Genomic DNA, 112206 nt, shown 5'->3' with positions numbered 1-112206 from the left:
GCCTCCATTCCTTTTACCGTGAGCATCGTCCGCCCCATTCACCGCAGCAGTTCCCACATCATCGAGTCGTTCATCGACTGTATTCGCACAACGGGTCAGGAACTATCGCTACCGATGCAGGCTCCACCGGCAACCAGCGGCCAGTCATTGATAATCTGAGTCGGCGAGCCATATGAAAAGGGGCCGGAATCAATGCGCCGGCCCTGTTTGCCGCAGTGTTCGAGGCACTTCGGATCGTTACCTTCAAGTCGAGTTGATATTTTCATCGGCCAACTGGTCGCAAAGCATCAATTGTCCCGACATCATCGCCCCTAGATTAGATCCCACAACAACACGCCGCCCCAAGCGGCCGCCTACCGTGGAGATCGCCTCATGCACAGTTTCCAGACCCGCAAGCAGCACAGCCCGGTCGACGCCTGGGATCAGCAGGATCCGGAGCAGGCCTTCACCCTGCCTTCGCGCTATTTCTACGACGACAGCCTGTTCCGTGCCGAGCGCGACAACATTTTCATGAAGGCCTGGCATGTCGCCGGGCATGTCAGTGAGTTCGCCGAACCGGGGCAGTTCGTGGTCACCGATCTGCTCGATCAGAGCGTGGTGGTGGCGAAGAATCGGCAGGGGCAGATCCACGGCTTTCACAACGTCTGCCAGCATCGCGGCAATCGCTTGCTCGAAGAACGCCGTGGCACCACCGGCGGCGTGGTGCGCTGCGCCTATCACTCGTGGTGCTACGAGATGGACGGCAGCCTGCGCGGTGCGCCCCGTTGCGAGCGGATGAAGAATTTCGAACTGGCGCAATTCAACATTCCCCAGGTGCGCACCGAAGAACTCGGCGGTTTCATCTACTTCAACCTCGACCCGAATGCGCCGTCGCTGCGGGATCTGTTCCCCGGCGCAGACGAAGAAATGCGTCGGGTGTTTCCGGATCTGGCCGACATGCGCCTGATCGAGGAACAGGACGTGATCGTGCCGGCCAACTGGAAAGTGATCATGGACAACTCCATCGAGGGTTATCACTTCAAACTGTCCGGCCCGTGCCACATCGACCTCGCCCGACTGATCGACTTCAAGGGTTACCAGTTGATCAAACGCGACAACTGGTGGACCTACGCTGCACCGGCCAATCTGTCGGCGACCGAGGCCTATGGCGTGCCGCTGAAAAGCGAGCTGAACCCGCAGGAGTGCTTTTTCAACATCGGCATGTGGCCGAACAACACCTTCTACACCTTCCCGTTCTCCGAATTTCTCGGCTCGTTCATCATGATTCCGCTGGACGCCGAGCGCTCGCTGCTGCGCTTCGGTTACTACTCCAGCAACCCCGAGACCGCCGCCGTCAGCACCGCGTGCATGAAGTGGATGAACGAAGACCTCGGCCCCGAGGACATCGCCCTGAATATCTCGGTGCAAAAAGGCCTGCGCTCGCTCGGCTACGACCAGGGCCGCTACATGATCGACGCCCAGCGCAGCAACGAAAGCGAGCATCTGGTGCATCACTTTCATCGCTTGGTGTTCAACGGCATTCACGGCCATTCCGTGGACTGATCCGCCCTTCCCTCGTCATTTGTCAGAACGGAGCAAACCATGGACGAAACCGGGTTTGATTACCTGATCGTGGGCGCCGGCTCGGCCGGTTGCGTGTTGGCCAATCGCCTGAGCGAAGACCCGAGTGTGCGCATCCTGCTGCTGGAGGCCGGCCCCGAGGACAAGAGCTGGACAATCGACATGCCGTCCGCCGTGGGCCTTGTGGTGGGCGGATCGCGCTACAACTGGCGCTATCAGTCGGAGCCAGAGCCATACCTCGACGGCCGGCGAATCGGTACACCGCGAGGCCGCACCCTCGGAGGTTCGTCGTCGATCAACGGCATGGTCTATATCCGTGGCCATGCCCGGGATTACGACGGCTGGGCCGGACAGGGCTGTACCGGCTGGAGCTATCGCGAGGTGCTGCCGTACTTCAAGCGTGCGCAGACTCACGCCGATGGCGGCGATGACTATCACGGTGCCGGCGGCCATTTGCACGTCACTCCCGGCGATGTCGAAACACCGTTGTGCGCGGCGTTCATCGCGGCGGGGGCTGAGGCCGGTTATGGCGTCAGCGAGGACTTGAACGGTTACCGTCAGGAAGCCTTCGGCCCAGTGGATCGCACCACCCGCAACGGTCGGCGCTGGAGCACTTCGCGCGGATATCTGAGCGAAGCGTTGGCCCGGGGCAATGTGCGAGTGGTGACCGATGCATTGGTGCTGCGCATTCTGTTCGAGGGTCGGCGGGCTGTCGGGATTGACTATGAACAGAACGGTGAAACGAACACCGTGCGCGCCCGCCGGGAAGTATTGCTGACCGCCGGGGCGATCAACTCGCCGCAGTTGCTGTTGCTCTCGGGCGTGGGCCCGGCGGCGGAATTGCGCGATCTCGGCATCAGCGTCGTGCACGATCTGCCGGGCGTCGGCAAACGCCTCAACGATCACCCGGATGCGGTGGTGCAATTTCGCTGCAAGCAACCGGTGTCGTTGTATCGCTGGACCACCGCGCCGGGCAAATGGTGGATCGGCGCGCGCTGGTTCGTGCGTCACGACGGTCTGGCGGCAAGCAACCATTTCGAGGCCGGTGCGTTCCTGCGTTCCCGGGCCGGCGTCGAGCACCCGGACCTGCAACTGACCTTCATGCCGCTGGCGGTGCAACCGGGCAGCGTCGAACTGGTGCCGACCCACGCGTTCCAGATCCACATCGACCTGATGCGCCCCACCAGCCTCGGCAGCGTGACGTTGCACAGCGCCGAACCCCGGCGGCCGCCGAGGATTCTGTTCAACTACCTGAAGACCGCGCAGGACCGGGCCGACATGCGCGCTGGCGCACGGCTGGTGCGGGAAATCATCGAGCAACCGGCGATGGCTCCGTTCAAGGGTGAAGAACTGGTGCCGGGCCGCTCGGTGCAGACCGACGCCGAACTCGACGCCTGGGCGCGGCAGGTCACGGAAACCGGCTACCATGCCAGCGGCACCTGCAAGATGGGGCCGGCGGGCGACCCTGAAGCGGTGGTCGACCCGCAACTGCGGGTGCACGGCCTCGACGGCTTGCGGGTAGTGGACGCATCGATCATGCCGGTGATCGTCAGCGGCAACACCAACGCACCGACGGTGATGATCGCGGAAAAGGCCAGTGACCTGATCCGCAACCTCGCCCCGCTGCCAGCCGCCGATGTACCGGTGTGGACCCATCCGCACTGGCAGACCGAACAACGATAAAGCAGAGATGGCGATGACCCGACTTGCTGAAGCTGTACCGCGCAATGAAGCACCGCTGCGAGTGGCGGTGCTGTTGCTGCCGGCGTTTTCCAACTTCGGTCTGGCGGCGGTGCTGGAACCGCTGGCCATCGCCAACTGGCTGAGCCAGCGCACGCTGTTCGAGTGGACGCTGTTGTCCTTGCAGCCCGGCCCGGTGACGGCCAGCAACGGTCTGGCGAGCATCGCCGAAGACGGTTTGAACTCTGAGCAGGCCTTCGACGCCTGTGTGGTGCTGGCCAGTTTCGAGGTGCATCAACACAGTCGCAATCCGGCGCTGAAGAGTTGGTTGCGCAAGCAGGCGTTGTTCGGCGCGGTGTTGATCGGCGTGGAAACCGGCACTGAATTGCTGGCGGCTGCCGGTGTGCTCGACGGCTACGAAGCGGCGGTGCATTGGGACAACCTGCAAGGTTTTCAGGAAAGTTACCCCAAGGTCCGCGCCCGACCACAGCTCTACACCCTCGAACGCCAGCGCCTGACCTGCGCCGGCGCCACCACTATTCTCGACATGCTGCTGGGCTGGATCGGCCAGCGCATCGACCCTGATCTGGCCCGGGAAATCGGCCTGCACCTGCTGATGGGCCAGATGCGCGCCCCGGCGGACAATCAGCTCGACGGTGGCCTGGGCAACAGCGGGATGTACGGCAACAAGATCCGCCGCGCCGTGCAGTTGATGGAAAAGGCGCTGGAAGAACCGCTGGACTGCGAGGCGATTGCCAGTGAAGTCGGCCTGTCGCGGCGGCAACTGGAGCGTCAGTTCAAACATCAGACCGGGCTCTCGCCGCTCAAGTACTACATCACCCTGCGCCTGGCCCGGGCGCACAACCTGCTGCAACAGACGCAGATGAGCGTGGCCCAGGTGGCGGCGTGTTCGGGGTTTGGCTCGCTGGAGCATTTCTCCCGCACCTACCGCGCGCGGTTTGGCTGCCCGCCGAGCGAGGACCGGCGTCAGGCGTGGAGCGCGCCGGTGATGCGCCAGCCGTTGAGCAAGGCGCACTTGTCGCAAGAATGAATCACTGCCGGTACGCCGGCTCTTCCTCATCAAGAATGCCCATCAATGCGTTGAAATGCTTGTCGGCAAACCCCGGATATTCCAGCCACTGACGACAGGTCTTGCGCGCTACTTCATCACTGGCCACACGCAATTCGCGCCCGGTCGCCAGCGCCGTGATGTACACCTCGCAAGCCCGCTCGAAGTAATACAGATCATCAAACGCCTGGGCCACGCTCGGTGCCGCGACCAGCACGCCGTGATTGCCCATCAGCAGGATCGGCCTGTCACCGAGCAGCCTGCTGACCCGCTCCGCCTCTTCACCCAACCCCATGCCGTCGAAGCCATCATCGATCGCCACCCGCTCGAAAAACCGCATGCTGTTCTGCTCGATCGGCGGCAGTCGCGAGTCCTTCAGGCAGGCCAGGGTCGTCGCGTATTTGCTGTGGGTGTGCAGGATGCAGCGGGCCTGGGGCTGGTTGCGGTGCAAGGCGCTGTGCAAGGCCCAGGCGGTGATGTCCGGGGCGTCCGGACGGTCGAGACTGGCCGGATCGCCGGCGTCGAGAAGCAGCAGATCACTGGCGCGGATCCGCGAGAAATGCTTGCCGTAAGGATTGATCAGAAACTCGCGACCATCCTGCGAAGTGGCCACGCTGAAATGATTGGCGATGGATTCGTGCAGGTTCAAGCGCGCGGCCCAGCGCAGGGCGCAGGCCAACTGGATTCTCAGGTGTTGGACGTTGTCGTGCATGGTGCGGCCTCCCGGTTTCATCCGAGTGTAGAGCGCATGCATTCATCGACTTGACGGGAAACGACAGTGGCTGCCGTTTTGAGAGAGGCGCACATCAGAAGCGGGAGCGAGCTGGCTCGCCCCCGCCGGTTTCACTGACGGTGAATCAACCTTTTTCGTCGATCCCCGCTTGCAGGGACTGACTGTCCAGATGCCCGCTCAGGGTCACCGGGCCGACTTTCAGGTTGCCGTTTTCAAGGGAAACCTTCGGTGCGTTTTCTTCGGTTTTGTGCGGCAGGTCCAGGCCGGCTTTCACGCCGTAGTCGCGGTTGCTCAGGTCGCTGCTGCTGACCTTCGAACCACCCAGATCGACCTTGCCTTCAGTGGCGGAAATCCGCGCGCCGGTCAGTTGCGTAGCGCCGCCGACAGTGAGATTCACACCCTGGCTACCACTGATGCCGGAAGCCTGTTTGACGCTGTCCTTGTGCGCGTATTCGCCTTCGGCTTTCAGCGTCGGCTTGTAGTCGGTGCCGGCCAGTTTGCCTTTGTCGTCGGCCGGGGTTTTCTTGGCGGTCAGGCCCAGATCGACATCGACCTTGGCGTGAGTGCTGGAGTCCTGACGGCTTTCGACCGACAGATCACCGGCCACGTTGCCGCTGACGTTGCGCGCATCAATTCGCGCACCGCTCAGGCTCGCATCACCTGCGCTGTTCAGCACCACCGTGTCCGCCTTGATCTGGCTGTTCTGCTGGGTGGTGCCTTGCAGGTAATCCACGCCCACCTTGGCCCCGGCATTGAAGCCGTGATCGCTGCTGACTTTTTCATCGGCGGCGGTCGGCGTGCTTTTGCTCAGATTGCCACCGGCGTTCAGCGCAACGTTCCAGTTGTTGCGGTTGTCGGTGGACTGCGCGGACTCCTGAACGAAACCGCCCTTCTGCGCGTCGATGCCGACGTTTGGCGCAGTGACCTGAGTGCCTTGCAGGCGCACCGAATCACCACTCAACGCGATGCCGTTCTGGCTGTTGAGCTGGCCACCGGTGAGGGTCTGGGTGTTCTCGTTGACCCGACCGATGTTGAAGTTGCCGCTGAGGTTGCCGCCCTGATCGCGGCTCTTCTCGCTGCTGGTTTTGCTGCCGCCGGCCTTCAGACCACCGCCGAGATTACTGCCGGTGGCGACGTGGGTGTCGGTGGCCGCTTGCAGGTCGAGCTTGCCTTCGGCCTTCAGGTCGATAGCACCAGCGCTGTCGATCTTCGTGCCCTGCTGCACCTGATTGCCGCCGCTGCTCAGTTGCACCGGGCCGTTGCCGCTGAGGCTGGCGACGTGGGCCTGGGTGTCGGTGGTCTGGTTGCCTTTGTGATCGAGCTGGAACCCGGCGCCGAGATCGACATTGGTGCCGTCGGTGCCCGGCAAGGTGCCGACGGTCAGCGAGCCGTTGCCGCGCAGGCTGGAGCTGTCGCTGCTCTGACGGTCGTTGGCCTGATTCAGGGCCAGGTCACCGCCAGTCTTGACGCTGACACCGCCCTGCCCGCCGTCGATACGGCTGCCTTCGAACTGCGCGTCACCGCCGACATTGATGTTCACGCCCTGATTGCCGGCGTAACCGCCGACCACCGCCGTGGAACTGTTCTTGCTCGACTGGCTGCTGCCACCCGCGCCGCTGCCAGCCACGTTCACGTCTTCACCGGTCTTGGTGTAGACGCGCACATCGACCTTGGCATCCACCGCGTTGTCAGTGCTGCTGTGGGTGTTGCTGGCCGCCTCGGCCACCAGTTTGTCGGCACTGATGTTCACTTTGCCGGCGCTGGCGTTGTACTGGGTGCCCTGATCGTGCAGCGTGCCGCCGACTTTCACGTCCACGGTCTGGCCATCGAACCGGCTGACCACGGCGTTGCTGCTCTGCTCGGTTTTATCAGCGCTGGCATGACCGACCGCCACGTCGATACCGACGTTCGGCTGACCGAGATTGGCCAGTGCGTCCTTGTCCGGTACCTTGCCGTCGAGCACGTCTTTCACCGCGCCGGCAATCGGCCGGGCGATGTCTTTGTACTCGACGTTGGCGCCGATGTCCGCCGACCAGTTGCTCTCGGTATGAGTGCTGCTTTCGGTGTTGCTGGCGGCGCGGTTGTCGACTTCGTTGGCGGCGACATTCAGACCGTTGCCGGACTTGAGTTGCGCGCCTTCGGTGGCGAGTTTGTCCGCGTTGATGTTGAGACTGCCGCTGCTCTGCACACCGGTGGTTTGCGCGGTGGTTTTAGCGGTGGTGTCTTGCGAGGTGCGGTGCGAGAAATCCACGCCGCTGCCCGCGCGGTCGAGGCCGCCGGTGTAGTAGAAACCGCCGCCGGTGCTGCGGGTTTCGGTCGAGGTGCTGTGGCTGTCCTGCTCGGCCAGCAACGAGACGTTTTTGCCGCTCAGGGTGGTGTCGCCAGCGGTGGATTTCACCTCGGCGCCCTTGAGCGTCACGTCGCCGCCCGCCTTCACCTGCACGGTGCCACCGCTGAGGCTGGAGCCCTGCTGGGTGACGTCGTTGGCGGTGACGGTCTGGGATTTGTCTTCGTAATGCACGCCGGCGCGATACTGCTCCGCCGTCTGCTCCTTGGCGTAGGCATCGAAGCCACGGGTCTGCGTGCTGTTGCTGCTGTCGTGGGTGTTCTGCGTCGAATGCACATTCACATCACCGGCCGCATCCGCCGTCAGCGAACCACCGGCCTTGACCGTGGAGCCGGCGACTTCGATGTCCTTGGCGCTTTTCAACTTGAGGTTGCTGTCGGACGCCAGCTCGCTGCGCACGGTGGTGCTGTCCTTGCTGTTCTGGCGCGACTCGTCCTTCGTGATACCGAAGAACTTGCTGTCCTTGTCGTGATTGTTGCTGTGCGAAGTGTCCTGCACGCCGTCGATGGTCAGCGAACCGTTGTCGCTGATCACGCTGGCGTCCTTGGCGCCACGCACCTGACTGCCGCTGATGCGCACGTCATCGGCCTTGACCAGCAGCTTGCCGGCGGCGTTGATCTTGCTGCCCTGATGCTGGGTCTGGCCCTTGTCGGCGTCGCCGGTCTTGCCGAAGAAACCACCGCCGACCAGATCGCCGGAATAACGGTTGTCGCTGCTGCGGTTGGTGCGGGTCGCGGTGGTGATTTCCACCTGTTTGCCGGCCAGTTGCAGGTCACCGGCGCTATCGATTTCGGCGCCTTCGGAGCGCAGCAGCGCAGCGGTTTGCAGGGCGATATTGCCGCCCTTCAACTGGCTGGTGATGCTGCGCTGCTCTTCGCTGCTGCTTTCCCAGTCGGCTTTCCACAGGTGTTTGCGGTGCTTGCCCTGATCGGTCTGGGTGTGGCGTTCAGTGGCGGCGGTCAGGCGCAGGTCGCCGCCGCTTTGCACGCTGAGGTTGTTCTTCGCGTCGACCTTGGCGGCTTTCAGTTCGGTGTCTTTGCCGGACGACAGTTGCGCGTCGCGGCTGGCGATGATCTGGCTGCCGTGCTGGCGCGAATCGCTGTCGGTCTTGGTCCGCTCGTAGGTTTCCCAGGTGATGCCGATGGTGCTGTTGTTCCAGTTCTCGCGTTGTTCCTGGAGCCTGCGGCTTTCGACGGTGGTCAGGGTCAGGTTGCGCTTGGCATCGACCTTCACGTCGCGACCGCTGACATCGGTGGCGGCCAGCGTCAGGTCCTTGCCGCTGTGCAGGCCGACGTCGCCCTGGCTGCTGCGAATGCCGGCGCGGGTCACGTCGAGGCTGTCCGGGATCGCCTGGCCGCTGACGCTCAGGTCGCCAGCCGAACGGATCTGTACGCCGTCACGCCCGGCGACTTGCACCGCGCCGACCTTCACGCCCGCGCCTTCGGCGGTGCTGACGATGTTGATGCGCCCGGCCTGCATCGCGCCGAACAGGCTGGCGTCGATCCGTTGATCGGTGGTGTTGCCTGCCGGGTCCACGGCTTTCACCTGGCCGCTGGCATAGTCGATCTGATTGCGCCCGACGGTGAGGTTCAGTTGATCACGGGCAGTGATTGCGCCCTGGCTGTCGATGCGCGGCGCTATCAGGTTGATCGAGCCTTCGCCGTTGCGCAGGCCGCCGCTCTGGATCTGCAACTGACCGGTGGCGTCGCGGGTGCTCAAAGCTTGCAGTTTGCCGTCGTTCAGCTCGGGACGACCGACCACCAGATTGGCGTTCGGCGTGTTGATGAAACTGCCGCCGTTCACCGAAATGCCGTTCGGGTTGGCGAGTACATAGTCGGCAGCGCGACCGAAGATTTCCTGGGCGCCGTTGATGGCCGACGGGTTACGGCTGATCACTTCGTTGAGGATCAAGCTCGCGGCCTGCCCCTGCAATTGCGGGTTGGCCGCCAGTTGCCCGGCGAGCTGCGATTGCCCGGCCTGCAAGGCGTTGTTCAGCACCAGGCCCTGGCGGTCGACGTTGTAGTCGAGGAACTGGTTGTGCGACAGGCCCGAGCCGTTGGGCGCGACGATGTTGACGATCGGGACGCCGCCCTGGGTCTGCAGTTGCGCGGTGCCGCCGGGGCCGGGCGCGACCACCACACCGCCGGCCATGGCGCCCGGCAGGTGAGCGACCAGGAACAGGCTGGCGATGGCCCAGCGCAGTTTGCCCCGTGGGGAAAGATGAAACGCAAAGGTATTCATTGGCATAAAAAACTCTCCATGTAGTGCGGCATCACGTTGCGCGTTGAGTTGAAGGCCACGGCTGTCGCGCTCAGGTCCGATGGCTGTTGTTCACTGACGTTCATATCTGTAATCCGACCCGCATCAGCCAGGTTTCAGGCTCGCGGTGCAGGCCGGTCGGGGTGTTCAGGCTGCGTTGGTAATCGACATCCACCTGCAGGTTTTTCCAGCCCAGATTGAGACCGATGCTGGCGCCGCTCAGGCGTTGAACCGGGGCGCCGTGATCGGCCTTGATCCAGCCGTGGTCGAGGCCGACACGCGGGGTGAGTTGTACCGGCAGATCGCTGCGCAGCGGCAGGCGCAAGGTGTTGCGCCAGATCGCACCGCTGGCGCCGGACGCGCTGCTGACCCGGTAACCGCGCACGGCGGAATCATCGGTGCCGAGCAGTTGTTCGATGGCCGGCAACGGATCCGGGCTGTACTGCACGTTCAGTTGGCTCTGCCATTGCCAGGCTTGCGCGCCGAGCTGGCCGTTGCGCCACTGGCTGAGGCCGGCGCGGTACTTGCGAAACTGCGCCTTGGGCAGGTTCTTGACCTGGTGATCGGCATCGTCGTCGGCACCCAGCCAGCGCAGGCCCTGGGCGTAGTTGAAGTCGAGGTTCCACACCGCACGGTCGAGCCAGAACAGATTGAGCCCGGCCTCGGCCACGGTCAGGGTCGGGCTCTGGATGCCCAGGCGAACGTTTTCCAGATAGCTGTCGACATCCTTGTGCGCCAGTTGCAGGTTGGCGCTGAGCTGATGGCTCTGGTCGCGCCACAACACGCGGTCGGCGCGCAGGCTGAGTTGATCGGTGATGCCGGTGCTGTACAGGGTCGTGCCTGGCAGTTTGAACGGCGCACGGTATTCGGCGTGGCTGGCGAACGTGCTGAACGTCCAGTAACCATAAGGAATTGCGTAGTAGAGGCTGGCGTTACGGTTGTAGCGGTCGCCCTGGTTGAGGGTGTCGCTGGCACTCACGCTCAACAGGTCGTTGAGTTCGAGCGGGCTATCGAGGCTCAGGGTCAGCGTGTTGCGATCGCGCCCGGTGCTGGCGCTGCCGAGGTTGTCGAAACCGGCACCAAGTGCCCAGCGTGACTGCCCGGAGGTCCGTGAACGCAGGATGATTTTTGACGCGCCGGGCTGGCTGCCGGGGGCGATGTCAGCGGTCAGATCGAGGGAGCGCAGACGGTTCAACTGATCCAGGCCCTGCTCCAGATCCCGCAGATTCAGCGGCTTGCCGAGCATGCCCGGGAACGCACCACCGAGAGACACCGGCAGGCTCTGGTCGGCCAGTTCGATGGACTCGACGTAGCCTTCGTTGATCAGGATATCCAGCGACTGCCCCGCCGCCGGCGCGCTGCTCAGGTACGGCCGACTGGCGATGTAGCCCTTCTCCACGTAGAGCGCGGTGATGGTCGCCAGCAGATGGTTGATCTGGCCGACACCCATGCACGGCGCCAGCAGCGGTTTCATCCGGGCGTTGAGCTTGTCCTTATCGATCAGCGTGACCCCGCCGATGCGCGTGCCGCTCAGGGGCCAGCAGCGTTCGTCGGGTTTGATCGAATCGGGAATGGCCGGGGTGGCAGGCGTCGGGCCGAACGCGCCGCGCTCCAGTTGCCGCTTGCGCTGTTCAAGTTGCAGTTGTTGCAGATCGCGCTGTTGCTGTTGCTGCTGGCGCAGCACTTCCTGGCCTGGATTCGATAGTTCGGCGGCGAAAACGCTGGGCGCACACACACTCAACAACAAGGCCGACAACAGCGGACGAGGCAGATAACTACGACGAGAAACAGCGCGAATCGAATACGGCACTCAACATCCTTGCAATCAAATGGCTTAATGCCATCCCATCAATTGCAGTGATAGTCAGAGCCTTCCTACACAAATGCAAGACGCTTCCTACATCGCTTACATTTCTTAAACAAATGCGTTTTTAGCGCGGATCGCCAGCGATAACGCCAGCAAGTTGCAGACCATCAGGGTTTCCCCGAGGGCCTGAGACCATGCGGCCAACATCAATCCCGCCCCGATCAGCAGGTAATAAAACAGCCCCAGCAATGCACCGGCGGTGCCCAAACGATCCGTGTAATTGCGCAAGGCTGCGCCGAGGATATTCGGGATTGCCATGCCGAACGCCAGTACCACAAGGAGCATCGGCAGCACGAACCAGACGTGCGCTTCTGACAGCCACACGCCGATGCCACCGAGCAAACCGGTCAGCGCTGCCAGGCGAATCAACTGCAGCGGGCGGCAACCGGTTTGCAGCAATTTTTTGTTAAGCCATGCTCCAAACCCTGAGGCCAACGCGAGCATCACGCCGCTGTAGCCGAACCACTCGCCGCTCAGGCCGAGACGTTCGAACTGGAAAGGCCCGAGGCTGTAATAGCTGAACAACGCGACGTTGAACGATGCGATCCACAGTGCTGATCGCCAGATGCCGGGATCGCGCAACATGTCGTCCATGGTTGCGAACAGGCCGACGGAGGTGAGTTGTGGCGGACGGGTTTCCGGCAGGTTGCACCAACTCCAGATCCACAAGATCGACGCCAGCAGCAACAACGCAGCGAGCACGCCGCGATAGCCGAAGCCTTGAACCAGACTCGCCCCGCTGAACAGACCGATGGCCGGGCTGGCCGCCAGCGCCATGCCCACCAGAGAAAACACCTGGGCCAGTTCGGTCCCGCGAAAACGATCGCGCAATAAAGTCTGGGTCACCACCGAGCCAACCGCAGCGCCGAAAGCCGCCAGCGCCTGGGCCATCAACAAGCCGTTGAAACTGCGAACGCTCAAGCCCAATGCGCAGGCAAGCGCATAAATCGCAAGACCGGCGAGCATCGAAGGCCGCCGGCCAATCCGGTCACATACCCGGCCCCACGTCACCACGCCAAAGGCAAACGCCAGGAAGTACACCGACAATGTCTGCGCCGCCACTTGCGGACCAACATCGAACGCACGGCCGATATCCCCCAGCGCCGGGCTGAACAACGTCTGGGCGATCTGCGGAAACATCAGCAGCGCAATCGCCAACACCAAAAACTTTCTATGTTCATCACCATGACTCCTCACAAAAACGCCGAGGAGTTTAAAAAGCCGTGACTGGCGTATTATCCGAACCCTGACAATTTATCGTTGAAATCGGACAACCCATGGCCTGGCTCGAAGCCCACGACCGTTTTGACCCGGATCGCTTCCCGGCGCCGGTAATCGGCATCGCCTCTACTCTCGGCGATCACGACTCCGGCCTGCATCGGCATCAGCGCGGGCAACTGCTCTACACCCGAAAGGGTTGCACGCGCATCACCCTGGCGCAGCAGTTGTGTCTGCTGCCGCCATCGCGGGCGGCGTGGATTCCCGGTGGCGTCACGCATCGGGCGGTGATGCAGCAAAGCGTCGACTATCGCTCCATCTACCTGACACCCGAGTTATGCCGCGAGCTGCCGCGACAGATCTGCGTGATCGAGGTCAGCCCGCTGCTGCGAGCGGTGCTGGAACCGATGGCGACTGCTGATTTCGATACCGATTGGCAGCAGGGCAAATTCGTCCATCTGCTGGGGCTGTGCCTGAGCGAAATCCGTGACGCGGCGCAGCAACCGATGCTCCTGCCTCTGCCCCGGGACAAACGTCTGGCGCCGCTTCTTGTCACACCCGAAAAGCTCCCCCCGGAACTGCACGTGCTGGAGCAACAGATCGGCGCCAGCAGCCGCACCATCGGCCGGATCTTCCAGAAAGAAACCGGCATGAGCTATCAACAATGGCGCCAGCAGTGGCGACTGATGCGCGCCATGGAATTGCTCGCCACCGGGCGCAACCTCGGCTATTGCGCGTTTGAACTGGGCTTCGCCAGCGACAGCGCATTCATTGCGTTCTTCAAATCCATGACCGGCAGCACACCCGGCGCCTGGCTCAGGTAAGCAACTGACGACCGGCGATAAAAATCAATTGCCACAAAATATTACTCACGTCATATTACAGCCGTAATAACACCCTCGTTTCGCAGGTATTACGCCATGACCAGCATGCCCACCGTTGAACCCGACCTCGCCGTTCCGGTCAGCGCCCCGAAACCTCCCCTGCTCAAACGCCTGCTGTTGCCCACTGCGGGTCTGGCCGCGCTGGTGCTCGCCGGGTTGTACGCCGCGCATTGGTGGAGCGCCGGACGCTTTCTCGAAGAAACCGACGATGCCTACATCGGCGGTGACGTCACGGTGATCGGGCCGAAAGTCGCCGGTTACATCGAAGAGGTGCTGGTCAGTGACAACCAGTCCGTGAAGGCTGGCGACGTGCTGATCCGTCTCGACGCCCGGGACTATCGCGCCAATCTGGCCAAGGCCGAAGGTGCCGTTGCCGCTGAAGAAGCGCTGCTGGCCAACCTCGACGCCACTGAACAACTGCAACAGGCTGTGATCGGCCAGGCCCGCGCCGGCATCGATGCCGCCGGCGCCGAAACCGCCCGTTCCCGGGACGACAACGCGCGCTACAAACGTCTGGTGACCACCAATGCAGTCTCGGTGGAAAGTGCGCAACGGGCCGACGCCACCTTCAAGACTGCCCAGGCCTTGAGCGCCAAGGCCCAAGCCGAATTGCTCGCTGCGCAACGCCAGCTCTCGGTGATCGAAACCCAGAAACAACAGGCCCGCGCCGCCCTTCAGCAAGCCCGGGCCGAGCGTGATCTGGCGCAACTCAACCTCGGCTACACCGAACTGCGCGCCCCGGTCGATGGCGTGATCGGCAACCGCCGCGCACGGGTCGGCGCCTACGCTCAGGCCGGTTCGCAACAATTGTCGGTGGTGCCGGCCAGCGGTCTGTGGGTCGATGCCAATTTCAAGGAGGACCAACTGGCGCGGATGAGGCCGGGCCAGCGCGTGAGCATCCGCGCCGACGTGTTGTCCGGCCAGGAATTCCATGGCCGCCTCGACAGCCTCGCCCCGGCCACCGGTTCGCAGTTCAGCGTGCTGCCGCCGGAAAACGCCACGGGCAACTTCACCAAAATCGTCCAGCGGGTGCCGGTGCGGATTCTGCTCGACCCGGCTGACAGCGTGCTCGGTCATCTGCGTCCGGGCCTGTCGGTGACTGCGGAAGTCGACACTCGCGCCCAACCTGAAACCAACGCCGTGGCCAGCGCGCCATGAGCCGCGCCCTCGCCGTTCCCGCGCAGCCGTTCAATGCCGCCGAGATGGCGACGGCGACCAAAGTGTTCGCCTTCGCCACGATGTGCATCGGCATGTTCATCGCGCTGCTGGACATCCAGATCGTTTCGGCTTCGCTACGGGATATCGGCGGCGGGTTGTCCGCCGGCACCGATGAAACGGCGTGGGTGCAGACCAGTTACCTGATCGCCGAGATCATCGTGATCCCGCTGTCGGGCTGGCTGTCGCGGGTGTTCTCCACGCGTTGGTTGTTTTGCGCTTCGGCAGTCGGCTTTACCCTCGCCAGCCTGTTGTGCGGCGCGGCCTGGAACATCCAAAGCATGATTGCCTTTCGGGCGCTGCAAGGGTTTCTCGGCGGCTCGATGATTCCGCTGGTGTTCACCACCGCGTTCTTTTTCTTCACCGGTGAGCAGCGGGTGATTGCTGCCGCGACCATCGGCGCCGTGGCTTCGCTGGCGCCGACACTGGGCCCGGTGATCGGTGGCTGGATCACCGATGTTTCGTCCTGGCACTGGCTGTTCTACATCAATCTGGTACCGGGAATTTTCGTCGCCGTGGCGGTACCGATGCTGGTCAAGATCGACCAGCCGGAATTGGCGCTGCTCAAGGGCGCGGATTATCTGAGCATGGTGTTTCTGGCGCTGTTTCTTGGTTGCCTGGAATACACCCTCGAAGAAGGCCCGCGCTGGAACTGGTTCAGCGACCAGACGATCCTCACCACCGCGTGGATCAGCGCCCTGGCCGGCGTGGCGTTCGTCGGCCGCACGCTGCACGTGGCCAATCCGATCGTCGACCTGCGCGCCCTCAAGGATCGAAATTTCGCCCTCGGCTGCTTCTTTTCCTTTGTCACCGGGATCGGTCTGTTCGCGACGATTTACCTGACGCCGCTGTTTCTCGGCCGGGTGCGCGGTTACGGGGCGCTGGACATTGGCCTGGCGGTTTTTTCCACCGGGGTGTTCCAGATCATGGCGATTCCGCTGTACGCCTTTCTGGCCAATCGCATCGACCTGCGCTGGATCATGATGGCGGGCCTGGCGTTGTTCGCCTTGTCGATGTGGGAGTTCAGTCCGATCACCCACGATTGGGGTGCCGGGCAATTGATGTTGCCGCAAGCCCTGCGCGGGATTGCTCAGCAACTGGCGGTGCCGCCGGCGGTGACGTTGACCCTTGGCGGTTTGGCCCCGGCGCGGTTGAAACACGCCTCGGGCCTGTTCAACCTGATGCGCAACCTGGGTGGTGCAATCGGGATCGCCGCGTGCGCGACCATTCTCAACGACCGCACCAATCTGCACTTCACCCGGTTGGCCGAGCATCTGAACAGCAGCAACGAAGCCTTGAACCAGTGGCTGGCCCAGGTCGGCGGCAACTTCGCCGCACTGGGTCAGAGCGGTGACGTCGGCATCACCGCCGGCCTGCATCAGCTATGGCTGCTGACCTACCGCGAGGCGCAGACCCAGACCTACGGCGATACGTTCCTGATGATCATGGTGTGCTTCGTGATCGCCACGGCGATGGTGCCCTTGATGCGCAAGGTGCAACCACCAGCCGCGCCGAGTGCCGATGCACATTGACCGATCAGGCTTGTGGGGTTTTGCGAAAGCCCACGGCCAGACGGTTCCAGCTGTTGATGGTGCTGATCGCCACGGTCAGGTCGACCATTTCTTTTGGCGAGAACTGGGCAGCGACGGCTTCGTAATCTTCGTCCGGGGCGTGGGTCAGGCTCAGTTGGGTCAGGGACTCGGTCCACAGCAGCGCGGCGCGTTCGCGGTCGGTGAAGAACGGCGCTTCACGCCAGGCCGTCACGGCGAACAACCGGCGTGGGGTTTCGCCGCCCTTGATAGCGTCAGCGGTGTGCATGTCGATGCAGAACGCACAGCCGTTGATTTGCGAAGCGCGCAGTTTCACCAGTTCGATCAGGGTCTTTTCCAGCGGCAGTTTCGAAACGGCGGTTTCCAGGGCGATCATCGCTTTCAGGGCATCTGGGGAAGCGGTGTAGAAATCGGCACGAGGTTTCATGGTGGTTCTCCGGGGCGAGTGAATGTGTGGCTACGTTAGTCCCGGGGCCGGGCCAAACAAATAGCCAATCTCCCGGAAGACGGGTAGGCCACTCCTTTCTGACGTCAGAAAAGAAAGTGCAACAGGGCAATTGCCAGCGCTCGTTCCGCGCCACTAGAATGCGATCAATTCTTAATTGCACTCTAATTGCAGCCAGGCATCGGATGCCCGCAACGAGTATCTGCCGCCTATGTCGTCTTTCGATCAGCCTTTGAATCAGCAAGTCCAGACGCTCTACAGCGAACACCACGGGTGGCTGCAGGGCTGGCTGCAGCGCAAGCTGGGCAATCGCTGCGATGCGGCTGACCTTGCGCACGATACGTTTCTGCGCCTGCTCAGCCGTCAGGTGGTCAAACCGCTGGGCAGCGAACCCCGGGCACTGCTGACGCACATCGCCAAAGGTCTGGTGATCGACCGCTGGCGGCGTCAGGACATCGAGCGCGCCTACCTGGAAACCATCGCCAGCCTGCCCGCCGCCGAGGTGCCGTCGCCGGAAACCCGCTACCTGATTCTCGAAACCCTGTGGCGCATCGAAGCCTTGCTGCGCGAGCTGCCGGCGCAGACCCGCGACACCTTCCTGCTGTCGCAGATCGAAGGCCTGACCTACGCGCAGATCGCCACACACCTGAATGTTTCGCTGATCACCGTCAAACGCCATATGCGCGCCGCGTTCATTGCCTGCCTGAGTGTCGCCTGATGAGTTCGTCGATGATCAATCCGCAGATTCTCGGTGAAGCCGCCGACTGGCTGGTGCAGCTGCATTCGGGCACGGCCTCGCCATCAGATCATCAGGCCATCGCTCAATGGCGCAGCCGCAGCGCCGAACACGCCATTGCCTGGCAACGGGCCGAAGCCCTGCTCGGTGATTTGCGCAGCGTGCCGGCCAACGTCGCGATCCAGACCCTGCAACGGGCTTCGCGCAAGGAAGGCCTCAGTCGTCGCCAGACCCTCACCCGCCTCGGCCTGCTGCTGATGGCCGGACCGTTGGGCATTGCCTCGCAACATGTGCCGTGGCAGCAATGGACCGCCGACCAGCGCACCGCCGTCGGCGAGCAGAAGAACCTGCAATTGCCGGACGGCACCCAATTGCTGCTCAACACCGACAGTGCCGTAAACATCGCTTATAGCCCGGTCGAGCGCCGGGTGCTGCTGCTCAACGGCGAAGTGCTGATCAACACCGCCAGCGATGCTGCCGCCCGCCCGTTCATTGTCGAAACCCCGCAAGGCCTCGCCCGCGCGCTCGGCACGCGGTTCTGCGTGCGCACCGAGGGTTCGCGCAGCCTGGTGTCGGTGCTGGAGGGCCAGGTGCAAATCACCCCTGAATTGCTCAAGCAAAACGCGATCATCAAGGCCGGCGAACGCCAGCGCTTCAAGCTCAACAGCTTCGACAGCGCCGAAACCTTCGATACCGCCAGCCTGGCCTGGGACAAAGGCATGCTGCTGGCCAGCAACATGCGCCTGGACGAATTGCTTGGCGAACTGAGCCGTTACCGTCGCGGCGTCTTGCGCTGTCATCCGGACGTCGCGGCGATGCGTGTGTCCGGCGCGTTTTCCCTGCGCGACACCGACGCCAGCCTGCGTCTGCTCAGCGACACCCTGCCGCTGAACATCAACAGCCTGACCCGCTATTGGCTGTCGGTGGAGCCTCGCGTCTGAGACTTCGGAAAATAATTTCAATGTTCACTGATACCTTTTCGCGCCTCGTCCGGTGAGTGGATAAACCTTTCAATTCCACGCGCCCGACAGGATCGCCGAATGACCGCATTGCCCACTCCCCGCCCCGCCACTTTTCCGTTCAAGGCCCTGAGCCTGGCCCTGGCTTTCAGCGCACTGTTGCCGACTGTCGGCCACGCCGCCAACAGCGTCAGCGAAAGCACCAGCCAAAGCGTCAACATCGGCCCGGGCATGCTCAGCCATGTGCTGGCGCAGTTTGCGGTCAGCGTCGGCGTGCCGCTGTCGTTCGACCCGGCGCAACTCGGTAATCGTCAGAGCCCTGGCCTGCAAGGCAATTACACCGCGCAAAGCGGTTTTGCCCGGTTGCTGGAAGGCAGCGGTTTCGAACTGATCAGCACCGGCAACAATGGTTACACCGTGGCGCCGAAAGTCGCGGCGGACGGCGCGCTGGAACTGGGCGCCACCACCGTCAGCGCCCTCCACGACAGCAGCGATGACACCTACGGCGGCGAACAGATCGCCCGCCGCGCGCAGGTCGGCATGCTCGGTAATCAGGCGGTCAACGACCTGCCCTTCAGCGTCACCAGTTACACCGCCAAGACCATGGCCGACCAACAGGCGCAAACCATCGGCGATGTGTTGCTCAACGATGCCTCGGTGCGCCAGTCCAACGGCTTCGGCAACTTCTCGCAGATGTTCATGATCCGGGGTCTGCCGCTGGCCTCCGATGACATTTCCTATAACGGCCTGTACGGCGTGCTGCCCCGGCAGATCATCGCCACCGAAGCGCTGGATCGGGTGGAACTGTTCAAGGGCCCGAACGCATTCGTCAACGGTGTCACCCCGAGCGGCAGCGGCATCGGCGGCGGGATCAACCTGCAACCCAAACGCGCCATGGACACCCCGACCCGCAGCATCACCCTCGACTACAGCGCCGACGGCCGGGTCGGCACGCATCTGGACCTCGGCCAGCGTTTTGGCGAGGACAACCGCTTCGGCGCCCGGGTCAACCTGATGCAGCGCGAAGGCGACACCGCGGTCGATCAAGAAGACCAGCGTTCGTCGCTGTTCAGTGTTGGTCTGGACTATCGCGGCGAGCGCCTGCGAGTCTCGACCGATTTCGGCTATCAGAAGCAGGTGATCAATCAGGGCCGCTCGGTGATCTACGTCGACTCAAGCCTGAGCAAAGCCCCCAAGGTGCCGCACGCCAACGCCAGCTACGCCCAGAGCTGGAGCTACTCGCAGCTCGAAGACACCTTCGGCATGGCCCGCGCCGAATACGACCTCAACGACAACTGGACCGCCTACGTGTCCGGTGGCGCCAAGCACACCCGGGAAAACGGCGTGTACTCGTCGCTGACCGTCACCGACCTCAACGGCAACGCCCGTGGCGGCATGCTCTATCCGCCTCACGACGAGGACAACCAAAGTGCAATGGCCGGCCTCAACGGTCACTTCGACACCGGCCCCGTCAGCCATCAGTTGAACCTCGGCTGGGCGGGCATCTGGGGCGAGCAACGCTCGGCGTTCGAAACCATCGGCAACGCCTCGCGCTACTTCACCAATCTGTACAACGTCACCGACAAGCCGCGCCCGCCGGCCACCTCGTTCGCCGGTGACATCAACGACCCGCGCGTCGTCGGCAAGAACACCCTGCGCAGCGAAGCGATTTCCGACACCCTCGGTTTCCTCGACGACCGCGTGCTGCTGACCCTCGGTCTGCGCCGCCAGCAAATGAAGGTCGATGGCTGGGCCACGGCCACCGGGGCCCGCACTTCGAGTTACGACGAATCGATCACCACCCCGGTCTACGGTCTGGTGATCAAGCCCTGGGAACACGTGTCGTTCTACGCCAACCGCATCGAAGGCCTGGCCAAGGGCCCGACGCCGCCGACCAGCGCGATCAACCGCGACGAAACCTTCGCCCCGGTGCGCAGCAAACAGGTCGAGGCCGGTGTGCGGCTGGACATGGGCAGCTATGGCGCCAGCCTCGGCGTCTACCGCATCGAGCAACCGTCGAGCTACACCCAGGACGGAATCTTCCGGGTCGACGGCCAGCAGACCAACAAGGGCGTCGAACTCAATGTCTACGGCGAACCTGTCGACGGCCTGCGCCTGCTCAGCGGCGCGACCGTGATGAAGACCGAACTCGACGGCAGCAGCAACGGCGTCAACGACGGCAACCGCGCCATCGGCGTGCCGCGCTTCCAGTTCAACATCGGCGCCGACTGGGATGTTCCGGGACTCGAAGGCGCAGCCCTCAGCGCCCGCATGTTGCGCACCGGCGGCCAGTACCTGAACGCGGCCAACACCCAGAGCATCCCGTCGTGGAACCGCTTCGACGTAGGCTCGCGCTATGCCTTCAAGCTCGATGAAAAACAGATCACCCTGCGCGCCAACCTGGAAAACGTCGCCAACGAAGCTTATTGGGCCTCGGCCAATGGCGGCTACCTGACCCAGGGCGCGCCGCGCACGTTGAAGGTTTCGGCGACCGTGGATTTCTGAGGCGCCTCGCTTCACCCGCCGCCCCAACGAAAAAGAGCAGGCCATGGCCTGCTCTTTTTATGTTTGCGATCAGCGATCCGAACGCATCAACTCACCAACGCCACCGTCCATGGACAACACCGCCGCGCGATTGCGGCCCGCGTTCTTGGCCTGATACAGCGCCGCATCGGCACGCTGGATGAACAGCTCCGGGCTGTCGTTGCCCAGCGGAATGAACGAATAACAACCCAGGCTCACGGTCAGGTAACCGGTGGGCGAGCCGCTGTGGGTGATGTGTTTGTCCATGACGCTGCGGCGGATCTGCCCGGCAATCGCCAGCGCACCGTTGATGTCGGTGTCCGGCAACAGCACTGCGAACTCCTCGCCACCGTAGCGCACCGCCAGATCGGACTTGCGCTGGCAGCAGTTCTTCACCACTTGGGCAACCTGGGTCAGGCAATGGTCGCCGGCCACATGGCCGTAGGCATCGTTGTAGCGCTTGAAGAAATCGATATCGAGCATGATCAGGCTGACCGGGCTCGACTGCCGGGCGCCCCGGGCGAACTCAATTTCCAGCGACTGCTCGAACAGGCGCCGGTTGGCCAGCCCGGTCAGGCTGTCGTGCGTGGCAATCAGCTCCAGCGCCCGCTGGGCCTTGATCAGGTTTTTCTCGATCCGTTCACCGTCGCGCACCTGATGGATGAACACCCAGCCAAACAGCCCCACGCCGAGCATCACCAGCGCCACGATCACGCTGGACTGAAAGGCACGGTCATGCCAGCCCTTGAGAATCGTGTCCCGGGATGAAGAGGCAGACACCACCAGCGGATAACTGTCGAGTTGCCGATAGCCGTAAAGACGCGTGACCCCGTCGACCACCGAATCGATCATTGCCGTGCCGGCAGAAGCGTTGGGGAGCAACGTCTGATAGATCTCGCCCTTTGCCAGCGAGGTGCCGATCAAGGACTCGTCGAACGGCCGACGGGCGAGCAGCGTGCCGTCGGTCAGGCCGAGGAACATGGTGCCGTTGTCGTCCAGGCTGAAGCTTTTGAAGAACTTGTCGAAGTACGACATCTTGATGCCGGCCATCAGCACGCCCTGAAAATTGCCGGCGTGGTCATTGACCCGCTTGGAAATCGGGATGATCCACTCGCCGTTTTCGCGACTGCGGATCGCCGGGCCGATGTGCGCCACGGACGACACGTTCTGCTGGTGATATTTGAAATACTCGCGATCCGCCACGCCGTTGCCGCGGGGCAGATCAGGGAATGAGGTGATCACCCACTGCCCTTCGCGATCGAACAGGAACATGCCGTGCAACTGCTCCAGCTGCTGCACCCGGCGTGCGAAGGTTCTCTGCAAACGCGGTCTTTGCGCCGCGCCATAACCGTCTTCCTGAATCCAGTCGACCAGGCTGGTCATCACCAGATCGGCAGCCAGAAAAGTGTCTTCGGCCTGCTGCGCCATCGCCCGGGTCAGGTTGGCCGAGGCCATCTGCGCATTCGCCAGATCCTGCCGCCGCGACTGTTCGATCTGCAGATACAACAGACCGGACAGGCACAGACACACGGCAACGATGAACAGCACCGCCGCCTTGCGCAGGGGCAAACGCTTGAGAGTGCCGCCGGGGGCCTGATGCGGATCGTGAATGGGGATAGGCAAAAGCGTGTCCTGGGCAGGTACGACAGGGGCAAAGGCCCGAAACCCTTGTTTTTTGTGAGCGTAGCCCACCGGATAGTGCGGGGCAACCAAGTGCCACCGAGACAATCCCGACCCCGTTGATATCGGCGCGCAGTGGAAATGGATGACCTGCGATGCGATTTATTTTTCAGAACTCGCCATGCTCTTAGTCCACCAACGACGGTTGGGTAGCGACCGAGACGACAAACAGCACTACGAGTGCCCAGAACATCACCACAAGTATCTGCATGACGACCTTCAGGCTTTTATAAAGCCAGCGCAACCAATGGCCTTCAGGTTTAGCTTCCGAGCGAGTTCTGAGTACGCCATTCAAATAAAAGCCAAGAAGGGCCAGCAGTGCGCCATCAATGAACAGCGCAGGAAGGCCGGCTGAGGGGAAAATGCTTCCCCACCGATAAAATGACGACCGGCTCAGGAACACCACATAACAAGTGAGACTGCCGTAGGGGATGGCTCTCCACCATTTACCGGTCAGCGCTCCGGCCATCAGGCACATCACCACTATGAACGGGTTGAAAAGAATATGGATCATCCAATCCAGTACGTTGGGGAAGTAGTCAGGGGAATTGATGCTGCGCCAGATATATTCAAACATTATTCAGCTTCTTGCCTTCTATAGAATCAGTGGTGCTTCCGTGCCGCTGTACGGTATCGGCGTATCCTCGGACGACATAAGCCCTGTGGTGTAAACATAAAAAAACAGGCGCCTGAAAAGGCGCCTGTTTTTGAGGTCGGTTACCGCTCAGGTCAACGCGACGGCGGCACCCGAATATCCCCCGCCCGGCATTGGGTTTTCACGCCCTTGCCGCACGCGCCGAACTGCAGGTCCTTGCCCATGCACACCCGTACTTCCGAGAGTTCCGGGCCGCTGCAGATGACGGCGATGCCGTCGGCCGGGATGCCCGGATTGCTCTTGCGGAACAGGTCGGCGATTTCCTGTGCTTCGAAGTAATAAGAGTTACTGAACGGTTGCAGCTCTTGCGGGATTGTCACCGCCGCCACGGCTTTGTCCGCTTCGTCGAAGTAACCCATTGCACCGAGACCGCTGCAGGTGCCGTGCTTGCTCCATTCGTGATCGAGGAGTTTTTTCGTCGGGAACAATGTCATGCCCTTGGCTGTTTCAGCAGCCGAGAGCGTGGTCAGTGGCGGGCAGGATTCCGGCCAGCCACCCTTGGCGTATTGCGGCCACAGGCCGTGCAGGACAAAACCGTAGCCCTTGCCGGTGCATTGCGGGTCGCCCTTGTGGGTGAGGCAGAACGTCGGCGACCAGGACAGCGTCAGCAGGTAGTAATCGAACACACCCGCCACCGACTCCGTCGGTGCCTTGTTGGCGTGTGACTGGCGCGCCGAGCTCAGGCCGATGCCACCGACCGTCAGCGCAATCAGCGCCATAATTGTAAAAAGCTTTTTCATGTTCCCGTTCCTTGGGACGCGTGCGTCCGTGGTTTTTGTGGTCTGACCGTCAAATGGTCAGGGGCTGATTGAGTCATGCCAGTGTTGCAAGCGCATGACGCAAGGCAAAGCTGTACTACGTTGAAAGGTCTACGATTAATAAGCAGACACCAAAAACAGGGATCCCGAAATGAGTAAAGCAGACGAACTCGCCGCGAAGCTCAAGCAAACCCGGCACACCCACGCGGACGACATCACCTGCGCCGAACTGGAAATCGATTGCTGGCCGGCGGTGGTCTACGACCTGTATCACCGCATCGAGGGCTGGTTGCAACCGGTCACCGAGGTGGGACTGAAGATTCGGCGAAATCCTACCCATGTTTGCGAAAGTTCACCGGATGGCGAGACCCACGACTACGCCATCGACCAGTTGATCATCGAAGCCAACCATCACAGCCTGACGTTCGATCCCATTGCGCGATTCACCGAAGATGGCGCCGGGCGCGTGCAGATTGTGCTGCCGGGAAAGGAAACATCACTGCTGCGCACCGTCGATGAACACGGCGAGAGTCACTGGTGGTTGCAGACCATCGAGACCGGTCAACAACTGGATGCGATTGCGTTGACGGAAAACAACCTGCTGCTGGTAGTCCAGGAGGGACTCGGCCTCTAAGTCGAACCTGACGCAACTGTAATCCGCGCCTCAGCCAACTGAAAGCTGCCGCTGGTTAGCCTCCCCGTCATTGGTCAAACGGGGACTTCCAGCGCATGCTTTCCAACACCTCAAGACGCACCTTCGTCAAAGGCCTGGCCGCCGGCGGTCTGCTCGGCGGCCTCGGCCTGTGGCGCACGCCGGTGTGGGCACTCAACAGCCCCGGTGAACTCAACGAACTGACCGGCACCGATTTCGAGCTGTTCATCGACGAAACCCCGGTCAACTTCACCGGCCAGTCGCGTACCGCGATAACCATCAACGGCGGCGTGCCCGGTCCCCTTCTGCGCTGGCGCGAAGGCGACACTGTGACGCTGCGGGTGCGCAACCGGCTCAAGGCCGACACCTCGATCCACTGGCACGGCATTCTGCTGCCGGCCAACATGGACGGCGTGCCGGGCCTGAGCTTCAAGGGCATCGAGCCCGGTGGCGTGTACGTCTATCAATTCAAGGTTCGCCAGCACGGCACCTACTGGTATCACAGCCATTCCGGGTTGCAGGAACAGGCCGGCGTCTACGGGCCGCTGGTGATCGACGCCCGGGAGCCGGAGCCGTTCCAGTACGACCGCGAGCACGTGGTGATGCTCAGCGACTGGACCGAAGAAGACCCGGCCAGCCTGATGAAGACCCTGAAAAAGCAGTCCGACTACTACAACTACCACAAGCGCACCGTCGGCGATTTCATCCAGGACATCGGCGAAAAAGGCTGGGGCGCCACCGTCGCCGACCGCACGATGTGGGCGCAGATGAAGATGAATCCCACCGACATCGCCGATCTCAGCGGCGCCACGTACACCTTCCTGATGAATGGCCACGCCCCCGATTCCAACTGGACGGGGCTGTTCCGGCCCGGTGAAAAACTGCGCCTGCGGCTGATCAACGGCTCGGCCATGACTTACTTCGACGTGCGCATTCCCGGATTGAAAATGACCGTGGTCGCCGCCGATGGCCTGCACGTCAAACCGGTGACCGTCGATGAACTGCGCATCGCCGTGGCCGAAACCTATGACGTGATCGTCGAGCCCGCCGCCGACGCCTACACCCTGTTCGCCCAGGCCATGGATCGCAGCGGTTACGCCCGTGGCACCCTCGCTGCCCGCGCCGGTTTGTCGGCCCCGGTGCCGGCGCTGGACCCGCGACCGCTGGTGACCATGGACGACATGGGCATGGGCGGCATGGATCATGGTTCGATGGACATGAGCGGCATGGACCACGCCAGCATGAACATGGGCCCGATGCAGTCGCACCCCGACAGCGAAAAGGACAATCCATTGGTGGACATGCAAGCCATGACCACCGCCGCGAAACTCGACGACCCCGGCCTCGGCCTGCGCAACAACGGGCGCCGCGTGCTGACCTACGCCGACCTGCGCAGCACCTTCGAAGACCCCGACGGCCGCGACCCGGGCCGCACGATCGAACTACACCTGACCGGCCACATGGAGAAATTCGCCTGGTCGTTCAACGGCATCAAGTTCTCCGACACCGAGCCCCTGCGTTTGAAGTACGGCGAGCGCATCCGCCTGGTGTTGGTCAACGACACGATGATGACTCACCCCATCCACCTGCACGGGATGTGGAGCGATCTGGAAGACGAAAACGGCGACTTCCAGGTGCGCAAACACACCATCGACATGCCCCCAGGCACCCGCCGCACCTATCGCGTGACTGCCGATGCGCTGGGCCGTTGGGCCTTTCACTGTCATCTGCTTTATCACATGGAAATGGGCATGTTCCGTGAAGTGCGGGTGGAAGGATGAGGACGCCGACCATGACTCGATTTGCCGTGTTTTCGTTGTCACTCCTGTCGATGGCCTCGGCGTTTGCCGCCAGCGACATGCAGGGCATGGACCACAGCCAGATGGGCGATCTGCAAAGCATGGACGACGGCATGATGCAGCCCGCCGCGCCGACCGAAAGCCGCACGCCAATCCCGGCGCTGACCGACGCCGACCGCGCCGCCGTGTTCACCAGTCACGGCGGGCACCAGGTGCACGACAGCGTCATCAACACTTACTTCCTCGCCGACAAACTCGAATGGCAGAACGGCGACGACGCCAGCACCCTGGCCTGGGATGTGTCCGGCTGGATCGGCGGCGATATCGATCGCCTGTGGCTGCGCTCCGAAGGCGAGCGCAGCAACGGCAAGACTGAAGATGCGGAAATCCAGGCGCTCTGGGGCCACGCGATCTCGCCGTGGTGGGACGTGGTCAGCGGCGTGCGCCAGGATTTCAAACCCGGCGCCCCGCAAACCTGGGCCGCGTTCGGTCTGCAAGGCATGGCGTTGTACAACTTCGAAGCCGAAGCCACGGCGTTCCTCGGCGAAAACGGCCAGAGCGCGGTGCGGCTGGAGGGCGACTACGACATCCTGCTGACCAACCGGCTGATCCTGCAGCCCACCGCCGAACTCAACGTCTACGGCAAAAACGATCCGCAGCGAGGCGTCGGCTCCGGCCTGTCGAATACCGAAGCCGGCTTGCGCCTGCGCTATGAAATCCGCCGCGAATTCGCGCCGTACATCGGCGTGACCTGGAACCGCACCTACGGCCACACCGCCGATTACGCACGGGAAGAAGGCGAAGATCGCAGCGAAGCGCGACTCGTCCTTGGCGTGCGGCTGTGGTTCTGAATCCCTTCAAAAAACAACACTGAGGTCTTGCATGCACACACTGAAAATCTCCTTCGTCCTCGCCACCGGCCTGCTCCTGAGCACCCTGGCCCAGGCCCACCCGAAACTGCTGTCGTCGACCCCGGCCGAAGGCGCGGACGGCGCGTCTCCCGAGAAGATCGAACTGCACTTTTCCGAGAACCTGATGACCCAGTTCTCCGGCGCCAAACTGGTGATGACCGAAATGCCCGGCATGGCTCACTCGCCGATGCCGATGAAGGCCAAGGTCAGCGCCGGCAGCGACCCGAAAACCATGTTCATCACCCCGCTCTCGTCCTTGCCGGCCGGCACCTACAAGGTCGAATGGCGCGCGGTGTCGTCGGACACTCACCCGATCACCGGCAACGTCACGTTCAAAGTGAAGTGACCGATGGCCGACCTGATCAACATCCTGCTGCGGATGGCGTTGTACGTGGATTTGCTGCTGTTGTTCGGAGTGGCGTTGTTCGGGGTGTGCAACGTTGGCGCGACGCTGCGGTTTCGGCCGATGTTGCGCGGGATGGCGTTGATCGGAGCAATGTTGGCAATGGTAGGACTGGTGCTGATGACCCGCGCCATGAGCGGCGAAACGGAATTCGCGGCGCTGTGGCCACACCTGCAAATGATGCTGTTCGAAACCGATGTCGGGCTGGCGTGGGCGGTGCGGATGGTTGCACTGATCGTCGTGATGATCTGGCCGGGGTTGTGGCTGGCGTCGATTGCCGGCGCACTCGCCCTCGCCTCTCTGGCCTGGAGCGGGCACGGCGCGATGGATGGCGCCTGGCACCTGCTGAGCGACATCCTGCACCTGCTCGCGGCGGGTGCGTGGATGGGCGCCATGTTGGCGTTGATCTTGATGTCGCAGCTCGACGCTCTGTTCAGCGAAGCGCGCATTCGGTCGCTGGCCGATGCCGTCAAACGTTTCGAAGGCGTGGGCGCGACGATTGTGCTCATCCTCTCGGTGACCGGTGTGGCGAACTACCTGTTCATCGTCGGCCCGACACTGGACGACATGTTGCTCCGCACCTACGGAATGCTGCTGGTGATCAAGGTCGTGCTGTTCGCCGGCATGCTGGTTTTAGCGGCGCTGAACCGCTTTCACCTCGGCCCGTTGCTGGAGCAATCGTTGCGCGACAGCCAGCATCAAGTGGCAGCGAATGCGCTACGACGCAGCGTTGCCGTGGAGCTCGGAATGGCGCTGTTGATCGTGGCATTGGTGGCGTGGCTGGGAACGCTCGGGCCGGACGCGAGATGACACCCGGCAAACCCTTTCACTACACTGGCCCGCACTCCCACTGCACAAGCCCGATCACAATGACCATTCGAAAAAACACGATGATCTTCTGCGGTTTGCTGGCGCTGGCCGGCACCGCTCAGGCACAGGAACCAGCCTCACACCTGGATACCATCCAGCAACAGGGCCAGTTGCGCGTCTGCACCACCGGCGACTACAAGCCCTACACCTTCAAACGCGAAGACGGCGGTTTCGAAGGCATCGACATCGCCATGGCGCAATCGCTGGCCGACAGCCTCGGGGTCAAGATCGAGTGGGTGCAGACCACCTGGAAAACCCTGATGCCCGACATGCAGGCCGGCAAATGCGACATCGGCATGGGCGGAATTTCGGTGACGCTGGAGCGGCAGAAAAAGGCCTACTTCAGCAACACCCTCGACGTCGACGGCAAGATCCCGCTGGTGCGTTGCGCCGACCAATCGAAGTACCAGACCATCGAGCAGATCAACCAGCCGAACGTGCGTCTGGTCGAACCCGCCGGCGGCACCAACGAAGCCTTCGTCCACGCCTTCCTGCCCAAGGCGCAACTGGCGTTGCACGACAACGTGACGATCTTCCAGCAACTGCTCGACAACAAGGCCGATGTGATGATTACCGACGCTTCCGAGGCGCGGTATCAACAGAAACAGAAACCCGGTTTGTGCGCGGTCAACCCGGAGCAGTTCATGCAGTATGGGGAAAAGGCTTACCTGCTGCCCCGTGATGACATGAGCTGGAAGCTGTATGTCGATCAGTGGCTGCACCTGAGCAAGGTGACCGGGAAGTATCAGAAGGTCATTGGCGAGTGGCTGGCAGGGCCGCAATAAAACGCTTCAAGACGAAAAAAGGGCGCCCGCGATGGGCGCCCTTTTCTATTCAATCGTCATGCAACATGCCGGAGCTGTACTGGTTGAGGCTGGCACCAATACCGGTGCCGCCGAACTTCAGCGTATTGGCGCTGGCGCGGCCTTCCGGCGACTGGCAATCCGAAGAAAAACAACTGGTGGTGGTCAACCCACCGGAGCCCGAACAGGCACTCAATACCGAGACAGCTGCAGCGATCAACAGCACTTTGACGACATTGGCACTCATGGCACGGCTCCCCTTGGATGAAACGATCTTATCGCTGCATCCTAGGCGCCCCCGCGCGCCGACAACATGAAACTTTCGCTATCGACAGCGCGGGTTCAGGCAGAGCGGTGATTACTCGTTCAGATCCTTGACCAGGTAAGTGCCAACAATCTGCGAAACACCGGTCAACGCCTCACGGACCAGCTCCGGCTCGGTGCGATAACGCAGCGGCTCGTAACCGTAGGTGTTGGCGCCGTTGAACGGAGTGATGGGCTCCTTGCGCTGCCAGATCAACTCATCGCCACGCTTCAGGGCACCGTTCACGGCAATCGTCGGATACACCACACTGCTGAAACCTTGAGTCAGCGCAAAGCCCCAGGTGACCACCGTCAACTCGATCTGCGCATCGGCGGGCTCGTTATCGGCGACGATCTTGAAACGACCGCTGGCCGCCAACTGATCCTCGAACCCTTTCTTGACCAGTTTGCCCAGGTCGATATCAGCACTCGTCATGTTGTACTGAATCGCCTCGACCGTAGACATCGACGCCAAGTCCCCAGCCTTCAACCCCGCCGCAAACCCGGCCCCGCTGAGCGCCGCCGTGCCCAGTTTCCCGGCATGGGACGCCATCCCGACACCCGCGCCGACACCGGCCCCGATTGCAGCGCCCCAGGCCTGCTCGCGGCCCATATAGGTCATTTCCTTGAAGCTCCATGTCACCGGAAGGACTTTCACCGTGTGGATCTGGGTACGGTATTCGGGTTTGAACTTCTGATTGGCACAGCCTGCGAGAAACAGGACGGCGAACATCACGACAACTAGTTTTTTCATAAACGACTCAAAGACGCGGAATGGAATGCGTAAGTTGTCGTCCACGTTGGGGAAATCTGAAGAAACACCGCCCTCCCGTGGCGGCATTCGCCACGGAAGGTGTTTGCACTTACGACTTCGGCTCGACGTGATCCAGCGCCTGATTCACCGCCAGCCCCGCGACCATCACCACCTGCGCGATACCCAGCGCGGTTTTGCGGTGGGAGGGTTCCAGTACAGCGGCGAAGTTGCTGAGCATTTCACTGGCGGAATCGAGGGACTCGCTGGCGTTGGCCAACAGGGATTCGCTGGTGTAGGCGGGGTTGGCCAGGAACATGGGGTCGTGTTCGGTGTGACTGCCCATGATGCGTTGTTGCGGGGTGAGGTAGTGGTCGAGGGCGCGTTCGGCGGCTTCGTTGAGTTTTTTGGAATCTGGGAATTGATAAGGTGAAACCGGATCGGTTTCGGGTGGGTTGGGTGTAGGTTTGATCATGGATGAATCCTCTAGCGCGATTACCAAAAGGAACCATCACCCTTCGCTACCAAACGTTGGGTGGCGGCCATACGCGGGTTGGTAGACCGGTCGCACTAGAACCCGGCGCCCACGAATGGGCCCCACGCATGACCACCATGAAATACGAGCCCTGAAAAGGACTGCACATGGAGACGCCATGAGTCTAGAACGAAGCGGGCTACCAAACCCGATCACTGGATTTCAGTGACCCGAGAACGATAAAAGCCACGGCCTAGACGCACAAGCCGGCGGATTCTGTCTTAGGTGTAGGGGGTGGCGCAAGGTGGCGTAGGGCTTGGATGACGAAAGAATGAGTCATTTAAACGAGTGGATTTTTTCGTTTAAAACAGGCGCAAGAATTTGTGGCTAGCAAATAGGCGCACCTATTGCCGCTGCACAGTCAGACTTATGATGGATCGAACTGACCCTTCTTTTACCTCCCGCAAATAAAGGCCCAAGCGCCTCGCTCCCAACCCGCGTACCAGTTGCGTACCAGCTCTGTTCTTCTCCCTCCTTGTCCATCCCCTCTGCCGACTGCGTTAGCAAATTTTAAGCAGCGGTTCTCGGCTCCAATCCTGGCACTGTCTATCGTCGGCTCAGGCGTGTTTCGTGAGTGTTAAAACCGCGTGGACGAAAGGCCAGCGAATCGCCCCGTCTGTGCCTCACTCCGTTTCAGGTTGACCCCTGGGAAAAAGGTAATTTTGGTAATTTTCTTTTTTAAAGCCATAAAAACCCAATAGAATCAGCATGTTAGATGGATAAAGCAAAGGTAATAATAGGGTAATGAGAAGGTTAGAAAATTACCCTTAGTCGCAGTAATTTTGCCCCCCTACGAAACCCTTTAAAATCAGGTACTTGGTGAAATATTACCCCCAGCCTTACCAAATATTACCTTCCAAGGTAATACCTAAAAGCCACGATCTATAAGGGCTGCAGCCAGTTTTTCGCACCGTCTTACCAAAATTACCTTTTTCCCAGCCTCGAACTGAAATTGGCTAGCACAGGTGCCCTGCTATGCTTTCTGCTTTCCGAATGGAGTCGAAAGCATGGCCAATGAATATTCCCTCCCAGTGGTCCTCGATAAAATTTACGAAAATCAGCTTGCCTTAGAAGCTGCATTGATGGAGTTGGTGCTTTTGGCGGAGCAGCAAGGAAACGATGCTGTAGGGGAGAACGCTCGTTGCGCGCTGGAGCGGATTGGTGAAAACGCTGGTTTTATCAAGCAAGGCTTGGCAAGGCTGATCGCAAGGGAGAAGGATTGATGACGACACACCCAGTCCAATACAGCAAGGGTGCGAGCGTCCGTAAGCCATCTACTGGCGCGGCAGATCCAGGCGAATCCTCGCACCTATGCCCTGCCGTCCCTGTCGTGAACGGGCGTCTATACTGCCAGGACGGGCTTGATTTGCGATGGCTGGTACGCGCAACCCCATGCAGTACTGACACTACTGGGAATCCATGCCATCATGGCCGCCTTTTGTACCTAACGATGAGTCCATCATGAGCGCACGTTGGAAAGCTGACGATTTAGTACGTACTCGGTCTGACAATGAAAATCGCTATAAGCGTAATTTTTTGAAACAGGCTGTTTGCGAGCTGCGTTTTCCAACTTTGATGGAGCTCGGCGAACAACGTCCGCCTGCATCATTCGTAAAAGCGCTGCGTAAAGACTACCCATTATTAGAGATGAACAATGAGTTCACTCTCGGCCTTGGCTCGGGAAATACTGGATCTAGTAATATACATATATTACGAGCAACGAAAGGCGGCTGGAGCATCTCATTAAAAGAGAACGCCCTATCGATTGAAACAACTTCTTACTCGAGCTTCGAAAATCTGCGCGAGCGAGTTCTTCAAGTTCTGGACGCCGCCGAAAAAGTAATCGATTCAGACTTCTTCACTCGCATTGGACTTCGGTACATTAATGTACTAAAAAGCGAAGACGAAGACATTATAAACTGGATCAACCCTGCATTAACTGCCGCGATAACATCTGAACTCTTCGCTGGAATAAGTGACTTTGGCGGGAGAATGCAGTTGTTGGCTGAAGACGGTGGCTGCTTGTTCCAGCATGGAATACAGCTTAATCGCTCCAACGCTGCGCCGCCCAAACCCGACTATTTAATAGATATTGATACATATCGTTCAGAGGTTTCACTATCTGATACTGCTGCTGCTCTCGATATTATGCATCGCCAAGCATTTGATCTGTTCGACTGGTCTATCACAGATAAAGCTAGAAATGCTCTATCCATAGATAACAAGACTCGGAAAGGATGATTTAATCATGGACTATTACGTAGATGTTATCCCGGCGCCAGCACCATCAATTTTTTATGCCTCGCAAGCTGCTTTGGGACGCAACCCTCCAAAAGATAACTTCGATTTGGGCGCCACGCAGTTTTTGACCAATAGGTATGCCGGTTTAAACTTCTCTGGTGCGGATATCGATGGTACGGAGAAGGTACCAAGAACATCCCCGCAAAATGACGCAACCTCACTCCTTCCTAAGAGCGCGGATGTTCGAACAATTCGTCCTCTCGTTAATGATCGACAAGTTCAAGGAAGAGATCTGGAAATCAGCAAAATCGCTGAAGACCGTATAAAACTTCTTGCCATAAAATATGCAAATGACTCCATTTCTGCAGAATTGATCGCGCGGCTTGAAATTCTTAACTCTAGGATAATCGAGCGCTCGCCCAGAGTTTCCGTTGAACAGATAACCCACCTAGAAGCGTCTATCGATTCCATAAAATCTGTAGAGCAATCTATACTTGACCGTGCGAAAAGACTGGGGTTGTCGACTTGAATTTTACTGTATTCCAGTATCCAAAGTCGAAGCACACACGGTCTTTGACCCCAAGACTATTTAAACGCTATCAAACCTACAAGCGTTATCTACAGCACGAGTTCGCAAGAACTTGTGTTTATTGCCGGCAACCAGATAGTAGCGCACCAAACCTAAATTTTGGTGTAGATCACTATCGTCCGAAGGGAATAGCAAAATTTGCCAGCTTAGAGCGCGACTATCAAAACCTGTACTACTGTTGCGGCAGTTGCAATTCTCGGAAAAACAACGACTGGCCAAAGGATGAACTTAAAGGCCCTTACATTGTAAATCCGTGCGACTATATTATGAGCCAACATCTAAGGTTTGAATCGACTAGCGGCATAATGGCACCTCGAACCAAATTTGGCGAGTACACCGAAGAACTTTTACAATTAAACGACCCTATACAAGTTGAGTATCGAAAAACCACACTGCAGACTTTAAAAATGGCGGCAAGTCATTTGGCAGCCCTTAAAAATCAAAAATCGGAAATACTGAAACTATTTCAGCAGAATAAGATCCCTGCTGACGTCTATAACGACGAGAGCAATGCGATAGATGACGAAATAGAAACAATAGAGGTTCTCATCCAAAACAACACCGGAACGAAACCATTGCTTCGAGTCCGGAATTTAAAATGAGCCAAGCAAGAGCCTAAAATTTTTTTCTCCTGCCTATTGCTCTTAGCAATAAGGTACAGATCCGCAATCGACCACCCTCCCCCAGTTGAAAAGCTTCGCAATGCGGCTTTTATGCTGAAAGTCAGCTCCTCCGGTGCTCTCCGACAAATTCAGATCTTCTTAGTCTTTTGTGTCAGGCAGCTAAAGAAGGTCGCACAATTTTTCGAAAAACAGGTGAAGCGCAGGTTTTTGCTAGGCCAGACCCTGCAAATCGCTGCCGCAGAAAATTGCCAACCTGTCTAACCTACTACAGTCCCAACAGTAAGTTTCGTCAATTTTTTGCAAAACTTTGCACACATTGAAATTGACTTACACCTGATAACACCCGCAGCAGCCCTGCCTGGGCCAACCGATTTCAGCATAACCATCATTTGCAAAAAGAAGACAGCCAGAGCTCGCCGGCGGGAGGGGGATAAGTGCTTTTCCAACTGTTTTTTTGTTCCCCGCCGAACTTTTCATTGCACCAGGGTGTGAGATTTCACTGTGACAGATGCCGTCAGTCGCTCAGTGAATGTAGAGGGAAACGCCTATCGATATACTGTTTTTATGTACAGTATTTTGATGGGTAGGCGGAAATGGATAGAGAGTCTGCGGAAACCGAAAATCCGGATTCGTTCGCGATGATGGTGAAGTGGCAGATCATGGTGCGGGATAAGGCTGCGTTGCTGGCAATGCCCGGTGCCCATCACAAAGCATTGCTCAGGCAAGCGCACGCGCTTTACCAGGGCAACGTGATCAATGCAGATCGTCTCAGCGATTTGTTGGAGTTAGCCGACGCGGCGCTGGCTTATGCCGTCGAAGCTCTGCTCGAACTCGAAACTGACCTGTAGGAGGCATCATGCATGTATTGGTTACACCAATGCGCTCACGCGGCGTTGCGCTGGATCCTAAAGAGCGGCGCCGCTATCCGGCAATCCGAGGCAACGTTCTGGTGAGCTCAACTAACTGCCACGAATTAGGCCGGGCCGCAAACGTTGCTCGTCTTGAGGTGGGCATGCCACTCGATCCTGACCCGCTGCCACCGCTGCTTGATGCTACATTGGCCGGAATGGCGGTGACTGGATTTGTATTAAGTGGTATTGAATACATCGATGGCTGCGCTTATGCGCAATCTTGGTGGTGCCGATTATAACGGCCCTACGCTTACTCCAGTCTTATGGAGCAATGGCAAACGCGCGCTAAGACAAATTAGAGATTCTATTCTTATGCATTACGAAAAAAAGGGATTTGATAGGGCGTCACTGAATAAACTTGCTAAAAAATATAGCTATCTGGTTTTTTTGATGGTGGCGATAATTCTTTGGCTTTATGTTCATGCTCCATCGGAATTTTGGTGGCCGATCAAGTTCATTGATGTGATAAACGTTATTGCTCAAATAGCTACCGCGCTGGCGTTTCTTTTTGCTGTTCATCAGTATAGAAAAAATAAGGAGTCAGAAAGGCAGAAAGTTTTAGTAGAAGAGAGCAGAGCGCTTATAAATAAACTTAAAGCTGAAGCCAATGCTTTTTGTAGCCTCCCGGTTGTCACTGTAAAAAGTTCTGTCAACTTTATGAATCTGGCTTCAGGTCACGCTGGTAATTTTGACGCTATATTTAAAGAGCTGAATGAGGATATTCACAAAGCAATCGTAAGGATGCACTGGCATGATATGTACTTTGTGGATATGAACCGGGCGATGGAGCATTTTAATAAAACGATGAGTTTAGGCGACTTTTGCGTCTCGCAAGAGACGCTTTCTACCGCAACTCGACAAGCAAGTATACTAAGATCCACTGGAACAGAACCGCTGAGTGGTTTTGAAGACTATTTAAAACTTCAGTACCAAGCTGATTTGCCAGCGGTTTCTAAAGAGCTTAAAGTTGACAAAGAGGCTCGAATTGCGATGTTTGTTTTTGAGAAATTATTCTTTGATAATGAAGCTCTTAAAGATCACTTACACGGCTGCATGAACAAAATTGACATTCGCATTCGCTCTCCATTGCTGGCAGTTTTAAATGAGAGATGTATGACGGGGGAGATTCGGCGCGACACTTCCAGCTATAAGCAATTTTATTATCTAAAATTAGTGGAAAAAGCCGAAACTCCGTCGGGTGAGTAATTATGCTCTATGTAGGAATAGAAACTTGGTGATTACAAGAGAGCTTACATGGTAACTGCGTTAAGTTTTTGATTTAATGCTGCTGCAATAATGGATTGTCGGGTAAAGTCTGGTGAATTGGACGGGATAGGGCTTGTCCCATGAACATGGGCTGCAATCTGAGCATTCATCTGCTCCAACAAGTCCAATGTGTCGCAAACTATCTGAAAGAGATTCACGCTTTCTGAACCGATCCAGTTTTTCGGGGCTTGCAAGCGTTGCCCTTCGCCAGCCAAGCTTCGGCGCAAACCTTCGATCCTTTCCTGCATATCGCCACCCACGGTGGCGTTGTGCTTCTGCCCTACAACCATGTTCAAGTCCCGTCCAGTCGCCTGATGCAGATCGTCCACCGCCGCCAAGCTCGCAGATCCGCCTGACAGCAGTTTGAGCGCGCCCAGCGCCTCGATCTTTTTCACACCGCCCACCGTCTCGCTCGAATGGTCATCAACCGCCCGCGTGTGGCTCTGGAACTGTTCGCGGTTGTCCAGGGCTTCAACCTCGCGCTCGATCGCTTGATCCCGGATCTTGCCATCGGTCTGGCGTAACCAATTGCCGTCCGCGTCGACGCGCTGCTGTGCCGTGCCGCTGTGCTGCCACACCTGGTCGCCTTTCGGCACCTTCGGCATGCTCAGACCGTGGGGCAAGATCGATTGAATGTAGGGCTTGTTCGGCAGGCCGTAGGCGAAGCACACCACAACGCGCGTGCCTTCCTCCGGAAAAGCATAAATGCCCATTTCCTCGCCCCCCGTAGGCAGCGGCAGCGGGACACCGGTAAGCGTCGGGATGGCAGGATCTGGCTCGTCATCGGCGCCCAGGACTTCAATGTCGACCGCGTAGCGCGGACGGTAATCGTCGCAGATCCCGGCATCCGACGGAGCATCGGCCACGGCGATGACGCGGGCGAAGCGTGGTAGGTGGTAACCACCGGTGAGTTCGGGGAACTGGCGCTCTACAGCGCGGCGGATTGCGTCTTCCATCGGATAGCCATCTGGTCATTGGCGAGTGCCACACTGGTGACACGTTCGCCGGCGTTGATCGTTGCACCCGGTCGCAAGCCAGGAAGGGCCGCCACCATTGCGCTCTGGTTGCCCTGGTAGCCGTCGAACAGCTCCGTGGGGATCTGCAGCGCCGCCCGGGCGCCAAAAAAACTGTCGGCCCAGCTGCCGGCGAACACTTCGCCGTTGCCCAGCTGGTGCCAGGTGAAGTCGGGAATACTGAACACGCGGGCCAGGCTGTCCATGGCCTGGTATCCGGCAGCAAGGCTGTAGAAGTACGGCGCCTTCACGCCGGCGTAAGGCCGATCGGGAACGCGAAAGCGCAGGCCTGTCTGCTCGCTGACGGCAGCCAGCACAGCACGCAGATCGACGTGACGCAGGTTCAGCGGCAGCGGATTGGCCAGCACAGCAGCCAGCTCACGGCAGAACAGCACCTGTTCTTTGGCATTGGCGGCGGTGCAACGCTCGACGTAGCCGATGAAGTGGCGCTGCAGCGTGCGGTCGTTGTAGCCGATATCCAGCGTCACCAAGCCTTTCAGCGGCTCAGCAGACTGAACGGTGAAGTTCGCCCGCCCTGGACTGGTGGCGTCCAGCCGAACGTCTTCCTTGACCAGGCGAACAGGCGCGCCATTGATCGACAGAACCTTGTGCAGTTTCACGTCTGCTCACTCCCCAGCCATTTGTCGACGCGGCCCAGCACCTTTTCAAAGCCGCTCAGTTCCGGGTTGTCGCTCGAACCTGAGTTACTACCACCCTCACCGACCGCGCTACCCGGGGCGCCCTGGGCGTCGACCTTGTTGCCGGCACGCCGACCCTCGACCTTTTCCGGGTTCGACTCGCGCTCGCTCAGCGTGAACTGCACCAGCCAGGCTTTCAGGTTGTCGGCTTCGCGGGCGCTGACGCCTTCGGAGAACTCCACCTGGCGCACGCCGAACGCCTCGGCGGTGTCGTTCACGACGCGATACAGATGCAGCTCACCGCCGCTCGCCGTGGCTTCGGCCAGACGCATCAAGTCAGTCAGTTGCACCCGATCAACAAAAGGAATCATCAGCGAGACGGCCAACGTTTTGGGCTTAAAACCCTTGTGCGCCTTGTCGGTGTTGCTGGTCTGCCCCGACATGTCGCCGCTTTCGATGCGTAGATTGCCGGTGACTTTGAGGTTCTTCCCTTGGACTTTTTGCCCATCGAGCAACAGCGTCATAGGCCCACCAGTTCCCGTACAAAACTCAACCCCTCTTGCGTGCCCACCAGCAGCAGGCCGGCGCATTGCACCCACTCATGCCCCGGTGCGTCGCCGCTCAGCAGCTCCTGGCGCAGCTCGCTGGGATTACCCGGGCCAATCAGGCGCGCCCGTATGCTGACGTCGGGGTTACCCCCAGCCAGCAGGTTTTTCAGATCAGCCAATTGTTGATCCCGCCCTTGTTGCTGTGCTGCCTTGCGAGCGGCCAGCGCAGCCAGATCGCCCAGCGGCGAACTGTCGGCGGCGTAGCCCTCCAGCACGGCCAACTGGCCGGCCATGGACTGTTTCGCAGCCTTGACCACCGTGCAGCGCTCCAGGGGCAGTCCTTGCCAGCGCGGCAGCGGGCCGGCGCCGGGGATCTCCCACTTTTCAGTCTCAAGTTTCATCAGGTGCTGAGCGCGCCGCTCGGTTCGCACCAGGTCGCCGATCGGCAACAACGCGTTGAAACGCGACAGGCCGCTGGCCAACTGTTCCAGACGTGTCCCCAGGAACAGAACCGACAGGGCATATTGCGGCCCGACCGGACGGCCCGAGTCGGTGGCGTCCTCCAGTTTTTTGGCCAGGTGTTCCAGCACGTTCGGCGCCGACAGGAAGCGCTGATAGCCCTTGCCTTGGCCGACGCCGCTTTGAAAAGGCGTCACCACCAGGCACGCGGGCACCTGACCCAACTGCTCGGCCAGCGCCGCCCGTCCGGCTTCAATGGCGCCTTTCGCGGCGTCGCCGACCGGCCCCGGGTTGGTGTTGGCCAATCCGCTCAAACCGGCCAACCGTTGCGCGGTGCTGGCCAGCTCGCCAGTGGCCAGATCCTTGGCAGCGGACAGCCCGCCCATCCATTGCGTGGCCTGTTCTGGCCAGCGCATCGTCACCGGCGCCCAGCTCATGCCGGCGGCGTCCAGGTGATGGCTTTCATCGCCTTGAGGTTTTTGTCTTTCAGGGCCTTTTCAACGGACTGGCGCAACAACTCGGCGCACTGCTGGGCGCCTTGACGAAAGCGCACCAGGTCGTGGCTGACCTTCTGCAGTTGGGCGATGGTGTGGGGCCGGAAGGCCAGCACCTGGTCAGCATCGGTACACGGGTAAACGTCATCCTGTCCCAGCAACACCTGGGCGTTCAGGTTCACCTGGTCATCGATGGCGCTGCTGTAGCGGTACGCGTCGCCCAGGGCGTTTGAGTTGAAGCCGCCGGCAACGTAGGCGGCGCAATCAGCGGCGATCGCCTGCAGCTTTTTCTCCCGGAGCGCGGCTAATACGGCATCGATATCGTCGACCCATTCGCCGTCCTTCCAGATTTGGTTCGGCCCGGGCTTCTTCATGGTGAAACCCGCCGGCACCGGCTCAAAGCCTTCGAGCGTACGCGGCTCGCCCGTCGCGGTGTCGTACACCACCACGCCGCCGAAATAGTCCACAAGCTGCCAGGCCTTGCCGTTCCACCAGGCCGCTTTATGTTCGGGGATCTGCGGCGGCGCTGTCTCCACACAGCCGCCCGGGATCATGTACACGCCCGGTTCCAGCGGCGATTCGTCAGCGGTCACGGTGCCCACCAGGATTCCCAGGTGGTTGGTCTGATAGACGATTTTCTCGCTCATGCTCGATCTCAATACTTGATGCAGTAGAAAAGGGCCAAGTTCTTGGGCCGGGTTTCAGTGCCGCCGGCAGCGGCGACGGTCACGCCGTGGGTGTGCGCACCGCCGGCGCCGATGCCTACGTTGTGCGCGTGGTTGCCGGCGGCATCCATTCCAATGTTGTGCGCGTGCGCGCCCGCCCAGGACGTTTCGTGCGCCCCACCCGCCTGTTGAACGGAGTTGATGCCGCCGGCCCCTTGGCCAATACCCGGAGCGCTGGGCGCCGAGTGGTTGTGCGCGCCCTGGGCATCCGTCCACGCTCGGTGAGCGTGATTGCCTTGGGCATCAGTCCAAGCGCTGTGAACATGGTCACCGACCGCTGCCGCCGAGGCTGTATGCGCGTGGGAATGGATCATCATGTCCTGAAAGCTGCCGAACGCTCGGCTGGGATCCACGCCGCGCCCGTCGTCCCAGCCTCTCGGGAACAGACCGCGCATGTCGGGCAAGTTGAAGGTGGTCGTCCCGTCACCGGCGCCGTAGTGCGTGGCGATCCGTGCAAACAAACCTGCGAACGCCGTGCGCGAGATGGCGGCACCGTTACACGCCAACCAACCCGCCGGCGGGCTATTCATGGCGAACGTGGCCACCATGCCGGTCATTGAGTCGCCGACCTGCTTTTGCAGCTTGTTCAACGCGGCCGTGGTCGCAAGGATTTCGCTGCTGTTGGTGGTCGGGTCATCGCTCTTGGCGTTGGGCAGGTTGCCCAGTTGAACGTCTTCTTTCGTCGTGCCCCGGGCGCGCAGGTTGGCGTAGTCACCGTCCCGCGCCGCCAGGTACTGAATCAACGGCCCGTTGATCGGCTCAGGCAGGCGCATGTCCGAAAAGCCCACCGAGGACAGGTAGTGCGCGATGGGTACGCAGTAGTGGCGCGCGCCGGCGGAATCGGTGTAGTCCGCCGGTTCGCCGAACACCACTTTCCACGACGCGACGCGGTCGCTTAACTGGCGCTCCAGGCACACGTCCAGGGTGATTTTTCCCACCGGGATAACGCCGGTCACCGGCAGCGGCGCCGAGAGCGCAACGCGAATGCCTTCGATATAGGCCACGCCCTGGCGCAGCTGGAACCCGTTGGCCGTCTTTTCGAACAGCAGCGAATCGCCGAAGAAACAGGCGCGCCCGTACAGCTCACGGTTGCTCAGGCGCTCGCGCTCATCGATGCCGGCCAGGCGCACGGTGAAGTCATGCTGCCAGGTGCTGGCATCGATCGTTACGCCGGTCAGCGCCTGGGCGCCGTCGAACGCCACCAGAAAGTTGCGGGTGACGTTGTTGCCGATCTGCAGCGGTGGGATGTTCTTGCGCTTTTGCTGCAGCGGCACGTAGGACACGGCGAACAACAGGCCGTCAGCGTCTTCAAGGCCGACCCAGTTGAAGTCCCAATCGCCGACGTCTGACCCCAATTGAGCGCTGTAGACGATCTGGTTGGGGTTCACAAAACCGGCGTTTTCCTTGGGGATCTCGTAGGTGTGGACGATCTGTCCCACTGGTGGCTTGCCGGCAGCACGATCTACCGGCGCTTCGGTGGCCAGCCCGGGCACGTTGGCGAAAATGAATTTCGTGATGATCAGGGGCTTTTTCTGGCTTTGTTTCAGGGCGATTTGGCCTTCGCCGGCCAACGTAATACTGGCGCTCACTTTGCGCTCCTACAGGCTGGCGACCAGCGTCTGCTGGTCGTCGTTGAAGTCGATCAGGCCGATTTGCAGGCCCACGGGTGTGATGGTCACGAAGTCATAGCGCCGGCACGTCCGCCCGTACTGCTGAATCAGCACGCGCAGCAGCTCGGGGTTCAGCGACAGCTGGGCGTTGCTGAACTTGAGCAGCACAACGTCCCAATCCCGATCGGGCTGGCGCTCCTCGATCTCCACGTAACCGACGCCCAGGCGCTCGAAAATGCGTTTCATGCCGGCGGTGCTGCCGGCGTCGACCGAGTTGATGAAGGCGTATTTCACGCGCAGCCGGAACAGGCTTTCCGGCTCGCCGGTGAAGCGCGTCACGTCCCGCTGCCAGGCCCACAGTTCAAGGATGCTCAGGTGGCAGGTGTCCGGATCGATCTGCGAATAGGGCCAGCGCAGCCAGCCAGTGACGGTTTCCCACCAGGACTGTGCGGCAGTGGTCAGTTTCGACAGCTCGGTGCCGGCGAGCCAAAACGGCAACTTGAGCTTTATCACTTGATGTTCACCGTCAGGTTCTCCAGCCGGGGAATCGACAGGCCGTTGACCACGTCGACCATGGGCGTGAACTTCACCGCCTCGATACCAGGAAACTGCCGGTGTAACTCCTCACCCAAACGGCTGGTACTGAACCTTGATTGCGGATAGGTCAGGGTGGGCTGGTAGTCCCGGGGCGTGCTTTCGCGATACGCGGCCCGCACAAACAGTTCAACCTCTTGCTTGAGTTCGGCGATCTGCGCGGCGGTCTGGTTGGCGAACGGCCAGACGTTCACCACAAGGTTGGCCGGCGTTTCAGGCATCACCATGGCCAGCAGATCATCGCCGTGGCCATGGTTGCCCTGGTCGCGGATATGCGCGTTGATCTTTTCCAAGTAACTGGCCGCCGGCACACCCGCATCGAACAGGATGTAGGCATTGGCGCTGCCTGGCCCGCGCGGGGCGCCGTGCTCAAAATACACGCCATCCGGACGCACGCCCGGGAAGGCGGAAATCATGGCGCGATACACCGCGTCGGTGTGCCACTGGTTGACCGCCGAGAACTGGTTACGCACGCGAAGGCGCAACTGGTCGTTGGGTTCCGGATCTGCGCCTGGTGAAGCCAGCCAACCGTCTTTGTTCACCACCTGGACAATGCCAGGGATCGGCACCGGCAAAATCGCGTAGTAACCCGGGGCCAGGTTAAAACCGCTGCCCGCCTCGGCCGCCTCGACCGGAACGTCCAGCTGCAGCTGGCCCTGCTGGAACGTCGCCGGCGCCGTCGTAACCAGTTTGTAGACGTTGCCATTGATTGCGGCGGACTGCACCACAATGCCTTTTTCAAGTTCCAGCACACCGTCCGGAATGGCCCGGATGAACAGCAGTTTTCCCTGGGCCTTGGTCGCGCCCTTGCGTTCGACATTGACCGCCCAGGCCAGCGTATCCAGCCAGGCGTCGACCGCCGTTTTCACGAAGAAGTTGGGCAGCACGGTCAGGCACAGGAAATCCAGCAGCCACAGAACCGGCTTGGTCACCAGCGCGGTCATCACCCGCCAGAACGGCGAATAGCTGCTGGTGTTGGCCACTTTCGCGCCCTGGGCTTCAACTTCCTTTTCCCACTCGGCCTTCAACGCCGCCTCAGTGGTCGGGATGCCTGCATCGGCGATCACCTTTTTAAAATCGACGCTCACAGACTTACCTCAATCGATCCGAACTTCAGGGTTTTGGCGGTCACCAGGTAAACGCCTGGTTCCTGTTGGGTGATGCGTGCCGTCCCCGGCACCAGACGCACGTCGCCCTCCACCAGCAGTTCCATCCGCTGGATGCAGTCGCGCTGACGCAGGCGATCGCGCTCGGCCACCAGCGTCACCAACAGCCCGCTGTCGCGGATCATGTGGGCAATGTCCTGGGCGATGCAGGCGCGGTCATCGATCAAACGGGGCTGGTTTGAAGGATCGAGCGCCAGGTCGTTGCCGACGATCAGCAGATCCACGTACTCGCTCATCCGCCCACCGCCATGGCGACCATGTTTTCCATCTCCAAGGGCGTCATCTGCTTACCGGTGTTGATGGTCACGTTTTCCACATGCGTGCCCTTGTTCTGGCTGCTGTTGTTGTTCTGAATGCTGGTCAGCAGGCCACCCGGCGGCACGGCAGACGGACGCGCCGGCGACAGGCTTGGAATGGCCGCATTGATGGTCTGCTGGGCTTTCTGCGCAGCGTTGGCGGTGTCGGAAGCGCTGGCAGCGGCGTCGACACCTGGCACCTCGGGCATGCCGCCGAAGCGCGCTTCGATGTTCACGCCCGGGATGCTGTTCAGCAGCTCGATCACGCCGTTAACGGCCTTGGTGAAAATGCCGACGATGCTGTCCCACGCGGCCTTGGCCATGCCTGACCAGCCGCCCATGGAGTTAAACCAGTCGGACAGTTTTTGGAGCATGTCGGCGACGAACTGGAACGCAGCGGTGTTCATCAGGGCCGACGTCCAGGTGTCCCAGTAGTAGATCGCCGCGACGATCACGGCCACCAGGGCGACGATCCCGAGCACGATCCACACCACCGGGTTGGCCAGCAACGCCGCGTTGACCAACCAGATCGCGCCCTGCCACAGCATCATGGCCCCGCGAATCAGCGCCAGGCCGGCGCTCAGCGTGTAGATCACGGCGACATAAGCCAGGATGGCCAGCTTCTGCAGGATGAACACCGCGACGGTGCGCAGCCCCATCAGTTGGAAGACTTTCCACACGGTCAGCATGCCCAACCAGGTCATGCGCGCAATGCCCACCACCATGGTCAGGGCCGACATTGCAGCGACGATGCCCATGATCGTCAGCGCGGTGATGCCAATTACCCGGGTGATGTTCGGGAACAGCTGCGACCAGCGCACTAGGGTTTTACCAATGTCCACCATTTTGGCCATGAACGGAGACAGCACCGGGATCAGCACCTGACCGAACACCACTCGCATGACTTCAACCAGGGACGCCCATTGCTGCCACGGGTCAACCATCGCCCGGGCCATCTGCTCGGCATTCTCCAGTCCGCGCACCTTGCCCAGCTGCTCGATGCCATTGCGCAGCCGATCGGTGTCCTTGGCCAGCGCGCCGATCACCTGGGCGCCTTCGCCGCCGAAGGCCTCCATCAGCTTGGCCCCAGCCGACGCGCTGGTGAGGTCGCCGAACTTGCCCTGAAGCTTGTCCAGGATGGTCATCATCGGCAGCACCTTGCCCTGCTGGTCGGTGAACTTCATGCCGAGCTTTTCGGAGGCGGCGCCGATGTTTTCGAAAAACGCCTTGTAGCGTCCGCCGGCGTCGCCGCCTTCCATGGTGCTGCTCAGCGTGCCGATCACCGCCATCTGTTCAGCCAGGTCGACGCCGGACGTCGTTGCGATCGCCCCGGCCTCCTTGAAGGCGTCTTTCATGGCCGCGCCGCTGGTGCGGAACAGCTGCACCGCCAGCGCCGTCTGGCCGCCGAGTTTTTCCACCCACGCCCCCTTCCCCATCGCATCGGCTTGGGACTTCTGCAGGTTGTAGAGCGTGCCGACGTATTCACCCATTGTTTCGGCGTCGGTCTTGGTGGCCTTGGCCAGCAGGTTGCTGGTGTTGGTGAAGGTGGCCAACTGATTGCCGGCCAGTCCCTTGATGGCGCCCTCGATGAGGTACGCGGACGCCACAAAGTCCTTGGCGTTTTCCCCGTAGTTCACGGCGAACTCCAGTGACTTGGCATTGAGCGCCGACAGCGCGTCCTCAGCCACGCCCAGCGATCGGACGTCGCCCAGGGCACGATTGACCTCCAGCGCCGGTTCCATGGATTCGCGAATGGCGACCACGCCCGCCGTCAGACCGCCCAAGCCCAGGCCGATCGTCTTGATGTGCTTTTCGCTCTGATCGGCAAGCTCGGAAAAGCCCATTTTCACCTTGCCCAGGGGCGCGGTGACCTTGTCCTGCAAGCTGAGAATGAAAGCCAGGCTGGCGCTACGGTCTGCCAATGTCGTTACCCGTTCAGCGCAAGGGCAATGCCGTTAGCCACGGCAAACTCCATGCGTCTCCAGTGTTCGTCCTCCAGCCACTTGGCCGTCCCCATCGCCTCGGGCGTGGGTTCGGCACCAGGTAGCCAGCGGTTCGTCAGGGCCATCAGCTGGCCCAGGCCGTTTTCGCTCAAGCGCTCAGCGTGCTCGAGCGCTTTTTTACGATCACCTCAACGTTGGGTGCGTACTCCTCCAGCAGCGCGCCGGCGAGCTGCATCACCATCACCGGGTTGCCCAGCAGCGGTTTCAGCACGGTTTTTTGATCCTGCAGCACGGTGGTCATCAGCAGGTTGTTGCCCGGGGCGACCTTGTTGGTCTGGGTCAGGGCGTTGAAGTACTTGGTCACGTCCGCCGGTGTCAGGTTGAAGGTGAATTCGTTTTCGCCGACTTCCAGGGTGATTTCGGTGTTTTGCTGGCTCATGGGGTATCGCTCTTTTTGAGGTTGGGAAAAGTGGTGTCCTGGCGCGCCGGCGATCGCCGGCAAACGCCCAGGGCGTATTGCTGCAGTCCGACGATCATTTGCCGGCTTTTGGCGAGTTGATCTCGGAGGGTGAAATAATTAGGTCGAGCGTCTGCAGCGAGTTCGGCGCGTCCTCCATCAGCCACGCGGGCGGTGCCGGCGGTGGCGGACACAGATCCGGAGGCGGGACAGGTGGCGCTGACGTACAGCCGCCCAGTGCCATCGCCAACAGCGCGGCGCAGGTGTTCGTTTTCAATGCGTGCATCGATCAATTCCTTGGTGTTTCGTTGGTCGATCGCGTCCCGCTCGGCGAGCATTTCGCCGCTGATGCGTGCCGCTTCCCGTAGGCCGCTGGCCTCCCATTTCGCGCTGTCGCGCTCGCGTCTGGCTTCGTCGCGCTGACCTTCGAGTACGTCGAAACCGATCCAGGCGACCAGGCACAGCACGACCAGGAACAAGGCTTCGCGCAGCATCACAAGCCCTCCGCACACAGCCGGGATTCGGCCAGCCGGCGGTTGTGCAGGCCCGGTACAAAGCGCTTCTGGCCCTTGGCGTCAGTCACAAAGGCCCATACCGGCGTCTTGCCGTCCGGCGCCCATGCCAGGGCTTTGCAGCCTTCGGCGATGCGGCCGGCGTTGATATGCGCGACCGCTCGACTGGCGCAGGTACTGGTCACGCCGAAGTTGTGGCCGTGACTGGTCAGTGCGTCGAACGTGTTCTGGCCCACATTCGGGTTGGTGATGCACTCGGCCAGCTGCAGCTGCGTTTTGCGAATCACCAGCTGCTCCACCTCGGTGCATTTGGCGGGCGACCAGTAGTCGCCGACGACGACCGGGTACGGGCTGGTAAACCGGGTAATGCCCTTGCAAACCGTGGGCAGTCCGCCGGCGAGCTTGTCCGCGTAAACGATGTTCTGGCCGTTGCCTTCCCAGGTGCCCAGGAAGATCACCAGCGGCGTGCTGGCCAGCGCGATCAAACCGGCGGCTATCCGCCCGCGCAGGCTCATGGAAACCACACGCGCAGCAGTGCCGGCACGACCATCTGCAGCACGGCGCCAACCAGCGTCAGGATGGTCAGCAAGCGCCCGACCTTGGAGCCGATCACGTTGACCGCAAGGGTCAACGCATGCTGCCCCTTGTTCAGTTCCTTGAGCTGGCCAGTCATGTTTTCGAATTGCTGCTCAAGCTTGGTCACGCGAGTCGGCACGGTGTCGTGACGACCCTCAAACTCGTTCATGCGGTGCTCGATCACGGCGAGTTGCCGCTCCAGCGTTCCCAGACGCGAAGTTTCAGTGGTCATCGGCGTTTACTCTTCTCGACGTCCGTCTGGCACGGGACGCACCGGGTTATGCCGCCGTGCGCCTGGCGCGCCGGCGGGATTGGTTTGTCGCAGTCCTGGCAATGGGTCAGGCTCGGCCCGACCGGCACAGCCTTGCTCAGCTGGGCCTTGATCGCCTGGTCACGTTGGCGTTGCTCCAGCTCCTGGGCGCGGTCGAACCAGTCCACCATCAGCGCAGCCCCTCAATCTCAGTCGCAGCCAGGTACGGCACGCCGTTGATGTGGATGAAATCAGGGCTGGTCACGTCGAACGGAACCTTGTGTTTGGACTTCTCGCCGCCCTTCGGGTCAATCGCCAGCAGGCTGGACAGCTTCACCTTGCAGCCGAACGCTTCCACCCGCAGTTCCTCGTCTTCGCCGGCCTTGGCGAAGAACACCGCATCGAACGGTTTAAGGCCTCGGAAGCTGCCCGCCGAGCGTGCCGCGTCGATCAGCAGATTGAAATTGGTGGTATCCAGCTCGAATTCGCCGGCAGCGGCCACGTCACCGTCCACGGTGCCGTCTGGCACGCCCCGGGTTTGGGCCACTGCCGAGTTGTCGGTGATATCCAAAGTGCAGCTTTCAACGTGCAGCGCGATATCGCCCAGGCTCACGTCAAAGTTTTTGCCGCCAATCTTCGCCATGGGGCGTTACTCCGTTTGGTCAGTGGAAAGATCCAGGGCGATGTTCGCGGTCAGGTCTTTCGGGCAGTTGTGGGGTTTGAGCTTGATGTAGGCCGCGACCTTGGTTTTCGTCAGCCAGGTCAGCACCAGGTCGCCGTCCTTCGGCGGCTCGATGTCGCCGGGGAACACCTGGCCCGCGAACGTGGTGGACTTGGCCATCGCGCGCAGCGGCGCCATCAACTGGTTGGTGTTGACCGCCATGCTGTTGGGGGTGTTGTTCAAGCGGCGATCGGCGACGCGGCGAATCAGCAGCGGGCGGATCTGCCGAGCGGCCTTGTCGGTGATGCGCAGGTATTCCACGACCTGAAAGTCACTGCCGGCGGTGTCCAGCATGTTGCCGTCGCCCCAGTACACGCCCGGGTAGTCGGGATAAGTCTGCGAAACCGAGTAGCGCGCCCGATCCAACTCGCTGCGCACTGCCGAGGTCAGCGGGACTTTGTCGCCATCGATCGGAACAGGTCCGAGGCCCAGCACGGCACCGGTGGCCACGCGCATCGGGCTGTCAGCGATGCTCACGGAAGCATTGGCCAGGCGACCGGCCAGGACGCCCAGGTCATTGCCGTGCAACTGCGGTACGACCAGCACACGCGGCGCGGCCAGGTTGGCCAACAGCGCTTTGCGCTCGCTGACGTACTGCGCCCAGGTCTGTTCGGCGGTGACGCCAGGCGCGGACGCCATGACGAACACGCGGCGTCCGTAGGTGTTGTTCAGGGCGATCGCAGCGTCATGCATCGCCGACAGCTCGGCGGCAGCGGTCACCGGCTTGGTAATCACCACGGATTCGACGGAGTAGCCCTGCTGCTGGGCTTTCTCCAACGCCTCGTCCCATTTGCCCTCGGCGCCGATCGGAGCCGCGACACATGCCCAGCGCTGGCCACCGTTGAGACGGGCAGCGGTGATCTGGGTTTTAAGGTCGCTGGCCGGAACGCCCAGTTCGGCGTCCAGATCGCTGTCCGTGTTCAGCGGTAGGATCTGGCCGACGTTCTTGCCAGCGGGGCCGATGAAAAGAAAATAACGCTCAATCTCGCTCACAGGCCCCTGGCCCAGGTTGAGATTGTCGACGGTGACTTGACCGAGTGCCATGCAGTGCCTCGTTAGCGGGGTGAAGTTAGGATTTGTTGCAACACCTGGCTAATCAGCAGGTCGGTGTCGCGTTCAGTTTCGGCGCCGATGAACTGGCGTTTCGGGAGCGTGATTTCCCAGCTCTGCGCGCCCGACGACTCGCTGCGCTGGTCGTCCAGGATGCGGATCAGCAAACCTGCCTTGGCGTAGTTCACATGCTCTTGAATCCACGCCACTGACGGCCTGGTCAGGGTCTTTTTGCCGGCCTGACGCACACGAAAGCCCAACCGGCGCAGGCGCTTTGCCTGTTTCTCGGTGGCAGCCAGGCCCGGCGGGGTTTTGTTCCAGCGGCGCATCTGCGCGGCGGTGCGTCGCTCGCTGACGCCGTAGTGCTGCTGGGCGGCGACCCATCGGGTCAGGGCGTTTTTCCAGCCCAGTTCCGCTTCGTCAGCGGTCACGCGGGTGACCACCATCAGCTTGGCCAGGCCGGCTTCCATCTTCTTTTTGCCCTTGCTCTCGCCCTTGCGCGGGGCGAACGCCGAACCGTCCACGTTCTGCTGGGCGCGCTGACGTTTGCGGCTCATCGTCCGCACGCGCTTGGTCACCTGGTTCAGCAAACGCCGGCGCAATTGCGGTGGCAAAGCCAGCAAAGCCAGTTGCTCACGCACGCCCAGGCGTCCCCGGACGTCGAGTTCGAACGTGCTACGCCCCGCCACTGGTGGCCACCTCGCCGCGCTCAGCGACCCATAGGTCAAACGGGATGAACGCCCAGGTCTTGCCGAAGGCTTGGATCTCGCCGTCCGGTTCTTCAGAGAGATACTGCGGCTCGACGAATTCCAGCGTGACTTCCACGTCGAACAGATCGCTGTCCAGGGGCTCCACGGCGAATTCCGGCGCCGGCAGTTCGTGGCGGTCGCGGTCGGCGTCGTGGGTCTCCAGCCAACTGCCCACCAATGCCATCATGCGGGCCGGATTGGCGGCGAAACGCTCCAGGACAATCACGGCGCGATAGTGCATGTCGGCAAAGTGCATGCCGTCGACGTCGGGTTTCCAGATCAGCGACAGCTTTACCTGCTCCGTCCAGCTGTCGAGCTGTTCAGGCTCGACCAGGCGTCGTTCCAGCAGGTAGGCGGTCAACGCCTGCAACTTGGTCATAGCAGTGCCGCCGTGATGCGGCCACGGCCCTGCAGAGCGCGCACAGCCTGCTGACTGAATGCCAGAAACGTGTCTTCACGCTCCGGCGCTTCCTTGCCGGTGTTCTCGGCGCTCTCGCGGCGGGTCACGGTCGCGAACTGCTGCAGGGCGCTGGCCTTGGCGCGGCAATACACGGCGCGCTTGTACAGCTTGGCTTTCAATGCACGCTCGGGCAGCAGCATCGGATCGGCTGCTCCTACGGCGACGATGCCCGCTGCCAGCCAGCTGGTTTTGAGCTTGGCCAGGTCATCGTTGACCTCGGCCATTGCGATAAACAAAGCGTCGGTCAGCAGGTCGCCCAGGAACTCCGCCGGAAGGCGATAGCCCTTCTGGAACTCGGCCACGGAGAGGTTCGGCCAAAAGCCGTCGTTCTCGATCGCCTGTTCCACAACAGTGGTGGGTTTCCCGGAAAAGCTCATTGCTGACCGCTCGAATTAGGGCGGGGAGACTGTTTTTCGTGGGGCTGTCCATAAATGGCAGACACACGTCCACAGTTCCCCGCTGGGGGGGTAGTCGGTTATTGGGCGCCGGTGACGGCGGGTGCTTGTTTGGCGATCGCCTTGCGGCATTTCGCAATGCGTGTCTCGTTGCCGGCCTTGGCGTGCAGTTCGGTGGAGCGTTCCAGGTGCTTGAGCGCCGTTTCCCACTGCTCGGCCTCCATGGCGCGCATGCCGATCAACTTGTGGTACTTGCTCGGAATCTGTTCGGGCAGATCCCATTCGCCGTCGACACGCGGCAGCAGGTCGGACAGGTACGGTTCCGGGCTGCGCTGGGCGTTGTATTCACGGAAAGCCCATTCGATCACCGCGTCCGCTACGAACGTCTGCACGTTGCGCTTGAAGCGCTCCGGCATTTCCTGGCCCTGCTCGATCGCGAAGTCCGCCAGTTCCAGACCGTCTTCGAACTGCTCGGTGTCGAACAGCCAGACCATCACCTGCACCAGGACGGGGTTCTGCATCACCAGGCCCGAATCCATGTAGCGCTGAATGAAGTCCTGGTACTTGGGCAGCAACTCAGTTCGCTTAAGCGTTTGTTTGCTCGCCAAGTTCTTTAAATCGCTCAAGCGCTTCAGGTCTTCATCCAGCGAGGCCTGCATCAGCTGCAGGTGTTTTTTCGCGTTGGCTGGGCTGCTCAGGGCTTCCGCCGGCGAATACGCCAGCGGTGCCGCTGCAGCAGCGATCACTGCAGCAGTTCCCTGAGCCAAAATGCGGCGCTTGTGGGCAAGGGCCAGGCTCACTTCACCAGCTCCACGTTTTCGGTCAGCGCGATCTTTTCCAGCTGCTCGATCACGTAGCCCTCGTTGCGGCTGTTGTAATCCTCGACGCGGGAACGTTTCGGGTTGTCCACGGTTTGCTTGCGCCAGCTCGTGTCCTGGAAGTACAGCGACAGGTTGTCCCAACTGGTGACCAGCACAGCGTTGACCGGGAAGAACGGCAAGCTGAAGCTCGGCAAACCGCCATAAGTGGCGATCACCTGGGCGTCCTCGATGCGCTCTTTCTCGGTCGGGGTGTCACCCTGCTTGGCGTACAGCTTGGCCTTGTCAGCGGCCAACAGGTCGGAACCGATGATCGCCACCAGGTCGCCGCCGTCGCGCAGACGCTCGTCCACCATTTGCTTGGTGTCATGCACCAGGGCGTCGAGGTTTTCGTAATCACCACCCGGCCCCATGGTGACCTTGCCAGGTGTCTTACCTTCCTTGAGTACCTGCTGCGGCGCCTGTTCGCGCAGTTGCTGCAGCCAGCCTTTGTTCACGTCCTGTAGCATCGGATAGGCGCCGATGTCGGTCTGCGCTGCCGCGTGGGTGCCGTGGAAACCGACCATGATGCGATCCAGGGCGATTTGCTTCTGCACTGCATCGGAATAGCGCTTGTGGAAGTCCGGGAATTTGGCCCAGGCATCGATCTTCGCGTAAGGCAGGCCCACGTCCGATTCGGTCGATGACAGTTCGTAAGTGCTGTCATCGAGCGCGGACGCATCTTTTGCTTCGCGGTCGGTGGTCTTGGTGTTGGTGCGACCAGTCACCGGGCCGGATACGCCCAGGAAAACCTTTTGACCCTTGATCTCGCTCACGCCGATGACGTTGATACGCGAGAGGAAGTCCGATTTTGCCGTGATGGCGTCGTTAAGCTCTTGGGCTACCGACGGTTCCACGCTGAACTGTTTGCTGGCCAGGTCGACGCCGTAGGTTTCGGCGAGGGCAAGCTGCAGCTCGGCATACATTTTCGCGCCATAGGCGCTCAGGGAATGAGCAGCCATGGTCAAAGTACCCGTGGTTTGGTTTTGTCAGCCGCGCCATGTACACGCGGAAGGTGGCGACCGGTGCCGGTGTTCTGCAGCGCGTCGAACTGTTTTTGCAGCTTGGCGAAGCTGGCAGCCAGCGCCTGATTGCCATTCTTCTGGCGGCTCAGTTGCTTCTCTTCCTCGGCGGTAGAGACGATGTCGTCGACGGCAGACTGCACGTCATCGATCGGGGCTTGATCGGGTTCCGGTGCGTCTTCGGCGGCAGGCTCGATCACGGCCTGAATGCCGGCAGCGACGACCAGCAGCTGGGCCAGCAGGGCTTTCAAGGCCGTTGCGGTAGCTTCATCCATTGGGGGTTTGCTCTCGGTTGGGGTTTGCGGGGTGGTTTCGGTGGGCGTGTCTTCAATGCCGAAACGCTTGAACAGGCGGGTGAACATGGCGGCAAGGCGCCCGATCTCGCCCTGCGGCTCGGTTTCGCGCAGGGGGCCGAGTTCTTGCGAGGCGGCGTAGTACGCGGCGCGGCTGGTGCGATTGGAGAAATACAGCTCTTGCGTGCCGAGGCTCGCCGGCGAATCTGTCACCGCCAAGCCAGTCAGATAGGCCTTTCCGCTGCCGGCGAAATTCGGGGTGATTTCAATGCTGCTGAACAGCTTCTGGCCCTGGTCGTTGAGGTACAGAAGGCGATCGTTCGGTTTCAACTGAGCTTCCAGCGCGATCTGGCCAGGTTCCAGATCCTCGCCCTCTTCAACCAAGCGCACGGCAAAAACGGTGCCGTGGGAACCCGGCCAGCGTTCGTGGTCGCACCAGATCACCGCCGTGTATTTGGCAGGCGTGTAGGTCTCGGCGATGTCGCGCAGTTCCTGGGGCAGGATCTCGCGGCCATCGACGGTCGGGCCGCTGGTGGCAACACGTTTCCAGTAGGAGACAAGGGAACGGGGCATGGTCGGTAACTGCGCTCAATCGTTGAATGAGCCGCCACGATAGGGAGCCGATTTGCCCCAAACAAACGGTTGGTTTTCGGCGTTCTCCTATTTTCCGGATATAGGCGAATGCTGGGATTTAACCCCGCGTTTCCAGCGTTTTCGCCGCATAGACTGCGGCCCATGAACTACCCGACCGAAGTCAAAGAAGCCGCAAAACGCCTATACCTGCGCCGCTGTTCGGTGAAGGAAATCCAAGCGCATTTGAAGCTGCCTAACATCCGCATCGTCTACTACTGGATCCGCCAAGGCGGCTGGGACGAGATGCTGACGGACGAAGAACCGTTGAGCGCCGTCAACCGACGAATCACCCTGATTCTGGAAAAGATCGATCCGCTGACGGATGCCGAGCTGAAAGAGTTGGAGCGGCTGACAAGCCTGCTGGAGCGCCTAAAAAAACTCGCGGCGAAACCTGCGCCGGCAGCGCCTGCCGACCGTCCGGACGAGTCTGACGAACACCAGCCAAGCCAACGCCGTGAGCGGCGCGAGGGCGGCGGCAAGAAGCGCGAAAAGAAGGCGAAGAACGACATCAGCGGCCTGACCGAAGTGGACTTCCTGGATAAGTTCATCTCGAAAATGTACGGCTACCAGAAAGAGCTGTTCGAGGCGAAACAGAACCCGCTGACGCGCCGCATCCGGAACATCCTCAAAAGCCGCCAGGTCGGTCTGACCTACTACTTCGCCGGCGAAGCGTTCATGGACGCCGTGTTGAGCGGTGATAACCAGGTGTTCTTGTCGGCCAGCCGATCGCAGTCGGAGATTTTCCGTAGCTACATCATCCAGTTCGCCCAGCAGTGGTTCGGTATCGAGCTGACCGGCAACCCGATCACCCTGAGCAACGGCGCCGAACTGCGCTTTCTCAGCACCAACAGCAGCACCGCCCAGGGCTACCATGGCCACGTCTACGTCGACGAATACTTCTGGATTCGCGACTTCGAAAAGCTCAGCACCGTCGCCAGCGCCATGGGCACCCACAAGAAATGGCGCAAAACCTATTTCTCGACGCCCAGCGCCGTGTCGCACCAGGCGTATCCGTTCTGGTCGGGCGACGAATTCCGCAACAGCAAGCGCGGCAAAAAGGCCGGCGGCGAATGGCCGAGTGAAGCGGCCTATACGCAGGGCGCGCTGTGTCCGGACGGCCAGTGGCGCAAGACCATCACCCTGGACGATGCGATCGCCGGCGGCTGCGATCTGTTCGACCTGGAGCAGCTGCAGCTGGAGTACGACGAGGACAAATTCCAGCAGCTGTTCTACTGCAAGTTCATCGACAGCACTCAAAGCGCTTTCAGTCTCAAGGATCTGGAGCGCTGCTACTCGGATCTGTCGTTGTGGGAGGACTACAACTCCGATCTGGATCGCCCGTTTGGCAACAGCCCGGTCTGGCTGGGCTACGACCCGAGCCGCACACGCGACGACGCCACCTGCGTGGTCATTGCGCCGCCGCTCGAACCCGGGGCGAAGTTCCGGATTCTGGAAAAGCACAGCTGGCGGGGCCACTCGTTCACCTACCAGGCCGCGCAGGTCAAGAAGCTGACCGAGCGCTTCAACGTGCAGCACATCGGAATCGATGTCACCGGCGTGGGTTACGGCGTGTTCGACCTGGTGCGCGACTTCTACGCAAAGGCAACGCCGATTCACTACAGCCTGGAAGCGAAAAACGCCCTGGTGCTGAAAGCCCAGGACACGATCCAAGGCAGTCGCATCGAGTGGGACGCGGGCTGGACGGACATCGCCCAGGCGTTCCTGACCATCAAGCGCGGCGCCACTAACAGCGGCCAGATCACTTACAGCGCATCCCGTACCGAGGCCACCGGTCACGCCGACATTGCCTGGGCGGTGATGCACGCCCTGTCCAACGAACCTTTGAACACCAACAAGCGGCGCCGTAGCCGCTACGTCACGAGTAACCAGAGCAGCCATGGCCAACCGCAAACGCAGAAAGCACCACGTAGCCCAACCACAGCAACAGCCAATGCGCTCGTTTACGTTCGGGGAGCCGGAGCAGGTGCTGTCCGGCAACATCGGCGAGTACGTGGGTGTGTTTCCCAGCGACGACGGCAAGATCTACAAACCGCCGGTGTCACGGGCTGGCCTGGCCAAGCTGTTGCGCGCCAACGCGCACCACGGCGCCATTCCGAAGTTCAAGCGCAACCTGTTGCTGCGTGAGTTCATCGCCTCGGCGGGCTGCAGCACTGAGACGATGGGACGCGCCGGACTGGACTACATGGTGTTTGGTGAAGCGTACTTCTACAACGACACCAACGCATTCGGCCAGGTGCTGGAGCTGCAGCACCTGCCGGCGATCAACATGCGCGTGAAGGTCGACGGCGGCTACGTGATGCTGCTGCCGGACAACAAGGAAATGGAGTTTGAGGCGCACGAAATCTCCCACGTCCTGGACTACGACGTAGAACAGAACATTTACGGGATTCCGGACTACCTGGGCGGCCTGCAGGCGTTGCTGCTGAATGAGGCCGCCACCCTCTTCCGCCGGCGCTACTACAGCAACGGCGCGCACGCCGGCTACATCTTCTACACCAACGACCCCGACCTGACCGAAGAAGACGAAGACGAGCTGCGCGCCCAAATCAGCGCGAGCAAAGGTGTGGGCAACTTCCGCTCAATGTTCGTCAACATCCCCAACGGCAAAGAGAACGCGATTCAGATCATCCCGGTGGGCGACTTCCAGGCGAAAGACGAGCTGGAAAAGGTGAAGAACATCACCCGAAACGATGTCATCGCGGCCTGGCGGATGAACCCCGCTCTGGCCGGCATCATCCCGGAAAACACCGGGGGTTTCGGCGACATCGAGAAGATCGATCGCGTGTACACCAGCAACGAAATTCGACCGATTTGCCAGCTGTTCGATCAGCTCAATGACCAGTTACGCGAAGACAGGCGCTTTAGCTGGAAACCTGCGCCGAATGCAGTGGATGCCACTACATGAAGAACCTTTCTAAGCGAATGCCACTACAAATTGTGGCAACATGGTGGCGATCAGTTGCCCCTGGGGAGGGACACAATGAGAGTTGTATGCAAGTGCGGCCACAAGGGCCGAATTGCTTCAAGGGAAGAGGTAACAACGGAGTTCGTGAAGCTGTATTGCCAATGCCTGGACGCAAGGTGCGGACACACGTGGGTGACGAACCTGACGTTCTCACACACGCTCAGTCCGTCTTCGCAGACCTTCGAACGCATGTTGATCGATCGGTTTCGCGAGTTGCCCAGGGCAAAGCAGCGGGAGCTTTTCGAGCAGTTGGGATCGCAGGCGGTAGCGTAGGTACAAACCGCCAACGCTACAGCGTTGGCGATCGGGATCATTCAAAGAATGACGTTCAGCCCCCTACTTTCTCCTTTGGGTTGATTGCCAGTATCTCAGCCACGCGACGAACCTGCTGCTGTTCAACGCGACTCAGCCGACGATACAGATCGATCAGTCGACGCTCGATGTCCGTGAGTACGGTTGGTTCCGACCCGACATGCCCGAGGTTGATTTGATCGTTCTTCTTGCGATCCAACATGCTAACTACTCCATAAAGTGCACTGCTGAACGGGCTTTATGGGGGGCAGGCAAGTGCATTGGAATAAGAGTTATCCCAATGACTGCGCAGGATTGTCGCGAGTTAAGACTTCTGCCTGGCGACGTCGTCGGCCATCGCTTCAAGGATGCGGCGAATAGCCTTCTGATCGTCCTCTGGAATACTGCGGAACTGCTTAATCAAACAGCCTTCGATATCGCTCAAAGCACTTTCAGCAAGGTTTGTGCGAACACCAGTGAGAATGTAGGGAACGTCAAAGCCGAATTGCAGCGCGACCTTGCTCAAATACGGAGCGGGAGCATCACTAGTTCCTGCTTCGTAATTTGCTTGGGTTCGCTTCACAACGCCAATTGCCTCGGCAATCTCGCCCTGTGTCATGCCGAAGCGCTTGCGCTCTTCCTGCAAGCGGGAACCAATTTCTTCAGAAAGATGCAAAATCATTCATCCCAAATATTTACAAATGCATCAAGATGCATCATTCTGCATTTCACACCACATGAAATTGCATGGATTTGCACTATGCCGAAGATGAGTATCAGCGAGCAAGCCCGCCTGAAAGCGCGGAAAGCTTTAGAAAAGCGCGGGCAATCCGCGAAAGACTTTGCACTTCTACACGACTTAAGTCCCAGCACCGTTTATGCGGTGCTGAGTGGCCAAAGCCAGTGTCGCCGTGGGGAGGCACACCGAGCCGCAGTATTACTCGGCATTAAAAACGGCGTGATCGAACAGTAGTCGCGGCGCTCAACAGGGAAAAGTAGAAGATGAAAAACCCAATCCTAGACACGCGCAAAGAAGTCATGAGCGAAATCATCCGCAGCTACACCGGCGGACGCGAAGCTGCCGCCGCACGCTTGGGACTAAAGCTCAAAAAGTTCGACAACCATGCGTACGAAAATGCGGGCTGTAGCCCACTCAGTGACGCACACATTTTCCTGCTCGAGCAGGACTGCGGCACGCACCATTTCCCCAACTACGTCGCGTCAATGTATGGAGGCTTGTTCGTTCCCATGGCTGATCCTGGAACGCTCGACAATGTCGAACTTTACACACGGTCCGTACAAGTTTCTGCAAAGCGGGGATGTGTTGATCAAGCCATTGCCGCCGCCATTGAAGACGGATCGATCAGTGATGAAGAAGCCGAAGTAATAATGGACGCACACAACCTTCACGTAGCCGCGAGGCACGCAGAAGTGTTGGCCGCCATCGCTCTTTACCGCGCAGGAAAAGCTCAATGAACAATTTGTCTGCGGTACCGGAATACCAGGATGTCCTGCAGAGCGCGGCGCTGTCCTTTCTTGAACGTCATCACTGCGAACACCTGAGCGACGACCAGCAACTGTTCAGCCGAGCCGTACAACACCTCGTTGCGGACTACGACGTGCAAACGCAAGTCGCTGAAAAGATCGCCCACTTGGCACATACCACCATGGTTGCCGTTCGCGATCGGCAACGCCTGAACATTCAGAGCAGCACGTCGACGCACACGGTGATTGTCGACCCGGTCACCGGCAGACAATGGGCCGTACCGGTCAGCCTCATTTATGAGCGAATCATCAACGCGCCAGACCTTGGCCGCTTGCGCTTAGCCAACTCGTAAAACCAACCCTCACACAAACGCCTGCCCCGCACCCCGTGGGTTTGGGTGAGCTGCGCCCGAAATCGAGGTTCCAAGATGGCAAACGCCGTAATTCTGACCACCCAGTTGCGACCTGCAGAGGCCGAAGCACTTCTGGCTGCGATGCGTGAGCAGTACCGCTTGAACCTCAACAACTACTGGTATGCGGATGAATACCGGTATGTCCCACAAGAAAAACGGCACAGCTCGATCCTCGAAAGAACTCCGGTGATGGCTGCCCAAAAACGCCTGATGGCCGCCCTCTCCCTCAGCCTCAAAGCAGTGAAGTAATCATGAAAGAAGATCTCCGCCACGACGTGCTGCAACGCCTCCAGTTCGACTTCGGACTGAAGCACCGCGTGGGCACCGATTACATGCGCGGTGGCACCTGCCCCAAATGCAAAAAAAAGGAGCTGTATTCCCGATTCGATACGCCCTGGATGGTGATCTGTGGTCGCCCGGAAAAATGCGGCCATACGCTGCACGTGAAAGAGCTGTACGACGATCTGTTTGAAGACTGGAGCAAGCGCGCGCCGGCGACGGACCAGCACCCCAATGCCACCGCACGGGCCTACTTGGAATACGCCCGAGGTTTTCGGTTTGAGCTGGTTCAGGGCTGGTTCACGCAGGAAAGCTTCTACTCGCCTGAACACAATGCTGGCAGCGCCACAGTGCGTTTCGCCCTCGAAAAAGGCGGCTGGTGGGAACGCCTGATCGATCAGCCGCACCGATTCGGCAAGATGAAGGCGCGCTTCAAATCCAAGGACAGCTATCGCGGTGTCTGGTGGTGCCCGCCGTGCGTCGACCTGCTCGAAGTCAAGGAGGTCTGGATCGTTGAGGGCATCTTTGATGCCATCGCCCTGGTGCACAACGACATCGCGGCAGTGTCGGCCATGTCGTCCAACGCGTTCCCGGGGGACTCGCTTAAGGCGCTGATCAAAACCCGTGAGGGCGGCAAGCTGCCCAAGTTGGTTTGGGCGCTGGACAACGAACCGAGTGCTAACGCCTACACCCGGCGCTGGGTCCGCGAAGCCCGCGCTTTGGGTTTTGTCTGCGAGTCAGCACAGATCCTGCAACGCGACGGCCGCAAATCTGATTGGAACGATCTGCACCAGCGCTGGAATTTCATTCAGGACGATGCCAAGCGCGCCGAACAAATCGCTACGGACCTCAAACAGGCCCGTCATCAGGGCGCTCTGCTGCTGGCAGAAAGCGCAGCGGAAAAGGCCTTGCTCATGTACGACTGGAACAAGCGCGGGGAATTTCACCTGGGCTTTGGCAACCGTCTGTACTGGTTCAAATTGGACATGGAGAAATTCAACCGGGCCATGTCCGACATCGAGGACAGTGAGAACCACGACGACCAGTTGCTCAACCAGGCGCAACAGCGCGAAAAAGCGCTGCAGCAATCCGGCAGCGTCGTGGAGATCGCCAACTGCTACCCACAAGCCTTGTACTTTCAGCGCAACGAAGTCACCGACGAGTCCTGGTATTACCTGCGTGTGGACTTCCCTCACGACTCCGAAAGCGTGAAAAACACCTTCACCAGCGGCCAGCTGTCCGCCGCCAGTGAATTCAAAAAGCGCCTGCTCGGCATGGCCGCCGGCGCTATGTTCACCGGCAGCGGGCAGCAGCTCGACAAGCTAATGAAGGACCAACTGTTCGGCATCAAAACCGTATCAACCATCGACTATGTCGGCTACAGCAAGGAATACGCCTGCTACGTCTACGGCGATATCGCGATCAAGGACGGCATTACCTATAAGGTCAACAGCGAAGACTATTTCGAGTTCGGCAAGCTGCGCCTGAAAACCCTGCAGAAGGGTGTCCCGATCAAGCTGCAGCGGGACGGCAAAGACTTCAAAGAACAGTGGGTACGGTTGCTATGGACCTGCTTCGGCGCCCAGGGCTTCGTTGCGCTGGTGTTCTTCTTCGGCTCGCTGTTCTGCGAGCAGATCCGCGCCCGTTACCAGTCCTTCCCGTTTCTGGAAGCCACCGGCGAGGCCGGCGCCGGCAAGACCACCCTGCTCAACCTGCTGTGGAAGTTGCTGGGCCGCGAAGGCTATGAAGGGTTCGACCCGATGAAGTCGACCAAAGCGGGTCGCTCGCGCCTGATGGGGCAGGTCTCCGGCATGCCGGTGGTGTTTCTTGAGGCCGATCGCCACAGTGACGATCGGGCGCACGCGAAAACCTTTGAATGGGATGAACTGAAAGACTTCTACGGCGGCGGCACGTTGGCCACCAAAGGCGTCAAAACCGCGGGCAACGAAACGTACGAACCGCCTTTTCGCGGGACCATCGCCATCAGCCAAAACGCCGCCGTGGTGGCTCACGAAGCGATCATGACGCGCATCGTCAAGCTGCACTTTGTACGCCCGAACGTCACCCCGGAAAGCCGCGCTGCAGCGGACAAGCTGAACGCCCTGGACGGCGGCACACTCAGCCATTTCCTGATTCGGGCCGTCAGTAAAGAGTCGGCCGTCCTCGAGCTTTTCGCCCAGCGCATGCCCGAACACGAAGCAAAGCTGCGCCGGCTGCACACCCACTGCTTCGACTGCGGAACCGAGTTCCCAAGCGATCAAGGTAACTGCCGCAGTTGCGGATCCGACCTGCGCGGATACATCCGTGTGGAGCGGATCAGCAAGAACCACGCGCAGTTGCTTTCGCTGCTCGATGCCCTGCGCCTGGTTCTGAAACTGGACGAACCTCAGGTAGCAGCGACCCAGCGGCAGATCGTCCGAATGGCGATCGAGCGCCAAGCCTCAATCAGCTCCGACCACCCAGCCGTTGCCGAATTCTGGGAAGTCTACGACTACCTCGAATCGCTCAATGATGACCCCTTGGTCGATCACAGCAGCGACCCGAGCGTCATTGCGATCAACCTCAACGAATTCAGCGAACGAGCCGCAGAACACAAACAGAAGCTGGCCGACGTGGCCACCCTGCGCGACCTGCTGAAAGAGTCACGCTCGCACAAGTTTCTGGAAGCAAATAAAGCCGTACACAGCGCAGTCCGCGCAGCGATGAACAGCAGAACACCCTTGGCGCCGGGCCGTCCAACGACGGTCAAGTGCTGGATCTTCAAAGCGTGAAAAGGAGGCTACACCGATGCAAATCCAAGTTTTTATGGGTAATGCCGGCGACGGCAACACGAACAAGCTGCAGGAGATCATCGATCGCCTGAATGCACTGGGGAAGAGCCAGCCAGTGATTCAAGCCGGGGCTTATGGCGAGGACGGGCTGCTGCAGATTCTTGAAGTTCGTGCTGCAGGTGGCCAGCGCGAAATCCTGGTGGACTCGTGCAGCCCACAGCAGATTTTGAGCGTACTGGAATGGCAATCCTGTACAGAGGAAGACCCGAATTACGCTGACCTGGTTATTCACCTCGCCCGTCGGGACTGACGGAATAGAAGCGATGTCGAGGAGTTGCAGCCCCCCGACATCAACCACCACTGAGGGCAATACTATGGAAGCAAGGCACCAAAGCAGCAGTGATTTAAAGGCTAACACACTCAACAACAGTGACCCGCATGCACGGCATCTGATGGCTATCAGAATCGTAGGTACAGCGCTGTTTGATTATCGCGTACGGAAAACTGAAGCAGCGCGGATCCGGCTTGAATGTCTTACCACTTTCGCTAAGGAGCTGGGCGACATCGATGCGGCAGAGTTCGCTGTTGTCGCTCAACTACTGGCAGGCAAATCAACAGCCAACCGCCCCCCAATTGATCGAACTTACTCACTCGAAGGAATCGCACTATGAAAACGCTGTTTGTACTGATGGCCCAATACAATGGCCAAGTAGTAATTCCCTTGGATCGAGTGTGCCAGGATTATTTCACGCACCTGACAACGGATATGTTTCAACGCAAAGTGGGTGCCGGGCAGATAAAACTCCCGATTACTCGCATGGAGCCGAGCCAAAAAAGTGCGAAAGGTGTTCACATTGCAGACCTGTCGGCCTACCTGGATGAACAGCGCGCTGCAGCAGTTAAAGAAAGTAACCAACTGAATAGCGCGCCGCGCAGCAGCTAATTCACTTCAACGTTTTGGCGCCCAGTTTTACGGGCGCCTGCAGGATGCGCTCGAACCATTCCCAAGTTGCATATACATCCCCTCGCCCGCGCAAGTGGGTATAACGGCGCATTGAGTTCCAGTCTCGATGGCCCGACACGCTCGCCACTCGCGGAATATCCCAATCCATTTCAAAAAGACGACTGACGCCTTCGTGACGCAGATCGTGAAAGTGCAGATCTTCAATGCCCAGGATTTTGCAGGCCCTTGTCCAGGACGTCGACACGGATTCAGCGCTGTAAGGAAAGATCTCAGGCAACACTTTAGGCATGGTCTGAAGGATCTCCCATGCTTCCGACGGCAAATGACACCAGACGTCGTTACCGATTTTTTGCCCAGGGTTCTTCATGTCACGAACCAGAACCCGATGGCCTGCTTCATCCAATTCATCCCACCGGATCCGGGTAATCTCTTCTTGCCTACGCGTGGAAAACAACGCGAATCCAGTCAGCTTTAGCATGTTGATAGAAGTCGGGCGACGGCTTTGAATACTCCGAAAGTGCGTCAGCAGTTTGTCGAGTTCTTCCAAGGTGGGCCGGCGATCGCGCTCGCGACTTTTCATGTTGTAACCGAGCTTTTTCAACACTCGGCGGGCGTCCGCCATTGCGTGCGGATCCACCTCATACCCCCAAGCGGGCCGAGCTATCGAGAGAACCGCGCCCAGGTGTGCGAGATCGTTGCCGGCGGTTTGAGGCTGAACGCCCCCGCCCTCCTTGCCCATGCGCCATAACGCGTATTCGACCAGGTGCTGGCTGCTTACATCTCTGTCGTTCAACTTCCCCAGGTAGCATTCGCTGATCGCCTTCAACGTGCCGAGCTTCGTCTTCCCGAGAGGGCGCGCCTTGGTCATCTCGGCCAAGTACCGATCGATCATTTCCTTAATCGTCGCACCCGGTCGATTCGCCCGTTCGATCGCACCTGGTTCATCCAGTTCGGTTTCTCGTTTACGTACCCAAGCCTGTGCGGCCTGTTTTCGGGCGAAGGTCTGGCTCTCTTGGTAAACTTGCGCCCCATCGCGAAACAGGCGTATCTGTGCCGTGTAACTGGTGCTGCCGTCGGTGCGTTTCCGTGCTCTGATCGTGGCCATAGTCAACTGGTACAATTTGAAAGGTGGTTGGTACATTGTACCAACCGACCTCAGAAAACGCCTATTTACCCCTGAAACCGGCTTAAAACACGTAGAGCAAAATGGTACAGAATTCAGTTACATACCCAACAAACACCGGCTCTACGCTATCAAGAAGGTTCTCCGTTGCGCCCATGATGGATTGGACTGACCGTCATTGCCGGTACTTCCTGCGCCTGCTGTCGAAAAACGCCCTGCTCTACACCGAAATGGTCACCACCGGCGCGCTGCTCAACGGCGATCACGAACGCTTCCTCCGTCACAACGAAGCCGAGCACCCTCTGGCCTTGCAGTTGGGCGGTAGCGTCCCGCTGGACCTGGCCGCTTGCGCACGTATGGCGCAGGAGCACGGTTACGACGAGGTGAATCTGAACGTTGGCTGCCCGAGTGATCGGGTGCAGAACAATATGATCGGTGCGTGCCTGATGGGGCATCCGCAGTTAGTGGCGGATTGTGTGAAGGCGATGCGTGATGCGGTGTCGATTCCGGTGACGGTGAAGCACCGGATCGGGATCAATGGGCGGGACAGTTATGAGGAGCTGTGCGATTTCGTCGGCACGGTGCGAGATGCCGGGTGTACCAGTTTTACCGTGCATGCGCGGATTGCGATTCTGGAGGGGTTGTCGCCGAAGGAGAACCGTGACATTCCGCCCCTGCGTTATGACGTGGCGGCGCGGTTGAAGGCGGATTTTCCGGAGCTGGAGATCATTCTGAACGGCGGGATCAAGACGATGGAGGCCTGCCATGAGCATTTGCAGACCTTTGACGGGGTGATGCTGGGCCGTGAGGCTTATCACAATCCGTATCTGCTGGCCGAGGTGGATCAGCAGTTGTTCGGCAGTTCGGCGCCGGTGATCACCCGGGCCGAGGCCTTGGCGCAGCTGCGACCTTATATTGCCGCGCATCTGGCGACTGGCGGGGCGATGCATCACATCACCCGACATGTGCTGGGCCTGGGCACCGGCTTCCCGGGGGCGCGCAAGTTTCGGCAGTTGTTGTCGGTGGATATTCACAAGGCCAAGGATCCGCTGGCGTTGCTGGATCAGGCGGCGGAGTTGTTGGCGGGTCGTTGATCGACGCGTTGAATGTGCGGGCAACGAATGAGCGTTGCCTGCTGCTGTGGTTCTTTTGATGTACTGACAGGATGTCTTTTGTTTATGCCCGCGTTGAATTTCTCTGGCTTCAAGCGCTGCACCTTCCTTGCCTTGTTTTGCGTCACGTCCAATGTTCAGGCCCACTGCGATGGGTTGTGTCTGGGTAACACCGATACGCCATGGGAGGTGACCAAGCTGTCTGGTTTCACACTTGTCTCTTTGCTGCTCACGCCCTTTACGGCCTCGCAAGAAACCACCGACAGCCATAAACGCGTTTACTCCGCTGCGGAGCTCGAGGACGCGCGGCTCTACCTCGCCAGCGACGGCATGCTGCAAGCCGCGTATTTCACGTCAGCCTTGCAGCGTTTTCGTCGGGAATCACCTGATACAGCGTTGAGCGACCTCGCTGTCGCCGCGCTGATCAGCAGTCAGTGATCAGGCCGCCGCTTCCGTCCAGTTCACCCAGCCAAACACCCACGTCGCCAGGATCAGCAAACCAAACGCGATCCGGTACCAGGCAAACGCGGCGTAGCTGTGGTTCGCAATGAACTTCAGCAAGCCGCGTACGGCGATCATGGCGAACACGAATGCGGTGACGAAGCCCAGGGCGAAGACCGGCAGGTCGCCTGCCTGGAACAGGTCACGGTATTTGTATCCGGAATACACCGCCGCACCGACCATGGTAGGCATTGCCAGGAAGAACGAGAACTCCGTGGCGGCTTTGCGCGACAGGCCGAACAGCAGGCCGCCGATGATGGTGGAGCCGGAGCGCGAGGTGCCGGGAATCATCGCCAGGCACTGTACGAAACCGATCTTCAGCGCGTCGGACCAGGCCATGTCGTCGACATGCTCGACACTCACCACATGATTTCGTTTTTCGGCCCACAACATCACAATACCGCCCACCACCAGTGCGACCGCCACGGTGATCGGGTTGAACAGGTAATGATGAATGGCGTCGGCGAATAACACGCCGAGAATTACGGCTGGAAAGAATGCGATCAGCAGATTAAGGGTGAAACGCTGTGCATTGCGCTGGGTCGGCAGGCCTTTGACGATCTCGAAGATCTTCGGGCGAAACTCCCAGACGACGGCAAGAATGGCGCCCAGTTGAATAATGATGTTGAACGCCATCGCGCGTTCGCCACCGAAGTCGAGCAAGTCGGCAACGATAATCTGGTGGCCCGTACTGGAGATGGGCAAGAACTCGGTGAGACCTTCTACCGCACCTAAAACCAACACCTTGAACAAGGTCAGTAAATCCATTAATCCTCCGTCAGAACGCTCTTCAAGAGCGCCCGGTCAACTGCATTCAGGCGTTGAGTATCTGCAATTAAACAATTGGCAGATCTACAGTCGTTGCCCGATTTGGTGACGGAGAATATGTCTTATCAAAAGACACACTCAAGCCATGTTAATAATCGTCTGTCTGTGAACTTGTTCACTTAGTGGCAAAAATAACCTTGCGCCCCTAAAATGTGACCCACCTCACACTCCCCTGATTCTGGCGACGATCCATACTGGCCATAGGACATAAAAACCGGTCGCCATAATTACAAAATAGTGGCACCATTGCACATCGCCACCATCTAACGACGTTCGTTTCGTTAGTTCAGCACCCCGAGAAAATCAACTAAAAGCTTGAAAAGCTTAATTATTGTTAAAAAACTCGGGAGCCACGTCTAAAAATCGCGCGAATGTTACCAATTGTCAGTCACAGATGAGAACCGGTGCTTTAACATCCCGATGTCCGCACTTTTTCGAGTCAAGGCATGATGCTTACAGGGAACTTAGCGACTAGAAGCTCGCACCAGACAAACGACGCGCCAGGTGTTCTTGCCCTGGCGCGTACCCGTGCTGTGGCCGAACACTTCAGAGCGCTAATCGCCAAACATGTGCAGACCGGTCTGGCGCTGGAAGCCGACTCTTTCACTAGTTCATATCAGCCAAACGAATATCACGGCGCCTATCGCGCCATTTTCATCGTCATCGATACTCCGCAAGCGCTGGAAGACAATCTGGCGCTGGTGGAGAACCTGCGCACCGAGAACTTGAAGCCGATCATTTGTGCGGTGATTACCGGTCGCGGCGCCCACAACAAGATCAAATACCATCTTGCCGGGGCAGACTTCTGTATCAAGCTCAATACCCTTTCCGATGAGGACGGCGAGTTGCTGAATGAGTTCTTCAGCAGTGAAGAATGGCTGCGTGACATTGATCTGATACTGGACCCGACCCGTATCTGCCTCTCCGACACCAGCAAGAAACTGGACATTTCCTTTGCCGAGATGAAGATCCTGGAAGCGTTTTCGCAAACCAGCAATCACATTCTCAGCCACGACGAAATCGCCGGCATCATGGGGCTCAACACGCATTTCTATGACCCGCGCGCACTGGAAAAATCCATCAGCCGCTTGCGTGGGAAAATCAAGGACGTGTACGGTACGAACGCCATACAGAGCATTCGCGGGTATGGCTACCGTCTGATGAGGGGGTTGATCTCGACCGCCTGAGTCAGGGAAATCACCATTTGCAGCATACGAGGGAACGTCTGATGCAACGCTACAACAATCTAAAGTCTCATCGCTTTAATCGCAACACCTGCCTAATAAAAAGCTGTCAATTGAATGAGCGCTGCAACACTTAAACATAACAATAAATCATTACTCTAAAAGCAGACCCAGTGGAACTTGTCGCGGGCCATATTCGGGCCCAGACCCTGCCTGTCGATTATTTCCGAGCGCGTTATAACTCGTCTGCCGATTACCTTTTAGCCAAATTTGGTGCGTTATTCAGGAGAGAGACATGGAAACCAGTACAACCCTCCCACGAAAATATTTTGTTGTCGTGACCAATAACTCCGCGTCGCAACGTGAACTTGAGAGCATTCTTTCCAGTGAGCGTTTCAATTCGTTCGGTACGTCCCAGGCACAAATGTTTGTTGAAGGTGTTGCTTCGCCCTCTTCCACTCCCACGCTCATGGAGTTCACTTACCCACGCGGCACAAGGAAAAGCGTCGCTCGCAGTATTGAACATGATACACAGCGCATATTGGCCACCCTCGAGTCCGAATGGCTGGCGGCACAATCGGTAAACTCACTCCAGAACACGCCGGCAATAGAAGACACCGGCTCCCTTGAAGGCAATGCTCCCTGCACACAGGCCTGGCATCTGGACAATGACCAGGGCGCACTGGTCAAGGAAGGTGTCGAGATCAGTCTCACCGGCCTTGAAACCGCACTGGTCAGAAAAATGCTGCACCACGAAGAGCGTGTCGTAAGTCGTGACGAACTGATCCTCAGCATCGGCCGGGAACCGGAACAGTATCGCGGACTGGAAATGTGTCTGAGCCGTCTTCAAGACAAGTTCAAAAGTGCCAGCAATGGTGAACGACTGTTTCGTGCCGTGCGCAATCGTGGTTATTGCCTGATCCAGGAAGTTGTTGCCTAAGCACAGCCTCCACATCCAGAAATCGAAGCAAGTGCAACAACAAAAATAAAAACGCACTTTGCTTGTTTGAGTCTCCTTTTCGGTAATGCTTCCCTCCTCACCCTTCCTACGATAGCAAACACATTATTGTTTGTTCACCCTTTACCCTTTGACCTTTTCTAACGTTCGATTATTCCCCCATCAATTGATTGGCACTGTGCCATCTTGTTAGAACTCGTCAGACAGCTTCTCCCCCAATAACTTAGTCTATTGATTGACGACAGTTCGGCATACCGATGTTGTTACCTCAGAACATGGGCACCTAAAACAAAAACAACTCTGCTTAACAACTCGGATTTCAACTGTCGAAACCTGAATGGAAGTCTTTTGGGGATATCGCATATGGATCTCACTCTACGTATCAACCGAAACACCGGCCTCAAGGGACTTACCTTCTGGGGCCAATGGGCGCTGGCACAGTGCTTTATTGTTTCACTGTTATTTGTATTGGCTGAGCAGCACACGGGAACGGTCGAGTTCTATTACCGGATGTGCACCATGCTGGCCGTGTTGGCTTCGGTTCCGGCCTACACGTTCAGCGGCGCCTACCGAAAGCGCGATAACTACCTGACCGGTCTAGGCCGCTTGTTCATGGGCTGGTCGATGACTATGGCCGGGCTGACCTTCATTGCGTTCATCTGCAAGGCCGATGAGCTGTTTTCCCGTCAGGTGATCCTTGATTGGGCGGTGTACGGTTTCCTCGGTCAGGCGCTGCTGTATGCGCCGCTGCATGCGTTTTCGAAGTACTACCAGCGTTCACGCAAAAGCGAGCACAAGACCCTGATCGTCGGCACCGGCGAACTGGCTCTGGGCCTGGCGAAGAAACTCAGCGAACACGAAAACCTGCCGCTGGTAGGTCTGGTCAGCAACGGCACCCTGCCCGCTCTGGACGCGGACGCACCACGGGTCGTCGGCGATCAGGAAAACCTCCTGGAGCTGATCAAACGCCACGATATCCGTCGCCTGTACATCACGCTGTCGCTGTCCGAAGCGGCGAAGATCGAAGCGATGTATGTCGATCTGCTGGATGCCAACGTCGACGTGGTCTGGGTGCCGGACCTGAACAGCCTGACGCTGCTCAACCACTCGGTAAAAGTCGTGGACGGCCTGCCGGCGATTTACCTCAATGAAAGCCCGCTGACCAGCCGCCCGACCGCCGCCCTGAGCAAGAGCCTGATGGAGAAAAGCGTCGCGCTGCTGGCGATCATCCTGTTGAGCCCGGTGCTGCTGCTGATCTCGCTGGCGGTGAAGCTCAGCTCGCCGGGCCCGGTGTTCTTCAAGCAGGATCGCCATGGCTGGAACGGCAAGGTGATTCAGGTCTGGAAGTTCCGCTCGATGCGCGTCCACGATGACCGTGACGTCAAGCAGGCCAGCCGCAACGATTCGCGCATCACCGCTGTCGGGCGCTTTATCCGTCGCACTTCGTTGGATGAACTGCCACAACTGTTCAACGTACTGCAAGGTCACATGGCACTCGTTGGACCACGTCCGCACGCCGTGGCGCACAACAACTACTACTCGGGCAAGATCCTCGCCTACATGGCGCGTCACCGAATCAAACCGGGCATCACTGGCCTGGCGCAGATCAGCGGCTGCCGTGGTGAGACCGACACTCTCGACAAGATGGAGAAGCGTGTCGAGATCGACCTCAAGTACATCAACAACTGGTCGCTGTGGCTGGATGTGAAGATCCTGGTGAAGACACCGTTTACCCTGTTGTCGAAGGATATTTACTGAGACGCAGCGCTCGGAAAGCAACACCGCAAGGGGACGAAAGTCCCCTTTTTTGTGGGCGGGATTTGGGGGCTGGATTGGCTGGCGATTTCGGTGAGTCAGTCAATATGGATGTCGACAGGCCAGACGCTTTCGCGGGCAAGCCCGCGAAAGCGTCGGGTCGTTCAGCAACGGGCTCGGACTTGCCAATCTCCTCACCCGGAACACGTCCGTTCCGTCGGTAGTGCTGGATGAATCAAGACGGCCATCCACCACAAACCAGAATGGGAGCCAACAGGCTCCCATTTTGGCTTCCCGGTATCCCGGACTTACTCGGTAATCTTCCCGAAGTTGCGATAGAACATGTCGTCTTCACGGCTATCGGTCATCGAGTGCAGCTGGAAGCTGCGGCTGAGCCTCGCGCCACCGTCACGGGTCAGCGGCGCCCAGACCAGGTTGGCCCGGCGCATGGTCGACATGCTCATCATCTCGTCGAACGGAATCGACAGATAGATGCCCTTGTCGAAACTACCTTCGCCGTATTCCGTACTGCCAGCCGTGGTGATGGTCGCCCAGGCACCGAAGCGCACACCGTTGGAAAACTCCCGGGAGATATCCAGCGTGCCGCCAAAGTCACCCGCCAGATAACGCCCGACGCTGACCGCCGCCAGTGTTTCGTAAGGCAGATCCGTGTAACCAGTGATATGGCCGGTCAGCACCGAATAATCACGCAGGCCGAAACCCTGATCGAATTCACGCTGACGCACGTAGTTCAGGTCGGCACCGATCGCCCAGCGCTCGCCGGTCGGACGGAACAGCACCTCGCCCCCGACCCCGGCAAACATCGACTCCAGATAACCGCCGTAGACCATACCGTACAAGTCTTTGTCCAACTGCTCGGCGTGGCTGACCTGAAACAGCGGCATGGTGGTGTCGGACGTGGTCAGGTACTGACGCAAATCCGTACGCACGCGCGGCAAGCCGCTGGGTGCGTCGTATTTGAACTTGTCGAAGTTGTTCGCCAGGTTCTGGCTGAGCATCCCGCTCCACCAGGTGTTGCGGTTGAAGCGGAATTCGGCGTCGAGGTCGGCACTGAATTGATAGAGCAAGCCATCCGGGCCACCAACGTTCTGCTTGAAGCCCAGGCCGGCGCCATAACTGAAGTGCTGCAGCGGCTGGGTGTAGAGCGTCTTCTCGTTGTGCGGCATCGCCGGGTTGACCTCGGTGGTGCGGTGCAACGTTTGCAACGGCTCCTCGTTGTTGATCACTTCGCGGAAGGTCTGGCGCGGCACGCTGGTTTCTTCCAGCGGCAGGTCGTAGCGCTTGTTCACCAGGGTGAACCAGTCGATGTCGTCGTTGACGCTGTTGTCCAAAACCCGGCTCGCACGCCCCACCGCTTTGGAGGAATGGAAGTAGCGCTGTTGCTCGCCATAAACGATCAACTCGGAATCACGCTGGGCAATACGCTCGACCCGGTAGCCGGCATTCTGTTGCAGACGTTGCGATACGTTGGCCCAGTCAACCTGATCCATCGACGTAGTCGGGGCCTTCGCCGGCAGCGGCTCCGGCGTTGGATCGAAGGTCTTGGCCGGGGCCTTGCGGCTGACGAAATTGGTGTGGAAGGTGACGCCGAACATCGCCGTGTTGCCCCGCTCCCACGCGGCGCTCACATCGAGGGAGTCGGTCACCTTGAACACCGCGCCAAGGTTGATCGGCGAGTCCTGCTTGATCACGTTGTCCTTGGGTTCGCGCTTGTAATCGTTGCCTTCGTATTCGAGTTTCAGGCTCAGGCGATCCCAAGGGGTCTGGTAACTCACACCACCGAAAAACGACGGCTGGCCGCGAAAATACGAACCGGCGTTTACGTCACCCGTGCCTTCCAGGGCCGGGCGAGTCTTGAAGCGATCATCGAGATAGCCGAACGGGTTGTCGATGTCACCGCGATTACCGATGTAGCCCCAGGCGATGCCGGCACTGAAATCCAGGTTGTCGTAGCGTTTGCTGGCCACCAGGAATTCACTGGCGAACAAACCCGTACCGCCGACGTCTCGGAAGCCCAGAGAAACGTCGGGCGCCCAGTGGGTTTCCTCCCAGAGCCGGACTTTGACGTCGACCGCCTTGTCCTTGTAGCTCTGGTTGCCGCTCATTGATTCCGGGCCGTACGGACGGTTGGTGATGGCGGTGTAGCGAAACGAGCCTTCGAGCCAGTCCAGCGGCTGCAACGAAACGCTGTAGCGGCTGTAGGGCTCGGTGCGGTTGGCGTTGACGCTCAACTCGCCGGCCGGGGACATGCGCGCGGTGGGCGTCTGCAACAGCCCGGTGCCACCAAAATCGCCCTGGGTAATACGCGGCTCGGCATGGACCAGGCCGCACGGCAATAACAACACAGCTGCAAAACGCAAATTCAACGAACCACCTCAGCCAACTGCGTGGCAATAAATTCGGCCAACTGCTGATTCAGTTCAGGGATAGGCGGATCCAGATCATCGTTCTTCAACGGCACCAGAATCTTGCTGCCGGCAACGGGAAACTGCCCGCTCTCACGATTCCAGTGGGCAATGCCGACGCGCCGCGAAACACCGTTGGGCTGGATCAGCCACAGGTAATCGGCGTCGGCATCGTCCTCCAGCAGCACGCAACCGCTCAGGTATTCACGGGCCTCGAGCAACGGCTGATAAGGCAGACGGCAGGTCCCGGCGACCGCGCCCAGCACTTCCACTTCATCGACCCGCTGCGGGTAGATCAGGCGATCGCCGTCATCCAGACGAATGTTGCGGGCGAAGCCGACTTCCAGCGCCACCGGGTCCAGGTCCGCGATCTGGCGCCCGGTGACCGGCATCTTCTGCACGTCTTCGGCCATGCGCACCGCGAGGGCTTTGCGGCTCGGTCGGTCGAACAGATCGGCCATGCGCTGCAACACGTCCAGGTCGAACAGCACGCCGACCTTGAGCCGGGTCTGCTCTTCCAGCAGCGACTGACGCAGCAGCACACCGGCCAGCCAGTAACCCTCGGCGTTAGGCACGGCCTCGCTGATCACATCGGTCAATCGGCCGCCCGGCGGCAACGTCACCGGCCCGGGGTTGGCGACATCGCCGCTGACGGTGACCGCCGCCTGACTTGCGCCGGCGAGCAACATCAAACCCGCCGACAGACCCCTCAAGCGCTTCATGGCAGATGCCTGCGATCTGGGGTCAGCTGCACGATCTTCACTCGCAGTTGCGAGGTCAGTTGCTGTTCGCTCTGCACAATGAAACCGTCCACCGGATCGACCCAATAACGGTTGGTCGCCCGCAGGCCGATGGCCGGGACGTCGATACGTTCATCGACACGCAGCACGGCGTATTCCTTGTTCAGAATCTTCAGGGTTTCCGTGGATTTGCGGGTGAAGCGGCTGTTGACGATCAGCCCGACTTCCTGGCCCTTGTAGAGATCGATCCAGCGCTGGCTGGTCTGGCCATCCGCAACGTGTTGCAGGCCGCGCTTGAACGGCGAGGCATCGGACAGCCGCGTGCCGTCCAGGTCGCCCTCCGCGCCCAGGCCGATGCTGCGCACCGCGAGACCGTCACGCAGCAGCAGGACCTGCTTGCCGGACGCCACCCAGAACTGCAGGTCATCGCGCTTGCGCACCAGCGCCAGCACACCGGAACCGGACGGCGTGGTGAGTTTGAGTTGCGGATAATTGACCTCGGCCACCTGGGCCGGCGTCACGTCGATATCATCCGGGCCGACGACCGCCGACTTGAGGTTGGTCACCGACGCAACCATCAGCGGATTACAGCCACACAGCAACAAGGCCGCCATCAGGCAGACGCCAACATTCAAGGTTTTCAAAGTCGGCGGGCCTTATTTGCTGTTGTTGGTGAATTCGCTCCAGTTCTTCGCAGCGGAAGCGCCGGTGCCGACAATCGATGCCGAAGGCACCAACTGGCTGATCAGACGGTTCCAGCGAGTCACGTTGGCAGGCCCTACATAAACGACATCCTGTGGGCGCACTTCGAAGTGTGTGGCGAGGACCATGGCAGTCGGCGACTCGGCTTCCAGTTGATAGATTTTTGCCGGCTCGACATCGAGGTTTTCCACCCCGCGAATGACGTACACGGCGTTGCCGTTGGCGGTGGTCTGGCTCAGGCCGCCGACCGAACCGAGCACGTCGGACAGGTTCATGGTCGCCGTCTTGAAGCTCAGGGCGCGCGGCTGGTTGACCTCGCCCATCACGTAGATGCGCTTGTTGTCGTTGTATGGCAGATACAGTTTGTCGCCACCCTGGAGGTAGACGTTCTGCAACTCGGAATCCTGTTGATTGAGGGTATCCAGATTCAGCGGATAGACCCGCCCGTTGCGCGTCAGCAACAACCCGGACAAGTCGGCATTGTTGGTGTCGATGCCCGCCGAACCGAGGGCTTCAACCACGCTCAGCGGGTTGGTGGAAATCGCTTGCGGGCCAGCCTTGGCGACCGCGCCGGTGACCACGACTTTCTGGCTGGCGAAACGCAACACGGCGACGTCCACTTGCGGTTCGGCGATGAACGCCGACAGCCGTTGTTCGATGTCGTCGCGCAGTTGCTGGATGGTCCGGCCGGCGGCCTGGACTTCCTTGATGTACGGGTAATACAGCGTGCCGTCGGAGCGCACCAGACGGCCGTTGGCATCGATCTGCTGCTGCGCGCCCGACGGCGCGGTCAGCTCGGGGTGATCCCACACGGTGATGTACAGCACGTCGTTGTTGCCGATGCGGTACTCGGCCGGCGTCGCCAGCAATTCCGTGGGCACCGACTCACGCTTTTGCGTGGCGCGGTTCATGGAGATCAGCTTGGGGGTGATCGGAATCAACTCGACCCGGCTGCTTTCACTGGCGCCCTGGCGAGTGATGCCAAAGGTGCTCAGGTGTTGACCGGGGGAAAACATGCAACCTTGCAGAGCGAGACTTGCCAGCATTAAAAGAGAAAAACTACGAGTCATAATGGCACTACGCTATTCAAGGGCGAATCCAAAACAAAGTCACCCGACTTTCGTCGGGCGACCTTGTACTGCACCAACAGTTACTTCAGTTAGTTGTGCGTGCCGGTTGTACCCGTGGTACCGGTGGTACCCGTTGTACCGCCGTTGGCACTTCCACCACTGTTGGACGCCGCTACGGCACTGGCAACCATTGCAGTACTGGCAGCAGGCGCTGTAGAAGCCGCGACACTGCCCGATACATTGGTTACCGCAGTAAGCGGCGCTTCAGCTGCGGATGCCCAGTTGCTCAACATCGTCAACAAGGCAATCGCCATCACTTTTTTCATATCAACTCCTTTCTAACATTGCACCGTTACATCGGGTGTTCCGTTAGAGGTGGTAGAGTTCAAGTCGCAAAGAGCGCGAACAAGATCCGTTGTTCTTTCACAGTCCTACGCAACTGATAAAAGTCGAACGGCAGGTTTATATCTACGGACTTGCAAAAGGCATTGCCAGTGTAATTTCCCGACGATATCTAACAACCTGACCGAAAATAACATTGGACTAAAAGGCCATCATTCCAGATAGCCGTTGGGATGATTCGATTGCCAGCGCCAGGTATCGGTAACCATATCCTGCAAGTTGCGTGTGGCTTTCCAGCCCAGTTCTTTTTCCGCCTTGGAAGCGTCGGCCCAACTCTCGGCAATATCCCCCGAACGCCGTGGCATCACCCGAAACGGCACTGGCTTGCCGCACGCCTGTTCGAAGGCTCGCAGCACTTGCATCACGCTGTAACCGTCGCCGGTGCCGAGGTTCCAGGTATGAATGCCGGTGCGCCCGTCGATGGCCTGCAAGGCCTTCAGGTGCCCGTCCGCCAGATCGACGACGTGGATGTAATCGCGCACGCCGGTGCCGTCCGCCGTGGGGTAATCGTCGCCGAAGACCGACAACTCCTGCAGGCTGCCGACTGCGACCTGGCTGATGTACGGCAGCAAGTTATTGGGGATGCCGCTCGGGTCTTCGCCCATATGGCCGCTGTCATGGGCGCCGATCGGGTTGAAGTAACGCAGCAGCGCGATACTCCAGCGCGGCTCGGCCTGGCTCAGGTCGCGCAGCACGTTTTCGACGATCAGCTTGGATTGGCCGTAGGGATTGGTCGGAATGCCGGTAGGAAAATCCTCGCGGATCGGCATCTGCTCAGGCTCGCCGTAAACAGTGGCCGAAGAGCTGAACACCAGCCGGAAGACCCCCGCCGCCGCCATCGCCTGGCACAGCGTGATGCTGCCGCTGACGTTGGTTTCGTAATACTCGAGCGGCTTGCGCACGCTCTCGCCGACCGCTTTAAGCCCGGCAAAATGCAGGACGGCGTCAATTGAATGCTGCTGGAATATCCGGTCCAGCAACGCCCGGTCGCACACATCGCCGCGAATCATCAGCGCACTTTTGCCGCAAATGCCTTCCACGGCGTGCAGTGCCGCGTCGCTGCTGTTGCAAAGATTATCCAGAACGACAACTTCATAACCTGCTTCAAGCAATGCGAGTGTGGTGTGCGAGCCGATATACCCGGCGCCACCTGTTACCAGAATCTTCATAGCGCGGTCCATAGTGGGAAAAGTGCCAACTAGCGTGTCAAGCCCAACTTGTTTAATGTGTGCCTTGCTTCACATAAACAGGGCGACAACAACCCAAAACAAAAACAGTTCCATTGCTGGCCAGAAATATTTTTAAAGGCCAAACTGTATTGCCCGGTACTTATTAGCACTCCCGCACTTTCACCACTATCAACAGATACCGACTAAAAATAACTGTTATTTATCAAGCCGACATCTAATAACATTACCCTCTTTTACACTAAGCTAACGTTGTCACTCACAACCTGACTCAGGTATTAAAGTACAGCTTCATCAACTTGCAACTTTTCCTTATTGCAATGTAACCGATGGCTGTATGCCATGAATGTCCAGGAAACTTCTATGATTCGTAAATGTTTGTTCCCCGCTGCCGGCTACGGCACGCGTTTCTTGCCGGCCACCAAAGCCATGCCGAAAGAGATGCTGCCGATCGTCAACAAGCCGTTGATCGAATACGCCGTTGAAGAAGCACGGGACGCCGGCCTGCAGCACATGGCGATCGTCACCGGTCGGGGCAAGCGCGCACTGGAAGACCACTTCGACATCAGCTACGAACTCGAACACCAGATTCGCGGCACCGAGAAAGAGAAGTTCCTGGCCGGCACTCGCGAACTGATCGACACCTGCACCTTCTCCTACACCCGTCAGGTGGAAATGAAAGGTCTGGGCCACGCGATCCTCAGCGGTCGCCCGCTGATCGGCGACGAGCCCTTCGCCGTGGTGCTGGCCGACGACCTGTGCCTGAACCTGGAAGGTGACGGCGTGCTCACCCAGATGATCGAGCTCTACAAGAAATTCCGCTGCTCGATCGTCGCCATCCAGGAAGTCCCCCGCGACCAGACCCACAAGTACGGCGTGATCGCCGGCGAGGCAATTTCCGAGGGCATCTACCGGGTCAACCACATGGTGGAAAAACCGGCGCCGCAGGACGCTCCGTCGAACCTGGCGATCATCGGCCGCTACATTCTGACGCCCGACATCTTCGACCTGATCGCCGACACCGAGCCCGGCAAGGGCGGGGAAATCCAGATCACCGACGCCCTGATGAAACAGGCGCAGAACGGTTGTGTGCTGGCCTACAAGTTCAAGGGCCTGCGCTTCGACTGCGGTGACGCCGAGGGTTACCTGCAGGCGACCAACTTCTGCTACGACAACGTCTACCTGAAGGGCCGCTGAAAAGCGCCCCACCCATATCCGGCGAGGCAACCATGAACATCGCACAACATTCGACAGACATTGAACGGGAGGTGGACAACCTCGGGGTGATGAGCTGGTTGTCTCGTCATCAGCCGTTGCCCAGCGCCAACGAATCCTGGCTCGGGACTATCCTGCTGGTGGAGCGGATCGGCGTGTTTCCATCGTCCGGCGACATTCGCCGGACGATGCGCGATCCCTATCCCCTGCTCGCCCATCTGAAACGGATCTATGGCGAGCAGGCGCTGGAGGTCGATGACCGCGACGGCCTGAAGGTGATTCTCGGCGACTGGCGATTCCGCGTGCGCCTCTGCTGCAACGAGCCGGCGATCATCATCAATGTGGAAACCCGTTGCGTGACGCAGTTGATGCCGCAGAAGACCGCAGAGCTTCTGGATCACGTGGACAGCTTCGACAAGGGCTGAGCCCCTATTCCGAGGCGGCGCCGCAGGAAGTCCCGTGGTTGCCGCCGACGATCATCCGATAGAAGTAATCGGCAATCACCTTCCCTCCCGTGGCCGGCACCGGATGTATCTTGTCCGGGCCAATCATCGCCGCCGCATAACGTTTGACGTCCGTACCGAACGCGCATTGCAGATTGGCGTAGCCCAGATGCTGCTCGCGGGCCCAGGGTTCGAGCACCTGCGCGTAGGCCGACATTGGATAGGCGCTGGAACGCGTGGTGTCCTGGCGCATGATCAGGTTGACGCTCGCTGCCGGCTGAATCTCGCGGATCATCCCGACCAGGCCCTGAACGTTCTTCAGGTACTGTTCCGGTTTCACGCCGAAACCCTGATCGTTGCCGCCGAGCATGACCAGGTAGATGTCCGCAGGAATCTTCGACACCACCGCTTTCCACTGGGCCTGCCATTGACCATCGGCATGATAGAAATCGCCGGACGCCGCACCCGACGCCGCCAGTTTCGACACGCGCAAACCGGCCTGCTCGTTGCTCATCCACAGGCCGAACAGGGTTGGCGCGCCCTTCATCACTTCCAGCCTGAAGGACCAGTCCGTCGCGGCGGATGTACCTGACAACGGGACTTCCTGAACGCCCGCGCCGGTGAGATTCAGCGGTTGCCAGTCCGCCGAGGGCGACCAGCGATAACGCAGTTCACTGGATTCGCCGTTGCCCAGATAAAGTAACTTCGCCTGGGTGACAGCCGTGTTTATCGCTTCGCTCGGATGCGCATCGACCTGCAGCCATGCATCGGGACTTCCGGTCACGGTACGACTGTCAGGACTGGCCACACCGAGGTTCGATACCTTCCAGTCGCCGCCGAAGTATTTTTCACTGCTGCGGGTGTACTTGAAATGGCTGCCACCCAGCGCTGCGCCATGATTGAAACCGACGTAACCGGGGCCGGCGAAACCGACATCGCCGACCAGCCGCTGCACCAGTTTGTTCAGATAGAAATCCTGCCCGGCGCTGTAGCTGTCGCCGATCACCGAGACCGACAACACCTTCCCGGCCTTGCCTTCACGCCACTGGGCAAAACGCTCGCGGGCGTCACCGACTTCAACCACCGACGCCGCGACCGGCGCTGCGTCCTCCACTGCAACCATCAGGCACTTCCTTTAGCCGAAACCGGCACCGGGGAGACATTCCCCGCCGGTTTTTTCGTCGCCGCACGCTCGCCCAGAAACAGCACCGAAGTGAAGTTGAACCGGCTGAAGATCGTCGACAGCAACACCGGTCCGAGCAACCCGCAAGCCACGCCGCAGAACACCAGCACGCTTTCGTCCTTGATGCCCAGACGCCCGAGCACCGAGCGCGAGGTGGCGGCGAACAACACATGAAACAGGAAAATCGCGTAAGAGTAACCACCGAGCCAGGTCAGCGCCTTCGAGCGCATGTCACTCGACAGCAGCGCGAAGCAGGACACGCAACCCACCGTCAGGCCGATCAGGCTGCGGCGATCGATGATCAGCTCGCGATCCAACGAAGCGATGTACAACAGCGTCAGGGAGATCAGCACAAACACCAATGGGCCGACGACTTTGAACCGTTGCTTCAACGCACTGACATTTTCCTGGCCGATCATCCCCGCCACAAAGAACGGCAACAGATAGGTCGCACCGTTGATGCCGAACGCATCGAACTTGAACGGCGGCAACAGAAACACTGCGGCGGAAAACGCGAACAGCAGGTACAGACGTGTCGCCGAGCGCAGCCAACCACGCCATTCCAGCAGGCCGACAAACATGAAAATGATGAACACCGCCTGCAGGAACCAGAAGTGGTTCACCGGCACATAGAACGACAACAGCGCATCGATCACACCGACGTCCTTGTTCACGCCCGGCCCCACTGCCTGCAACACCGAGAACGGCACGCCCACGCAAAACAGCGGCACGATCAGCCGCCGCACCTTGCCGGTGAAGAACGCCGAAAAGTCATTGCCGCGAATCTTGTAGATGGAATAGATGTAACCCGAGATAAAGGTGAACAGCGGCATGCGCACGTACACCATCGAATCGGCGATCACCCGGAACGGCGAGCCGATATCGATCTTCAAACCGCCGCCCAACGGACCGATCACGTGATAGAGCACCAACAGCAGGCACGCCAGGCCGCGCAGGGTTTCGATCTCCAGGGACTTTTTCTTGCTCGACATAAAGCACCCGCCTCAATTCAGAATTCTTGATTCGACCCGCACCGGTTTGTTCGCCCGCAGCATCAACCCCAGGCCCACGAACAACACCGGCACCACCATCGAGAAGTGTCGGGCGAAGGAGCCGAAGTCCGGTTCGAACAAGCCTTGAACCAGCAGAAACGCCAGGGGAATCGCGATCAGTTCCTTGGGTTTGGTCTGGATCGGCGCGCCCTTGTAATCGGTCGAGGTGATGACTTTGAACAGCAGCAGCGCGGTCATGATCATCAGCGCCACGAAGATCACCTGGCCCGGCCCGGACAGCAGGATCAGCTCCACGGGGAACGACAGGCGGAAGAAGATAATCATCGAGTCCAGGGCCTGCGAGACAAAGTCGCTGCCGCTGAGCCACGAGACGATCAGCGACTTGGAACCCTCCTCGCCCGCCGTGCGCAGTTCGTTGTTGCTGGCGCGAATCGACGACACCGGAAAGCCCAGCGCCAACTGGATCGCCATGGCCACCGCCAGATAGAACAGGAATAGCATCAGGAAGAAGGTCATGCGCGACACGTACTTCTTCATCATGCAGACGCCGACCCAGGACAGCGAAAACAGGATCCAGTAGGGCCGGATCAACACGCCGTAGATCAACGCCGACAGGAAAAACCCGCCGCGATATTTGCGTGTCAGCGAGCTGAACAGAATGCTCAGCACCGCCACCGACACGATGATTTCCTTGGTCAGGTTTTCCAGGAAGAACGAACGCACCACGCCCCACAGACACAGGGTCCCGAAGATCGCCAAAGGCATGCGCCGGAACACCACCACGGGAATCGCCGTGAGGAAGAAATTGCAGAACATCCCGTAGGCCCAGGCGTTGGTCAGGTTGATCCCGGTGGGCCGCAGCAGGAACGCCGAACATTCGTAGGACGAGCGATCCGGCGAGAACGGGTTCCAGAAATTACAGTTGTCGGCCCGGGCATAGGACGACCACAACGTCATCGCATCCGGGCCGGGATCGCGGGGGATCAGCAGCGGCATGGCCACCGACAGAAACAGGCCGGTGAACAGGATCAGGAATGACAGCGACGAATCGAGTTTCCTGCCGCGAAACTCGATGCACGGCAGTTTCAGGCCCATGACACGACAGCCTTTTTCGCGCGCGTGGCGCGAGTCAGCAGCGCAATCACACCGAGCTGCACGGTGATCCCGAAGACACTGCCCCAGGCCGCTCCGTAAATCGAATAATGCTTGATCAACACGTAACTGACCGGCACCGACACCAGCAAGCATATGACCGCGCTGGCAAGCGACACCCGGCTGTTTTTCGAAGCGATCAAACCACCCCAGACGATGTCGCCAATGGCGCGCAGAGCGAAGGAAAAGATCAGCACACCGAGGACTCCGTTGTCCGGGCGTGGCACCGATGTCGCGACGTAATCGAGCACGAAGTTGAAAAACAGATAAATCCCTGCCGCGACTGAGGCTGATACGAGCAGCGAACGCATGACCCATTTGTTGATAAACAAGTGCCTGACCGTGAACGCTTGCTGATCACCTTGAAAACGCTTGGCGAGCACCGGTATTCCGACCACTGCCACCACCGCGTAGGACAACGCCTGCAGCGTATTGGCCGCCGACCAGGCGTACACATACTTACCGAGACTGGCGTAAGGTTCGAGGTCGACGATCAGAAAGCGCTCGACACATTGACTGAGCGCAACCAGACCCGTGCCCAGGTAAAACGGCAAACCTGCCCTCCACACGGTCGACGTCGCGAGCCCCCCTTCCTCACGCCCGTGATGAACGTTCACCACAATCAAGTAACCGACAACGATCACCAACACGTTGGCGATGACCCAAAGCCACAACACGCTGGCAATGCCCGAGACCCACCCGAGCATCATTCCACCTACGGCCAACAGAGCCCAGAGACCGCTTTTGATGAAAAACAGCAAGGCACCCGGTGTAGCTTTCTGCGCGGAAAACACGAACGAGTTGATCTCGAACGACAGGTGCTCGGTCAATAACACCAGCGTCACACAGGCGATTAACGCTGCCGTCGCCTCGACCTGCTGGAACAGTGAATAGATCAGCACCGTCAGCACCGACAACAGCAATCCCACGGCCAGATACAGCAGCAGAACCTTGTCGACCACAGGCTTCGAACTGCCGCCGACACTGATCAGCCGATTGATCTCGGAACTGAAACCGACGCTGTAGAACTTCGATGCGATCAACGACGCCGCGACCACCACGCCGTAAAAGCCCAGCGCCTCGTAACCGAGGTAATGGGTGATGGCGAGCACCAGCAGGAACTTCGCGCCCAGTGCTCCGCCGCGCAGCAACAAGCGGAATATCATCGAATGACGCCCTTGATGATGTCATCCATGGCCACGGTTTTGGCTTCGATTTCACGGCAGGTATCGGTCAGGCGCTTGCCGAAATCCGATAGCGCATTCGGCGCGTAGACCGTGTCGATGATGGTGTCGACATCGATGTCGCCACCGTTGATGACCCAGTCCTCAACGCCCATGTCCTGATAGGCGCCGAAGCCTTTGCGCTCGTAGCTGATGTGGTACGCCGGCACCCCGGAGAGCAGCGATTCGATCGCCCCGTGCAGACGTACGGAAATCACCAGGTCCGGTTGATATTTGGCAATCGTGGCCTTCAACGACAGCAGGTCTTCGGTGATGCCCAGTTCGCGATAGAACGCGCCGTCATCGTTACCCCGCACAGCGCTCTGCACCGCACAGACCACTTTGCTTTTGTTCTTCAAACGCTGCAGCAGCACCTTCAGGTTGGCCACGTAGGCGAGCTTCTTTTCCTTGCTCCATGCCGGTGGTTTACGCAGCACCACACACACCGTGGCCGGCGTCGGGGCGCAGCGGGTGAACTTGGGTTGCTGCAGGATTTTGCCGGCCAGGGCCTGCACCGCGAGGTCCGGTGCGCGGTAGACATTTTCGCAGGCATCGAACAGCGCCGAGGAGCGGTTATCGCGCACGAACACCGCGTCGGCGCTGGCGTAGTGGCCGACGATCCTGTCGCTGTCGCCGTGGAACGGCCCGATGCTTTGCGGCAGGTACACCGACGGCACTTTGCTGAGGATCGCTGTTTCCAGTTGCTTGGCGTGGCCCAGTTTCAGCTTGATGTGCTCGAAGGCACTTTTGGAGCGCATGTAGCCGCCACCGACGCCGACGATCAGATCGGTTTTCTTCAACAGATCCGCCAGCCCGGCGTAGGACTGATTGAGGAATACGGCCTGCTTGACCCGGCCCAGGCCCTTGGCTGCCATGACCGGCGCATCGAAGCGCGGGTGCGGCAGGTATTTGAAGGAATCCGGATCGGAAGCGACGACGCTTATCGCGGTGTCTTCGCCAAAGTTGCGCTGCACCAGCGCGATGGCCAGATCGACCAGCAGACCATCACCGGAATTGGAGGCACTGTAGCCATGCAAAATCGTTACGTTCATGAGCGAAGTTCTACTTAATAAGAGGGAGCGGAATACACGTCGTAGGTCTGGCGGATCATCAACGCGGCGCTGAAGCGCTCGCGGACGATGCGCCGGCCTTCGATGCCCAGGGCTGACAACGCGGGTTTCTGGATCTGCTTCAGGCGATCGGCCAGCGCCTGGTGGTCACCGGTGGGGAACACGTAGCCCGACACCCCGTGGGTGACCAGTTCCGGCAGCGACGTGCAGTCGCTGGCAATCACCGGCAAGCCCAGCGCCATGCCTTCAAGCGGCACCATGGCAAAACCTTCCCAGCGACTCGGGACAATCAGCGCGTCGGCCTGTTGATACAGCGCGTTGACCTCGGCCGGCGTGACCCATGGCAGGTATTGAACGCCGTCCATTGGCGGGCATTCGACCGTCGCCTCGTTGACCGCACTGCCGACCACTGTCAGTTTCAGGTCGTTGCGCCCGGTCCTGGCGTAGGCCTTGAGCAGCACGTCAAAGCCTTTCTGATAATCGAGCCGACCGACGAAGAGCAAATGAATCGGCTGGAGATTCTCGGCTTTGCGCTCGTCATCCTTGGGATGAATGCCGTTGTAGATCAGCCGCATGCGCTTGCGCTCTATACCGAATGCTGCGGCTTTGTCCAATTCGTACTGACTGACGCAAATGATCGTGTCAGTGACCTTCTGCAACACACGCTCGATCCACGCATAGACTTTCTGCTTGATCGGCGAGCTTTCCATCAGGAACGAAAAGGCATGCGGGCAGTAGACGATTTTCGGTTTGCGCCACGGCCGCAGAAGCACGCACACGCAACGGCCGATCACCCCGGAAAACGTGCTGTGCAGGTGCACGACGTCGGGTTTTTCCTTGAGCATCACTTGTATCAGTCGTCTGGCGAAACGCAGCAATGACGGCACATTGCGCCCGGTTCGCTCGAAGGTGCGGATCTGCTGCGGAGCGATGCCGTGCAGTTCCTTTTCCTGATCCAGCGGCACCAGATACACCAGCTCGTAGTTGGCTTGCTCGTCTTCCGGGGACGCCGAAATCGTGCGGATCACCGTCGCGACGCCACCTTTAATCGTTTCAGCCACGTGCAGTATTTTTTTCACAACCCACCCACTTTGTTGCCTGTAAGAACAATCGCTGAAACTCAGGATTTGTCGGACGCGTATTCGTAGTTGTAATAGCCGTAGCCGCCGTTGCCGTAGTAACTGGCCGCACGCTTCTCGACGCCGTTGAACACCGCGCCTTTCAACTCGATGCCGTTCTGGGCGAAGCGGCGAATCGTCAGTTCGACTTCTTTGGCCGGGTTCACCCCGAAGCGCGCGACGATCAGGCTGATGCCCGCTTCACGGCCGACAATCGCCGCGTCCGTTACCGCCAGCAGCGGTGGTGTATCGATGATCACCACGTCGTAGCGCTCGCTGAGTTCCGCCAGCAGCTCGCGGAAATTGGCGTGCATCAAGAGTTCGGAAGGATTGGGCGGCACCTGGCCCCGGCTGATGAAATGCAAGTTGTCGACTTCGACCTTGTTGATCGCCTGCTCCAGGGTGCAGCGCTTGACCAGCAGGTCCGACAAACCGTTGGTGATCGGTGTGTTCAGCGTCTTGTGCAGATGCCCCTTGCGCATGTCGGCATCGATCAACACCACGCGCTGGCCGCTCTGGGCCATGACCGCCGCGAGGTTGGAAGAAACGAACGTCTTGCCGACCTGCGGGCTCGGGCCGGAAATCATGATGCGGTTGTTGGTCGAATCCAGCGCCGCGAAATGCAGGCAGGTGCGCAGGCTGCGGATCGACTCGATGGACAGGTCCGTCGGATTGCGCAAGGCCAGCAGATACGCTGGTGTATCCGCCGTGACTTTGGCGCGGACTTTCTTGGTGTCCTCTTCCTGTTGCAGGGCGCTGTAAGGGATCGATGCGTAGACCGGCAAGCCGAGCTGCTCGATGGCTTCCGGCCCTTCCAGGCCCTTGCTCAGGGACTTGCGTAACAACACCAGGGCGACGCCGACGAAGGCACCGAGGAAGGTCGCAATCAGCACGATCAGGGCTTTCTTCGGTTTGACCGGACTGGTCAGGTCGACATCCGCCGAGTCCACCAGACGCACATTGCCCACCGCGCCGGCGCGGATGATGTCCAGTTCCTGGGACTTGTTCAGCAACTGGGTGTAGATCTGCGAAGCCACTTCGACATCGCGGGTCAGGTTGAGCAGTTCCTGTTGCGTGGCCGGCAGGTCGCCAACCTTGCCTTCCAGGGACTTCTGTTGCTGGGTCAGTTCACCGATCTGGGTCATCAGTGCCCGATAGGCCGGATGCTGTCTGGTGAACTTGCGGTCCATTTCCGCCTGCTGCATTTTCAGCTCGGAAATCCGCGTTTCGAGGGCGACGGACTGGCCGAGCACCGATTGGGTTTCCAGGGAGATGTTCACGGTCTTGCCGCGCGTCTGGTAGGCATTGAGCGCATCGCTGGCCTTGGCCAGGTCGCGTTTGACCTGCGGCAACTGGCTTTGCAGGAAAGCCAGGCTCTGCGCGGCTTCGGCCGAGGTGCGGCGTACGTTCTGGTCCACGTACAGGGAGGCGATCTTGTTGAGGATCTTTACCGCTTCGGCGGCGTCGGTGCTGGCCAGGGCCAGACGGATGATTCCCGACTCCTTGCCCTGTTCGGAAATATCCAGCGCGTCCTGATAGCCCTGAATGGTCACGATCCGTGGGTAGCGCACCACTTCGAATCGGGTACCGGGATTGGCCAGCAGCTGCGTGATCTGCCCTTCTACGCCATCCCGTGCGAAGGCTTCACCGGCAGTGCCTTCTGCCAGCAGATTGTCGTTGTCGTCGAACAACTGGAAGCGCTGCTGCTCGCCGGCGATCAGGCTGAGTTTTTTGCCCAGCAGTTCCTTGGGCAGATCGAGCCGGGCGAACTCCAGACGCTCGCCGCCCCACGCGTAGCTGCTCAGCCCGAAACGTGGCGGCGCGACGCTGAGTTCGGTTTCACCGCGATAGCGGCGCGAGAGAAAGCCGCCAATCACCGGGAAAGTATTGGGCGTGACGTCAATGTCCAGGCGCAGATCGTCGACGGTCTTGCCGATCACCGCGCGGGACTTGATGATGCCGATCTCGGTCACGGACGGCGACTGACCGCCCAGCATGCTGTTGAGGTCGGAGAAGCCGAGCATGTCGTTCTTCTTCGGCTCGACCTGCACCAGCGCGTTGGCCAGATACACCGGCGTGGCCAGAATCGCATAGGCGACGCCGGTCATCATGAACGCGCCGGTGAAGGCGCCGATCAACCATTTCTGGTCGATCAAACTGCCGAATATGCCGAGAAGATCAATACTGTCTTGATCGTTGTCACGGGTGCCGACTACTGACGGTAACTGCATAAGTCTTTCTTACCATTCACTGTTCTGAAGAATATTCATCAATGCCCGAGGCGCTGTGCCCAGGAGCCAACAGCATCTTCAATCAATGCATGGGCATGAATAAAAGCGGCCTGCCCTTGACGATACGGATCCTGTATTTCTCGTTCGTTCTGCCACTTGCCGAGAAGAAACACTTTGCCCCTGGCGTGAGAGGCAATCTTCAGTACTTGTTTTACATGCTCTTTTTCCATGACCAGAATCAGGTCTGATTCATTGACGATGTCCGCTGTCAGTTGCCGCGCCTTGAAGCCTTCGGCGCATTGCCCACGGTCTTCCAGCACCTTGCGGGCCGTTGCCTCCATGGACTCGCCGACCCTTGCGGACAAGCCTGCGGAGGCGACCGTGATGGTCGAGGGCGCCAGTGCGTTACGCAGCAACAGTTCTGCTGTCGGACTTCGGCAGATATTGCCGACGCAGACGACAAGGATCTTTTTGAACAAGGTTTACTTTCCCGTGTAATGTCAATCGGCCAACATGTCCCGTGGACTTAAATGAATCCACAGGACTTTCCTGCACTCGGAAACAGTTTCGCCTGTTAGTACCGGTGCATTAAGTACCACGGGGTCCAAAAGTCACCCAACCAGAATTACCGGACTAAAAATAACTGTGATTTTCGGCGCTTCTTTCGCTGAACGTTTTCCGACAAAAAATAACATTCGTGCACTTTTCGACCTTTTCGGCATCGCATGAAAGTAACGAGATAAACATTGGCTAGATGTCATTTCTCATCAGGAGAGCAGACATGAAAGCAGCACATCTCAAACGTCTCGGCGCCCTTTCTCTTTTGTTGTTCGGCACAACGGCTCAGGTTGATGCCAGCGAGTTGTTCCCCGCACTGCCCCACCGAACGGTCGGCATCCAGGTCAAAGTCCAGAATTTTTCCGCCGCCGATGCCGCGCAGATCAAGGCGGCAGGCTTCAGTTTCGTGCGCCTGGGCGCGTGGAGCGACAGCCTGGGCGACAAGACCTATCAGAAACAGCTCAACGACGCGTTTGCCGCCGCCGGATCCGCCGGGTTGCCGGTGCTGATGACGGTGCGCGCCATCAAACCGCTGTCGACAGACCCCACCACCGCCGGCACGGCGTTTGCCAGCGCAGTCACCAGTCTGGAGCAGACCTACGGCTCTCAACTGGTCGCGATTGAAATCTGGAATGAACCCGATCTGAACACGTACTGGCCCACGGGCAATTTCAGCACCACGTTTGCGCCGTTCATGAGCGCGATGTGCAAGGCGCTGCAAGTCAATCCCACTACCACTCCCGTCATCGGTTTCGGTTTCGCCCGGCCACCGAGCGCAGGTTCGGTCTCGACCGTGGCGCTGAACAGCATTCTCGGTACGTATCCCAAGTGCCTGAGCGCCATTTCCTACCATCCCTATGGCATGACGGCGACGCAGATCGGCAATGCGCAGACCTTCATCCAGCAGAACTTCCACCTGCCGGGCGTCATCAGCGAATGGGGGATTTCGGCATTGGCCTCCAACGGCGGTCCCGACGGACAGGCCACCAAAGTCGCGGCGTTCATCGCCGATGTGAAACGGCTGCAAATTCCGCTGACGTCGATTTATGAATGGAAGAACAGTGATTCAGGTAGCAATGACCGGGAAAAGAATTTCGGCTTGCAGACCGCAAGCGGGCAACCGAAACCGGCAGAAGCGGCCGCCAGAACGCAGTTGGACTCGGAGTAGCGCTCATACTTCATCAGTCAGTTGCTTTGAACCTGTGCTGCGATTTGGCATCGTATCTATCGATACTGCGCCCCGCCCGTTCAAACAGCCGTTTTCAGGTTGTTGCCTGCGGGGCTAACGATACATCCACATGCCCTTGAGTGGCTGTCAGCGCTCGGGTAATGTCGTCAGACCCATAGGACAGAGCACGCTCATGACTTCCAAGCTGGAACAACTCAAACAGTTCACCACCGTGGTTGCCGACACCGGCGACTTCGAAGCGATTGCCCGGGTCAAGCCGGTCGACGCCACTACCAACCCTTCCCTGCTGCTCAAGGCGGCGGCCATTCCGGCCTATGCCGAGCTGCTGAATGCCGCCGTTCACGACTGCAAGGGCGATGTCGGCCTGGCCAGCGACCGTTTCGGCGTCGCGGTAGGTCAGGAAATCCTCAAAGTGATCCCGGGCCGCATTTCCACCGAAGTGGATGCCCGCCTGTCGTTCGACAAGGACGCGATGCTCAAGCGTGCGCACCGTCTGATCGAGTTGTACGACAAGGCCGGCGTCGGCCGCGACCGTGTGCTGATCAAGATTGCCTCCACCTGGGAAGGCATCCGTGCCGCCGAAGTGCTGGAGAAGGAAGGCATCCAGACCAACCTGACCCTGCTGTTCTCCTTCGCTCAGGCCGCTGCTTGCGCCGATGCCGGCGTGTTCCTGATTTCGCCGTTCGTGGGCCGCATCTACGACTGGTACAAGAAGGCCAACGGCAACGACTACACCGGCGCCGATGATCCGGGCGTACAGTCGGTGACGCGCATCTACAACTACTACAAGGCTAACGACTACAAGACCGTGGTCATGGGCGCGAGCTTCCGTAACCTCAATCAGATCGAGCAACTGGCTGGCTGCGACCGCCTGACCATCAGCCCGGACCTGATCGACAAGCTGGCGGCAGACACCGGCAAGCTGGAGCGCAAACTGGCCCCGGGTCACGCCGGCGAAGCACGCCTGAGCCTCAACGAATCGCAATTCCGCTGGTTGTCCAACGAAGACGCGATGGCCACCGAGAAACTGGCCGAAGGCATCCGTCAGTTTGCCCGCGACCAGGAAAAACTCGAGGCGCTGCTGCAAGCCAAGCTGTAACGGGCTGACGGCAAACGCAAAAGGGCGAACCCTCACAGGTTCGCCCTTTTTTGTGCCTGATGGCTGGGAAATCAATGCCTTTCGAGGGCATTCACCAGATCATGGAAGGCTTCGCGGTTGGAATCGTTCAGGCCCATGAGAATCTTGTGCGCTTCCAGCACCTTGATCCGCACGACTTCCTCCGACTGATCCTGATCCGGCAGGTCATCGAGGCATTCCGGGCAAGGCACGGGATGGTTGACGATATTGAACACCTGCTCGAACCCCATCGATTGCAACAGACGGGTGATGTCGTCGTGGGTGGTGACCACGGTCGGCAGCAGGCCGACCTTTTGCCGCGACAGGATCGACAGCTTGGCCAGCAGGCCCAGCGTTGTGCTGTCGATGCTGCGGGTTTCGGTCAGATCGATCACGATCGCGTTGAAATTCAGCGCGGTGAAGATCTTTTCAATAGTCGCATCCAACGCCGAACACAGGGTCAGGCGAACTTCACCGACGAATTTCAGGACGAAGGTGCCATCCTGCTCGGCGAACTGGATTCTACCGGTACTCATTAAAGATTCCTGCTCAACACCAACAAGGCGATATCATCCGGCATCTCCCCTAGCGTGGCCAATCCAAAAACCTGCCGCAGGCCATCCAGGCTGCCGCCCGCCGACTTGACCCGTTGGGGCAAGGCAGCTTCTTTCTCTTTGAGTGTGGGTTCTGGCAAAAGATCCAGAATGCCATCAGACATCAGCGTCAGGCTGAATGTCGGTGGCAGCTCGAGCACGTGGTCTTCGTAGGTGGCTTCGTTGAAAAGTCCTACGGGCAGACCGCGCCCCTCGAGGTAGCGAACACTGTCAGGCGTGTACAACACAGGCAACGGCAGATGGCCGCCGATGCTATAGGTCAACAAACCGGTCTCCTCGTCGATGACTCCACCGACCATTGTGACGTGTTTACCCAGCTTACAACTGATCAGCCCCCGGTTGATATGACCAAGGACTTCCGAAGGCTTGAATTCCGGCAAGGTGCCGTTGCGCTTGGACTCGAACAGCAGGCGCGTGGTCATGAACTTCAGCAGCACCGTGACGAACGCTGAAGAGGCGCCATGCCCCGACACGTCCGCCAGATAGAACGCGACCCGCCGCTCGTCCACCCGGAAATAGTCGACAAAATCACCCGACAGGTACAACGACGGGATGATCTGGTGGGCGAACTTGAACGCGTCGATGGTCCAGGGGCTTTCCGGCAGCATGTTCATCTGCACCTGGCGACCGGCGTTCTGGTCTTCCTGGAGCAGGTTCAGGCTGGCTTCGAGCTCACGGTTGGCCTTTTCCAGCTTCTCGCGGTAGCGCTGGTTTTCCAGCAGCAGACGCGCACGATCCAGGGCCCGGCGCACGGAGTGCTCGAGCACGGCCAGATCTTCGAGAGGCTTGATCAGGTAATCCGCCGCGCCCAGGCGCAGGGCCTCGACCGCGTCGTTCATCACGCCGGCACCGGAAACCACGATCACAGGCGTCTGTGGTGACCGCTCGGTGACCTGACGAATGAGTTCGAGACCGCCCATCTGCGGCATGCGCAGATCGCAGATGACCAAGTCGGGCTTGTCTTGCTCGAATACCTGGAGACCCTGCTGGCCGTTACTGGCCTGCAAGACGCTGAAACCACTGTCTTCCAAATAGGCCGCGAGGCTCGCGCGCACTACTTCGTCATCATCGATTATCAGCAGCGTGGCACTGGTTTTTGGCATGTGGGCAAACGGCGCCAGAATTAGGTTGGCGTAGCAGGCGGGGCAAAGGCCCGGCGCAGACTACTGGATTCGCTTTCTAGCCTCTCTGCTGCACCGCTTCGGAGCGTTTGCCCCGCACACGGATGCACCAGAGGTGCCCTTCTAAGGCGCAGACGGTACTCCCATCCTTCGAGCGTTTCAAGCATGCGCGGATCGTCACTTGACGACTTTGTTTGTCAAATCACAGAGAGTTATAAGAACGTTCGAAACCGTAACTCAATGGAAGGACGCGCGGACAAAAAAAGGCGACCTTTCGGTCGCCTTTTCGGGGCTCACAAGTCGAAATCAGAAATCGTCTTCGACGTGACCGTCCTTGACCTTGAACTCGCGGTTCTGCAGGTAGGCATTGCGGATGAAGGTGTACTTGTCGCCGCTGATCAGCTTCTCGCTGGACAGCAGGCTGGCGCGGGTGTCGACGATGTTCAGGCCGTAGATGGTGTTACGCGCCGGGATGTCGTTCATGTAGCGGTACGGTGCGGTGTAGGTATCCACGTACTTGGACGGTGCATCACGCAGAGTGCTCGGGCCGAGCAACGGCAGCATCACGTACGGACCGCTGCTGACGCCCCAGTAGCCGAGAGTCTGGCCGAAGTCTTCGTCGCTGCGCTGCAGGCCCATCTTGGTGCCCACATCGAAGAAGCCCAGCAGGCCGAAGGTGGTGTTGAAGATCAGACGCGCGGTGTCGACACCGGCAGCGGCCGGTTTGGCCTGCAGGATGTTGTTCGCCAGGTTGGTGATGTCACCGACGTTGCGGAACATGTTGTGGATGCCGTCTTCCAGGAATTGCGGCGTTACATATTCGTAGCCCTGCGCAAGAGGCTTCAGCGCGTAGGTATCAACAAAGTCGTTGAACTGGAAGATCGGACGGTTGACGCTTTCCCAAGGGTCTTCTTCCGTTGCCGCCTGGGCAACGAACGGAACCAGCATCACGCTGGCGCATACACAAAGCTGAGCGAGAGGGTTGCTCCAGCGCATAGAAAAACTCCTTGGATTGTACATACGCGGCATGCGGGCCACGGTCATAAGAGGTGCAGTATAAGACGGAAACAAGGTTTTAGGCATTTCCGGCGAGAACACCTCTGTAGGACGCATCGTCACGCACTTGTCATCCAACTGTCACCGGCCATGCTTAGCCTGACTTCTATTTCAGGGACGTTTTCCATGCCTCAAGCCGAAGCCTTGCCCCTTTCAGCCCCCAACCTGACAGCCGTGCTGTTCGGGCTCAGCGGTTGCCTGGTGGACTTCGGCGCCCGTGCCCGTCATCACGCCAGCCCCGGCACCGAGCACGCCGACGCCACACCGGGCGCACTCGACAGCCTGCACAGCCTGCAGCGCCAGCTGATCCCCTGCGCCTGGCTCGATGATTTGCCCCCTGCCCTCACCCAGGTGCTTGCATCCGGATTGCCGGGCTGGATCAAACCTTCGCAACATTCGGCAACACACAATCCCTGGCCGGCACCGAATGCCTGCTGGCAAGCCCTGATGACGTTGAATGTCGATCGCCTGGACGGCTGCGTGCTGGTCAGCGGCGAACCGCGATTACTGCAATCAGGCCTGAATGCCGGCCTGTGGACCATTGGCCTGGCCTCCTGCGGTTCACTCTGCGGCCTGGCCCCGAGTGAATGGCACGCCCTCAGCCAGAAAGAACGCGAACAACTGCGCGGCAAGGCCACCGTGCAACTGTTCGGCCTGGGCGTGCACTCGGTGATCGATCATCTGGGCGAACTCGACACCTGCCTGGCCGACATCAGCCTGCGCCGTCTCAAAGGCGAAAAGCCCTGACCCGGATCATGCAGGTTGCAGCAGAGTGGATTAGTCTTAAGGAGAGCCATAGACCTTTGGCGCACGGCTGCGGTCTATGCCAGTGCCTCTCGATAAAAGGAAAACACCATGCCCGCCCGCGAACTGCAAGAACAGCTCAACACCCTGCGCGAGCAACTGGATCAGAATCCGCCGCTGTCGGAAGCCGAGCGCGCAGACCTGCACGCACTGATGCAACAGATCGAACTGGAACTTGAACTGGAAACCAAGACACAGGATTCCAATCTCGCCGACGGCGTGAACCTGGCCGTCGAACGTTTCGAACTCGAACACCCCACCATCGCCGGCACCCTGCGCAACATTGTGAATTCCCTGGTCAGCATGGGAATCTGAAACCCGCAAATGCAAAAAAGCCCTGCCAGTGATGGCAGGGCTTTTTCATGTCCGCGTTGCGGGTTACTGACGAACCAGACGATGGTTCGGCAACTGCACGCTTTCAGTGCTGCGGTACGGGTTGATGTCCAGCCCGCCCCGGCGCACATAACGTGCAAACACCGTGAGTTTTTCCGGTTTCAGCAAACGCTGCAGGTCGAGGAAAATCCGCTCAACGCATTGCTCGTGGAAGTCCGAATGCTGGCGGAAGCTGACAATGTATTCCAGCAGACTGGCGTGATCCAGCGCCGCACCACGGTATTCCACCACCACGCTGCCCCAGTCCGGCTGGCTGGTCACCGGGCAGTTGGATTTGAGCAGATGACTGTGCACGCTCTCCTCCACCATCCGCGAATCGTCGCAACGCAGCAGCTCGGGACGCGGATGTTCGTAGTTGCTGACGCTGATATCCAGATCGTCGATGCACACGCCCGGCAGCGCAACCACGCCTTCGGCTTCAACCTCTTTCAGGCTGCGAACCCGTACGCCCACCGGCTTGCCGGCAGCGGCGGACAAGTCCTTGACCAGCGTCGCTTCCAGGCTCGCTGTATCGGCGAACGGGGTCTGGTTCAACGAGTTCAGGTACAGCTTGAACGACTTGGACTCGATAATGTTCGGCGAGTCCGCCGGAATGCTGAACTCGCCGATCGCCACCACCGGTTTGCCCGACGGCAGCAGCCACGACAGTTCGAAGCAGTTCCAGAAATCCACGCCTTTATACGGCAGGGTCTCGGCGGTCAGGCCCAACTCGGCCCACTTCGCGGTGCGAGGAATCGGGAACAGCAGGGACGGTGTGTACGTGGCGATGTATTCGCTGGACTTGCCCAGCGGCGAATGTTCGGCTGCGGGATGCATGGCGGAAACCTGACTGAAGAATCAGCGGATTCTATCAGCCTTTGCTCCCGCCTTTGAGTGCTTACTGACTGACAGTCAGTTTGCCGACCATTCCGGCCTGGTAATGCCCGGGAATGTTGCAGGCAAACTCCAGGCTGGTCGCCTTGCTGAAGGTCCAGGTCAACTCGGCGGTCTTGCCGGGTTCGACCAGTACGCTGTTAGGGTCGTCGTGCTTCATGACGTGCCCCATCGACGCATGATCCATCCCCGCCATGTCGTGGGACATTTCTTTCATGCCGGTCGGCGTCAGCATGCCGCTTTGCTGCATCTGCAGCATTTCCTGCTGGTGTTTGGCATGCATCGCTGCATCGCCGAGGTTGAATTCGTGCAACAACTGGCCTTTATTCACCAAAACAAAACGAATGGTCTCACCGGCCTTGATGTCGATGGCCTTCGGATCGAACGACATGTCGCCCATCACCACTTCAATGCTGCGGCTGGCTTTGGCGGCCGGGGCCGGCTGGCCGAAGTCATACGTGTGCGCAGGGTCGGCCCAGACGGATGAACTCAGCGCCAGCAAACAGACGGCGATGGCCAGAGGGTTGCGCAAAAACATAGTCATACTCCAACAAGAAAAGGTTCAGCCTGTGGGAAACTCTAGCCCGCCCGCGCTGGCAGCTACCTGACAGGCAGATTACAACTTTGTCAGGTTGGCGCTTGTGACAATGTCCCACGGTATAAAGCTTTCGATCCTACAACCCCGAGTTGCCCATGAAACTGCTGATCGTCGAAGACCAACCGAAAACCGGCCACTACCTGCGCCAGGGCCTGACCGAGGCCGGTTTCAACACTGAACTGGTGGCGGACGGCAACACCGGGCAACAACTGGCGTTGAGCGGTGACTACGCCCTGCTGATCCTCGACGTGATGCTGCCCGGGCGCAATGGCTGGCAGATTCTGCAAGCAGTACGCAGTGCCGGGCTGGAAACGCCGATCCTGTTTCTGACCGCCAAGGACACCGTGGAAGACCGGGTTCACGGCCTCGAACTGGGTGCCGACGATTATCTGGTCAAGCCGTTTGCCTTCTCCGAACTGCTGGCCCGAGTGCGTAGTCTGTTGCGCCGCGGCAGCACCGCGCCTCAGGAAACCTGCCTGCAACTGGCCGACTTGCGCCTGGACCTGATTCGCCGCCGCGTCGAACGCAGCGGCCAGCGCATCGACCTCACGGCGAAAGAGTTCGCCCTGCTGGAAATGCTCCTGCGCCGCCAGGGCGAAGTGCTGCCCAAATCCCTGATCGCCTCGCAGGTCTGGGACATGAACTTCGACAGCGACACCAATGTGATCGAAGTGGCGATCCGCCGCCTGCGCCTGAAAATCGACGACGAATTTCCCGACAAACTGATCCACACCGTGCGTGGCATGGGTTACGTGCTTGAAGAGCGTCCTGTCTGATGCGCCGCCTGTCACTCGGCAGTCGGCTGGCGTTGCTGTTCGCCGCGTGCACCGCGACGGTTTCGCTGGTGGCGGGCGTGGTTTTCAATCGGGCCAGTGAGGCGCACTTCATTGAACTCGATCAGCAATTGCTCGAAAGCAAGCTGATCAATGTGCGTCAGACGTTGCTGAGTGGCAGCGATGCCGCACATATCACCGATGAGTTGAGCCAACAAGGCGATGTCTCGTTACGCATAAGCGGCCGCGAGGGGCGGCGCTGGTTCGGCCGTTCCCTGCAAATGCCGGCGAACCTGCCGCAGCAGCCCGGCCTGGCCACCATCAACGACAACGGCACCGACTATCGCCTGCTCAACGCCCCGCTACAGCCGGAAAAGCCTGACTCCGCGCAATTGACCTTGCTGCTGGACATCACCCATCACCAGCACTTCCTGCAACGCATGCAGCATCTGATCTGGCTGACCGTCGGTCTTTCGGCGCTGGCCACCGCACTGTTGGGCGCCTGGGCGGCACGCAGCGGTTTGCGTCCGTTGCGCCGCATGGGCGCCGTGGCACGCGGGATTTCGGCCCAATCGCTGAATGCCCGACTCCCGGAAGCGCAGATGCCTGCGGAACTCTCGGAACTGGCCCACAGCTTCAACGCCATGCTTGGACGTCTCGATGATTCTTTTCAGCGTCTCTCGGCATTCTCCGCCGACATCGCCCATGAACTGCGCACCCCGCTGTCGAACCTGCTGACCCACACACAGGTCACCCTCACCCGCCCTCGCCCACTCGAAGATTATCGCGAAGCTCTGCACAGCAACCTCGAAGAGTTGCAATGGATGGCGCAACTGGTCAACGACATGCTTTATCTGGCCAAGGCCGACCACGGATTGCTGGTGCCCAAGCGCGAACCGCTGGAACTGGCGGAAGAAGCCGATGCATTGCTGGAGTTTTTCGCACCGCTGGCCGAAGACGCTCAGGTCAGCCTGAGCCGTGACGGTGAAGGTCGGTTTGAAGGTGACCGCGCGATGCTGCGCCGGGCACTGTCGAATCTGCTGGATAACGCATTGCGCTTCACGCCGCCAGCAGGCGATGTGCGCGTGCAAATAGCCGAGCAGGCGAAATTCTTGAGAGTGACCGTCGAGAACAGTGGCGAGGGGATTTCTTCGGAGTTGTTGCCGCGTTTGTTCGACCGCTTTTACCGGGCTGATCCGGCACGTCAGGAAGGCAGCAGCGAACATGCCGGGTTGGGGCTGGCGATCACTCAGTCGATCATCAGGGCCCATGGCGGGCAGATTCATTGCGAATCGGCTCAGGGCTGGACGCGGTTTGTGATTGAGTTGCCGCAAAACGATTGAGGCCGGCAATGCCGGCCTCAATGGGTGAACTTACGAGTAACGCAACGCGTGCGCCGGTTCGATCTTCGCCGCCCGCCAGGCCGGGTAAACCGTGGCCAGGAAGCTGAGGATGAAGCCTGCCGAGCAGATCAGCAGCACGTCGCCGCCCTGCAATTCCGAGGGCAGGTTGCTGACGAAATACACGTCGGAACTGAAGATGTGCTGCCCGGTCACTCGCTCGACCCAGCCCACCATCTCACTGACGTTCAGCGCAGCAATCACGCCCAGCACGCCACCAATGATAGTGCCGACGATGCCGATCACCGTGCCCTGCACCATGAAGATCGCCATGATCTGCCGTGGTGTGGCGCCGATGGTGCGCAGGATCGCGATGTCCGCACCCTTGTCGTTCACCACCATGATCAGGGTCGCGATGATGTTGAACGCCGCCACCGCGACGATCATCAACAGCAACAGGCCGATCATGGTCTTTTCCATTTTCATCGCACTGAACAGGCTGCCCTGGGTGTGGGTCCAGTCGTCAGCCTTGAAATCAGAGCCAAGGCCGGTGGCGATGTCGGACGAAACCTTCGGCGCGGCATACAGGTCCTTCACCGCCAGACGCACACTCTGCACCTGATTCGGCTCCCAGTGCTGCATCGTCGCGGCGTCGGCCACATGGATCAGGCCCATGGAACCGTCTAGTTCGGCGCCGACCTTGAAGATGCCGACCACATTCAGACGTTGCATGCGCGGGGTGATGCCGCCCGGTGCAGTGCTGACCTCCGGCACGATCAGGGTGATCTTGTCGCCGACGTTCAGGCGGAAACGCCGGGCCGTGATTTCACCCAGCACCACGCCGAACTCCCCCGGCTTCAAGGCATCGAGACGGCCCTGAACAATGTGCTGGGCCACGATCGACACCTTGCCTTCCTGGGCCGGGTCGACGCCACTGATCTGGATCGGCTGCATCATGCCCTTGTAGGACAGCATGCCTTCCATCTCGGTGAACGGCACGGCGGCGGTCACTTCAGGGTTTTTCATAGCGGCAGCGGCCACTGGCTGCCAGTCATCGATCGGCTTGACGCCGACGATGGTCGCGTGAGGCACCATGCCGAGGATGCGCGAGCTCATTTCACGCTGGAAACCGTTCATCACCGACAGCACCACGATCATCGCCAGCACGCCGAGGGCGAGACCGATCATCGAGGTCATCGAAATGAATGAAACAAAGCGATTGCGGCGCTTGGCGCGGGTATAGCGCGTGCCGATAAAGATCGATAACGGTCTGAACATTCGCTGGGACACCGTATAAAAATAAAAGACCCGACGCCTTTTCAGGCATCGGGTTTCAAGCCGTCAGATGGGGGTCAGGCAACCTTCCTGCAGTTGCAGGACGCGGTCCATCTGGCGAGCCAGGTTCATGTCGTGAGTCACCACCAGGAACGCCGTGCGCATCGAGGTGCTGAGTTCCAGCATCAGGTCCTGAATGCCTTCGGCGGTGTGGGAGTCGAGATTGCCGGTCGGCTCGTCGAGCATCACCAGGCCCGGGTTGTTTACCAGAGCGCGGGCGATGGCCACGCGCTGGCGTTCGCCACCGGACAGCTCGGCTGGTTTGTGTTCCAGGCGATGGCCCAGACCCACTCGCTCCAGCAACGCCGTGGCCCGCTGACGCGCCTCGGGGATTGCGGTCTTGCCGATCAGCAGCGGCATGCAGACGTTTTCCAGCGCGGTGAATTCCGGCAGCAGGTGGTGGAACTGGTACACGAAGCCAAGGGCACGGTTACGCAGCAGGCCGCGCTTCTTCTCGCTCAGCGCCGACAGCTCTTCACCGTCGAGCCAGACACTGCCCTTGGTCGGCGTATCGAGACCGCCCAGCAGGTTGAGCAAGGTACTTTTGCCCGAACCGGATTTGCCGACGATCGCCACGCGTTCGCCCGGGTGCAACTCCAGTTGCAGGTTGGCCAGCACTTCCACCGACTCCGGGCCTTCCTCGTAGGACTTGCCCAGGTTGCGGCAGCTCAGGATTGCTTTTTCACTCATGCCCGACTCACTCATAACGTAGCGCCTCCGCCGGCTGGGTGCGTGCGGCACGCCAGGCTGGATACAGGGTGGCGAGGAAACTCAGGACCAACGCAGCGGCACAGACCATGATCACATCCTGGCTCTGCACCTGCGATGGCAGGTAATCGATGAAATACACGTCGGCGTTGAGGAACTTGTGCCCGATCAAGCCTTCGAGTGCCGAAATCGCCGCGCTGACATTGAGCGCCGCCAGGATTCCGACCACGGCGCCGATGGCCGTACCGACCACGCCGATCACCGTGCCCTGCACCATGAACGTGCGCATGATCGTGCCCGGCGTGGCGCCCAGCGTGCGCAGGATGGCGATGTCGCCTTTCTTGTCGTTCACCACCATCACCAGTGTGGAAATGATGTTGAACGCGGCAACCGCGACGATCAGCAGCAACAGCAGGCCGATCATGGCTTTTTCCATGCGGATCGCCTGATACAGGTTGCCGTGGGTACGGGTCCAGTCGCGGGCGTAGTAATGGTCTTCGCCGAGGCGCTGGGCGATGTTCCACGCTTCACGCGGTGCCTGGAACAGATCGTCGAACTTCAGGCGCAGCCCCTGCACCTGATCAGGCTTCCAGCGGTGCATCTTCGCCAGATCCTGCAGGTTGGTGACGCCCAGGTATCCGTCCAGTTCACCGGCGCCGACATGAAAGATGCCGACCACGGTGAAGCGTTTCATGCGCGGGAACATCCCGGCCGGGGTCACGCTGACCTCCGGCGCGACGAAGGTGATCTTGTCACCGATGCCCACGCCGAGCTTGGTCGCGGCCTTGTCGCCGATGACGATGCCGAAGCTGCCCGGCGTCAGATCGTCGAGTTTGCCCTGCTTCATGAAGTTGTCGATGATCGAGACGTTGCGTTCCAGCGCCGGATCGATGGCATTGAGCAACACCTTGGACACCTGGCCGTTGTTGGTCAGCAGCCCCTGCATCTGGGTGAACGGCGCGACGGCCGCCACCTGCGGGTTCTGCTTGACCTTGGCGGCCAGGCTCGGCCAGTCGCTGATGGCTTCACCGGATTCGATGGTCGCGTGGGGCACCATGCCCAGCACGCGGGTGCGCATCTCATGATCGAAGCCGTTCATCACCGACAGCACCACGATCATCACGACCACGCCAAGGGCGAGCCCGATCATCGAAGTCAGGGAAATGAACGACACAAAATGATTGCGACGCTTTGCACGGGTGTAACGCGTGCCGATAAATACGAAGAGAGGTCTGAACATGTCGGGGCTTGTTCGGAGGGAAAAGGAACGTCCTTGTGGCGGGGGTCGATAACCAGCTTTACACTCAGACCACCGCCGCTACCATGGGTTCGCCATGTCGACATTAGATGAAGAAGATCGCCGCGAATACTACCGTATCGAGGATTCGATCGCACTGGAAATTCGGCCCCTGTCCGCTGCTGAAGCCGCAGGCCAGGAAGTGTTGCAGGATGCTTCCCCGTTATTCAACGTGCTCAGTGAACTGCACCTGAGCGAATTCGAATCTCAGCACCTGTTGCGACAGATCAACGAGCGCGACCGTGCCATCGCGGCATTCCTGAAATCCCAGAACAAGCGCATCGACCTGCTCAGCCAGGTCATCGCCCTGACCGCACTGGGACAGATCGGCGAGCCGCAACCGGTGATCATTTCCGAGGGCGGTGTCGACTTCCAGAACCCGACACCGATAGCCGCCGGCTCGCGCCTGTCGGTAAAAATGGTGTTGATGCCACAGGCCCACGGCCTGCTGCTGCGCGCCCGGGTCACCCACTGCGACCGCAAGGGCGACGGCTACGACATCGGCACCGAGTTCGAACACTTGACCGATGCCCAGCGCCAGTTGCTCGCCCGCTATATCTTGCAAAAGCAGGCCCAGGAACGACGCCTGGCCCGCGAACAGAACGAATCAGGCATTTAATTAAGGAAGAACCGTGACCCTTATCTACGGCCACCGCGGCGCCAAGGGCGAAGCACCGGAAAACACCCTGACCAGCTTTCAGGAATGTCTCAAGCACGGCGTACGCCGTTGCGAACTGGATCTGCACCTGTCCAAGGACGGCGAGCTGATGGTCATCCACGACCCGACCCTCAAGCGGACCACCGAGCGCCGTGGCAAGGTGGTCGAGCACACCGCCGCCGATCTGGTGACCTACGACGCCCGCAAGGGCGGCCCCGGCTGGATCAAACCGTGCCCGATTCCGACCCTGGAAGAACTGTTCGAGAAATGTGATTTCGATCACTGGCAGCTCGAAGTCAAAAGCGCTTCACGCACCCGCGCTGCCACCACCGTTCTGGCCATTCGCGAAATGGCGGTCAGGCACGGGCTGCTCGACAAGGTGACGATTACCTCGAGTTCGCGGGAAGTGTTGAAAGCGGCGCTGGATCTGGTACCGGACGTGTCACGGGGTCTGGTGGCCGAATATGCCTGGCTCGACCCGCTGAAGGTTGCGGCAAGCTACGGCTGTGAGATTCTGGCGCTGAACTGGACGCTGTGTACGCCGGAACGCCTGCAGAAGGCGCAGCGTCAGGGGCTGCATGTGTCGGTGTGGACCGTCAACGAGCCTGCGCTGATGCGCAGACTCGCCGACTTCGGCGTTGACAGCCTGATTACAGACTTTCCCGGTTTGGCCACTGCCACCCTCGGGAATTGCTGAAATCGGTCTCCCCGGCCGGCTCAGGCCACCGGCCGGAGCCCGTCAAAAAAGCCGGTTGAGGCCGTCGTACGCCGCTACCCGATAGGCTTCGGCCATGGTCGGGTAGTTGAACGTGGTGTTGACGAAGTACTTCAGGGTATTGAGTTCACCCGGCTGGTTCATGATCGCCTGACCGATGTGCACGATCTCCGACGCCTGATAACCGAAGCAGTGAACGCCCAGCACCTGCAGGGTTTCGCGGTGGAACAGGATCTTCAGCATGCCTTGCGGCTCGCCGGCGATCTGCGCCCGCGCCATGCTCTTGAAGAACGCCTTGCCCACTTCGTACGGCACTTTGGCCTGGGTCAGTTCCTGCTCGTTCTTGCCGATCGAGCTGATCTCCGGAATGGTGTAGATGCCGGTCGGCACGTCATTCACGAAACGCCAGCTGCCATTGTCGACGATGCTGCCGGCCGCCGAGCGACCCTGGTCATGGGCGGCACTGGCCAGGCTTGGCCAGCCGATCACGTCACCGGCGCCATAGATGTTCTGCACGCAGGTGCGGTAATTCTCGTCGACTTCGATCTGGCCGCGGCTGTTGACCTTGACGCCGATGTTTTCCAGACCCAACTGATCGGTGTTGCCGGTCCGGCCGTTGCACCAGAGCAAGGCGTCGGCCTTGATCTTCTTGCCGGACTTCAGGTGCAGGATCACACCGTTGTCCACACCTTCGACGCGGTCATACTCTTCGTTATGACGCACGGTGATGTTGTTGTTGCTGAAGTGGTAGCTCAACGCCTGGGAGATTTCCGAGTCGAGGAAGCTCAGCAACTGACCGCGGTTGTCCACCAGTTCGACGAGCACGCCCAGACCACTGAAGATCGATGCGTATTCGCAACCGATCACGCCGGCGCCGTAAACGATCAGTTTGCGCGGCGTGTGGCCGAGGCTGAGGATGGTGTCGCTATCGTAGATACGCGGGTGGTGGAAATCGATGTCCGCCGGGCGATAAGGGCGCGAACCGGTGGCGATGATGATGTGCTTGGCCACCAGTTTCTCGACCACGCCGTTGGCGCACACCACTTCGATGGTCTGCTCGTCGGCGAAGCTGCCGGTGCCGAAGAACACGTCGACGCGGTTACGGGCGTAGTAGCCGGTACGCGAGGCGACTTGCTTGGAGATGACTTTCTCGGCGCTCTTCAACACGTCCGGGAAGGAGAACCAGCGCGGCTCCCCGATCGCACGGAACATCGGATTGGTGTTGAACTGCATGATCTGCCGCACCGAGTGACGCAGGGCCTTGGACGGGATGGTGCCCAGGTGGGTGCAGTTACCGCCGACCTGGCGACGGCTGTCGACCATCGCCACCTTGCGCCCTGCTTTGGCGGCGTTCATTGCCGCGCCTTCTCCCGCCGGGCCGGAACCCAGCACCACCACGTCGTAGTTGTAGACAGCCATGCGTACTCCTCAGAACAGGCCGCGGTGCCAGCAGCACCGGCGGCTAAATCACGCCGAACGACGGCGCGAAGGAACAATTGGGGGCCAGTTGAAAACCCGGACACAGTCTATAGAAGCGTCAACGCCGCGCACATTAACCCTTGGTCGCGTCGTAGGCTACTTTTGCCTGCACTACAACGCCAGCTTTCGCATTGTTCCGGGTCAATTTTTTGCGCCACTGAGGCGTTCGAACGCCGGACTGGTGCGGGTGACGAAACCTGTATCGGCACGAATCACAAAGAATGCACCAATGTCGTGTTTTTCGGCATAGTCCCAGGCCTTTTCCGGGCCGAGAATCAGCAACAGCGTCGATAGTCCATCAGCCATCAAGGCTGAAGGATGAATTACCGTGACTGACGCCAGGTCGTGTACGACGGGCGCTCCGGTGCGGGCATCGAAGGTGTGGGAATAACGCCTTCCGTCCTGCTGAAAATAGTTGCGGTAGTCGCCGGACGTGGAAAGCCCATAGCCATCGACATTAATGACGCGCTCAGCTACTTGCTGATCGTCATGCGGCTCCTCCAGGGCAATGCGCCAGGACGAGCCATCGAGCTTCTTCCCGGACGCCTTTAATTCGCCGGTGGCTTCGGCGAGATAGTCGTGAATCCCCATGGCGTCGAGTCGCGCGGCAATGGTGTCGACCGCGTAACCGGCAGCGATGCTGTTGAAATCGACCTCGACCGCCGCATCCTTGCACAACCGGTCGCCATCGATACGCAAATGCCGGTAACCCACCCGCTTCTGCACCTCGGCCAGCGCATCGGCACTCGGGACTTTTTCTTCACGCCCTTGTGGACCGAAACCCCAGAGATTGAGCAGCGGCTCTACGGTCAGATCGTAGGAACCTTCGCTTTGTTGTGACAGCTGCTCGCCAACCCGCACCAATTCAAGGATCGGCGCAGGCATGGTCTGACAGCGATCGGCGGGCAATGCGTTGAAACGCGAAATATCGGAGTCGGCGCGGTAGGTGGACATTTGCTGATCCACGTCGGTGAGGATCTTCTCCACTTCGACGCGGACCTCCTGCGGTGCAGGCAGATTGGCCCGACGCACGTACTTGATCGAATACGTGCTGCCCATGGTCGGGCCGCCGAACCTTTCCATGGAATCGCCGTTGCCGCATCCGGACAAAACGCCGAGCAGACCCACGAAAACCACAAACCGTCCAGTTAACAATTCTTCATCTCCGAGCAAAACCGCGCCGGCCATTATGGCCACAGAGCCCGCTCGCTCCCAAACGGCTGCACCGCTTTCATACAAAATCAAAAAAGTGAGTACCTGAACATGTCCTCCTCCACGGGCAAAGGCAAAGCGATTTTTCGCGTTGTCAGCGGCAACTTTCTCGAGATGTTCGACTTCATGGTCTACGGCTTCTACGCCACGGCCATCGCCAAGACCTTCTTCCCTACCGACAGTGCTTTCGCCTCCCTGATGCTTTCGCTTGCCACGTTCGGCGCAGGCTTCTTGATGCGCCCGCTGGGGGCGATCTTCCTTGGCGCCTACATTGACCGACACGGGCGACGTCAGGGGCTGATCATTACCCTCGCACTGATGGCGGCCGGCACCGTGCTGATTGCCTGCGTGCCGGGCTATGCCACGCTCGGTGTCGCCGCGCCACTGATCGTGCTGTTCGGCCGACTGCTGCAAGGCTTCTCCGCCGGCGTGGAACTGGGTGGCGTGTCGGTGTACCTGGCGGAAATCGCCACACCAGGGCGCAAGGGCTTCTTCGTCAGTTGGCAGTCCGCCAGCCAGCAGGCGGCCGTGGTGTTCGCCGGTCTGCTGGGTGTCGGACTCAACCACTGGCTGAGCCCGGACCAGATGGGCGACTGGGGCTGGCGCGTGCCGTTCCTGATCGGCTGCATGATCGTTCCGGTGATCTTCGTCATTCGTCGCTCGCTGGAGGAAACCCCGGAATTCCAGGCGCGTAAACATCGCCCCACCCTGCAGGAAATCGTTCGCTCGATCGGTCAGAACTTCGGCATCGTCCTCGCCGGCATGGCGCTGGTGGTGATGACCACCGTGTCGTTCTACCTGATCACTGCCTACACCCCGACCTTCGGCAAGGCGGAACTGCACCTGTCGGACTTCGATGCATTGCTGGTAACGGTGTGCATCGGCCTGTCGAACTTCTTCTGGCTACCGGTAATGGGTGCACTTTCCGACAAGATCGGACGCAAACCCCTGCTGCTGGGGGCGACGATCCTGGCGATCCTGACCGCTTACCCGGCGCTGTCCTGGCTGGTGGCGAACCCGAGCTTCAGCCATCTGCTGATCGTCGAGTTATGGCTGTCGTTCCTGTACGGCTCGTACAACGGCGCGATGGTGGTGGCGCTGACCGAAATCATGCCGGTGGAAGTGCGTACGACCGGTTTCTCGCTGGCCTACAGCCTGGCCACGGCGACCTTCGGTGGCTTCACCCCAGCAGCCTGCACTTACCTGATCCATGTGCTGGACAACAAGGCGGCACCGGGGATCTGGCTCAGTGGCGCAGCCGTATTGGGCCTGGTCGCAACCTTGGTGCTGTTCCGTGGCAACAAGCACGAACTGCGCACGGCACAAGCCGCTATCCCTCGCTAACCCAAATCGCGCACAAACAAAAACGCCCCGACAATGTCGGGGCGTTTTCATTTGCAGCTAAGGCTTAGCGCGGGAATGCTGGCGGGTTTACACCGGCCATGTCTTCCATCACGCGAACCACCTGGCAGCTGTAACCGAACTCGTTGTCGTACCAGACATACAGAACAACGCGGTTGTCTTGGGTGATGGTTGCCTCGGCATCCACGACACCGGCGTGACGCGAGCCCACGAAGTCAGTGGAAACCACTTCCTGCGAGCTGACGTAATCGATCTGCTTGTGCAGATCCGAGTGCATGGCCATCTGGCGCAGGTACTCGTTGATTTCTTCGCGGGTGGTGGCCTTTTCCAGGTTCAGGTTCAGGATGGCCATCGACACGTTCGGCGTAGGTACGCGAATCGCGTTGCCGGTCAGCTTGCCCTTGAGCACTGGCAGCGCCTTGGCAGCAGCAGTGGCGGCACCGGTCTCGGTGATAACCATGTTCAGCGGCGCGGCGCGGCCACGACGGCTGCCCTTGTGGAAGTTGTCGATCAGGTTCTGGTCGTTGGTGAACGAGTGAACGGTTTCGACGTGCCCGTTGACGATGCCGTACTGGTCGTTGACAGCCTTGAGCACCGGTACGATGGCGTTGGTGGTGCAGGACGCCGCCGAGATGATCTTGTCGTCAGCAGTGATGTCGCCGTGGTTGATGCCGTGAACGATGTTCTTCAGCGCGCCCTTACCCGGTGCGGTGAGAATCACGCGGGCAGCGCCCGGGCAGGCCAGGTGCTGGCCCAGACCGTCGGCATCACGCCATACACCGGTATTGTCTACGATCAGCGCGTTTTCGATGCCGTACTGGGTGTAGTCGACTTCGCTCGGGCTCTTGGCGTAGATCACCTGAATCAGGTTGCCGTTGGCGGTGATGGTGTTGTTTTCTTCGTCGATGGTGATAGTGCCATCGAACGGGCCGTGAACCGAGTCACGACGCAGCAGGCTGGCACGCTTGACCAGATCGTTCTCGGCGCCTTTGCGCACGACGATTGCGCGCAGACGCAAGCCGTCGCCACCACCGGTTTTTTCGATCAGGATGCGCGCCAGCAGACGGCCGATACGACCGAAGCCGTACAGCACGACATCAGTGCCTTTACGCGCGGAGGCGTTTTGCTGACCCACAACATCAGCCAACTCTTCGCGAACGAATTGTTCGGCCGTGCGGCCATTGCCTTCAGCGCGGAATTTGAACGCCAACTTGCCCAGATCCACCGAAGCCGCGCCGAGCTTGAGCTCGCTCATGGCCTTCAGCAGAGGGAATGTTTCGTGGACGGAGAGTTCGCTATCGTCGGAAGAACGATGGCGAGCAAAGCGGTGAGCTTTGAGAATCGCGATGACAGACTGGTTGATCAGGCTGCGGCCATAGATCGAGCTCACCACATTGTTATTGCGGTAGAGCTGACCGATAAGCGGAATCATCGCTTCTGCGAGTGCTTCACGGTCGATCCATTCACCAAGACACTGGTCGGGCTTCTGAGTCACGGGAACCTTCCACATGTAGGGGCAGAAAAAAGGGGCTACATTATGCCGCCGAGAACCTCTCGTAGCAATGCGCGCTTGTCGCGCAATCGGTAACAAAATTCGCTCCAAAAAAATAACGCCCTCCGCCAGCCCAGTAAAACCGGGGCTTCCAGCGCAGCCGGTTTTTCGAAGACTGTTAGACGATGTCTGTAACCCTCCGTAACACTACCCATTTTCGGCACTACATAATCGTCAAAAAAGTGCTGGTTTTTATGGTTACCACTACATTTCGCCGAAACCGTGCAGATAGACGCAGTCTGCAACTGACAGGCGGCACCGGACGCCGCTACAATTACCGACTTTGTCGCAACGCCTGGAGCTCAACCTTCCGTGCCTGTTCTGCGTCTACCGCTTCTCCCTGCCGCGGCAGGTAAACAGCACTGGGGCAACCTCCCCGGTGCCGCCCTGAGCCTGGCGATTGCCGAGGCTGCCAGCGCTGCCAAGCGCTTCACGTTACTGCTGACCGCCGACAGCCAGAGTGCCGAACGGCTGGAGCAGGAGCTGAGTTTCTTCGCCCCGGATTTGCCGGTGCTGCATTTCCCGGACTGGGAAACCCTGCCCTACGACCTGTTCTCGCCGCACCAGGACATCATTTCCCAGCGCATCGCCAGCCTTTATAGACTGCCGGAGCTGGAACATGGCGTGCTGGTGGTGCCGATCACCACGGCCCTGCATCGCCTGGCGCCGACCAAATTCCTGCTTGGCAGCAGCCTGGTGCTGGATGTCGGTCAGAAGCTCGACGTCGAGCAAATGCGCTCGCGGCTCGAAGCCAGCGGCTATCGCTACGTCGATACGGTTTACGAACACGGCGAGTTCACCGTACGCGGCGCACTGATCGACCTGTTCCCGATGGGCAGCAAACTGCCGTATCGCATCGACCTGTTCGACGACGAAATCGAAACCCTGCGCACCTTCGACCCGGAAAACCAGCGCTCCATCGACAAGGTCGATTCGGTCAAGCTGCTGCCGGCCAAAGAGTTCCCGCTGCAGAAAGAAGCGGTCACCCGTTTCAAGGCGCGTTTTCGCGAACGTTTCGATGTCGACTTCCGCCGCTGCCCGATCTTTCAGGATCTGAGCAGCGGTATCACGCCGGCCGGCATCGAGTACTACCTGCCGCTGTTCTTCGAAGAAACCTCGACCCTGTTCGATTACCTGCCCCAGGACACTCAGGTGTTCTCGCTGCCGGGCATCGAGCAAGCGGCGGAGAATTTCTGGAACGACGTGCGCAATCGATATGAAGAGCGCCGCGTCGATCCATCGCGCCCGTTATTGCCGCCCGCCGAACTGTTTCTGCCGGTGGAAGACTGCTTCGCCCGCCTGAAGAACTGGCCGCGCGTCGTTGCCAGCCAGCAGGACGTGGAAACCGGCGTCGGCCGCGAGCGCTTCCCGGCGCAGGCCCTGCCGAATCTGGCGATCGAAGCCAAGGCCACGCAACCGCTGGCCGCGCTGTCCGCCTTCCTCGACGAATTCCCGGGACGCGTGCTGTTCACCGCCGAATCAGCGGGCCGTCGCGAAGTGCTGCTGGAACTGCTGGACCGTCTGAAGCTGCGACCGAAAACCGTCGACAGCTGGCCGGACTTCGTCGCGAGCAAGGATCGCCTGGCGATCACCATCGCCCCGCTCGACGAAGGCTTGATGCTGGATGACCCGGCGCTGGCACTGGTCGCGGAAAGTCCGTTGTTTGGCCAGCGCGTGATGCAGCGTCGTCGTCGCGAAAAACGCGCCGACGCCAATAACGATGCGGTGATCAAGAACCTCACCGAGCTGCGCGAAGGCGCGCCGGTGGTGCACATCGACCACGGTGTCGGCCGCTATCTCGGCCTGACGATTCTGGAAATCGACAATCAGGCTGCCGAATTCCTGACCCTCGAATACGCCGAGAACGCCAAGCTCTACGTGCCGGTGGCCAACCTGCACCTGATCGCCCGCTACACCGGCAGCGACGACGCATTGGCCCCGCTGCACCGCCTCGGCTCCGAGACCTGGCAGAAAGCCAAGCGCAAGGCTGCCGAACAGGTGCGCGACGTGGCTGCCGAACTGCTCGACATCTATGCCCGTCGCGCCGCCCGCGAAGGTTATGCGTTTGCCGATCCGAAAGCCGATTACGCAACGTTCAGCGCCGGCTTCCCGTTCGAAGAAACCCCGGACCAGCAATCCACCATCGAAGCCGTGCGCGAAGACATGCTCGCGCCGAAACCGATGGATCGACTGGTCTGCGGCGACGTCGGTTTCGGCAAGACCGAAGTGGCCATGCGCGCCGCCTTCATCGCAGTGCATGGCGGCAAGCAAGTGGCGATCCTGGTGCCGACCACCCTGCTCGCCCAGCAGCACTACAACAGCTTCCGCGACCGCTTCGCCGACTGGCCGGTGACCGTGGAAGTGATGAGCCGCTTCAAGTCGGCCAAAGAAGTGAACGCGGCGGTGGCCGAACTGGCCGAGGGCAACATCGACATCGTCATCGGCACCCACAAGCTGCTGCAGGACGACGTCAAGATCAAAAACCTCGGACTGGTGATCATCGACGAAGAGCACCGCTTCGGTGTCCGTCAGAAGGAGCAGCTCAAGGCTCTGCGCAGCGAAGTCGACATCCTTACGCTGACCGCCACGCCGATTCCGCGCACGCTGAACATGGCGGTGTCGGGCATGCGCGATCTGTCGATCATCGCCACACCGCCGGCGCGACGCCTGTCGGTGCGCACTTTCGTCATGGAACAGAACAAGAGCACGGTCAAAGAGGCCTTGCTGCGTGAGCTACTGCGTGGTGGTCAGGTCTATTACCTGCACAACGACGTGAAGACCATCGAGAAATGCGCCGCCGAACTGGCCGAACTGGTGCCGGAAGCGCGAATCGGCATCGGCCACGGGCAGATGCGCGAACGCGAACTCGAACAGGTGATGAGCGACTTCTATCACAAGCGCTTCAATGTGCTGATCGCCTCGACGATCATCGAGACCGGCATCGACGTGCCGAGCGCCAACACCATCATCATCGAGCGTGCCGACAAGTTCGGCCTGGCGCAGTTGCACCAGTTGCGCGGCCGCGTTGGCCGCAGTCACCACCAGGCTTACGCCTACTTGCTGACACCGCCACGCCAGCAGATCACCGGCGATGCGGAAAAGCGTCTGGAAGCGATTGCCAATACTCAGGATCTGGGCGCGGGCTTCGTGCTGGCCACCAACGACCTGGAAATCCGTGGTGCCGGCGAATTGCTGGGCGACGGTCAGAGCGGGCAGATTCAGGCGGTCGGCTTCACGCTGTACATGGAAATGCTCGAGCGCGCGGTGAAGTCGATCCGCAAGGGGGAACAGCCGAACCTCGACCAGCCGCTCGGCGGCGGCCCGGAAGTCAACCTGCGGGTGCCGGCGCTGATTCCGGAAGATTACCTGCC

At 59.8% G+C, this 112206-nt stretch carries 114 protein-coding genes (2 of these 114 running past the window's edge); 50 read left to right on the top strand and 64 right to left on the bottom strand.

Annotation, left to right across the window (positions count from 1 at the left end):
- The 4 genes from ACKLNA_RS00805 to ACKLNA_RS00790 form a co-directional block, all read left to right on the top strand.
- On the top strand, positions 1–159 hold the 3' end of the coding sequence (locus ACKLNA_RS00805) for a LysR family transcriptional regulator (protein ID WP_408984556.1). The gene continues 783 nt to the left of window position 1, outside the view; 159 of the gene's 942 nt are visible here — the last part of the coding sequence; the start codon falls outside the window, past its left edge; it ends in the stop codon at positions 157–159.
- Positions 160–372: 213 nt separating this feature from the next.
- A complete protein-coding gene (locus tag ACKLNA_RS00800; protein WP_408984555.1) occupies positions 373–1542 on the top strand; it encodes an aromatic ring-hydroxylating oxygenase subunit alpha in 1170 nt (389 codons plus the stop codon).
- A 39-nt stretch (positions 1543–1581) separates the two neighbouring features.
- Positions 1582–3243: a choline dehydrogenase gene (locus ACKLNA_RS00795; protein ID WP_408984554.1), complete on the top strand. Its 1662-nt coding sequence runs from the start codon at positions 1582–1584 to the stop codon at positions 3241–3243.
- Between the two features lie 13 nt (positions 3244–3256).
- Positions 3257–4291 carry a GlxA family transcriptional regulator gene (locus ACKLNA_RS00790; protein ID WP_408984553.1) on the top strand — a complete coding sequence of 345 codons (1035 nt, stop codon included), beginning with the start codon at positions 3257–3259 and terminating at the stop codon, positions 4289–4291.
- A gap of 1 nt (position 4292) precedes the next feature.
- On the opposite strand, the gene ACKLNA_RS00785 is transcribed toward ACKLNA_RS00790, so the two are convergent.
- The 4 genes from ACKLNA_RS00785 to ACKLNA_RS00770 form a co-directional block, all read right to left on the bottom strand.
- Complete coding sequence (locus ACKLNA_RS00785) at positions 4293–5021, bottom strand: class II aldolase and adducin N-terminal domain-containing protein (protein ID WP_408984552.1); 729 nt, start codon at positions 5019–5021, stop codon at positions 4293–4295.
- A 145-nt stretch (positions 5022–5166) separates the two neighbouring features.
- Complete coding sequence (locus tag ACKLNA_RS00780; protein ID WP_408984551.1) at positions 5167–9636, bottom strand: hemagglutinin repeat-containing protein; 4470 nt, start codon at positions 9634–9636, stop codon at positions 5167–5169.
- A gap of 94 nt (positions 9637–9730) precedes the next feature.
- A complete protein-coding gene (locus ACKLNA_RS00775; RefSeq protein ID WP_408984550.1) occupies positions 9731–11458 on the bottom strand; it encodes a ShlB/FhaC/HecB family hemolysin secretion/activation protein in 1728 nt (575 codons plus the stop codon).
- A 105-nt stretch (positions 11459–11563) separates the two neighbouring features.
- Entirely contained in the window at positions 11564–12655 is a 1092-nt protein-coding gene (locus ACKLNA_RS00770; RefSeq protein WP_408985538.1) for an MFS transporter, read from the bottom strand.
- Between the two features lie 137 nt (positions 12656–12792).
- Here ACKLNA_RS00770 and ACKLNA_RS00765 point away from each other — a divergent pair, with 137 nt between their 5' ends.
- From ACKLNA_RS00765 to ACKLNA_RS00755, 3 genes are all read left to right on the top strand, one after another.
- Entirely contained in the window at positions 12793–13557 is a 765-nt protein-coding gene (locus ACKLNA_RS00765) for an AraC family transcriptional regulator (RefSeq protein ID WP_408984549.1), read from the top strand.
- 96 nt (positions 13558–13653) lie between these two features.
- On the top strand, positions 13654–14775 hold the full coding sequence (locus tag ACKLNA_RS00760; RefSeq protein ID WP_408984548.1) for an HlyD family secretion protein: 1122 nt from the start codon (positions 13654–13656) through the stop codon (positions 14773–14775).
- On the top strand, positions 14772–16364 hold the full coding sequence (locus ACKLNA_RS00755; protein ID WP_408984547.1) for a DHA2 family efflux MFS transporter permease subunit: 1593 nt from the start codon (positions 14772–14774) through the stop codon (positions 16362–16364). Before ACKLNA_RS00760 ends, ACKLNA_RS00755 begins: the two co-directional genes overlap by 4 nt.
- A gap of 4 nt (positions 16365–16368) precedes the next feature.
- Here the strand turns inward: ACKLNA_RS00755 and ACKLNA_RS00750 are convergent, their stop codons facing one another.
- A complete protein-coding gene (locus tag ACKLNA_RS00750; RefSeq protein ID WP_085712558.1) occupies positions 16369–16809 on the bottom strand; it encodes a carboxymuconolactone decarboxylase family protein in 441 nt (146 codons plus the stop codon).
- A 229-nt stretch (positions 16810–17038) separates the two neighbouring features.
- On the opposite strand from ACKLNA_RS00750, the gene ACKLNA_RS00745 reads away from it, so the two are divergent.
- The 3 genes from ACKLNA_RS00745 to ACKLNA_RS00735 all read left to right on the top strand — a co-directional run bounded on the left by ACKLNA_RS00745 (position 17039) and on the right by ACKLNA_RS00735 (position 21027).
- The gene (locus ACKLNA_RS00745) at positions 17039–17545 is read left to right on the top strand and encodes a sigma-70 family RNA polymerase sigma factor (protein ID WP_408984546.1); all 507 of its coding nucleotides are present in this window, start codon (positions 17039–17041) and stop codon (positions 17543–17545) included.
- On the top strand, positions 17545–18504 hold the full coding sequence (locus tag ACKLNA_RS00740; RefSeq protein ID WP_408984545.1) for a FecR domain-containing protein: 960 nt from the start codon (positions 17545–17547) through the stop codon (positions 18502–18504). Before ACKLNA_RS00745 ends, ACKLNA_RS00740 begins: the two co-directional genes overlap by 1 nt.
- A gap of 99 nt (positions 18505–18603) precedes the next feature.
- The gene (locus ACKLNA_RS00735; RefSeq protein ID WP_408984544.1) at positions 18604–21027 is read left to right on the top strand and encodes a TonB-dependent siderophore receptor; all 2424 of its coding nucleotides are present in this window, start codon (positions 18604–18606) and stop codon (positions 21025–21027) included.
- Between the two features lie 69 nt (positions 21028–21096).
- On the opposite strand, the gene ACKLNA_RS00730 is transcribed toward ACKLNA_RS00735, so the two are convergent.
- The 3 genes from ACKLNA_RS00730 to ACKLNA_RS00720 form a co-directional block, all read right to left on the bottom strand.
- On the bottom strand, positions 21097–22668 hold the full coding sequence (locus ACKLNA_RS00730) for a diguanylate cyclase (RefSeq protein ID WP_408984543.1): 1572 nt from the start codon (positions 22666–22668) through the stop codon (positions 21097–21099).
- 184 nt (positions 22669–22852) lie between these two features.
- Positions 22853–23302: a hypothetical protein gene (locus tag ACKLNA_RS00725; RefSeq protein ID WP_408984542.1), complete on the bottom strand. Its 450-nt coding sequence runs from the start codon at positions 23300–23302 to the stop codon at positions 22853–22855.
- 152 nt (positions 23303–23454) lie between these two features.
- Positions 23455–24120, bottom strand: a complete 666-nt coding sequence (locus ACKLNA_RS00720; protein ID WP_408984541.1) for a ribonuclease T2 — start codon at positions 24118–24120, stop codon at positions 23455–23457.
- 169 nt (positions 24121–24289) lie between these two features.
- Here ACKLNA_RS00720 and ACKLNA_RS00715 point away from each other — a divergent pair, with 169 nt between their 5' ends.
- The 6 genes from ACKLNA_RS00715 (at position 24290) to ACKLNA_RS00690 (ending at position 29558) form a co-directional block, all read left to right on the top strand.
- Positions 24290–24772, top strand: coding sequence for a hypothetical protein (locus ACKLNA_RS00715; RefSeq protein ID WP_408984540.1), 483 nt, complete (start codon positions 24290–24292; stop codon positions 24770–24772).
- 95 nt (positions 24773–24867) lie between these two features.
- Positions 24868–26571, top strand: a complete 1704-nt coding sequence (locus ACKLNA_RS00710; protein WP_408984539.1) for a copper resistance system multicopper oxidase — start codon at positions 24868–24870, stop codon at positions 26569–26571.
- Positions 26572–26582: 11 nt separating this feature from the next.
- Complete coding sequence (locus ACKLNA_RS00705) at positions 26583–27440, top strand: copper resistance protein B (RefSeq protein WP_408984538.1); 858 nt, start codon at positions 26583–26585, stop codon at positions 27438–27440.
- 31 nt (positions 27441–27471) lie between these two features.
- Positions 27472–27846: a copper homeostasis periplasmic binding protein CopC gene (gene copC / locus ACKLNA_RS00700; RefSeq protein ID WP_408984537.1), complete on the top strand. Its 375-nt coding sequence runs from the start codon at positions 27472–27474 to the stop codon at positions 27844–27846.
- Positions 27847–27849: 3 nt separating this feature from the next.
- Positions 27850–28713, top strand: a complete 864-nt coding sequence (gene copD / locus ACKLNA_RS00695; protein WP_408984536.1) for a copper homeostasis membrane protein CopD — start codon at positions 27850–27852, stop codon at positions 28711–28713.
- Between the two features lie 59 nt (positions 28714–28772).
- A complete protein-coding gene (locus ACKLNA_RS00690) occupies positions 28773–29558 on the top strand; it encodes a transporter substrate-binding domain-containing protein (RefSeq protein WP_408984535.1) in 786 nt (261 codons plus the stop codon).
- A gap of 49 nt (positions 29559–29607) precedes the next feature.
- On the opposite strand, the gene ACKLNA_RS00685 is transcribed toward ACKLNA_RS00690, so the two are convergent.
- From ACKLNA_RS00685 to ACKLNA_RS00675, 3 genes are all read right to left on the bottom strand, one after another.
- The gene (locus ACKLNA_RS00685) at positions 29608–29823 is read right to left on the bottom strand and encodes a hypothetical protein (RefSeq protein WP_085712578.1); all 216 of its coding nucleotides are present in this window, start codon (positions 29821–29823) and stop codon (positions 29608–29610) included.
- 111 nt (positions 29824–29934) lie between these two features.
- The gene (locus ACKLNA_RS00680; protein ID WP_119428468.1) at positions 29935–30633 is read right to left on the bottom strand and encodes a hypothetical protein; all 699 of its coding nucleotides are present in this window, start codon (positions 30631–30633) and stop codon (positions 29935–29937) included.
- Positions 30634–30742: 109 nt separating this feature from the next.
- Positions 30743–31105, bottom strand: coding sequence for a DUF6124 family protein (locus tag ACKLNA_RS00675; RefSeq protein WP_408984534.1), 363 nt, complete (start codon positions 31103–31105; stop codon positions 30743–30745).
- A 1067-nt stretch (positions 31106–32172) separates the two neighbouring features.
- Here ACKLNA_RS00675 and ACKLNA_RS00670 point away from each other — a divergent pair.
- From ACKLNA_RS00670 to ACKLNA_RS00640, 7 genes are all read left to right on the top strand, one after another.
- Positions 32173–32388, top strand: coding sequence for a hypothetical protein (locus ACKLNA_RS00670; protein WP_408984533.1), 216 nt, complete (start codon positions 32173–32175; stop codon positions 32386–32388).
- Between the two features lie 238 nt (positions 32389–32626).
- Entirely contained in the window at positions 32627–33406 is a 780-nt protein-coding gene (locus tag ACKLNA_RS00665; RefSeq protein ID WP_408984532.1) for a TIGR04255 family protein, read from the top strand.
- A gap of 7 nt (positions 33407–33413) precedes the next feature.
- Positions 33414–33935: a hypothetical protein gene (locus tag ACKLNA_RS00660; protein ID WP_408984531.1), complete on the top strand. Its 522-nt coding sequence runs from the start codon at positions 33414–33416 to the stop codon at positions 33933–33935.
- Positions 33932–34597: an HNH endonuclease gene (locus tag ACKLNA_RS00655; RefSeq protein WP_408984530.1), complete on the top strand. Its 666-nt coding sequence runs from the start codon at positions 33932–33934 to the stop codon at positions 34595–34597. The genes ACKLNA_RS00660 and ACKLNA_RS00655 overlap by 4 nt, the downstream gene beginning before the upstream one ends.
- A gap of 614 nt (positions 34598–35211) precedes the next feature.
- A complete protein-coding gene (locus ACKLNA_RS00650) occupies positions 35212–35466 on the top strand; it encodes a hypothetical protein (protein WP_408984529.1) in 255 nt (84 codons plus the stop codon).
- 8 nt (positions 35467–35474) lie between these two features.
- Positions 35475–35768 carry a hypothetical protein gene (locus tag ACKLNA_RS00645; RefSeq protein WP_408984528.1) on the top strand — a complete coding sequence of 98 codons (294 nt, stop codon included), beginning with the start codon at positions 35475–35477 and terminating at the stop codon, positions 35766–35768.
- Positions 35728–36735, top strand: a complete 1008-nt coding sequence (locus ACKLNA_RS00640; RefSeq protein WP_408984527.1) for a hypothetical protein — start codon at positions 35728–35730, stop codon at positions 36733–36735. Before ACKLNA_RS00645 ends, ACKLNA_RS00640 begins: the two co-directional genes overlap by 41 nt.
- Before the next feature lie 44 nt (positions 36736–36779).
- On the opposite strand, the gene ACKLNA_RS00635 is transcribed toward ACKLNA_RS00640, so the two are convergent.
- The 24 genes from ACKLNA_RS00635 to ACKLNA_RS00520 form a co-directional block, all read right to left on the bottom strand.
- Complete coding sequence (locus tag ACKLNA_RS00635) at positions 36780–37751, bottom strand: hypothetical protein (RefSeq protein ID WP_408984526.1); 972 nt, start codon at positions 37749–37751, stop codon at positions 36780–36782.
- The gene (locus ACKLNA_RS00630; RefSeq protein ID WP_408984525.1) at positions 37724–38428 is read right to left on the bottom strand and encodes a hypothetical protein; all 705 of its coding nucleotides are present in this window, start codon (positions 38426–38428) and stop codon (positions 37724–37726) included. The genes ACKLNA_RS00635 and ACKLNA_RS00630 overlap by 28 nt, the downstream gene beginning before the upstream one ends.
- Positions 38425–38970 (bottom strand): DNA-binding protein, encoded by a 546-nt coding sequence (locus ACKLNA_RS00625; RefSeq protein ID WP_236181515.1) that lies wholly within the window; start codon positions 38968–38970, stop codon positions 38425–38427. Before ACKLNA_RS00625 ends, ACKLNA_RS00630 begins: the two co-directional genes overlap by 4 nt.
- Positions 38967–39890, bottom strand: coding sequence for a hypothetical protein (locus ACKLNA_RS00620; RefSeq protein ID WP_408984524.1), 924 nt, complete (start codon positions 39888–39890; stop codon positions 38967–38969). Before ACKLNA_RS00620 ends, ACKLNA_RS00625 begins: the two co-directional genes overlap by 4 nt.
- Positions 39887–40594 (bottom strand): hypothetical protein, encoded by a 708-nt coding sequence (locus ACKLNA_RS00615; protein WP_408984523.1) that lies wholly within the window; start codon positions 40592–40594, stop codon positions 39887–39889. The genes ACKLNA_RS00620 and ACKLNA_RS00615 overlap by 4 nt, the downstream gene beginning before the upstream one ends.
- Before the next feature lie 8 nt (positions 40595–40602).
- Positions 40603–42261 (bottom strand): phage tail protein, encoded by a 1659-nt coding sequence (locus ACKLNA_RS00610; protein WP_408984522.1) that lies wholly within the window; start codon positions 42259–42261, stop codon positions 40603–40605.
- A gap of 9 nt (positions 42262–42270) precedes the next feature.
- Positions 42271–42795, bottom strand: a complete 525-nt coding sequence (locus ACKLNA_RS00605; protein WP_408984521.1) for a phage tail protein — start codon at positions 42793–42795, stop codon at positions 42271–42273.
- Entirely contained in the window at positions 42792–43964 is a 1173-nt protein-coding gene (locus tag ACKLNA_RS00600; protein ID WP_408984520.1) for a baseplate J/gp47 family protein, read from the bottom strand. The genes ACKLNA_RS00605 and ACKLNA_RS00600 overlap by 4 nt, the downstream gene beginning before the upstream one ends.
- Entirely contained in the window at positions 43961–44278 is a 318-nt protein-coding gene (locus tag ACKLNA_RS00595; RefSeq protein ID WP_085654343.1) for a DUF2590 family protein, read from the bottom strand. Before ACKLNA_RS00595 ends, ACKLNA_RS00600 begins: the two co-directional genes overlap by 4 nt.
- Positions 44275–46260: a phage tail tape measure protein gene (locus ACKLNA_RS00590; RefSeq protein WP_408984519.1), complete on the bottom strand. Its 1986-nt coding sequence runs from the start codon at positions 46258–46260 to the stop codon at positions 44275–44277. Before ACKLNA_RS00590 ends, ACKLNA_RS00595 begins: the two co-directional genes overlap by 4 nt.
- Before the next feature lie 5 nt (positions 46261–46265).
- The gene (locus ACKLNA_RS00585) at positions 46266–46406 is read right to left on the bottom strand and encodes a DUF6890 family protein (RefSeq protein WP_039013052.1); all 141 of its coding nucleotides are present in this window, start codon (positions 46404–46406) and stop codon (positions 46266–46268) included.
- A gap of 23 nt (positions 46407–46429) precedes the next feature.
- On the bottom strand, positions 46430–46720 hold the full coding sequence (locus ACKLNA_RS00580) for a putative phage tail assembly chaperone (RefSeq protein ID WP_282474485.1): 291 nt from the start codon (positions 46718–46720) through the stop codon (positions 46430–46432).
- Complete coding sequence (locus ACKLNA_RS00575; protein WP_408984518.1) at positions 46717–47232, bottom strand: lysis system i-spanin subunit Rz; 516 nt, start codon at positions 47230–47232, stop codon at positions 46717–46719. Before ACKLNA_RS00575 ends, ACKLNA_RS00580 begins: the two co-directional genes overlap by 4 nt.
- Positions 47232–47765: a lysozyme gene (locus ACKLNA_RS00570; RefSeq protein ID WP_408984517.1), complete on the bottom strand. Its 534-nt coding sequence runs from the start codon at positions 47763–47765 to the stop codon at positions 47232–47234. The genes ACKLNA_RS00575 and ACKLNA_RS00570 overlap by 1 nt, the downstream gene beginning before the upstream one ends.
- Positions 47762–48058 carry a hypothetical protein gene (locus tag ACKLNA_RS00565; RefSeq protein WP_408984516.1) on the bottom strand — a complete coding sequence of 99 codons (297 nt, stop codon included), beginning with the start codon at positions 48056–48058 and terminating at the stop codon, positions 47762–47764. Before ACKLNA_RS00565 ends, ACKLNA_RS00570 begins: the two co-directional genes overlap by 4 nt.
- Entirely contained in the window at positions 48055–48267 is a 213-nt protein-coding gene (locus tag ACKLNA_RS00560) for a TraR/DksA C4-type zinc finger protein (RefSeq protein WP_085649261.1), read from the bottom strand. The genes ACKLNA_RS00565 and ACKLNA_RS00560 overlap by 4 nt, the downstream gene beginning before the upstream one ends.
- Positions 48267–48719, bottom strand: coding sequence for a phage protein (locus ACKLNA_RS00555; RefSeq protein ID WP_025111123.1), 453 nt, complete (start codon positions 48717–48719; stop codon positions 48267–48269). Before ACKLNA_RS00555 ends, ACKLNA_RS00560 begins: the two co-directional genes overlap by 1 nt.
- Positions 48720–48725: 6 nt before the next feature.
- Positions 48726–49841 (bottom strand): DUF2586 domain-containing protein, encoded by a 1116-nt coding sequence (locus ACKLNA_RS00550; RefSeq protein WP_408984515.1) that lies wholly within the window; start codon positions 49839–49841, stop codon positions 48726–48728.
- Between the two features lie 11 nt (positions 49842–49852).
- Complete coding sequence (locus ACKLNA_RS00545) at positions 49853–50536, bottom strand: phage virion morphogenesis protein (protein WP_197869380.1); 684 nt, start codon at positions 50534–50536, stop codon at positions 49853–49855.
- On the bottom strand, positions 50523–50975 hold the full coding sequence (locus ACKLNA_RS00540; RefSeq protein WP_047293131.1) for a phage tail protein: 453 nt from the start codon (positions 50973–50975) through the stop codon (positions 50523–50525). The genes ACKLNA_RS00545 and ACKLNA_RS00540 overlap by 14 nt, the downstream gene beginning before the upstream one ends.
- The gene (locus tag ACKLNA_RS00535; protein WP_408984514.1) at positions 50972–51433 is read right to left on the bottom strand and encodes a head completion/stabilization protein; all 462 of its coding nucleotides are present in this window, start codon (positions 51431–51433) and stop codon (positions 50972–50974) included. Before ACKLNA_RS00535 ends, ACKLNA_RS00540 begins: the two co-directional genes overlap by 4 nt.
- Before the next feature lie 98 nt (positions 51434–51531).
- The gene (gpM, locus tag ACKLNA_RS00530; protein WP_408984513.1) at positions 51532–52251 is read right to left on the bottom strand and encodes a phage terminase small subunit; all 720 of its coding nucleotides are present in this window, start codon (positions 52249–52251) and stop codon (positions 51532–51534) included.
- On the bottom strand, positions 52248–53270 hold the full coding sequence (locus tag ACKLNA_RS00525; RefSeq protein ID WP_408984512.1) for a phage major capsid protein, P2 family: 1023 nt from the start codon (positions 53268–53270) through the stop codon (positions 52248–52250). Before ACKLNA_RS00525 ends, gpM begins: the two co-directional genes overlap by 4 nt.
- Before the next feature lie 2 nt (positions 53271–53272).
- Positions 53273–54196, bottom strand: a complete 924-nt coding sequence (locus ACKLNA_RS00520) for a GPO family capsid scaffolding protein (RefSeq protein ID WP_408984511.1) — start codon at positions 54194–54196, stop codon at positions 53273–53275.
- Between the two features lie 162 nt (positions 54197–54358).
- Here ACKLNA_RS00520 and ACKLNA_RS00515 point away from each other — a divergent pair, with 162 nt between their 5' ends.
- The 3 genes from ACKLNA_RS00515 to ACKLNA_RS00505 all read left to right on the top strand — a co-directional run bounded on the left by ACKLNA_RS00515 (position 54359) and on the right by ACKLNA_RS00505 (position 57515).
- Positions 54359–56401, top strand: a complete 2043-nt coding sequence (locus ACKLNA_RS00515; RefSeq protein WP_408984510.1) for a terminase large subunit domain-containing protein — start codon at positions 54359–54361, stop codon at positions 56399–56401.
- Positions 56313–57182 carry a phage portal protein gene (locus tag ACKLNA_RS00510; protein ID WP_408985537.1) on the top strand — a complete coding sequence of 290 codons (870 nt, stop codon included), beginning with the start codon at positions 56313–56315 and terminating at the stop codon, positions 57180–57182. Before ACKLNA_RS00515 ends, ACKLNA_RS00510 begins: the two co-directional genes overlap by 89 nt.
- A gap of 75 nt (positions 57183–57257) precedes the next feature.
- Positions 57258–57515, top strand: a complete 258-nt coding sequence (locus tag ACKLNA_RS00505; RefSeq protein ID WP_408984509.1) for an ogr/Delta-like zinc finger family protein — start codon at positions 57258–57260, stop codon at positions 57513–57515.
- Between the two features lie 55 nt (positions 57516–57570).
- On the opposite strand, the gene ACKLNA_RS00500 is transcribed toward ACKLNA_RS00505, so the two are convergent.
- Together ACKLNA_RS00500 and ACKLNA_RS00495 are read right to left on the bottom strand one after the other, a co-directional pair.
- Positions 57571–57756 carry a hypothetical protein gene (locus ACKLNA_RS00500; RefSeq protein ID WP_221397790.1) on the bottom strand — a complete coding sequence of 62 codons (186 nt, stop codon included), beginning with the start codon at positions 57754–57756 and terminating at the stop codon, positions 57571–57573.
- Positions 57757–57858: 102 nt separating this feature from the next.
- On the bottom strand, positions 57859–58215 hold the full coding sequence (locus ACKLNA_RS00495; protein ID WP_260328947.1) for a helix-turn-helix domain-containing protein: 357 nt from the start codon (positions 58213–58215) through the stop codon (positions 57859–57861).
- A 78-nt stretch (positions 58216–58293) separates the two neighbouring features.
- Between ACKLNA_RS00495 and ACKLNA_RS00490 the strand changes: the two genes are divergently transcribed.
- From ACKLNA_RS00490 to ACKLNA_RS00460, 7 genes are all read left to right on the top strand, one after another.
- Positions 58294–58506 (top strand): DNA-binding protein, encoded by a 213-nt coding sequence (locus ACKLNA_RS00490; RefSeq protein ID WP_221397791.1) that lies wholly within the window; start codon positions 58294–58296, stop codon positions 58504–58506.
- A 29-nt stretch (positions 58507–58535) separates the two neighbouring features.
- Positions 58536–59009, top strand: a complete 474-nt coding sequence (locus ACKLNA_RS00485) for a YmfL family putative regulatory protein (protein ID WP_221397792.1) — start codon at positions 58536–58538, stop codon at positions 59007–59009.
- Positions 59006–59371 carry a hypothetical protein gene (locus ACKLNA_RS00480; RefSeq protein WP_408984508.1) on the top strand — a complete coding sequence of 122 codons (366 nt, stop codon included), beginning with the start codon at positions 59006–59008 and terminating at the stop codon, positions 59369–59371. Before ACKLNA_RS00485 ends, ACKLNA_RS00480 begins: the two co-directional genes overlap by 4 nt.
- A gap of 75 nt (positions 59372–59446) precedes the next feature.
- Entirely contained in the window at positions 59447–59680 is a 234-nt protein-coding gene (locus ACKLNA_RS00475; protein WP_408984507.1) for a hypothetical protein, read from the top strand.
- A gap of 2 nt (positions 59681–59682) precedes the next feature.
- Positions 59683–62481: a toprim domain-containing protein gene (locus ACKLNA_RS00470; RefSeq protein ID WP_408984506.1), complete on the top strand. Its 2799-nt coding sequence runs from the start codon at positions 59683–59685 to the stop codon at positions 62479–62481.
- A 16-nt stretch (positions 62482–62497) separates the two neighbouring features.
- Entirely contained in the window at positions 62498–62791 is a 294-nt protein-coding gene (locus ACKLNA_RS00465) for a hypothetical protein (RefSeq protein ID WP_408984505.1), read from the top strand.
- Positions 62792–63148: 357 nt separating this feature from the next.
- On the top strand, positions 63149–63424 hold the full coding sequence (locus tag ACKLNA_RS00460) for a pyocin activator PrtN family protein (RefSeq protein ID WP_025111104.1): 276 nt from the start codon (positions 63149–63151) through the stop codon (positions 63422–63424).
- A 1-nt stretch (position 63425) separates the two neighbouring features.
- Here the strand turns inward: ACKLNA_RS00460 and ACKLNA_RS00455 are convergent, their stop codons facing one another.
- Positions 63426–64550, bottom strand: a complete 1125-nt coding sequence (locus ACKLNA_RS00455) for a site-specific integrase (RefSeq protein WP_408985536.1) — start codon at positions 64548–64550, stop codon at positions 63426–63428.
- Positions 64551–64651: 101 nt separating this feature from the next.
- On the opposite strand from ACKLNA_RS00455, the gene dusA reads away from it, so the two are divergent.
- Together dusA and ACKLNA_RS00445 are read left to right on the top strand one after the other, a co-directional pair.
- Entirely contained in the window at positions 64652–65662 is a 1011-nt protein-coding gene (dusA, locus tag ACKLNA_RS00450; protein ID WP_408984504.1) for a tRNA dihydrouridine(20/20a) synthase DusA, read from the top strand.
- Between the two features lie 84 nt (positions 65663–65746).
- Positions 65747–66118 (top strand): DUF2388 domain-containing protein, encoded by a 372-nt coding sequence (locus ACKLNA_RS00445; protein ID WP_408984503.1) that lies wholly within the window; start codon positions 65747–65749, stop codon positions 66116–66118.
- Here ACKLNA_RS00445 and ACKLNA_RS00440 read toward each other — a convergent pair whose 3' ends face one another.
- Positions 66119–66949, bottom strand: coding sequence for an undecaprenyl-diphosphate phosphatase (locus tag ACKLNA_RS00440; RefSeq protein WP_134827547.1), 831 nt, complete (start codon positions 66947–66949; stop codon positions 66119–66121). It abuts the gene before it with no gap.
- A gap of 506 nt (positions 66950–67455) precedes the next feature.
- On the opposite strand from ACKLNA_RS00440, the gene ACKLNA_RS00435 reads away from it, so the two are divergent.
- The 3 genes from ACKLNA_RS00435 to ACKLNA_RS00425 all read left to right on the top strand — a co-directional run bounded on the left by ACKLNA_RS00435 (position 67456) and on the right by ACKLNA_RS00425 (position 70909).
- Positions 67456–68196: a winged helix-turn-helix domain-containing protein gene (locus ACKLNA_RS00435; RefSeq protein WP_408984502.1), complete on the top strand. Its 741-nt coding sequence runs from the start codon at positions 67456–67458 to the stop codon at positions 68194–68196.
- A 292-nt stretch (positions 68197–68488) separates the two neighbouring features.
- Positions 68489–69133: a transcriptional regulator gene (locus ACKLNA_RS00430; RefSeq protein ID WP_408984501.1), complete on the top strand. Its 645-nt coding sequence runs from the start codon at positions 68489–68491 to the stop codon at positions 69131–69133.
- 381 nt (positions 69134–69514) lie between these two features.
- Complete coding sequence (locus ACKLNA_RS00425) at positions 69515–70909, top strand: undecaprenyl-phosphate glucose phosphotransferase (protein ID WP_408984500.1); 1395 nt, start codon at positions 69515–69517, stop codon at positions 70907–70909.
- Positions 70910–71214: 305 nt separating this feature from the next.
- Here the strand turns inward: ACKLNA_RS00425 and ACKLNA_RS00420 are convergent, their stop codons facing one another.
- The 6 genes from ACKLNA_RS00420 to galE all read right to left on the bottom strand — a co-directional run bounded on the left by ACKLNA_RS00420 (position 71215) and on the right by galE (position 77415).
- Positions 71215–73293: a YjbH domain-containing protein gene (locus tag ACKLNA_RS00420; RefSeq protein WP_408984499.1), complete on the bottom strand. Its 2079-nt coding sequence runs from the start codon at positions 73291–73293 to the stop codon at positions 71215–71217.
- The gene (locus tag ACKLNA_RS00415; RefSeq protein WP_408984498.1) at positions 73290–74054 is read right to left on the bottom strand and encodes a capsule biosynthesis GfcC family protein; all 765 of its coding nucleotides are present in this window, start codon (positions 74052–74054) and stop codon (positions 73290–73292) included. The genes ACKLNA_RS00420 and ACKLNA_RS00415 overlap by 4 nt, the downstream gene beginning before the upstream one ends.
- Positions 74051–74716, bottom strand: a complete 666-nt coding sequence (locus ACKLNA_RS00410) for a YjbF family lipoprotein (RefSeq protein WP_408984497.1) — start codon at positions 74714–74716, stop codon at positions 74051–74053. The genes ACKLNA_RS00415 and ACKLNA_RS00410 overlap by 4 nt, the downstream gene beginning before the upstream one ends.
- A 12-nt stretch (positions 74717–74728) precedes the next feature.
- Complete coding sequence (locus ACKLNA_RS00405) at positions 74729–75844, bottom strand: polysaccharide export protein (protein ID WP_114884344.1); 1116 nt, start codon at positions 75842–75844, stop codon at positions 74729–74731.
- Positions 75845–75933: 89 nt separating this feature from the next.
- The gene (locus tag ACKLNA_RS00400) at positions 75934–76170 is read right to left on the bottom strand and encodes a hypothetical protein (RefSeq protein ID WP_003226528.1); all 237 of its coding nucleotides are present in this window, start codon (positions 76168–76170) and stop codon (positions 75934–75936) included.
- A gap of 228 nt (positions 76171–76398) precedes the next feature.
- On the bottom strand, positions 76399–77415 hold the full coding sequence (gene galE, locus ACKLNA_RS00395; protein WP_114884346.1) for a UDP-glucose 4-epimerase GalE: 1017 nt from the start codon (positions 77413–77415) through the stop codon (positions 76399–76401).
- Between the two features lie 381 nt (positions 77416–77796).
- On the opposite strand from galE, the gene galU reads away from it, so the two are divergent.
- Complete coding sequence (gene galU / locus ACKLNA_RS00390) at positions 77797–78630, top strand: UTP--glucose-1-phosphate uridylyltransferase GalU (RefSeq protein WP_007951629.1); 834 nt, start codon at positions 77797–77799, stop codon at positions 78628–78630.
- A 32-nt stretch (positions 78631–78662) separates the two neighbouring features.
- Positions 78663–79073 carry a mannose-1-phosphate guanylyltransferase gene (locus ACKLNA_RS00385; protein WP_408984496.1) on the top strand — a complete coding sequence of 137 codons (411 nt, stop codon included), beginning with the start codon at positions 78663–78665 and terminating at the stop codon, positions 79071–79073.
- 4 nt (positions 79074–79077) lie between these two features.
- Here the strand turns inward: ACKLNA_RS00385 and ACKLNA_RS00380 are convergent, their stop codons facing one another.
- From ACKLNA_RS00380 to ACKLNA_RS00345, 8 genes are read right to left on the bottom strand one after another with little or no spacing between them, the layout of a single operon-like run.
- Positions 79078–80214 (bottom strand): SGNH/GDSL hydrolase family protein, encoded by a 1137-nt coding sequence (locus tag ACKLNA_RS00380; RefSeq protein ID WP_408984495.1) that lies wholly within the window; start codon positions 80212–80214, stop codon positions 79078–79080.
- Positions 80214–81266 (bottom strand): acyltransferase family protein, encoded by a 1053-nt coding sequence (locus ACKLNA_RS00375; RefSeq protein WP_408984494.1) that lies wholly within the window; start codon positions 81264–81266, stop codon positions 80214–80216. The genes ACKLNA_RS00380 and ACKLNA_RS00375 overlap by 1 nt, the downstream gene beginning before the upstream one ends.
- A gap of 12 nt (positions 81267–81278) precedes the next feature.
- Complete coding sequence (locus ACKLNA_RS00370) at positions 81279–82382, bottom strand: hypothetical protein (protein WP_408984493.1); 1104 nt, start codon at positions 82380–82382, stop codon at positions 81279–81281.
- Complete coding sequence (locus tag ACKLNA_RS00365) at positions 82373–83605, bottom strand: polysaccharide biosynthesis C-terminal domain-containing protein (RefSeq protein WP_408984492.1); 1233 nt, start codon at positions 83603–83605, stop codon at positions 82373–82375. Before ACKLNA_RS00365 ends, ACKLNA_RS00370 begins: the two co-directional genes overlap by 10 nt.
- The gene (locus ACKLNA_RS00360; protein ID WP_408984491.1) at positions 83602–84714 is read right to left on the bottom strand and encodes a polysaccharide pyruvyl transferase family protein; all 1113 of its coding nucleotides are present in this window, start codon (positions 84712–84714) and stop codon (positions 83602–83604) included. Before ACKLNA_RS00360 ends, ACKLNA_RS00365 begins: the two co-directional genes overlap by 4 nt.
- Before the next feature lie 14 nt (positions 84715–84728).
- Positions 84729–85811 carry a glycosyltransferase gene (locus tag ACKLNA_RS00355; RefSeq protein WP_408984490.1) on the bottom strand — a complete coding sequence of 361 codons (1083 nt, stop codon included), beginning with the start codon at positions 85809–85811 and terminating at the stop codon, positions 84729–84731.
- A gap of 41 nt (positions 85812–85852) precedes the next feature.
- On the bottom strand, positions 85853–88081 hold the full coding sequence (locus ACKLNA_RS00350; protein ID WP_408984489.1) for a polysaccharide biosynthesis tyrosine autokinase: 2229 nt from the start codon (positions 88079–88081) through the stop codon (positions 85853–85855).
- Positions 88082–88119: 38 nt separating this feature from the next.
- Positions 88120–88560 (bottom strand): low molecular weight protein-tyrosine-phosphatase, encoded by a 441-nt coding sequence (locus tag ACKLNA_RS00345; protein ID WP_085713166.1) that lies wholly within the window; start codon positions 88558–88560, stop codon positions 88120–88122.
- 302 nt (positions 88561–88862) lie between these two features.
- On the opposite strand from ACKLNA_RS00345, the gene ACKLNA_RS00340 reads away from it, so the two are divergent.
- Complete coding sequence (locus tag ACKLNA_RS00340; RefSeq protein WP_408984488.1) at positions 88863–89807, top strand: glycosyl hydrolase family 5; 945 nt, start codon at positions 88863–88865, stop codon at positions 89805–89807.
- A 193-nt stretch (positions 89808–90000) separates the two neighbouring features.
- Positions 90001–90927, top strand: coding sequence for a transaldolase (gene tal, locus ACKLNA_RS00335; protein WP_305836429.1), 927 nt, complete (start codon positions 90001–90003; stop codon positions 90925–90927).
- Between the two features lie 71 nt (positions 90928–90998).
- Here the strand turns inward: tal and rssC are convergent, their stop codons facing one another.
- The 3 genes from rssC to ACKLNA_RS00320 form a co-directional block, all read right to left on the bottom strand.
- Positions 90999–91481, bottom strand: a complete 483-nt coding sequence (rssC, locus tag ACKLNA_RS00330; protein WP_042560140.1) for an anti-sigma factor antagonist RssC — start codon at positions 91479–91481, stop codon at positions 90999–91001.
- Complete coding sequence (gene rssB / locus ACKLNA_RS00325; protein ID WP_085713163.1) at positions 91481–92662, bottom strand: two-component system response regulator RssB; 1182 nt, start codon at positions 92660–92662, stop codon at positions 91481–91483. Before rssB ends, rssC begins: the two co-directional genes overlap by 1 nt.
- Positions 92663–92986: 324 nt before the next feature.
- On the bottom strand, positions 92987–93676 hold the full coding sequence (locus ACKLNA_RS00320; RefSeq protein WP_085713162.1) for a VacJ family lipoprotein: 690 nt from the start codon (positions 93674–93676) through the stop codon (positions 92987–92989).
- A 186-nt stretch (positions 93677–93862) separates the two neighbouring features.
- Between ACKLNA_RS00320 and ACKLNA_RS00315 the strand changes: the two genes are divergently transcribed.
- Together ACKLNA_RS00315 and ACKLNA_RS00310 are read left to right on the top strand one after the other, a co-directional pair.
- Entirely contained in the window at positions 93863–94483 is a 621-nt protein-coding gene (locus ACKLNA_RS00315) for an HAD family phosphatase (protein ID WP_408984487.1), read from the top strand.
- A 108-nt stretch (positions 94484–94591) separates the two neighbouring features.
- Positions 94592–94855 carry a DUF4404 family protein gene (locus tag ACKLNA_RS00310; protein WP_085713160.1) on the top strand — a complete coding sequence of 88 codons (264 nt, stop codon included), beginning with the start codon at positions 94592–94594 and terminating at the stop codon, positions 94853–94855.
- A gap of 63 nt (positions 94856–94918) precedes the next feature.
- Here the strand turns inward: ACKLNA_RS00310 and queF are convergent, their stop codons facing one another.
- Entirely contained in the window at positions 94919–95749 is an 831-nt protein-coding gene (gene queF, locus ACKLNA_RS00305; RefSeq protein WP_408984486.1) for an NADPH-dependent 7-cyano-7-deazaguanine reductase QueF, read from the bottom strand.
- Between the two features lie 61 nt (positions 95750–95810).
- Complete coding sequence (locus tag ACKLNA_RS00300; protein WP_408984485.1) at positions 95811–96344, bottom strand: plastocyanin/azurin family copper-binding protein; 534 nt, start codon at positions 96342–96344, stop codon at positions 95811–95813.
- A 155-nt stretch (positions 96345–96499) separates the two neighbouring features.
- Between ACKLNA_RS00300 and ACKLNA_RS00295 the strand changes: the two genes are divergently transcribed.
- Positions 96500–97180 (top strand): heavy metal response regulator transcription factor, encoded by a 681-nt coding sequence (locus ACKLNA_RS00295; RefSeq protein ID WP_408984484.1) that lies wholly within the window; start codon positions 96500–96502, stop codon positions 97178–97180.
- A complete protein-coding gene (locus ACKLNA_RS00290; RefSeq protein ID WP_408984483.1) occupies positions 97180–98520 on the top strand; it encodes a heavy metal sensor histidine kinase in 1341 nt (446 codons plus the stop codon). The genes ACKLNA_RS00295 and ACKLNA_RS00290 overlap by 1 nt, the downstream gene beginning before the upstream one ends.
- A gap of 30 nt (positions 98521–98550) precedes the next feature.
- Here the strand turns inward: ACKLNA_RS00290 and ACKLNA_RS00285 are convergent, their stop codons facing one another.
- The 3 genes from ACKLNA_RS00285 to ACKLNA_RS00275 all read right to left on the bottom strand — a co-directional run bounded on the left by ACKLNA_RS00285 (position 98551) and on the right by ACKLNA_RS00275 (position 101800).
- On the bottom strand, positions 98551–99795 hold the full coding sequence (locus ACKLNA_RS00285) for a lipoprotein-releasing ABC transporter permease subunit (RefSeq protein ID WP_408984482.1): 1245 nt from the start codon (positions 99793–99795) through the stop codon (positions 98551–98553).
- Between the two features lie 63 nt (positions 99796–99858).
- Positions 99859–100542 (bottom strand): lipoprotein-releasing ABC transporter ATP-binding protein LolD, encoded by a 684-nt coding sequence (gene lolD / locus ACKLNA_RS00280; protein ID WP_167443782.1) that lies wholly within the window; start codon positions 100540–100542, stop codon positions 99859–99861.
- A gap of 7 nt (positions 100543–100549) precedes the next feature.
- Positions 100550–101800: a lipoprotein-releasing ABC transporter permease subunit gene (locus tag ACKLNA_RS00275; RefSeq protein ID WP_085713153.1), complete on the bottom strand. Its 1251-nt coding sequence runs from the start codon at positions 101798–101800 to the stop codon at positions 100550–100552.
- 94 nt (positions 101801–101894) lie between these two features.
- Here ACKLNA_RS00275 and ACKLNA_RS00270 point away from each other — a divergent pair, with 94 nt between their 5' ends.
- Together ACKLNA_RS00270 and ACKLNA_RS00265 are read left to right on the top strand one after the other, a co-directional pair.
- Positions 101895–102476, top strand: a complete 582-nt coding sequence (locus tag ACKLNA_RS00270) for a PilZ domain-containing protein (protein ID WP_085713152.1) — start codon at positions 101895–101897, stop codon at positions 102474–102476.
- Between the two features lie 13 nt (positions 102477–102489).
- Complete coding sequence (locus ACKLNA_RS00265) at positions 102490–103212, top strand: glycerophosphodiester phosphodiesterase (protein ID WP_085713151.1); 723 nt, start codon at positions 102490–102492, stop codon at positions 103210–103212.
- A gap of 42 nt (positions 103213–103254) precedes the next feature.
- On the opposite strand, the gene sthA is transcribed toward ACKLNA_RS00265, so the two are convergent.
- Positions 103255–104649, bottom strand: coding sequence for a Si-specific NAD(P)(+) transhydrogenase (gene sthA / locus ACKLNA_RS00260; protein ID WP_065260713.1), 1395 nt, complete (start codon positions 104647–104649; stop codon positions 103255–103257).
- A 201-nt stretch (positions 104650–104850) separates the two neighbouring features.
- A complete protein-coding gene (locus ACKLNA_RS00255; protein ID WP_408985535.1) occupies positions 104851–105897 on the bottom strand; it encodes an FAD:protein FMN transferase in 1047 nt (348 codons plus the stop codon).
- A gap of 75 nt (positions 105898–105972) precedes the next feature.
- Between ACKLNA_RS00255 and ACKLNA_RS00250 the strand changes: the two genes are divergently transcribed.
- Positions 105973–107265 carry an MFS transporter gene (locus ACKLNA_RS00250; protein WP_085713148.1) on the top strand — a complete coding sequence of 431 codons (1293 nt, stop codon included), beginning with the start codon at positions 105973–105975 and terminating at the stop codon, positions 107263–107265.
- Between the two features lie 64 nt (positions 107266–107329).
- Here the strand turns inward: ACKLNA_RS00250 and ACKLNA_RS00245 are convergent, their stop codons facing one another.
- Positions 107330–108793, bottom strand: a complete 1464-nt coding sequence (locus tag ACKLNA_RS00245) for a glyceraldehyde-3-phosphate dehydrogenase (RefSeq protein ID WP_085713147.1) — start codon at positions 108791–108793, stop codon at positions 107330–107332.
- 354 nt (positions 108794–109147) lie between these two features.
- On the opposite strand from ACKLNA_RS00245, the gene mfd reads away from it, so the two are divergent.
- Positions 109148–112206: the 5' portion of a transcription-repair coupling factor gene (gene mfd, locus ACKLNA_RS00240; RefSeq protein WP_085713146.1), read on the top strand. Its footprint extends 391 nt past the window's final position; only the first 3059 of its 3450 coding nucleotides appear in the window; the start codon lies at positions 109148–109150; its stop codon lies beyond the right edge, outside the window.

The organism is Pseudomonas sp. UV AK001, assembly GCF_046097675.1.
Lineage (GTDB): Bacteria > Pseudomonadota > Gammaproteobacteria > Pseudomonadales > Pseudomonadaceae > Aquipseudomonas > Aquipseudomonas kribbensis.
This window is presented reverse-complemented; position numbering and strand designations above follow the sequence as displayed.

What these genes read in the sequence shown, in the direction of transcription:
- lolD (WP_167443782.1), bottom strand. Translation starts at nt 100,542, where the DNA reads ATGAGTGAAAAAGCAATCCTGAGCTGCCGCAACCTGGGCAAGTCCTAC.
- ACKLNA_RS00725 (WP_408984542.1), bottom strand. Translation starts at nt 23,302, where the DNA reads ATGTTTGAATATATCTGGCGCAGCATCAATTCCCCTGACTACTTCCCC.
- ACKLNA_RS00350 (WP_408984489.1), bottom strand. Translation starts at nt 88,081, where the DNA reads ATGCAGTTACCGTCAGTAGTCGGCACCCGTGACAACGATCAAGACAGT.
- ACKLNA_RS00505 (WP_408984509.1), top strand. Translation starts at nt 57,258, where the DNA reads ATGAGAGTTGTATGCAAGTGCGGCCACAAGGGCCGAATTGCTTCAAGG.
- ACKLNA_RS00255 (WP_408985535.1), bottom strand. Translation starts at nt 105,897, where the DNA reads ATGGCCGGCGCGGTTTTGCTCGGAGATGAAGAATTGTTAACTGGACGG.
- ACKLNA_RS00585 (WP_039013052.1), bottom strand. Translation starts at nt 46,406, where the DNA reads ATGGCCCTGACGAACCGCTGGCTACCTGGTGCCGAACCCACGCCCGAG.
- ACKLNA_RS00705 (WP_408984538.1), top strand. Translation starts at nt 26,583, where the DNA reads ATGACTCGATTTGCCGTGTTTTCGTTGTCACTCCTGTCGATGGCCTCG.
- ACKLNA_RS00315 (WP_408984487.1), top strand. Translation starts at nt 93,863, where the DNA reads ATGCCTCAAGCCGAAGCCTTGCCCCTTTCAGCCCCCAACCTGACAGCC.
- ACKLNA_RS00425 (WP_408984500.1), top strand. Translation starts at nt 69,515, where the DNA reads ATGGATCTCACTCTACGTATCAACCGAAACACCGGCCTCAAGGGACTT.
- ACKLNA_RS00520 (WP_408984511.1), bottom strand. Translation starts at nt 54,196, where the DNA reads ATGCCCCGTTCCCTTGTCTCCTACTGGAAACGTGTTGCCACCAGCGGC.
- ACKLNA_RS00370 (WP_408984493.1), bottom strand. Translation starts at nt 82,382, where the DNA reads ATGGGCCTGAAACTGCCGTGCATCGAGTTTCGCGGCAGGAAACTCGAT.
- ACKLNA_RS00275 (WP_085713153.1), bottom strand. Translation starts at nt 101,800, where the DNA reads ATGTTCAGACCTCTCTTCGTATTTATCGGCACGCGTTACACCCGTGCA.
- ACKLNA_RS00640 (WP_408984527.1), top strand. Translation starts at nt 35,728, where the DNA reads ATGGCTGCGCTTATGCGCAATCTTGGTGGTGCCGATTATAACGGCCCT.
- queF (WP_408984486.1), bottom strand. Translation starts at nt 95,749, where the DNA reads ATGCATCCCGCAGCCGAACATTCGCCGCTGGGCAAGTCCAGCGAATAC.
- ACKLNA_RS00285 (WP_408984482.1), bottom strand. Translation starts at nt 99,795, where the DNA reads ATGTTCAGACCGTTATCGATCTTTATCGGCACGCGCTATACCCGCGCC.
- ACKLNA_RS00525 (WP_408984512.1), bottom strand. Translation starts at nt 53,270, where the DNA reads ATGGCTGCTCATTCCCTGAGCGCCTATGGCGCGAAAATGTATGCCGAG.
- ACKLNA_RS00485 (WP_221397792.1), top strand. Translation starts at nt 58,536, where the DNA reads ATGAAAAACCCAATCCTAGACACGCGCAAAGAAGTCATGAGCGAAATC.
- ACKLNA_RS00475 (WP_408984507.1), top strand. Translation starts at nt 59,447, where the DNA reads ATGGCAAACGCCGTAATTCTGACCACCCAGTTGCGACCTGCAGAGGCC.
- ACKLNA_RS00375 (WP_408984494.1), bottom strand. Translation starts at nt 81,266, where the DNA reads ATGTCGAGCAAGAAAAAGTCCCTGGAGATCGAAACCCTGCGCGGCCTG.
- ACKLNA_RS00660 (WP_408984531.1), top strand. Translation starts at nt 33,414, where the DNA reads ATGGACTATTACGTAGATGTTATCCCGGCGCCAGCACCATCAATTTTT.
- ACKLNA_RS00680 (WP_119428468.1), bottom strand. Translation starts at nt 30,633, where the DNA reads ATGAAAAAACTAGTTGTCGTGATGTTCGCCGTCCTGTTTCTCGCAGGC.
- ACKLNA_RS00440 (WP_134827547.1), bottom strand. Translation starts at nt 66,949, where the DNA reads ATGGATTTACTGACCTTGTTCAAGGTGTTGGTTTTAGGTGCGGTAGAA.
- ACKLNA_RS00645 (WP_408984528.1), top strand. Translation starts at nt 35,475, where the DNA reads ATGCATGTATTGGTTACACCAATGCGCTCACGCGGCGTTGCGCTGGAT.
- rssC (WP_042560140.1), bottom strand. Translation starts at nt 91,481, where the DNA reads ATGAGTACCGGTAGAATCCAGTTCGCCGAGCAGGATGGCACCTTCGTC.
- ACKLNA_RS00620 (WP_408984524.1), bottom strand. Translation starts at nt 39,890, where the DNA reads ATGAGCTGGGCGCCGGTGACGATGCGCTGGCCAGAACAGGCCACGCAA.
- ACKLNA_RS00460 (WP_025111104.1), top strand. Translation starts at nt 63,149, where the DNA reads ATGAAAACGCTGTTTGTACTGATGGCCCAATACAATGGCCAAGTAGTA.
- ACKLNA_RS00800 (WP_408984555.1), top strand. Translation starts at nt 373, where the DNA reads ATGCACAGTTTCCAGACCCGCAAGCAGCACAGCCCGGTCGACGCCTGG.
- ACKLNA_RS00755 (WP_408984547.1), top strand. Translation starts at nt 14,772, where the DNA reads ATGAGCCGCGCCCTCGCCGTTCCCGCGCAGCCGTTCAATGCCGCCGAG.
- ACKLNA_RS00670 (WP_408984533.1), top strand. Translation starts at nt 32,173, where the DNA reads ATGGCCAATGAATATTCCCTCCCAGTGGTCCTCGATAAAATTTACGAA.
- ACKLNA_RS00340 (WP_408984488.1), top strand. Translation starts at nt 88,863, where the DNA reads ATGAAAGCAGCACATCTCAAACGTCTCGGCGCCCTTTCTCTTTTGTTG.
- ACKLNA_RS00790 (WP_408984553.1), top strand. Translation starts at nt 3,257, where the DNA reads ATGACCCGACTTGCTGAAGCTGTACCGCGCAATGAAGCACCGCTGCGA.
- copD (WP_408984536.1), top strand. Translation starts at nt 27,850, where the DNA reads ATGGCCGACCTGATCAACATCCTGCTGCGGATGGCGTTGTACGTGGAT.
- ACKLNA_RS00310 (WP_085713160.1), top strand. Translation starts at nt 94,592, where the DNA reads ATGCCCGCCCGCGAACTGCAAGAACAGCTCAACACCCTGCGCGAGCAA.
- ACKLNA_RS00745 (WP_408984546.1), top strand. Translation starts at nt 17,039, where the DNA reads ATGTCGTCTTTCGATCAGCCTTTGAATCAGCAAGTCCAGACGCTCTAC.
- ACKLNA_RS00365 (WP_408984492.1), bottom strand. Translation starts at nt 83,605, where the DNA reads ATGATATTCCGCTTGTTGCTGCGCGGCGGAGCACTGGGCGCGAAGTTC.
- ACKLNA_RS00295 (WP_408984484.1), top strand. Translation starts at nt 96,500, where the DNA reads ATGAAACTGCTGATCGTCGAAGACCAACCGAAAACCGGCCACTACCTG.
- copC (WP_408984537.1), top strand. Translation starts at nt 27,472, where the DNA reads ATGCACACACTGAAAATCTCCTTCGTCCTCGCCACCGGCCTGCTCCTG.
- ACKLNA_RS00515 (WP_408984510.1), top strand. Translation starts at nt 54,359, where the DNA reads ATGAACTACCCGACCGAAGTCAAAGAAGCCGCAAAACGCCTATACCTG.
- ACKLNA_RS00500 (WP_221397790.1), bottom strand. Translation starts at nt 57,756, where the DNA reads ATGTTGGATCGCAAGAAGAACGATCAAATCAACCTCGGGCATGTCGGG.
- tal (WP_305836429.1), top strand. Translation starts at nt 90,001, where the DNA reads ATGACTTCCAAGCTGGAACAACTCAAACAGTTCACCACCGTGGTTGCC.
- ACKLNA_RS00665 (WP_408984532.1), top strand. Translation starts at nt 32,627, where the DNA reads ATGAGCGCACGTTGGAAAGCTGACGATTTAGTACGTACTCGGTCTGAC.
- dusA (WP_408984504.1), top strand. Translation starts at nt 64,652, where the DNA reads ATGGTACAGAATTCAGTTACATACCCAACAAACACCGGCTCTACGCTA.
- ACKLNA_RS00785 (WP_408984552.1), bottom strand. Translation starts at nt 5,021, where the DNA reads ATGCACGACAACGTCCAACACCTGAGAATCCAGTTGGCCTGCGCCCTG.
- ACKLNA_RS00250 (WP_085713148.1), top strand. Translation starts at nt 105,973, where the DNA reads ATGTCCTCCTCCACGGGCAAAGGCAAAGCGATTTTTCGCGTTGTCAGC.
- ACKLNA_RS00635 (WP_408984526.1), bottom strand. Translation starts at nt 37,751, where the DNA reads ATGGAAGACGCAATCCGCCGCGCTGTAGAGCGCCAGTTCCCCGAACTC.
- ACKLNA_RS00470 (WP_408984506.1), top strand. Translation starts at nt 59,683, where the DNA reads ATGAAAGAAGATCTCCGCCACGACGTGCTGCAACGCCTCCAGTTCGAC.
- ACKLNA_RS00685 (WP_085712578.1), bottom strand. Translation starts at nt 29,823, where the DNA reads ATGAGTGCCAATGTCGTCAAAGTGCTGTTGATCGCTGCAGCTGTCTCG.
- ACKLNA_RS00795 (WP_408984554.1), top strand. Translation starts at nt 1,582, where the DNA reads ATGGACGAAACCGGGTTTGATTACCTGATCGTGGGCGCCGGCTCGGCC.
- ACKLNA_RS00245 (WP_085713147.1), bottom strand. Translation starts at nt 108,793, where the DNA reads ATGTGGAAGGTTCCCGTGACTCAGAAGCCCGACCAGTGTCTTGGTGAA.
- ACKLNA_RS00650 (WP_408984529.1), top strand. Translation starts at nt 35,212, where the DNA reads ATGGATAGAGAGTCTGCGGAAACCGAAAATCCGGATTCGTTCGCGATG.
- ACKLNA_RS00560 (WP_085649261.1), bottom strand. Translation starts at nt 48,267, where the DNA reads ATGGTGGACTGGTTCGACCGCGCCCAGGAGCTGGAGCAACGCCAACGT.
- ACKLNA_RS00540 (WP_047293131.1), bottom strand. Translation starts at nt 50,975, where the DNA reads ATGACCAAGTTGCAGGCGTTGACCGCCTACCTGCTGGAACGACGCCTG.
- ACKLNA_RS00465 (WP_408984505.1), top strand. Translation starts at nt 62,498, where the DNA reads ATGCAAATCCAAGTTTTTATGGGTAATGCCGGCGACGGCAACACGAAC.
- ACKLNA_RS00535 (WP_408984514.1), bottom strand. Translation starts at nt 51,433, where the DNA reads ATGAGCTTTTCCGGGAAACCCACCACTGTTGTGGAACAGGCGATCGAG.
- ACKLNA_RS00435 (WP_408984502.1), top strand. Translation starts at nt 67,456, where the DNA reads ATGATGCTTACAGGGAACTTAGCGACTAGAAGCTCGCACCAGACAAAC.
- ACKLNA_RS00770 (WP_408985538.1), bottom strand. Translation starts at nt 12,655, where the DNA reads ATGTTTCCGCAGATCGCCCAGACGTTGTTCAGCCCGGCGCTGGGGGAT.
- ACKLNA_RS00400 (WP_003226528.1), bottom strand. Translation starts at nt 76,170, where the DNA reads ATGAAAAAAGTGATGGCGATTGCCTTGTTGACGATGTTGAGCAACTGG.
- ACKLNA_RS00555 (WP_025111123.1), bottom strand. Translation starts at nt 48,719, where the DNA reads ATGGCGAAGATTGGCGGCAAAAACTTTGACGTGAGCCTGGGCGATATC.
- rssB (WP_085713163.1), bottom strand. Translation starts at nt 92,662, where the DNA reads ATGCCAAAAACCAGTGCCACGCTGCTGATAATCGATGATGACGAAGTA.
- ACKLNA_RS00720 (WP_408984541.1), bottom strand. Translation starts at nt 24,120, where the DNA reads ATGAAAAAGCTTTTTACAATTATGGCGCTGATTGCGCTGACGGTCGGT.
- ACKLNA_RS00615 (WP_408984523.1), bottom strand. Translation starts at nt 40,594, where the DNA reads ATGAGCGAGAAAATCGTCTATCAGACCAACCACCTGGGAATCCTGGTG.
- galU (WP_007951629.1), top strand. Translation starts at nt 77,797, where the DNA reads ATGATTCGTAAATGTTTGTTCCCCGCTGCCGGCTACGGCACGCGTTTC.
- ACKLNA_RS00290 (WP_408984483.1), top strand. Translation starts at nt 97,180, where the DNA reads ATGCGCCGCCTGTCACTCGGCAGTCGGCTGGCGTTGCTGTTCGCCGCG.
- ACKLNA_RS00675 (WP_408984534.1), bottom strand. Translation starts at nt 31,105, where the DNA reads ATGATCAAACCTACACCCAACCCACCCGAAACCGATCCGGTTTCACCT.
- ACKLNA_RS00550 (WP_408984515.1), bottom strand. Translation starts at nt 49,841, where the DNA reads ATGGCACTCGGTCAAGTCACCGTCGACAATCTCAACCTGGGCCAGGGG.
- ACKLNA_RS00455 (WP_408985536.1), bottom strand. Translation starts at nt 64,550, where the DNA reads ATGGCCACGATCAGAGCACGGAAACGCACCGACGGCAGCACCAGTTAC.
- ACKLNA_RS00300 (WP_408984485.1), bottom strand. Translation starts at nt 96,344, where the DNA reads ATGTTTTTGCGCAACCCTCTGGCCATCGCCGTCTGTTTGCTGGCGCTG.
- ACKLNA_RS00415 (WP_408984498.1), bottom strand. Translation starts at nt 74,054, where the DNA reads ATGAAGCGCTTGAGGGGTCTGTCGGCGGGTTTGATGTTGCTCGCCGGC.
- ACKLNA_RS00625 (WP_236181515.1), bottom strand. Translation starts at nt 38,970, where the DNA reads ATGACGCTGTTGCTCGATGGGCAAAAAGTCCAAGGGAAGAACCTCAAA.
- ACKLNA_RS00580 (WP_282474485.1), bottom strand. Translation starts at nt 46,720, where the DNA reads ATGAGCCAGCAAAACACCGAAATCACCCTGGAAGTCGGCGAAAACGAA.
- ACKLNA_RS00360 (WP_408984491.1), bottom strand. Translation starts at nt 84,714, where the DNA reads ATGAACGTAACGATTTTGCATGGCTACAGTGCCTCCAATTCCGGTGAT.
- ACKLNA_RS00380 (WP_408984495.1), bottom strand. Translation starts at nt 80,214, where the DNA reads ATGGTTGCAGTGGAGGACGCAGCGCCGGTCGCGGCGTCGGTGGTTGAA.
- galE (WP_114884346.1), bottom strand. Translation starts at nt 77,415, where the DNA reads ATGAAGATTCTGGTAACAGGTGGCGCCGGGTATATCGGCTCGCACACC.
- ACKLNA_RS00495 (WP_260328947.1), bottom strand. Translation starts at nt 58,215, where the DNA reads ATGATTTTGCATCTTTCTGAAGAAATTGGTTCCCGCTTGCAGGAAGAG.
- ACKLNA_RS00575 (WP_408984518.1), bottom strand. Translation starts at nt 47,232, where the DNA reads ATGCTGCGCGAAGCCTTGTTCCTGGTCGTGCTGTGCCTGGTCGCCTGG.
- ACKLNA_RS00270 (WP_085713152.1), top strand. Translation starts at nt 101,895, where the DNA reads ATGTCGACATTAGATGAAGAAGATCGCCGCGAATACTACCGTATCGAG.
- ACKLNA_RS00595 (WP_085654343.1), bottom strand. Translation starts at nt 44,278, where the DNA reads ATGAGCGAGTACGTGGATCTGCTGATCGTCGGCAACGACCTGGCGCTC.
- ACKLNA_RS00430 (WP_408984501.1), top strand. Translation starts at nt 68,489, where the DNA reads ATGGAAACCAGTACAACCCTCCCACGAAAATATTTTGTTGTCGTGACC.
- sthA (WP_065260713.1), bottom strand. Translation starts at nt 104,649, where the DNA reads ATGGCTGTCTACAACTACGACGTGGTGGTGCTGGGTTCCGGCCCGGCG.
- ACKLNA_RS00320 (WP_085713162.1), bottom strand. Translation starts at nt 93,676, where the DNA reads ATGCGCTGGAGCAACCCTCTCGCTCAGCTTTGTGTATGCGCCAGCGTG.
- ACKLNA_RS00710 (WP_408984539.1), top strand. Translation starts at nt 24,868, where the DNA reads ATGCTTTCCAACACCTCAAGACGCACCTTCGTCAAAGGCCTGGCCGCC.
- ACKLNA_RS00780 (WP_408984551.1), bottom strand. Translation starts at nt 9,636, where the DNA reads ATGCCAATGAATACCTTTGCGTTTCATCTTTCCCCACGGGGCAAACTG.
- ACKLNA_RS00715 (WP_408984540.1), top strand. Translation starts at nt 24,290, where the DNA reads ATGAGTAAAGCAGACGAACTCGCCGCGAAGCTCAAGCAAACCCGGCAC.
- ACKLNA_RS00690 (WP_408984535.1), top strand. Translation starts at nt 28,773, where the DNA reads ATGACCATTCGAAAAAACACGATGATCTTCTGCGGTTTGCTGGCGCTG.
- ACKLNA_RS00385 (WP_408984496.1), top strand. Translation starts at nt 78,663, where the DNA reads ATGAACATCGCACAACATTCGACAGACATTGAACGGGAGGTGGACAAC.
- ACKLNA_RS00490 (WP_221397791.1), top strand. Translation starts at nt 58,294, where the DNA reads ATGCCGAAGATGAGTATCAGCGAGCAAGCCCGCCTGAAAGCGCGGAAA.
- ACKLNA_RS00735 (WP_408984544.1), top strand. Translation starts at nt 18,604, where the DNA reads ATGACCGCATTGCCCACTCCCCGCCCCGCCACTTTTCCGTTCAAGGCC.
- ACKLNA_RS00760 (WP_408984548.1), top strand. Translation starts at nt 13,654, where the DNA reads ATGACCAGCATGCCCACCGTTGAACCCGACCTCGCCGTTCCGGTCAGC.
- ACKLNA_RS00405 (WP_114884344.1), bottom strand. Translation starts at nt 75,844, where the DNA reads ATGACTCGTAGTTTTTCTCTTTTAATGCTGGCAAGTCTCGCTCTGCAA.
- ACKLNA_RS00740 (WP_408984545.1), top strand. Translation starts at nt 17,545, where the DNA reads ATGAGTTCGTCGATGATCAATCCGCAGATTCTCGGTGAAGCCGCCGAC.
- ACKLNA_RS00565 (WP_408984516.1), bottom strand. Translation starts at nt 48,058, where the DNA reads ATGACCACTGAAACTTCGCGTCTGGGAACGCTGGAGCGGCAACTCGCC.
- ACKLNA_RS00480 (WP_408984508.1), top strand. Translation starts at nt 59,006, where the DNA reads ATGAACAATTTGTCTGCGGTACCGGAATACCAGGATGTCCTGCAGAGC.
- ACKLNA_RS00445 (WP_408984503.1), top strand. Translation starts at nt 65,747, where the DNA reads ATGCCCGCGTTGAATTTCTCTGGCTTCAAGCGCTGCACCTTCCTTGCC.
- ACKLNA_RS00765 (WP_408984549.1), top strand. Translation starts at nt 12,793, where the DNA reads ATGGCCTGGCTCGAAGCCCACGACCGTTTTGACCCGGATCGCTTCCCG.
- ACKLNA_RS00750 (WP_085712558.1), bottom strand. Translation starts at nt 16,809, where the DNA reads ATGAAACCTCGTGCCGATTTCTACACCGCTTCCCCAGATGCCCTGAAA.
- ACKLNA_RS00570 (WP_408984517.1), bottom strand. Translation starts at nt 47,765, where the DNA reads ATGAGCCTGCGCGGGCGGATAGCCGCCGGTTTGATCGCGCTGGCCAGC.